Here is a 91,280-nt window from a genome sequence, read left to right on the forward strand (position 1 = left end):
TCGACTTGCATGTATTAGGCACGCCGCCAGCGTTCGTCCTGAGCCAGGATCAAACTCTCCGTAAAAAGTTTGATGCTGTGGCATCAGTGATGCCCTAAATGTGTTTCTTTTCTTTGGGGCTCTGGCTTGTCTTTCCTTTTCAAAGAACGATCTGCCTCTCAAAAAAGCAGCTTAAACAATTTAACATGGTGCATTTAAACTGTCAACACCTTTTAAAGTGACACATAAATTATAACCTTTGATCAATTAAATGTCAATGGAAATAATGGTGGGCCTGAGTGGACTTGAACCACCGACCTCACGCTTATCAGGCGTGCGCTCTGACCAACTGAGCTACAGGCCCATAGGCACAAAAAAATAACTTAAAGCAATTAATTTTTTTGTATAATGGAGCGGGTGATGGGAATCGAACCCACGACATCAGCTTGGAAGGCTGAGGTTTTACCACTAAACTACACCCGCAAATACATGGTCGGGAAGACAGGATTCGAACCTGCGACCCCTTGGTCCCAAACCAAGTGCTCTACCAAGCTGAGCTACTTCCCGCAGATGCTGCTGAAAAACATAAGTAAATGGTGCGCCCGAGAGGACTTGAACCCCTGGCCTTCTGATCCGTAGTCAGACGCTCTATCCAACTGAGCTACGGGCGCATATTATGGTGCGGTCGAGAGGACTTGAACCTCCACGGGATAAACTCCCACTAGGCCCTCAACCTAGCGCGTCTGCCGATTCCGCCACGACCGCGTACACCGATAAATATATAATGGTGCGGGTGAAGGGACTTGAACCCCCACGTCACAAGGACACTAGATCCTAAATCTAGCGCGTCTGCCGATTCCGCCACACCCGCGTGTTGTTGGCTGGGCCAGCTGGATTCGAACCAGCGCATCACGGGACCAAAACCCGATGCCTTACCGCTTGGCTATGGCCCAATATATTGGATAAAAATGGCGGGCCTGACGGGATTTGAACCCGCGATCTCCTGCGTGACAGGCAGGCATGTTAACCGCTACACCACAGGCCCTCAATTGTATAAAGAAAATGGTGGAGGATGACAGGATCGAACTGCCGACCCCCTGCTTGTAAGGCAGGTGCTCTCCCAGCTGAGCTAATCCTCCATGTTGGTGACCCGTACGGGATTCGAACCCGTGTTACCGCCGTGAAAGGGCGGTGTCTTAACCACTTGACCAACGGGCCATAGTAAATGGCGGAGAAGGAGGGATTTGAACCCTCGCGCCGTTTACACGACCTACTCCCTTAGCAGGGGAGTCCCTTCAGCCACTTGGGTACTTCTCCAATGGCTCCGCAGGCAGGATTCGAACCTGCGACCAATCGGTTAACAGCCGATTGCTCTACCACTGAGCTACTGCGGAATGTGAATAATTCTTTTTTGAGACAAAGAAAATTCTACAAGATCTATTATGTAATGTCAATACGCTTTTAAAAGGGAATTTACAGCTTTTTTTGCCGTTTTTTGCAGCGCCCTCTCTCAAGCGACTTTTATAATGTATCACATCGAAAAAACACTGGTCAAGGTTTTTCTATATTTTTTTCAATGTTCCTCTGCAGGCTGCACAGACATATTTTCGTGTGTCCAGCTGCCTCGTTCTTTTAAAAGAAATATGGCAGCCTTCACAGGCATACTGATAGCGTTTTTTCTGCTTTAACCGGTATTGTTCCAAAGAACTGCAGTGCATGGCGCCTCCTACCTGCTTCAGCAGCTCCTGAAATTCCCTGTCCTGATGTTTGTACCCTTTCCCTTCCAAATGTAAATGATAATGGCACAATTCATGTTTTACAATATCAATCACTTCCTGATGACCATAATTGTTCATCGACTTTGGGTTCACTTCGATGTTCCCTGTAGAAAGCACGTACCTTCCTCCGGTGGTCCGCAGCCTTTGATTAAACGAAACGCGGTGTTTAAACATCTTTTGAAATTTTTCCACCGATATCTGCTGCGTTAAAGCTGTTAATTCCTCGTCAGTCATTTTTTCCTCCCTAAAAAAACAGAAGGTACGCCCCCTTCTGTTTTTTTCATTCTCTATTTAGTTTACCATCGTCAATGCTACCCGTCCGCGTTTTTGATCAATATCTTCCACCCACACCGTAACTATCTCTCCTACCGAAACTACCTCCATCGGATGTTTAATAAAACGGTTGGCGAGCTTTGATATGTGCACGAGGCCGTCTTCTTTGACACCTACATCAATGAAGGCCCCAAAATCCACTACATTACGGACCGTTCCCTGAAGCTCCATGCCCTTTTCCAGGTCATCAAGTGTCATGATGCCTTTTTTCAGAAGAGGCTTCGAAAACGTATCGCGGGGATCACGGTTCGGTCTTTTTAAATCCTCGATAATATCCTGCAGTGTAGGAACGCCTACTTCGAGAGCTTCAGCAAGCTGACGCACATCATGGTTTTCAAGGACATCTTTCATTTCTTTTGTGCCGGCCTGTGCTGCCTCAAGCTCCAGATGACTGAGCAGGCGTTCTGCCGTCTGATAACTTTCCGGGTGAATGGCCGTGCGGTCGAATGGATTCGAGGACTCCGGCACCCGCAGAAAGCCAGCTGCCTGCTCATACGTTTTCGCTCCCAGTCTCGGTACCTTCTGCAGTTCTTTACGGCTCGTAAAGCCTTCAAGAGCTTCTCTTTGCTTTATAACATTATTTGCCACCGCTTTAGAAAGACCGGCCACATATTGAAGCAGACTGCTCGAGGCACTGTTCACATCTACGCCTACCTGGTTTACCGCTGTCTCCACGACGAATGTCAGCGACTCATTTAATCTCGTCTGCGAAACGTCATGCTGATACTGCCCCACCCCAATGGATTTAGGGTCTATTTTCACCAGCTCCGCCAGCGGATCCTGGAGCCTGCGTGCGATGGAAGCTGCGCTTCGTTCTTCAACCTGAAGATCGGGAAATTCTTCACGGGCAACCTCCGAAGCAGAATATACGCTCGCCCCGGCTTCGTTTACAATAATATACGAAACGTCTTCTTCCGCTTCTTCTACGACCCCGGCAATAAATTCCTCTGTTTCCCTCGAAGCCGTACCGTTACCTATAGCTATCACCTGTATATCGTACTTTTCAATTAAAGCAAATACCTCTTTCTTCGCTTCGGTTACTTTATTTCTAGGCGGAACCGGATAGATCACCCCTACCTCAAGCAGCCTTCCGTTGCCATCTACGACCGACAATTTACAGCCGGTGCGGTAGGCCGGGTCTACGCCAAGCACTGTTTTTCCCTTCATCGGCGGCTGAAGCAGGAGGTTTCGAAGATTTTCGGAGAAGACAGAAATCGCCTGTGTTTCCGCTTCTTCTGTTTTGACCTTTCGAAGTTCCCGCTCGACTGCCGGGCCAATCAACCGTTTATAGCTGTCCTGGATCGCTTCGTTCAGCTGCGTCACAGCGGGCGAACCGAAACGCTTCACCACTTTCTTTTCTATAGTCGAAAGAATTCTGTCTTCCGGTGCCTGGAGGGAAATTTTCAGCACCCCTTCACTTTCCCCGCGGTTCATGGCTAACACACGGTGCGACGGGGCCTTTGCCAGCGCTTCTTCATGATCGTAGTACATGCTGTAAATACCACGTTCATCCTTACTTTCATCTTTAGCCGCAGACTGAAGTCTGCCCTGCTTGTAGCTGAGCTCGCGGACACTGTGGCGGACACTGGCATCGTCGGCAATCTGTTCAGAGATAATATACCTCGCTCCTTCAAGTGCCGCTGCGGCGTCTATCACTCCGGCTTCTTCGTTCACATACGCCTGCGCCTGTTCCTCCGGCAAACCTTCCTTCGGCTGCGACATGAGCCATTCCGCTAACGGCTCAAGCCCTTTCTTTTTCGCCACCGTCGCCTTCGTTCTTCTTTTCTGCTTATAGGGACGATACAGATCTTCTACTTCCTGAAGCTGTACAGCTCCATTGATGGATTGCCTTAACTCCGGCGTTAATTTTTCCTGTTTATCAATCAGCCGAAGTACTTCCTCCTTGCGCTCGGCCAATTGATTTGCGTAATTCCAGGCCTGCTGAACGTCGCGGATCACCATTTCGTCCGAGGCGCCGGTCTGCTCTTTACGGTAACGGGCAATGAAAGGAACCGTATTGCCCTCTTCAATCATATGTATAATGTTTGTGACATGCTTTTCCCTTATCTGAAGATCGGAAGCTATTTGGGAAGCGACACCGCTTATCTCTTTTTCCATTTGTATTTCCTCCTGTCCAGCGTAACAATCCATTGAAATCTTTACTTATTATATTATAACGTACGTACGCCTATGTAAGGGGCAAATTCATCATAACATCAAAACGCCTGTCCTGTTTTCGCTTGTTATACACAAAAAACCCCTCCCATCACCGGCAGTGATGAAAGAGGTTTAACCTAATGCGCCAACCATTAAAGTAACATCATCATTTTCGTTTTCAGCTTTTTCAGCAAGTCTGTTTTTGTATTCCTCTACCGAACGCATATACGGCAGAGCGCGCTGGTCTTCAGGGGAAACAGTCATGCCGTCGGAGTGAAGAACAAACGAGATGCCCTTATCGAAAGGAACGTACTCGAGCCGGTATTGAAACTTCCTGCCTGAAAGATAGCCCTTTGTTGGAACCGGCCGAAAAATTTCTTCATTATCAGCACTGATATAGCAGGTGATATTACCGATGCTTCCATAGGTCAATTCCTGCTCCTGATAGCAGACTTTAATGACTGCAAGGACTACTCCCCGTTCAGAAACAAGCGCCCGGTTACAGCGCTCCAAAAGCATGGGAATAGATTCATGCTTATGGGCCCGGATGATATTCATGGCTATCTCTGCGGACTGCCTGGCACCTTCACCGCTCCCCAGACCATCCGTCACAGAGCAGAGAAAAAAGTCTTCTGTTTCGACTACGAGATAGCTGTCCCCACACACCCGGTTGCCCGGCTTCGTCTTTTGAAAGACCGCGGTATTCACTTGTGTATTCGAGGCGGAATCCGTCATTACAGGCACTCCGAAGGCTCCACTCTTATGGATTCACGAAGCTTCTGCAGAGCCCTTCGCTGCAGCCTTGAAACGTGCATCTGGGAAATACCCAGCTGCTCTCCCGTTTCTTTTTGGCTTAAGTTTTCAAAATACGTGCATCTCAGAATCTCTTTTTCTCTGTCCGTTAAAACCGCAAAAGCTTTTTGGAGCAGCAGCTGCTGATCTGTTTTTTCATATCCTTCTTCATTGGCACCAACAAGATCCAACAGCGTGACGGCACTGCCTTCCTGGTCTGCTTCTATGGATCGGTCCACAGATAAAGCCTGATAGCTTTTGCCCATTTCCATGGTTTCGAGCACTTCTTCCTCGCTTACCTCGAGGTACTCGGCAATCTCATCTACATACGGAGAACGCTGCAGACGGGTGGTCAGCTCTTCCACGGCTTTTTTAATTCTCGGGCCAAGTTCCTTAATTCGGCGGGGTACGTGTACGCTCCACGTTTTATCACGGATAAACCGTTTGATTTCCCCTACTATCGTTGGCACCGCGAACGATTCAAAACTCCTGTTAAAGGAGTCGTCAAAACGGCGCAGCGCTGCCAGAAGCCCAATCATACCTACTTGATAAAGGTCATCATCATGGTCCTGCCCCCGGGAAAATTTTCGCGATAAAGACTGCACAAGCGGTTCATAATGCTGTACAAGCTTAGTCTGAATTTCTTCAGTCGGATCCTCCTGGAACTGGCGGATCCATTCATAAACTTCCTCACTCGTGCCGTTATTTTTGTTCTTGCGCGTTTGTTTCGGTTGAGACTCCGTCGACATTATTTTCCACCTCGTCTCTTTGCAGAAACTTTGTCATAGAAATAGCCACTCCATTTTCGCCGCTGATTTCTACTTTATCCATCAATGTGTCTATGAGGAACAGTCCAAGTCCCCCCTCTTTCAGCTCCTCGATCGGTTTTTTGCTGTCTACGGGGCCGAGGTTTTGATCCAGTTCTTCAAGGACAAAGCTTTGACCTGTGTCTGCCACAATCATTTCCACCCGGTCTTCGAACACATTACATGACAGATGCATATTTCCGGTTTCTTCGTACGCGTGGTTAACTACATTTGTGCATGCTTCCGCTATCGCAATTTTAATGTCCTCAATGTCATCGTAAGAAAAACCGAGGCGGTTTGCGAGTCCCGAAACTGTCAGCCGGGCAATTCCAACATATTGAGGCTTGGCCGGAAGGGTCATTTCCAAATAATCTGACTGGCGTTCCATTATTTGGCCTCCTCTGTATTTTCATCATCAATAGTGATTACTTCATCAAGTCCAGTAATGGTAAACAAACGCTTCACACGTTCATTAAGCCCTGTCAGACGAAGCGTAGCGTCATGGTTTTCAGCTGACTTCAACGCGCCAATAAATATACCAAGGCCGGTGCTGTCAATATAGCTTACCTCTGTCAGGTCCACTACCACTTCTACGCCTTCTTCTTCTGTCAGCGGATTCAGGTTCGCTTTCAGTTCCGGAGCCGTATACGCATCCACTTCCCCGGCTACTTTCAAAATCTTCTTTTTATCCGATTTTTCTACCACTTCTGTCGATAAATTCATTTAGTAAACCTCCTCATAACCATGCTGCTATATATAAATCACGATTTTTTAAATGTGCATCCTTTTCATTTTTCCCAGATTACAATCTGGTTAAACATTTCTGCGCAGTATAATCAATGTAAAGTCGTCACGAAGCTGAAAGCCCTGGGCTCTTTCCAGTTCATAGAATACGTGATTCACAATTTCCTGGGCAGGCAGATGCTGATACGTACGGATGAGTCGCGTAATAGCTTCACGCTCAATAAAGCCGTCGTCGGTTCTGCATTCAGTAACGCCGTCTGATAAGAGCACAACAAAATCTCCCGGCTCCACCGTGAGTTGATATTCCTTATAGTTAGTGTTCCGCTTAATTCCAAGAACGATGCCTTTGGCATGAAGCTCTTCAAACGTATCCTCAGCTGCCTTATAGTAGAAACCAGGCTCATGGCCCGCCCCTGCATAGTTAAATTGATGGGAGCGTGAATCATACGAGCCGTACATCATCGTAATGAACATGTTCGAAGCAATATTCTGCTCCACCACCCGGTTTACATTTTCAAGTAAAGCCCCGGGCTGCAGACGCTGCTCCGGATAACTGTCCATTGTATACTTGATCATCGACATACATAAAGCGGCCGGTACCCCTTTACCGATAATATCAGCAATCGCAAGACCAACACAGTCGTGCTCGTCTTTAACGAAATGGTAATAATCACCGCTCATTTTCGAAGCGGGGACACTTAGAACTCCCACATCCAAACCATTTACGTGTGGAATTTCATCCGGAAGAAACGTCTGCTGCATATTCGCAGCCACGTTAATTTCTGCTTCGAGTTCCTTTGTTTTATCACGAAGGCTCTGGTGTTCCCGGTAAGCCAGTCCATATCCCATCATTACCTCGAGAAGAAGCTCAAATGATTCATGAGCTCCTTTCGGAAGATCCGGAAAGAACTCCTCGAGCACCTCTAAATGAAGGCTTACTACTTCTTCCGGGGAAATCTGTTCCTCAAGCACTCTTTTACTGAACTGCTGTGCATAATAAAGCCCCTGTTCGCTCTGCTCTTCTAAATACGCCCGTAAAATATTCGCGTATTGGTCATGTAACAATTCTTTCGACTCAGCCAACGTTTTTCCTCCTTAACGGAGCCATTTGATTGCCGTTATCGTTGTACCCTCTTCCATCACGGAGTCAACGTCAAAATCATCCATTAGTCTTCTCACTCCTGGAAGTCCGGCTCCTAAACCACCCGAAGTAGTAAAACCGTCTTCCATTACTTCTCTTATGTTCTTAATGCCTGGGCCGCGGTCCTTGGCCGTAATCTTTATACCCTTTTTTTTCTGGGTCCCACGGGTCTCTTCCACCGCTTCGATAACGATCTCCCCTTTTTCAGCGTACAGGTAGATGTTTCTTGCCAGCTCTGAAATGGCTGTCGTTATCCGTGCCTGATCCACACCGCCAAACCCTATTTCCTTAGCTAAGTTTCGTCCGGCCTGTCTGGCTGATACGATTCCCCATTCGGTCTGCACTTCAACACTGGATTGGATACTCATGCTTACCCCTCCAATTCCTGTTGAAGTTTCTCAAGTCCCTGCTCAAGATCTAGTGCCGTTGGTACTTCTTCAAGCATAATGCCCATATCTATCAGAGTGATCGCCACTGCCGGCTGAATCCCCGTCAGAACAACTTTCGCTCCCATTAAATTGGACATTTCCACGACGTCGCCCAGCACTTTGGCGATAAATGAATCAATCATATCCACGGAGGTTAAATCAATCACTACGCCTGTAGAGCCTTCTTCGTGAATCTTGCTCAGCAGGTCTTCCTGAAACTGAAGAGCTGTTTGATCATCTAGATCTACTTGCACTGAAATTAATAAATAATGACTTAGTTTTAAGATTGGAATCCGCATCGACTTATGCCCTCCATTCTGCTCCATTCTCTATCTGAACCATTTTGCGCTGCGTCAGCTCAAGCGCTGCTTCAATGCCCTTGCGCAGGCTGCTCTTCGTTGGGAAGGTACTCAGATCAATACCCAGATTTACAATTGTCTGGGCAATTTCCGGACGGATACCGACCAGAATGCACTCCGCCCCTACCAGCCTCACCGCTTTAGAGGCCTGAATAATATGGTTTGCCACCATCGTATCCACTACCGGCACACCGGTTATATCAATTAAAACTACCTGGGAACGATGCTGTATAATCCCGTCGAGCAAATTCTCCATAATAAGCTTTGCCCGCTCGGTGTCAATCGCTCCAATTAATGGCATGACACTGACTTTTTCAAAGACAGGAATAAGAGGAGCAGAAAGTTCATTTAGAGCCATCTGCTGAAGTTCGAGTGTCTTTACCCACGAATCGGAATAATCATCAACCAGCTGGTTCACGATCGCATCCACCCATTCTTCCACTTCTACAATCAGGCGCACGCTGCCTTCGTCTGCGTTATTAATATATGGCACAATGTAGGCAGTAACGATGCGCCGAAACACCTGCATTCCCTGCGTAAAATAGCTCAGCGGCCAGTCGGTCTGGATAAGCCGTTCAGCAAAATGCTTGATTTTATCTTTGGCTTCCGACCGCTCTAAATGGACTGAGCTGTACAGCACATCAATAAATTCTTCGTTGTTTGTGAATACTAAATCATCAGGAAGGGAGTTTTTAAAATATTCTTCCTGAACCCGGGCCATCTCTTCTTTCCATTTGGAAACGAGCTGTTCCTGATGGTCATTGATGACCTGCACTACAGATGAATGCATCGTGAATTCCTCCATCTAGTCTGTCCATTTCCGTTTTATGGGCGGGGGATAATTTTCATATGTTAATGCCCGGACTGGTGCATACTTTGTATTGTTTTGTACTGTATAGTTTGTTAACGGCACACCTGTACACTATCATACTCTATTTAGTATTATTCCATGTATAATACTTTAGCGCAAACAATTATGGCTGCAATCATATATATTCCTGAATAAAATTTATTACAATAAAAAAGCTGCTTGCCTTTCATAGACAGGCAAGCAGCTTTTTTATTCATCTTTGTTTCTTTAAAAGAAGAAATATAATTTCGAGTGTTTCAGATTCCGCTAAGCAATCGGCGATTCAAAGAGTGATCCACTTCTGTTTCTGCCTCAAATGACTCAGCAGCAATATTTAAATTGATACTGCTCATTTCTTCATACCCTTGCTTCATCGCTTCTTGAAACTCCAGACGTTGGCGTTCTTTTAAATACATCTCCGTGGCTTGATGAATAAATTCATTACGGTTTGAGCTCTGCTGCCCCTCTTCAATCATTCCATCAAGTTCGTCAAGAAGATAGTCAGGCAGGCTGACCTTAATCTGCTTAGTGCTTTTCTGATGCACTCCACACACCTCCAGGTTGACCCTTTTAGATTACCATCTCTTAATCATTACTTAATTCATCATAGCATTTCTATATGCTGTTTGCAAAGCGCGTTTTTCATAAAATCAGGGTTCAAACCTGTTTTCAGGAGTATATACCCGGGGGACACGTTTACTGATGGTACAGGGAACTTCATATGTAATCGTTCCAAGGCGGCCGGCGACTTCCGTGACGCTGATCGTTTCCTCTTTCTGGCTGCCAATCAGTGTCACTTCCGTGTCCACCGGAAATTCATGCGGCAGCCGAACCATCATCTGATCCATACAGATGCGTCCTACAATAGGTACGCGAAAGCCGCCAGCCAGTACCTCCCCCTGATTTTCAGCGTGCGCTCTCAGCCAGCCATCTGCATAACCGATAGGTACAGTACCTATCCATTCATTTCCCGTGGAGGTATAAGTTGCTCCGTAGCTGATACTTGTGCCCGGCGGCACTTCTTTCACCTGAGTCAGGCGGCTGTGAAGCGTGAATGCTTCCTTCAGTTCAAATGGAAGATGACCGGTAATATCAGCTGCAGGTGTCAGTCCATACATCGAAATGCCGAAGCGGACCATATTAAAGCAGCGCTCCGGAAAACGCATAGCTGCTGCGCTGTTACCACAGTGAATCAGCCGGGGAGCGCTCCCCATCTGCCGTACCAGAGCAACCACCCGGGAAAAACGGGCATACTGCTGTTCAAAATAAGCAGTCTCCAGTTCATCAGCGGTAGCGAAATGCGTATACATACCTTCCATTTCTATGGAGGGAAGCCGGTTTACCGTGACCAGAAAGGAAGTAATTTCTTCGTCATTTATCAATCCCAGACGGCCCATGCCGGTGTCTACTTTCATATGGATGAAAAGTGATTCTCCGGCTGTATACTGGGAAGCTTCTGTTAGCCATTCTTCCTGAAAGACCGTGAGCCGGATATCGTGGCGGGCAGCCACCAGGGCGTCCTGCGGCCGTGTTCTGCCAAGCACAAGAATGGGCAGTTCTATTCCGGCTTCCCGCAGCTCGAGCGCTTCTTCAAGCATCGCCACCCCAAAATAGGAGGCCCCCGCCTCCGCTGCTGCCACAGCAGTTGCCGCTGCCCCGTGCCCGTAGCCGTCCGCTTTCACTACGGCCATTACGTCCACGTTTTCTGCATGAAGCTTCCGCACTTCACGGATGTTGTATTTAATATTTTCTGTATTGATCTCCACCCACGTATCCCGGTAGGATTCGCTGGAAAACGCCATGATGACTCCTCTTTTCTATCGTTTCTTTTGTGACTGAATGAAAGTCAGGGCTTTCGGCAGATAATCGATCAAATTGGATGCAGTAAACGAATAATCCGATATCCCTTCATTTATCGCAATTTCTGCAGCCAGGCCGTGTGTGTAGACTGCATTACAAACTCCCTCTTCCACTGTTGGACCCTGAAGCACCATGGCAAGCACAATGCCGGTCAGCGCATCCCCGGATCCTCCCTTGGCAAGGGCACTGCTGCCGCTGGTACTCACATACTGCGCGCCTTCAGGGGTTGTAATAATCGTATTTGGCCCCTTCAGCACAAGATAGCAGCCGAATTTACGCGCATATTCGCGTGAAACCGTAAACCGCTCTGCATTGACCTCCTTTGGCGAAAGACCTGTGAGGCGGCCCATTTCACCTGGGTGCGGGGTCAAAATCAGCGGGTATTCTCTGTTTGTCATTTCCGCCTCCAGCTCCGGCAGAAAATACAGTCCGTCTGCATCGAGCACGAGCGGCGTTTGTGTCTCTGTCAGGAGCCGCTTCGTTAATACTCTCGTGCTTTCTGTCCGGCCAAGTCCGGAGCCGGCTGCAACTCCGTCCATCCCGTCCCACGGAAACGGCGTTTCCTGTAAATCGGCAACCTGACCGTCCTCCGTTTCAGGCAGCAAAAAGTAGGTTGCTTCAAGCACATGAGAGGCGACGGCGTTCAATGCAGACTCCGGTACGCTTGTGGTTAGAAGGCCAATGCCGGCATGCAGGCAGGCGTTCGAAGCGATGGCCGGGGCGCCGGGCATATTATAGGCCCCCGCTATCAGCAGCCCTTTGCCGTTGTCGCCCTTGTGCGACTCCTGGGTCCGCTCCGGCAGACTTTTGGCTGCGTCGGCTAATTCCCACGTCTGTCTTTTCTGATCCAATGCCTTCCAGGAAGCTTGCGGTACGCCGATCGGTACAATTCGAATTTTACCGTAATAGTGCCTCGCCGGATACAGGTACGTGCTCAATGTAGGAGCTTCAAGAATTACTGTAGTGTCTGCATTCACCGCCATACCCGGAAGTTCTTCCTCATTCGCCGGTACCCCCGTGGGGATATCTACAGCTACAACCGGTGCTGTTATGCTGTTAAGCCACTTTCCTGCAGAATAAAAAGGCTCCCTCAGCTCTCCGTGAATCCCGGTACCGAGCATGGCATCAATATAAATAATCCCTTTCTCCGGCGATTCTGGTTCAGGAACGCCGGTACCTGCTTTCAGCGGAAGATCACAGGCAAGGTACAGGTCTTTATGATACAGCGCTCCCCCGGAAAGGGCATCCTCTTCCGCCAGCAGATATACAAAAATATCCCACCCAAGAGAGGAGAGTGTCCTGCCGATAACGAAACCATCGCCCCCGTTGTTTCCCTTCCCTGCAAAGATAACAGCTTTACGCTCTTCAGGATACATATCATGTATGGCTTCCGCCGCTGCCCGTCCTGCATTTTCCATTAGCAGTTCTTCCTTCATTCCAAGTGTTTCGATCGTGTATTGATCGAGCTGCTGCATTTCTTTACTTGTTACGATCTGCATCCTATTCGCCGCCCCTTTCTTCTATAATAACCTGAGCCACCGCACTGTCCCGCGAGTGACTGATGGAAACATGGATAGTATAAGCCTCGTAGCCCGTGCAGCGGAGCAACGGCTCCCCCCGCTCTCCATTACTCACTGTAATATCGTGAAAGCCCGTCTGCGAAGAGATGCCGGTGCCTGCTGCCTTTACAAACGCTTCCTTGGCAGCAAACCTTCCTGCTGTGAATTCTATCAGCCGTTTGCCGGAAAAATGCCCGCAGGCCCGTAATTCATCTTCATTTAAAATTCGCGGCAAAAATTTTTTCTGCTCCAAAGAACGTTCAATCCGCTCTAATTCAATGATATCAATGCCTATTCCTTTAATCATTACTTTCTCCCTTCCCGCAGCGCTTTTCGTGTATTCCTCTATTTATTCATGCTACACTGACCGTACATACTTATACACTTTAGTATACCCGTCACCAGAAAGGGGACTAACCCACTTGTTTATCCGCCACGAAACTTTTTCTACATTTATAAGACGATACCCCGTAATTTCAATTATATTAGCGGTCCACCTGCTATTGTTTTTCTGGGTAAATCTTTCGGAATTAACGAACGGCCTGATTCCGTTCGGGGAAGTTATTTATTATTTGATGGTTGGCAACAACTTCGCTATTCAGAGCGGAGACTACTGGCGCCTTCTTACTCCAGTGTTTTTACATACGTCTTTTGGGCACGTGCTTTTTAACTCCTTTGCGCTGCTGCTGTTCGGACCGCCGCTTGAATTCATGCTCGGCCGGCTCAAATTTTTGGTTTTCTATTTGACAGCCGGAGTTATTGGAAATATCGCCACACTATTTTTCGGTTCGCTCTATTTGTCACATTTGGGTGCTTCTGGCGCCATTTACGGCCTTTTTGGCGCTTATGTATTTATTATGATGAACCGCCGGCACCTTATTGACCCTTCAAGTGCCCAGATAGTTGTCGTTCTTCTTGTGATAGGCATGGTGTTCACCCTTTTGAATTCCAGCGTAAACATATGGGCACACTTATTTGGATTCGTTGCCGGGTTCGGGCTGATTCCTATGTTTTTAAAAAACGCCGTCCCCTTTTATTTCTCCCAGGGATTCGGGCCTTCTTCCGACATTCGCAGGCCGCGCCGGAAAGTACGTGCGGTGACTGCCCAGAAAGTAGGAAGACGAATCGCCCTAATTGCCGCCTACGTCATTGTCGGCGCCGTGCTTCTCCGGGTGATCCAGCTCGTCATCGCCGCGCTAATGTAATAAGAAAAGCGCAAGAAGCTGTTTAGTGGCGCGGGATCTGGAAGCTCTTTTGCCAAGTGGCTCTTTCACTTGGGAAGAAGAGCTGAAGAGACCTGCCGCCACTGGCTTCTGGAGCTGGACAAAAAGAAAAGCGGAGCCCCGCGGCATAGGAGCCTTATCCGGCTGGCCTGTTCCCTGGCTGGACTTGGCCCGAGCCAAGGAAGCCAGGGCAGCCAACGGAATAAGCGACTGCGGGGCGTAGCTGGACAGCGAAAAGCGGAAGAAGCCGAATAGTGACGCGGCAAAAACACGCATCCATCTCTATATAATAACCGCTACCATGGATAGAAAAGAGGCCCTTCCCGCAGAAGTGGCCTCTTTTTCGTTTATCTGCTTTTTACGAGCAGATTGACAGCTTCCTGGACAGATTCACTGGTATCTTCCCCACGCTCCATCTGTTCACGCATGCATTGTTCCAGGTTTTCACTGACAATTACACCGATCGCACGGTCCATCGCAGAACGTGCAGCTGACATCTGCCCTACAGTATCCCGGCAGTCCTGTCCTTCTTCCATCATTCGAAGAACACCCCGCACCTGCCCTTCGACACGGCGGAGTCTATTTTTAATATTAGCATCATATTCCATGAGTTAAGCGGCCTCCAATGTATTTAAAATGTACATTGTCATTATACATGAAATAATTGGTAATTTCCTACACCCTCTAATAAATTTTCAATCAGCCCGCTCGCCACTCAATCGTATTGGGAGCTGCAGGAACTTCCCATCTTTGATTGAGCGGCACTTCTCCAAGTGAGTCACTGTTCTCAGAAATAAACTGTATTGACTCATATCCAAAATCAGCTGCTGCCAGCCCCACCGCATCAATCATCGCCTGCTGAACCTCCACAGATGTGTCTTCGAGAGAGCCAGCCAGGCTGATAGTTACTGACTCACCTTCACCTTCTACATCCCCTACAGTAAGAGACCCGGGGATCGGGGCTCTCACTTCAGCAGTTTCAGGTCCTTCGTTCATTTTCACCAGCGTTTCCTCTAAAGAAAGCAGAGTCCCGTTTTCATTCGTAGTAGAAATCCCCGCTCCTTCACCAGTCACTAAATAAGAGGCGTCATCTACATCATATAAATAATAGCCGCGATTCTCTTCAATATCCTGAACATCTGTTTCTTCTTCATTTCCGCTGCTTTCATCAGCTGTATTTGATACTTCTATACCTTCTTTTCCTAAATAACGGGCAAGTTCTTCAATGCCGCGCTCGACCCGGCCGGCTTCCACATCCGTGATTTCGGAGGATACTGCTGCTTCGATACTGCCATTCTCTGTATTTTCCCAGGATACCTTTTCAGTCATAGCAGGGCCGAGCCCAAATTCATTTCCGTCTACTTCTTCAGTAATAAAATTCAAAAGATCCTTCAGGCCCGTTTCTGCCACAAATGTTAAAGGGACAATAACCGAGCCCTCTACACTTTCAAAAGGGATCGTCACAGCATTCACACCGCCACTTCCCTCTTCTTTAGTAAGCGCAGCTACATATCCATCCGGAATTTCTCCGCTCTCTTCCGTATCTTCCTGAATTGTCGGCGGTCCTTCTTCTTCAGTGCCGCTATCTGCCGGTTCAGACTCTTCAGGTGCTGCGTTGTCTGTCTCGTTTTCAGCTGTATTTTCCGTTTCCTGCTGTTCGGCTGACTCTGAATCTCCGGCCTCATTCTCATCTTCAGCGTTCTCTTCCTGAGAAGGGGAAGCCGTCTGATTCGAAGTCCACCATATTCCCGGAACGATAAGTATCGCAAGTAGGAGAACTGCCGCCGAGGTAAAAACAGGAACCGGCCAGCGCCGGTGCGTACGGTGTCTTTTCTTTGAGTCCAGCCGCTCCTGAATATTATGATAGATTTCATTTTTGGATCGTTTATCCTGCACCCGGGGCATTTGCTTTAATGAATGCTCAATCCGTTCCCTGGAACGATTATGCTTCTTCAATCTCCCGCCCTCCTTTCTTCTAAATTTTCCCTGCTTTCCATTAATTCCTGTATTTTCTTTACGGCCCGGTGCTGTGTCGTTTTTACCTTACTCTCCGACCACCCGAGCACTTCGGCTGCTTCTTTGATCGAGAGCGATTCCACATAACGAAGCAAAAGCACCTGTCGCTGGTCCGGAGAGCAAGCTTTCATGCATTCATAAATTTCACGCACATCGTCTTTCGCAGTGAGAATCTCGTCTGGAAGAGGCGCCGGGTCCCGCATTTCCTCTTTTGATAAAGGGCCCAGCACTCCCAGCCATTTCCGCTTCTTTCTATTCTGCTTGCGGATCCAGTCTATTCCGACATGTCTGGCAATAGAATAGAGCCAGGTTTTTTCACTGCTTTTTCCTTCAAATGTTTCAAAGGAATGCAGCACTTTAATGTAAACTTCCTGGACCAGCTCCTCGGCTGTTTCACGATCTCGGACCATATAAAATAAATATTGGAAAAGGGAGTGATGATATTGTTCATATAGCCTTTCAAACTCATCATGCATGATGAACACTTCCTTAATGTAGACGTTCCCTGTCTTTATTAGTTACACCAGTAAATTTATTAATAGAAAGCGGAAAAAGAAATTACGTTTCCATCCATTTTCTGTTTATGTATATTCAAAGTTTAATTCTTTTGCTGATGCCTCATAAGATATTAGCAAAATACTTCGCACTATTATAGCATTTCCGCAGCCTTTTCCGAAAAACCCCCCACCGCTTTCACACTCTGACTTAACATTAGTAAAGTCCTGTTTATGTTCATTTGGAGGATTTGAACCTTTCTTTATTTTGAAACATGGTATAATTATGTAACAACATTGTATTATTTGTAAACTAAATTTAATATTTGACCTGGGGGGGGATTCCATGAAAAGATTCTCATTTTTAGCAGTTGCTGCCACAGCACTTATTACTCTCAGCGCCTGCGGCACCGAAAATAGCGAAAACACAGAAAACAGTGAAAAAGCAAATGAAACAGCCTCTGTTGAAGCCAACGGAGAAGAGAAGGAAGATAATGACAGTGCAAAGAATGAGGAGCAGGAAGATAAAGATACGGCTTCCGAAGCTGATGAGGCGGCACAAACCGACGCTTCCGCTGAAGACAGCTCCTCTAAAGAAGAAACTGCTGCAGAGAATGAAGAGGAGAGCCCGGACTCCGCAGACACTGCCAGCGAAGATGCTTCATCGGAAGATACTTTATCGGAGGATGAGGCGGTAGAAGAAGGTGCTTCTGAAGAAACAGCCAGCAGCGAAGAAGAAGCAGTTCCCGAAGAGTCTCCCGAGACTGCTGAAACTACAGATACAGAAGCTGACAGCACCTCAGCTTCCGAAGAAGAAGCTGTAACAGAAGAAGTGACTGTTTACTACCTCGACAGCGATTTGATGGATACAATTTCTGAAACCCGCAGCCTCGAAGCAGCGTCTGAAAATGACCTGCCGTTTGAAGCTGTGCAGGCATGGCTGGATGGCCCTGAAACAGAAGATGCCGTAAGCCCGCTTCCAGTGGACACCGAGGTACAGTTTGTCGAATTTAAAGACAACACTGCCTTTGTTTCCTTTGAACCTTCTGTCCTTGAAGCCACTACAGTGGGAAGCACTCTTGAGCTCGCATTTGTAGAACAGCTGGCAGTGTTAATGGACCAGTTTGGCTACGGTCAGACTCAGATTCTTATTGACGGCGAAGTTGTCACAGACTTTTACGGACACCGGGAAATCGACAAGCCTATCGAAGCGACGGATCCTTCGGAGCTTTATGGCAGTAACTAACGCCAGGCATATATAAAAAAAAGCGCCCGCACACACGGACGCTTTTTTGCTTTCCATTAGTTGCTCAGCTTCTCTGCCACTTTTGCCACGCGGGCGCCTAAACGGCCGCCCATTGTCAATTCGCCTTCGCTTGGCATCCGGGTGCCGTCCGGACCAGCAAGCGTAGAAGCACCGTATGGCGTTCCGCCGACAAAGTCACGTTCAGTCATTTCCGGATTCTCTCCATAAGGAAGACCAACGAAGATGAATCCAAAATGAAGAAGCGGTACAACCGACGTGATAATTGTTGTTTCCTGACCGCCGTGAGCTGTGTTTGTGCTCGTAAAGATTCCTGCTACCTTGCCTTCAAGTGAGCCGTTTGCCCACAGGCCACCAGCAGCATCCATAAACTGCTTCACCTGAGCCGGCATATTGCCAAAGCGTGTTGGGATACCCCAAACGACGCCGTCAGCCCATACAAGATCGTCTGTTGTAGCTTCAGGAATATCCGCCTGTTTGTTTTGCGCTTCTACATACGCTTCCTGCGTAGACATACCTTCCTTAGCCATCTGCGATTCGGGAATTCTTACGACCCGTACTTCTGCACCTGTTTCTTCCGCGCCTTTCGCTACTGCCTTTGCCATTTCGTGTATATGTCCATAAGAACTGTAAAACGGTACCAATACTTTACTCATTGAAAAACACTCCTATTACTTATATTTATAAAGTTACTTACTTTTCGAAAGTACATGAAAATATTTGTACTGTCAACTCACCCTTCAAGCTATACCCCAGCCCCTCCTCTACGAAACAATGATTTTGTGGTACTATGTTCATAAAGAGGTGAACTATTATGCAGAAGACTTCCATCTGCCCAAGATATGAATTTGCAGCAGAGCTGCTCGGCAAAAAATGGACGGGCCTGTTAATCCTTGTGCTTCTTCAGGGACCACTCCGCTTCAAAGATATAAAAAGAGAGATTCCGGATATGAGCGACCGGCTGATTACAGAACGGCTAAAAGAGCTTGAAGAAAAAGGGATTGTCGAACGCAGCGTATTTCCGGAAAGGCCCGTGCGCGTCCAATACCAGCTGACGAGTAAGGGCAGAGATCTCGAACCGGTCATTAATGCCATCCAGGACTGGGCTGAAGCCTGGATTTAATAACAAGCAGGTACTTTCCATGCAGGAAAAGCCTGCTTTTTTTATGATTTAAACACAAAAAAAGCGCCTGCCCTCAAGCAGCCGCTTTTCCCTTATTCTTTATTTTTCCAAAAACATCTGCGTCCAGTACTGTCCGTATTCGCCGCCTTCTTCATAGCCAATGGCGATATGCGTGAAGTCCGGGTTTAAGATGTTATCACGGTGCCCTGGGGAGTCCATCCATGCATCTACAACGTCCTGCGGCGTATCCTGTCCGGCTGCAATATTTTCACCGGCGCCGTCATAGCTCACGCCAAACTCCTGCATCATTTCAAAAGGACTGCCATATGTCGGGCTCTCATGGGCAAAATAGTCATTTTCAATCATGTCCTGGGACTTCGCATCTGCTACGCTTTGCAGGGAGCTGTCCGCTTCCACCGGCTCAAGTCCATTTTCAGCCCGTACTTCGTTCGTCAGGCGGACCACTTCCTGTTCAAATTCAGACTCACTCTGGGAGGAAACGGCGTCTGATGTTTCAGCTGAACTGCTTTCTGAAGAAGAGCTGCTTTCGCTTCCCGGAATAACAATACTCTGGCCTACATTAATCACATCAGGATTTTCAATGCTGCCGTTTTCTTCCATAAGCGCATCCACACTTACGCCGTGATCTTCAGCAATCGTGTATAATGTATCTCCTGACTCTACGGTGTATGTATCCTGCCCTAGAGCGGTCAATGGGAAAATAAGTGTTGCTGACAGAGCACCGACGATGGCTGTTCTTTTAAATCTCATGTCATTCACCTCTTATAAATGATAACGTTATATTAAAATTTTACCATTAATTTCTTGAAAATAAACAATTCAAAGGAATTTTACAAATTTTCGCGGCTATTGTCCTATATTTTACATTAATTAAATCTAAAACTTTTCTTATCAAAATAATTACTATGGTACTCTACCCTCCTTGTTGTTGCTGAAAACGAAGATTATCTATTAAGATAGGAAGAGTGCTTACGAACGCGGGCAGTTTATCAGCAAATTTAAACGAAGGATGGATATAACGAATGGCTACATGGAAAAACGAAATCGAATCCCGAAAGACGTTTGCCATTATTTCGCACCCGGACGCCGGGAAAACGACCTTAACGGAAAAGCTTCTGTACTTTGGGGGCGCTATCCGCGAAGCCGGAAGCGTTAAAGGAAAGAAAAACCAGCGTCATGCCACGAGTGACTGGATGGAGATTGAAAAGCAGCGCGGGATCTCTGTCACAAGCTCTGTCATGGAATTTAATTATCAGGGCCACCGCATTAATATTCTCGACACCCCCGGCCACGAAGACTTCAGTGAAGATACGTACCGTACGCTGACCGCAGCCGATTCGGCAACGATGCTTATTGATGCGGCCAAAGGGGTCGAGGCACAGACTAAAAAGCTGTTTAAAGTCTGCAGCATGAGAGGCATTCCCATCTTCACATTTATTAACAAGCTGGACCGCCAGGGACGGGACCCGTTCGAGCTCATGGAGGAAATGGAAGACATTTTAGGTATCCGTTCATACCCGGTCAACTGGCCGATTGGTATGGGCCAGGACTTTCACGGCATCTACGACCGCCATGCCAAAAAAGTAGAATGGTTTAACCCGGACTCCCCGTCCCAGACGGAAGTCGTTTACGTAAACGGCACCGACGACCCTAAGCTCAAGGAACGTATTGATCCGCAGCTCCTCGCTGCCTTTCAGGAGGAAATTGAACTTCTCGATGTAGCCGGGGATGCATATGATGAAGAGCGTATTAAAAGCGGCGAGCTCACTCCGGTCTTTTTCGGGAGCGCCGTTTCGAACTTCGGGGTGCAGAATTTCCTGGATTATTTCATGGAATGGGCGCCGGCTCCTGTCGGAAGGGAAAGCGATCAGGGCTTCGTTTCCCCACTCAGTGACAATTTCTCCGGATTTATTTTCAAGATTCAGGCGAACATGAATCCAAAACACCGGGACCGGATCGCCTTTATGAGAATTACTTCAGGCAAATATTCTCCCGGTATGCAGGTCAATCACGTCCGTATCGGCAAAAACATGAAGCTTCACCAGCCAACGCAGTTTCTTGCCAAGGACCGCAGTATTGTCCAGGAGGCATACGCCGGCGATATTATCGGCCTGTACGATCCGGGCACCTTCCGAATCGGCGACACGCTTGCAGAATCAGGCACATTTTCTTTTGAAGAAATGCCACACTTTTCTCCTGAACACTTCGCTGCCATTTCTGTTAAAGATGCGATGAAGCACAAATCATTTGAAAAAGGACTGCAGCAGTTAACAGAGGAAGGTGCCATCCAGCTGTTTAAAACGTATCAGCGGGTGCCGGAGCAGCAGATCGTCGGCGTTGTCGGCGTGCTTCAGTTTGAAGTGCTCGAGCACCGGCTGAATAATGAATATAACGCCCATATTAAAATGGAAAATCTTCCATTGTCAGTCGCCAGGTGGGTCGACGGACCAGCAGAGGCGATGAACACATTCACCAAAAAACAAAAGAATTTGGCTCTCGACCGGAATGACCGGTTAGTTGCCCTCTTTGAAAATGAGTTCCAGTTAAACATGGCCAAAGACAAATATCCTGATATTTCCTTCCATGAGAACTCTTATTTCGTTTCCAGCCAGACGACTTAAAAGGATAGCAAAAACGGACCGCCTGTTGAAAAGGCAGTCCGTTTTTTACGTTATACAAAGGGTTTTTATTTCATGCCTTCAGGGGGCATGTATGCTTTTCTTAATCCGGGTTCAACGCTCGGCTTCTTACGCTTTTCTTGATGGTTGCAGTTCTTTGATGAATTTTTTGTCGATCCGGTGCTTGATTTTAAACGGTGCTTTGCCTGCACGGGTTTTGTCACCGTAAATCATCAGCCCCTGCTTGCGTCCAAGATTCAGGATCGCCATATAGTTTTTTTGCGGCGAATACTTAGTCAGCTTTTTGCCTTTCAGGGAACGCTTAATGTTTTCAAGAAGCACAGGAGCTTCTTTGACAGCTGATATTCCGTTTTTCGGAATGTCTTCGTGTCCCGCGATCGTTACGCAGTCGCCCACTCCGAATATTTGCGGATACGCTACTGACTGCAGGTGTTCGTTTACGAGCAGATAGCCTTCGCTGTCGACCGGCAGTCGGGAGGCTTCAAACCAGGCCGGTGCTTTCGGTCCGGTCATCCACAGTAGATCTTCGTACGGAAAGGAGAGCGAATCAGTTTCCACTGTCCGGTCTGTTACCCGGTGTACCTGTTCATTTTCAAAATATTCAATCCCTCTTTTATCAAGAAGATCGTACACCTTCTGACGCGTTTCGTCTGTGTCTTCCGGAAGCAGTTTACTCCCGGAAATAATTTTCACCGGAGCCAGAAACTTGTTTTTACTTCTCCATGCCTGCGCGGTAAATGCCATCTCGATTCCAGCATACCCACCGCCGACAACAACCGGATGATGACTTGTCCGGACACTTTCCACCGCTTCAGAGAAATTTTCGTTGGCTTTTAAGACCTCCGCATGCTTTTGCACATGGGGAATTTCAAGGCCTTTCGGCTGGGCGCCAATATCTACGGATAAATAGTCAAAATGCATAACTTTACCTGCATTGGTGAGAACAATATTCTGCTCCGGATCAATGGAAGTAACCTTGGCCGAAACAAACGTGCCGCCGTTTTCGTTACAGAACGACCGGAGCGGAACACGGATATCTTCGATGGCGTAGCGCCCTTCCATATAGCCTGAATACATACCTGAATAATACTGGTACTGTCCCGGGGAAATAAGAATCCACTCTACGTTTTTTTTCTTTTTCTTCCATTCTTTTATTACGGAAAGATTTGTGTGGCCTGCTCCGACGAATATTACTCGTTTAGTCACTATATTTCCTCCTTGTCTCTTCAATTACCGAAACCATGCTACATACTTTTTAAGTACCTTGTTGACGGGGCTGTTAAACAAAGCCTCCCGCCAGTATTCATCTGCTGCTTTTTTCACGATGTCCCCGTGAGCCGGATACGGATACACGACACTTGAAAATGACCGCAGCTTCTTCTTCCACGTTTTTGCTGCAGTGACCTGCTGCATCCAGTCAGCCGCATGGCGTCCGACGGCATGAGCTCCGATAATGTTTCCTTTTTGGTCAGTAATAATTTTCACTAAAGGAACCGGGTCGCCTTCAGCCAGAAAACGGTCCACCTGTTTTCCTTCGATGCGGTAAATACGGGCATCTACGCCTTCAAGCTGTTTAGCCTCTTCCTCAGTGACGCCCAGATGAAAAATTTCCGGCTCAGTATAATACGCCCAGGGGAGCGCATTATAATTAATTTTCCGGCGCAGCCCGAAAATAGCGTTGGAGACCACAGTCTGCCCCTCCATACCGGCCGCATGCGTAAACATGTATCCGCCGCTTGCGTCACCAACGGCGTAGATATGCGGCACAGACGTCTGCATTGTATTTGAGACGTCGATGCTCCTATCTTTCTTTACCCTTACACCTGCTTTTTCTAATCCTATGTTATTTGTGTTCGGCACACGTCCTGCCGCAAGCAAAAGCGCATCCGCTTCAATTTTCTGTTCGGTTGCTCCTTCTGTGACAGCATAAACGCGTCCATTTTCTTCTTCGAGTCTTACCACCCGGCTGTTGGGAATAAAATGGATTTCTTTCTCTAATTCTTTCTGCGCCCGTGCAGCGATTTCCTTTTCTTCTTTTGAGAAAATACGATCGCCCGAATCTACCGCCGTCACAGAAGAGCCGATTCGTGCAAGCGTTTGGGCAAGCTCCATGCCTACTGGACCGCTTCCGACACACACCAGCTTTTTCGGCAGCTTCTCAGCCTCAAAAATTGTTTCATTCGTGTAGTAAGGCAGAAGCTCCAGATTTTCAATTGGAGGCACATTCGGACTCGAGCCGGTGGCAATGACGATTCTTTTTCCTCCAATGACACTTCCATCTTCAAGATATAAATGATGGGAATCCATAAATTCCCCGCGCCGCATGTATACATCAATACCGAGCGCTTCGAACTCGCTTACGTCATCAAGCTCCTGCACATCAGCTACAGCTTCCCGCACTCTATTTTTCACCTGTTCAAAATCGGCATCTCCATCCAGCTGCAGACCGAATTCTTCCGCTGCCTTTCGTGCGTTCTGGATTTCCCGTCCGACAGTCACAAATGCTTTCGAAGGTATGCAGCCGGCATGCAGGCATTCGCCTCCAAGATTTTCCCGGTCATCGACCAAAGCGGTCTTCATGCCAAACTGCGCTGCGCCTGACGCGACGGTCAGTCCGCCGGAGCCGCCCCCAAGTACTATCAAATCGTAATCAATCTGCGGCATTCTCATCCTGCTCCTTTAATAATCGTTTTGCTTCCAGCAGCCTCTGCAGGCCGGTAAATGTTTCGACAAATAAAAATAAAGCAGTGGAATACAGTAAAAAAGCTGGAAAAAGCATCATTAGGGAAAATAAAATAAATCCTTCGGTTCGCTCAGCGAGCCCCGCCTGATAGTAAAACGATTTGACTCCGCTTCGTTCCGACATATTTCCCACTGTTAAAAACACGGTAATCGAAAATAATATGGAGACACTTAACAGAAGAAGCAGCCACATGACATCCGGATACCGGAAGGCAAGTCCGAGCAGCACGCTCGCTTCCACAAGACGATCAAACGTAATATCAAGCACCGTCCCAAACGCAGAAGGACTTGTTTTTCTCGCCATCGCCCCGTCTACGGTGTCTAAAAACCCTGATATCCATAGACAGATAAAGGCTGCCCATGCAGCGTCAAAATAAATGAGCGGCCCTGTAAGCACGCCGATTCCAAATGCCAGAACCGTTACCTGGTTGGCGGTCCAACGCCGGTGCAGAAACCAGTCGGCTGTTTTGTCTATGACCGGGTCCGCCCATTTCCGGGCGTGTGTATCAATCATTTCAGTTCCCCATTTACATTGTTTATATTATTTTCATACCCTTTTTTCCGTAAAATGACAACCACGATCAAAAGAGCGGCAAAAACGCTGACAGCGCTCAATATATATCTCCATTCCCCGGTTAACAGACCCGACCCGAGAAAGCTGTAGCCGACTGCCCCCGGCAGCAGCCCAATAATGGTCGCTGCTGTATAGGAGGACAGGCGCACCCGGGACAGCCCACATACATAGCTAACAAGGTCAAAATTCAATATGGGCAGAAGCCTCATCAAAAGCGTTGCCCGAAAGCCCTGAGCTTCGAGCTTCCTCCGCCAAGCTTCCATCCGCCCTTTAATTTTTGGCTGAAACAATTCTTTTCCGAGCAGCCTCCCGACTCCGTATGCGAGCAGAGCCCCGCTGGTACCGCCAATTAAGATGTATATCACGCCTGCAGCCGGACCAAAAGCAAGCCCGCCAGCAAGCGACATGATCGAAGCTGGAAATAAAATAAGCGGCCGGAGCATACAGGCTGCTATGTAAATAACAGGGGCCCACGCTCCGAGTATTAAAATTTCATCCCTTACCGCCTGTGGCGAGAACCGGAATACTTCGGCGTTCAGCCAGGCAATTGTCACGACAGCTGTCAAAAAAACCATATATTTTATAATGCTTTTGATACTCATACGCTGCCCCCTTTTTAAGCCCGGGTTATAAATGTTTTTCCTTGAAATGGTTCATTTACAGCCAGGGTAACGGACTGAGCTCCCCCGACTTCATAAAATGTCTGAATCCACAGGCCGTACTGTTTTTTCACAGGTCCTGCTTCAGCTTCGAAATGACCCTTTCCTGCCTCCTTTGTGACCCGCAAAGCTTCGGCCGGGACAAAGCCTTTCTCCGGAAACCACCACCCATCTGCGAGCAGAGAAGCAGTCTCTTGCCGCTCCGGCGTCCGCATCAGTTTTTCTCTGTTACCTGTTTCTATAACTTCTCCGCCGGCCATCACACTGACTCTCTCTCCCATGTCGAACGCCTCCTCGCGGTCATGCGTAACAAATATTGAGGTGATGCTTTCCTGCTCAAGTATACCCTTCACCCACCGGCGCATTGTTTTACGTAAAGAACTGTCCAGACTCGAGAACGGCTCATCAAGCAGCAGTACTTTCGGTGTTGCAGCTATCGCCCGTGCAAGGGCTGCACGCTGCTGCTGGCCTCCGGAGCATTGATACGGATACAGTGCTTCAAGCTTTTCTATCTTCATTTTTCCGAGCAGTTGCCTGCCGGCTTTCCTGCGTTCTTTTTTAGGTATTCGTTTCATCTTTAAACCGTACGTAACGTTTTGCAGAATCGTTAAATGCGGAAACAGCAGCGGCTGCTGAAACATTAAAACGACAGGACGCTTTTCTGCCGGCATTTCATTTACACTTATCCCGTCAATCATCACAGTACCGCCTGAAAACGTATCAATACCCGCAATACAGCGTAAAAGCGTCGATTTTCCCGTGCCGGATTTTCCGACCAGGCTTCGGTTTTCCCCCTCTTTCAGCTCGAGGTTTATATTCCCGAGCACCTGGTTTTCCTGATAGACCTTGCTTCCGTTCTGAACTGACACGTATGACATATTTCCCTACCCCTACCATGATTTTAAAATTTTCGTACTGACTCTGAGCACTCCATCAGCAGCAAGCGCAGCCGCCGCTGGAAGCGCGGCTGTCATTAATGAAAAGGCACTGACGGCTGAAGGCGCCGCACTGTTTGTATACGGATAATACAATACCGCCATCGTCGTAACCGTCCCTCCTCCTATAATAACAGTCAGGGCAAACTGACTGACAGAAATTACCACGGAAAAAAAGACAGCTGTACGCACAGAAGCAGTCATCTGGGGAAGCTCAATCAGCAGAAACCTGGCGGCTGCCCCGCCACCGAGGCTTCGCGATTGTTCATACTGATTTCTTCCTATCCGCTCGTAGCCGGCACGAATGATACGAATCGTGTACGGAAGTGTCGGAAGCAGATGAAAAAAAGCGACCCCGTACCATGTATTTGCGGTGCCGCTTTGCAGAGCAAAAATGTGCAGCCCGACAGCAAGGGCGGTAATTGGAAGAAGCACGGGAACTAACAGCATGGCATCTATCAATTCTTTCCCCCTGAATTCCCTGACCACAAGCGCTTTGGCTGCGGGAATGCCAATCACGAGGTTCAGAGCCGCCACACAGAGAGCAATAAGAATTGTCCGTCCCCAGGCCTCTGCAAGCAGCGGGTCGCCAAATGGCACTCCCCAGCCGTCGAGCGTCCATGCCAGCGGCCAGATCTCCCCAAAAGGCCATTCCGAAGCGAAGCTCTGCACCACGAGCGCAAGCAAAGGGACTGCAAAGCAAAGCGCAAAAGCGGCTGCCGCTGCTTTTCTTTTCATGCTACTCCCCCCTCCATATCCGTATGCGCAGCCGGCGGGTATACCACATCAGCAGTGCGCTGAGAGTAATGAATACTACGCCGATCCAGGCCGATACCGCGTAGGCATAAGGACGCTCCTCCCAGTTTCCGCCGCTGTACCATTCAAAAATGGTAACACCAATCATTTCCGGGTGGGTCGCCCCCACCAGCCCCGGCACTTCAAAGGCACCGAATACAAACGCAAACAGGATTACTCCTGTTTCCAGGGTTACTGCTTTTAAGTAAGGCCATTCCGCGTCTTTAAATTGACGGAACCACCCGCCGCCAAGCGTTGCCACTGCATGTCTTACCGAATTGTTCATCTCAAGGTAGACCGGTGCTGTCATCAGCACCACGAAGGGCACCTCTTTCCATACGTAGGATAAAATAATACCGATGCCGGCAGTATCATTGGTCAGGATAGGGAACTCTGTTCTATTGTCGATCCAGCCTATCTGCTGCGTGAGAGAGGCCGCCCACCCGCTTTGCGAAAAAAACCAGATGACAAGATAAGCCCCCACAAAATGGGGCACGGCCATTGGGACCCAGAACAGCGAACCGGCACCGGCACTCCGCTTTTTACCGAACAATAATTTAGATGCGATCACTCCGATCCCTAAAGAAAGCACGGTGGAAACGGCTGTAACTCCGAAACTGAAGCTGAGGCTTTCCCGAAAAGCAGGCAGCGACGCTATCTCATTAAGGATAACTAATGGACGTCCTTCTGTGCCCAGCCGCGTCCACAATACTGCGACCGCATAAAATGAAAGCCCTGCCGTAACAAGAAGGGCCGGTAAAAGCATAGCTATCATGCTTTTACCTTTGAACAATTTCATTTTCCCACCGGTCCTCGGTCCACTCTACATAGCCCGCATCCATTTCCGGCTGATAGGCATCATTCAGCACTTCTGTATCCAGCACGGAATCCCCGCGGTCCTGTTCAATAAACCTCTGGCGCGTCTCCTCTGAGAGCGTATCCAGATCAAGCACAGTGCTGTCCCCCCACATTGACGGCGCCTGCTTCTGCAGCTGGGCTTCCGGAGAGACCAGGTAATTGATCGCAGCCATCGCTCCCGGTACATTTGTGCTGTTAAAAGGAATGGACAGATAATGGGTGTTCCCTATCGAATTGTTGTCAAATACGAATGTATCCGTTGTTTCCGGAAACGTGCCGTCCTGGATCAGGCTTTCTGCTCTCGCTTCATTGTAGCCCATGGTCATAGACACTTCGCCGTCCCGGTACAGCCGGTCAAGCTGGCTGAGCGACGACGGATACGTCTCTCCGCTTCTCCATAAATCCGGCTCCATTTCCCGCAGAGTCTCCCACATACTGCCGCTTTGCTCATCGATCCACTCTTCATCATAGCCCTGTTCAATAACCTGTTCGGCTTCGACATTGTTATAGATAAAATGACGCAAAAACGCGTTCCCGGTAAAATCGGTCGCTTCCGGATACGTAAACTCTCCCGGGTTTTCCTCCACCCATGCGGCCAGCTCTTCAATACTGTCCGGGGGCGTCTCAACCTTTTCAGTATCATACATAAAGGTAAACTGTACCGATCCCCACGGCACTTCCATCCCTTCAACCGGCGTACCGAAATCATACGCGTTTGTATCAGCCTCCATATCAATATGATTTTCAACGTTCGGGAGAGCGTCTGCGAAGGAGCCGTATAAAAGCTCGTTCTCCTTTGCGTTACGGAAATTCTCCCCGTTCAGCCAGACGATATCCATCGTCCCTTCTTCCGTTCCCGCTTCTTTTTCAGAATAAAGATTTTGCAGCGCATCTTCGGTTTCAATTGGATTCCGGTTCAGCGTAATGTCATACTGCTCCTCCAGACGCGGGGCCACCCATTCGTCTATGTATTCGTTGGTCCCCTGGTCTCCGCCCCACATGTGTAATTCCACGGTCGTTCCAGCGGCTTCTTCCTCAATATCCTCCCATTCTTCTTCCTCCCAGGACGTCCCGCCTTCCTCCGAATCTCCGGAGCATCCTGCAGCGATAATCATCGTCCCTGCTGCTGCGATTATTTTCCAATTCATCTGCTTCAATTTCTCCCTTCACTTGCGCTTATTCCATGCTTTTCCTTTTCCCTTTTATCAGTATCTCATACATACCATGTTTGGTGCCCGCACACAAAAAGACTGCCCTCTGCAGGACAGCCTTTTTCAAAATAAATGCTACGCTTCTTCGCGACGACGTTTCGTTACAGCGATGCCTGCCAGAATGAGCGCCATACTGCCGGCAGCAATCCCCCACGGGCTCATATTCTGCTCAGAGCCGCCAAGACCGGTCTGAGGCATTTCTTCCGGCATTGCTTCGTCAGAAGAGCTTTCTTCAAAATTCTCCGGATACTGAGCCACAATGGCGCCGGAAAGACCTTCACTCACGCCGAACATATGGCCGTAAGCTTCGCGTGTATCTTCATAGGCGCTGTCATACTCTCCCATTGTATAGCTGTCAAAAGCTCCGATCAGCTGATCCACGTGCATGCCAAGACCTTCAGAAAGTCCTTCTGCCTCCAGTTCACCTTCGGTAGCCCCTGCCAGGAATTCAGAGAACTCTGTCTGATAGTTTCCGAGGTTGTCGAGCGCTTCCTGCTTTGCTTCCTCGTCCTCCGCTCCTGTTGCTTCCACGTAATCAACAAAGTAGCCGATGTGTTCGCTCCACATTTCTTCAAACTGTGTACCTGCTTCTTCCCCGTAAACGGACGTGATAGTACTTGAAAGATCCTTTGTATTTGCTTCTAATGCAGCGGCGGATTCTTCAAAATCATCTGCTCCGTCCGCCCCTTTCTGCATCGTCGTTACCGCCAGATATGCGTGCTCTGAAAGATAGTGATCCAGCTGGGCCCGCAGATCTCCGGCCGGCGTGGCTACAGAAGCCATCATTTCTTCTGACATTTCCATATCGTCGTGGCTGTCGTGACTGTCGGCTGAAGCGACTCCCGGTGCTGCCGGGATGATAACGGCGGCAGATAACGGCAGGGCTATGGCGGTGCGTTTCCAGTTGATGTACATGAATGAATCCCCCTTATATTTGGTTTCAGTCAGCTAACGAAACAAATATACAGCTGGATCATATTTTGTGAATGTTTTGTGAATTTCTATTTAATAGATACTTTCAAAACCCCGGCAGGAAAGCAATTTCTTATACAAAAAAGACCGGAAATTTTTTCCGGTCTTTTCGTATCTTTAGGAAAACGGAGCTTCGAGCACTACTTCACCCTCAGGTGCTTCGTTGTCCGGCTCAGGTTCTCTCGTAATCGCTACGGCATTCCAGTCTTCATTCACTGCATCCGATGGAAAGACAAGCGAACCGCTTCCGTCTTCATTGGTTGTAAATGATCCGGCTGGCACCATCTGGTTACCGTCACCAACCATCCATACCTGATAGACTTCACTATTATTAAGATTTTCGAGTCCTTCTACGTGTACAGCCATTTCCCCCTGCTGCTCTGTATTAAGAAGCGTAACCGTTCCGCTTCCCTGGGAGTTTTCTGTAGCGGCAAACTCCTGGGAAGCAATCACTTCGCCCGTTTCCTGCGAAGAATCTTCAAGCTCGGAAAGAGCTGTTTGCATTTCTCCAAGGTCTCCGGCGAGTTCTTCGCGCTCTTCTGCTGCCTGCTGCCACTGCGCGCCGAGGTAAATGTTGGTGCCGATGGAAGCAAGCAATACAGCGGCCAGTGCCCCTGCCACTGCGCTCCATTTTCTTTTTGGTTTTGCCGTGGTGATTTTTTCTTCCGGCTCTTTTCCCACCACATGCTCCATAACCCGGTTTTTCATCCCGGCCGGCGGGTCCTGCGGTTCGATGTGCTGGGGCAATTCTCCCATAATCGCCTGCATTTCTTCAAACTCCTGCCTCGTTTCTTCATCCGTTTCGAGCCAGGCTTCAAACTCCCGCTCTTCTTCCGGGGTCAAAAGACCATTTATATAATCAAACAACCAGTCTTGTTTATTACTCGCCATAATCAACCCTCCGTTCCCTGGAGAGGTGTTCTTTTAATTTCTTTAGGGCGAGCCTGATGCGACCCTTTACAGTACCTAGCGGTATATCGCAGGACTCTGCAATCTTACGCTGGGACAGCCCCTGAAAATAAAACAGGCGAACAATTTTTTGTTGTTCCTCTGAAAGAAGCGCGATTGCCTGTTCGAGCTCTTCGTTGCTTTCTTTCAGCTCCACCTGCTCTTCCACCCCTGTCGTTTCCTCTTTCGAATCTCTCGGATCCCATTCCACTTCCGGTTTTCTCCGGCGGAGGGCATCAATCGAGGCGTTGCGTGTAATTGTAAGCAGCCAGGACGAAAGCGACCCTTTATCTTTCTTATAGACGGCACTTCCCTTCCCCTGCCATATTTTCATAAAAACATCCTGCATGATCTCTTCGGCTATTTGCTGGTCTTTAGTCATCCTGTAGGCAAATGAATAAAGAAGCCGTTCGTAACGATCATACAGAAGTTCGAGCGCTTCTCTGTCACGCTCTCGTATGCGCTCATATAAATCGTTATCCGATAACTTCGACATAGGCCTTCTCCTTTTTTCAAAATGCGTGGGGAAAGAGATATGTACTCAGCTTACGCAACGCACCCCCATATTGGATCTCTTTTCCTTTAAAAAATGTATGTAATTCTATGGTGTATGCATCTTCTTTATCTATCGTAAGCGTTTTTACCGCTTCTGCCAATAAAAAAATCCCGCCCGGAAGGCGGGGTTACACCATGTAGGTAAATACATAGTGAAGAAAAAAGAGAAACGAAATAGCGTACATTACCGGCGAAACGGCCCGGGGGCTTCCGAGTGCCATCTTCAGAAGCGGATAGGCTATAAAGCCAAAGGCTATGCCGTCGGCAATGGAATACGTGAGCGGAATGATCCCGATAACCAAATAGGCCGGGAACCATTCGGAGGCATCATCAAAGGAAATATGGCGGATTTCCTGTGCCATCATCCCTCCAACAATAATCAGCACAGGAGCAATTGCACTTTCAGGAATAAATCCTAAGAGCGGTGTGAACAGGAGCGCCACCAAAAACAGCAGTCCGGTTACGACCGCCGTGAGCCCTGTTTTCCCTCCTTCTGCCACTCCTGCAGCGCTTTCTGCAGCCGGAATTGTCGGTGATGTGCCGAGAAAACCACTGCCAAAAGCCGTGACGGCTGCTGCCTGATAGGAACGGCCAAACTTTTCTTTTCGCTCCAGCAGTCCGTGTAAGAGCCCCATACTTTCAAACACGATAATCATAGTCAAAGAAAAGACCGCTGTCCAAAATGGAATAGACGACCAAGCGGAAAAGTCAGCTGCAGTAAATACTGAGGCGTAGTCGCCGGTGGCTGCCGCCGCTTCGCCAGCGCTGCCGCCGCTGATTCCAAACAGTCCCGCGGCAAGCGAGATGACAGCAATGCCGATCAGAAACGCCCCCTTCACTTTACGGACGACAAGCATCAGCATAATCACCAGGCCAAAAAGCGTCAGCATCGCAGACGGTTCTGCCAGGTTGCCGAGGGCTACAAAGGTTTCCTCGTCCCCCTGCACGAGTCCGCCTTTTTGCAGGCCGATAAAGGTTAAAAATACCCCGATACCGACTGTAATGCCCTGCTTGAGCGACAGCGGCACCGCTTGTGCCAGCTTTCCTGCAAGCGGCGTCAACGCCGTTATTAAAAACAGCACGCCTGAAAGAAGGACAATCGCAAGTCCCTGCTGCCATGTCCAGCCCATTCCAATCACAAGCGTATACGCGAAAAAGGCGTTTACGCCCATGCCCGGGGTCAAAATGATCGGGGCATTACCCCACAGCCCGATGAGCAGACAACCAAGGGCTGTGACGAGTGCTGTCGCCAGAAGGGCAAATTCGTACGGCATTCCTGTATCAGACAAAATAGCCGGATTAACGATTAATATATAAGCAATGGTAAAGAAGGACGTTAAGCCTGCCGTCCATTCTTTTTTTACCGTCGTCTGATGGTCCTCCAGCTGAAACAATTTTTTTAGCATGATTCATTCTCCTTTATCTTCCCGTATATGATTTTTAACCATAAAAAAGTGCCCCCGCGTGAAGGATCACGCAGAGACACGTAGTCGGGAAAATCGGCTCCCGGTAGAAACATCGAACCCAGTTCGTCCGATTATACGAGTCATTTTTGTTTGTCAGTTTTTCTTCCAATTATGGAGTATAGCTTCTTCCGGCTATTTCGTCAACTATTATTAACTTCCATTTGTCATTTCGTGTTATTCTGAATGTATAATTCGGACGCCACGGGCGTTACATAAGAGGTGACGGGAATGAACGTAGTAGCAATTGATATGGACGGCACTCTTCTCCATTCAAAAAAATATATATCTGAACAGAACGCCAGGGCGTTAAACCGGTTACGGGCTGAAGGACATAAGCTTGTCATTGCAACCGGCAGGGGGATTGAAGACGTTGAACATCTGCTCGAAAACGCCGGAGTTAAAGCTGATGGCATCGTTTCGCTGAACGGGGCCATCGTAAACCAGGGCCGCTCTGTCGTATACGAAAACGTCATGGAAAAGGAAACAGCACTCCGCGTCGTGCAGTCGCTTGAAGACTTTGGCGTCTATTTTCACGCTTACACAAATAAGGGCATGTTTTATATGCCGAAGGGCTGGCAGTATTTTATGGAGGACGCTCATGAGCTCGTAAAAGAAGAGGACGACTATGAAGACCGCATGGCAGCGTTTAAACGTAAAGAAGAGTACAATACCGGACGCTTCCATATGCACCAGCTCCGCACACTCGAAGACATTGAGGCCGAAGATGTACACGTTTATAAATTTTTGATGCTCTCCCCGCTCGAGGATAAGCTTGCTGCCGTCCGGAGTGCGTGGAAAATCCGCCAGGACGTTTCCATTACGTCTTCAGGCCGGGACAACCTGGAATTTATGCACCCAAACACTGAAAAAGGGGCCGGTCTCCATCACCTGCGTATACAGGCAGGCTGGGAGGATGCGGTCACATTTGCGATCGGTGACAACTTTAACGACGTATCCATGTTCCGTTACGCCGATACTGCCATCGCGATGGAAAACTCCGAACAGGATGTAAAGCTGCTTGCGGATGAAGAAACCAGTCATAATGATGATCATGGAGTTGCTCAGGCCGTATGTGACTATGTGCTGTCTTCCACGAAACGAAAAGCAGAGCCGCACTAAAAACATCCAATAAAAAAACCGTCTGCTGTGGCTTTTGCCACAGCAGGCGGTTTTATTTTACGACAAGCACCGGACATTGTACACGCTTCACCACTTTGTGGCTGACGCTGCCAAGTACCATCGTCTGCAGCTGGTTAAGCCCCCGGCTTCCGATCACAAGGCAGTCATACGTTCCGCTGTTCGCAAAGGAGACAATGGTCGGCCCCGGCTCCCCGTGCTCGATATGAACCTCATAAGAAATACCCGCTTCCTTCAGGTCGTTTTCGAGATCTTCAAGCTGTTCCCGGCGCTTCATCTGAATAATTTCTTTGTTTCCGTAATGCAGCACATCCGATTTGGATTGATCTTTATCAATAATATAAATGACATCCAGCTTTCCGTCCGGCACATTTCTTAATAGCTTTACCGCATGCCCGGAAGCACGGCGGGCATGATCAGACCCATCTGCTGCGAGTAACACTTTCTGGTACACAGACATTCCCCTCCCCATTAACAGTTCTGTATTCTTAACTTATTTATTAATGACCGGAAGACATTCCTTCAAGCTTGCGCATTAATTCCGAGCTTTCCTCGTTAATGCCCGTAAAGTGTAGCTTGGTGCCTTCCTGTTTAAATTTCAGTCTGACTTTTTCAATCGCTTCGACCGCAGAGTCATCCCACAGGTGGGTCCGTGATAAATCAATTTCCACTCTATCGAAATTCTCTTTGTAATCAAAGCTCTTCACAAAGTCAGTTACTGAAGCGAAAAACAATGGGCCGTCCACGTGATACACCCGTGTCGTTTCATCCTTAACGGTTTTACTCACATGAACCTTTGAAATTTTAGCTGCGAAGAAGATAGCACTCAAAATAACACCAGCCCCCACTCCGATCGCAAGATTATGCGTATAAACGACTGTGGCAACCACAATGATCATAACAATAGAGTCCGTTTTAGGTGCTTTCGCAAGCATTGGAAGCGATCCCCAGTCGAATGTGCTGATCGACACCATAATCATAACGCCGGCAAGTGCCGCCATTGGAATCTGAACGACAAGCCCCTGGAGAACGAGTATCAGAAACAACAGAACTACACCCGCTACAAAAGCAGAAAATCTGCCGCTGCCGCCTGATTTTACGTTAATCACTGACTGGCCGATCATCGCACAGGAGGCCATACCGCCGAAGAAGCCAGTAACGACGTTGGAAATCCCCTGTCCACGAGCTTCCTGGTTCTTGTTACTTTCTGTATCTGTCATATCGTCTACGATGGTCGCAGTCAGCAGTGATTCCAATAAGCCAACCACAGATAATGACAGGGCGTATGGCAGAATGATCATCAGTGTTTCAAGCGTCAGAGGTATATCTGGAAGAAGAAACACAGGAAATGAACTTGGAAGTGTTCCCATGTCTCCTACTGTACTGGCGTTAATACCTCCAAAGACTGCCACAATACTCACAATAATGATAGCTACAAGCGTTGAAGGCACGGCCCCGGTAAGCTTTGGAAACAAGTAAATAATGACAAGGGTGATACCAGCCAAAACAAACGGCCAAAAGCCATTTCCCCGGAAATGCTCTATCTGGGCAAGGAAAATTAAGATAGCTAGAGCATTCACAAATCCTACCATCACCGACCTTGGAATAAATTTCATCCAGCGGGCCAGTCCACTAAAACCAATCAGAAGCTGAATGATTCCAGTTAATATGGTGGTCGCAAGCAAATACTGCAGGCCATGATCAGCAACCAATGAAACCATCAAAAGAGCCATAGCCCCCGTTGCTGCTGAGATCATCCCGGGCCTTCCGCCTACAATTGCAATCATTACCGCCATGCTGAAAGAAGCATAAAGCCCAACCTGTGGGTCTACGCCGGCAATAATTGAAAAGGCGATTGCCTCCGGTATTAAAGCGAGTGCAACGACAATCCCTGCCAGCACGTCCCCTTTAATGTTTCCGAGCCACTCCATTTTCAGTTGTGAAAAATTCAAACTTTTTTCTCCTCTCTTTTTTTCAGACTCTTTATCCTTGGTGCATGCGGGCATTCCGGCCTGTTGCGCGCCTCACATGCTTTCTTTTTTCAGGCTTTCATCTGTATGAAAACCAACGTCACGAACCAACAAAGTGTAGCATATCCTATCCATTTTTCAATAGATTACATGAAAGTTTTTATGTAAACGCTCTTTCATACCAGGCTTTTTTCCGTTGATTGAAAACAGGAAAACTCGGGAAAACCAAGTAGCGAGATATCTATTAGGAGGAGTCAATATGTACGGTACTTTTGTTTTTGATGTAGATGGAACACTTATTAATACAGAGGATGCTATTATTAAATCCCTGAGGCGGGCTGTCGAGGAAACTACGGGAGAAGTTATTGAAAACGAAAACCTGCGCCCCCTTCTCGGCATCCCGGAGAAGGACGTTTTGGACCGGCTCGGGCTGCAGGATGATGAACGCCGCACAGTCCAGGAAAAATGGAGCATGTACCTTGAGGACAACCGTTTTTTGATCGATATTTTCCCCGGCATCCAGGAGCTTCTCGAAGGACTTAATATCCAGGGCTACCAGGTTGGTATTGTCACCTCCAAAACACGTGAGGCGTTTGACCACGAAATGAAACCCTTCGGACTGCAGCAGTTTGCTTCTTACATTATCAGCGCCGACGACACTACCCATCACAAGCCTTCTCCGGAACCGCTCCGGGCCTTTATGGAAACGAGCGGAGCAGAAGCCTCCAATACTATCTATATCGGCGACACGCAGCATGACAGTGAAAGTGCTGAAAAAGCGGGCACTGCTTTTGGTTTAGCCGGTTGGGGCGCCGTTCACCCGGAAAACACGTCACCGACGCTCCGTTTTGAGCGTCCCGAAGAAATTTTGGAATATGTTACAAACGCCCCGTCATCATGATCAATATAGAAAGGGCTGCCCGGACAACCGGACAGCCCTATTTTTATGCCTTTCTTTCCCATTCACTGTAAAATTCCTCCAAATAGCTGACCATAAACCGCTGGCGCTTTGTAGCGATTGATAGTCCCGTATCTGTATTCATCATCCCCTTCAGTCTCAGCAATTTATCGAAAAAGTGCTGAATCGCGCTGTTCCGCTCGTTCCGGTACTCCGGACGCGGATCATGAAGCGGCTGATGGATGTGCCCGGTATATGCAAATGTACGGGCAATCCCGATGGCTCCGAGGGCGTCCAGGCGGTCCGCGTCCTGCACTACTTTTCCTTCCAGGGTCTCCGGTGCCCGTTCTTTATGGTGCCGGAAGGAAATCGAAGAAATAATCTGCATAATATGATGCTTCAATTCTTCATCGGCTTCATTTTGCTCAAGCCAGCGCATGATTTTTTCTTCTCCGTCTTCCCCCTCTTCGAGAAGCTTTTCATCCCCTATGTCATGAAGCCAGGCTGCGAGAATACATATATCAGGGTCGGCCCCTTCTTTTTCAGCGATGTCCCCTGCAAGCGCCGCCACCCGCTCAGTGTGCCAATAGTCATGTGCGGGATCTGTATGGGCAAAGAACGCCCATGCCTCCTGCTTCGCTTCATGAATCAGCTGCCTGATATCCATAAGAACCTCTCCTTCCGACTATCTCTTTCTTTATATTATACCTTTTGCAATCGTTATTGTATGTACTTTTATTCCCTTATTTCAGGAGTAATATGCTAAAATACGGTCATGGAAAACGTACGGAAGATAGTATTTCCAGCGTTGCAAGGAGGATGAGGATTGGCTTTATTTGCCCCGGACGCTATACGCCAGATGACCGATGAAACTACATATTTAGAAGGCAAACGCCTGTATGATTTATATAAAATCGCCCATATGACAGAAGAAACCCTGATGCAGACCCGGCATGTGGAAGCAGTCGTAAAGGACACTCCTTTTCCGGAGGACGTTTTTATCGCCGTTGACGGGAGCCATACCATTCAGGAAATGTACTGTTCCTGCGACCGTTTTTATCACTCCTCGTCTGCACCCTGCCGCCACCTTGTTGCCCTGCTGCTCGAAGCCCCTGCCTTCACCAGTCCTCCGGCTGTAACCGGCTTCGGAACACCCGCTGCGGATAATACGGTGAAAAACCAGTTTTTAGAATACTTTTCGCCCTTTCAGTCACGGGTTGAGGATGTAGGCACGCAGATACATGCTGACTTTTTAATCTCTTTTCCTGTTGATAACCGGAGGCCCGATTTTTTATTTCCAATTGTACAGGTGAAGATTGGGGAAAATCAGCGATACACCGTGAAAAACATTCATCAGTTTATTGAAGCAATGAAAAACGAGGTCCCCTTCCGCCTGGCTCCTTCTTTAACATTTGATCCTGTGTCCTACTATTTTTCAGAAGAAGATCTTCATGTCCTTCAGCTGCTTGCCTCTGTGCTTCGGCATGAGGAATGGGGGTCTTCCTTTCAGGAGCAGTGGATAGCGAGAAGCGGATCAAAAAAGGAAATCGCGGTACCACCTTATGCGGTCGAAAAGCTTTTCAGCCTGCTCGATCTCTGCCCGAATGCCTATATCGCAGATACATACGGTGAAAGGCCCTGGAACGTAACAGACAATTGGCCTTATTCTTTTTTTCTAAACTATGAAAAGGAATCCGATACGCTGACCTTCTCCACTCCACAACAGGAAACGCCGTTTTTTATCAGCGACAGCAGATATTGTTTGTGGGACGGACAGCTGTACTGCCCGGAAAAAGAACTGGCGCGAACCGCAGCTGCCGCCCAGCGAATGCTCATGCAGGCAGAAGGCCAGTGTCTCGTTTTTTCCCGCCAGGAGTTTCTCGATACCTTTTTACACTGGGGCGCTCCGTTAATGAATCACTGCTGCCTGGAAATAGATGAGGAGCTGGAGAAAAATCTTCACATAGAGCCGCTGCAGACAGCCCTTTACCTTTCAAAAGGACACGGAGCTACAATTACCGGGGAGCTAATTTACCGTTACGGATTTAAGGAGTACAGTGCCTTCCGGCCGGACCCCGTTCCGTCTGTCGAAGATTCCTACTTTATGCCCCGGGACCGGCAGCAGGAACACCTGCAGCTCCAATGGCTGCAGCAGAAAGGGTTCCTTCAGGAAAATGACCGCTTCGTCCTTTCTTCCCCGAAAAATATTATTGATTTTTTGTCAAAGGAGCTGGCAGCCCTGCGGCCATATATGGATATTTTCATGAGTGAGGAGGTGGAAAATATGCTTATTCCCGGGGAGAGCCTGGCGTTATTTTCCGACATTCATGCCGGTGAGGGATGGATGAAGCTGTCGCTTACCTCATCTGTAACAGGCGCGTTAGAAACACCCGGGATCTGGAAGGCGCTCCAGGAGGGACAGGAATTCTACAAAACAGAAGACGACCGGTATGTGCCTCTCGATGACGACCTTTTGCAGCGCCTTTCCCGTGCATTACAGCATATGCCAAAGCCGGGACAGGACACAGAAGTCGATTCCGTGCGCTATCCGGCCCATCAGGCATTTAATCTGGACAAATATCTCTCCGGCACCGGCCGCTGGCAGACGACCCTGGATGTCGATGATATGCTTAAAAACATCCAGCATGCTGCTGAAAACCATACCACGCTTGCTGAGCCGCTCGATGTAAAGCTGCGGACTTACCAGCGCGAAGGAATTCAGTGGATGAAGCAGCTCGCTGCCTACCGGTTCGGCGGTATTCTGGCAGACGACATGGGACTTGGAAAAACACTGCAGGCGCTTAGCTTTATTGCGACAGAATACAGGGAAAATCCTGGAGGAGAACCATTTGTTATTATCGCACCCTCCTCACTTTTATATAACTGGAAAAAGGAAGCCGAGCGCTTTTTTCCATCGTTAAGAGTGACCGTCGTTTCCGGCAGCAAAAAAGAACGGGAGCAGCAGATCCAGCAGCAGAGCGATATTTTCATTACCTCCTACCCTTTGATTCGCCGGGACGTTGAGTGGTACAGAGAAACATTTTTCCGTGGCATTCTGCTCGATGAGGCTCAGGCGGTCAAAAACGCCGGGTCCAAAACGGCAAAAGCTGTGAAGCAGCTTCGGGGCCAATACTGCTTTGCCCTGAGCGGAACCCCGGTGGAAAACAGGCTTGATGAGCTGCGGGCAATATTTAGCGTCGTAATGCCCGGGCTGTTTCCAAACAAAAAGCTGTTTTCTTCCTGGAGCCCGGAGGAGGTGCGGGACAGAGCCTCCCCCTTTATTATGAGACGCACGAAAAAAGAAGTGCTCCAGGAGCTGCCTGAAAAGGTGGAAACAACGACTTACTGCGACCTGTCAGCCAGCCAGGCGGACATATACAAAAAAACGCTGCGGAACGTGCAGCAGGAAGCGGACGCCCTGCTTGAAGAAGGAGCAGACGCCAACCGCATGCATCTTCTTTCCCTGCTGACCCGCCTGCGGCAGATCTGCTGCCACCCCGCGCTCGTGGAGCCCGACTACCAAAGCTCCTCAGGAAAGCTTGAAGAACTCGTGCGCATTCTTCACGAAGGGGCAGCAGGCGGCCAACGGATCCTTATTTTTTCCCAATTCACTTCTATGCTTGCTCTTATCAAAAGCCGTCTGGCTGAAGAAGGTATCGATTATTATTATCTTGATGGGAGCACCCCGGGAGAGGAACGGGTGCGCCTTGCTGAAGCCTTCAACGAAGAAGAAGGACCGGATGTTTTCTTAATTTCTCTGCGTGCCGGCGGCACCGGCCTTAACCTAACCGGGGCAGATACCGTAGTTTTGTATGACCTATGGTGGAACCCGGCGGTGGAGATGCAGGCAGCCGACCGCGCCCACCGTCTCGGCCAGACCAGAACAGTGCAGGTAATCCGTCTTATCACTCATGAAACCATCGAAGAAAAAATCCAGCACATGCAGGAGGAAAAACGCCACCTGTATGACCAGGTCATCACTGACGAACAGACCAGCCTGAACACCCTGACCGAAAATGACATCCGCCTCCTATTAACCGGAAGAGCGCAGGAAACCTGATCAACGGCGCAGGCTCTGGAGGAGGTTTGCCTATATAAATTAAAGAAGCAGAAGCGCCCAGCTGGGTGCTTCTGCTTCTTTGTTTACTATTATTGTTCCGGAAGATATCCGGCAACCAACTCAATCAGCGGGTGATGAACAGGAAGCTCAGCGTAATGACTCAAAGCTCCTTTGTATCCTTCCCGGTCGATTGTATTCTGAAGCTCAACGGCCTCTCCGTCTTCGGTTACGTTAAATTGAAGCGCGGCAGCGATAACAAAGGCGAGTGCTTCCGGGCGCTCCCCGGCTTCCTGCAGCTCCACCGCAGGACGGACTAACCGGTCCTTCGGTCCAAGCTTCCGGATCGGCCCGCGGCCCACCCGCGTCACCGGATCGGAAAGATATTTATTTGAAAATCGTCCTTTGATTTTTGTCTGATATTCGCTCTGCTCTTTTTCACCGAACCCATGCTTAATTTGCAGCAGACGGCCGGTTTCCCGGACCGCCGCTTCAAAGGCTCCTGACACCTCCGGATGATCCATCGCTTCTTTCGTGGTTTCACATCCGTATAAAAAGCCGACATACGCAAGCGCTGCATGGCCGGTATTTACCGTAAACAGCTTCCGCTCAATATACGGAGTGAGATCGTCCACATAAGTCACAGCCGGTATATCCGGAGTTTTCCCTTTTAGTAACGGTTCTTCCACAGCCCATTCTAAAAATGGTTCAACGACCACCTTCAATCCCTGACCCTCAGGCTGATTTGGCACAATGCGGTCCACGGCGGCATTCGCAAAGCCGGCAAACCCATCAGTTTTCTTTTTTTCTTCGTCCGTCAGCTGTTCCCAGACGTATTTTTTTAATTCCGCTGTTCCAGCCACCATATTCTCGCAGGCGATAATATTAACCGGACTGGCGTTCCCTTCAGCAGCTTTTTGCTGTAATGCTTTCGCAATAACGGGCGCTACATGCTTTAACACTGCCGGTCCGACGGCCGTGGTAATCAAATCGGCTTCCGCCAGCTTCTGTATAAGAGCGTCTTCCTCTTTCGCACTGTGAAAAGCCTGGACTCCTGAAATCGTCTGAGCAGAGGCTCCGTCTTCGGCGAGCTCTACTACGTATTCGCCCTTGTCCTTCAGCTGCCCGATTAAAGAATCGTTAACATCGGCAAAATACAGCTCGTAACCGGCATCAGACAGCACCTGTCCGATAAATCCACGGCCGATGTTGCCAGCGCCTATCTGTACTGCGATCATGAGAGTTCAACCTCTCCGATCACATCAAGCAGCTCTTCTTTAGAGGAAGCCTGGACCATTTTTTCGATATTATCTCCGTCGGAACACACAATTGCAATCTTCGATAAAATGTTCAGATGCTCATCGCCCTTGCCGGCGATACCAATTAAAATTCTCACTTCATTGCCGTCAAAGTCGACTCCATCCGGCACCTGGACCACTGACAATCCGGAATGGTCCACCCATTCACGCGAATCCTCCGTGCCGTGCGGAATCGCCACGCCGTTGCCCATAAAAGTCGATGTTACCTTTTCGCGCTCAAGCATGCTGTCAATATAGTTTTGCTGCACGTATCCATTATCAACAAGAACGCCTCCTGCCTCACGGATGGCTTCTTCTTTTCCTCCGAGCGATACATTCAATTTTACATTTTCCTTCTGCAGTACTGGTTTAGTCATATGAATTCTCTCCTTCTCCTTAATTTATTTTCCGTTTCAACCATTCCCGAAAAACTTCATCAATATGCTTTTGAATGTCATTTTCTTCCCCACTCCTGAGGGCATCCAGCCGATCGGTATTCATCAGCATCTCTTCACTGATCGTACTCATCAGCTCAAACACTTCTTTTCGTTCCTGCTGTGGTGCAAGCATGACCAAGATACGGTCAACGTCCGTGGTTCTACCGTCCATGGCGGTCAGTGCCTGTGATGCTTCGAGCTCCCACAGCGTCAGGGATGGTTCATTCACCAGAGCGCTCCGCGTATGAAACAACGCTACATTGGTGCCCGGAATCGCAAACCCCTTCGCCTGCTTTTCCCAGATTTCCTCTGCAATACTTCCGGCGTCCTGAACGATATTTTCTTTCTTTATCTCATTTATAATCCAGTAAACAGCCAGTTCAGCGTTTTGTCCGCCCGTCACTTTTCTCATATAAAAGCGGTGATACATTTGTACGGTTAAATCTACGCAAAGCTGTATTTCATATAAACTGAGCGGCGTTTCATGTGCTTCCTTCCGGTTCACTGACACCCCGGCTCTGCTCTGCTCGCGGTAGATGGAATCCGCTGTCCGAAGGACTGCTCCCGTATCTTCTTCATTTAAAAAAGGGTGAACAACTAAATGTGGAAGCGGCTGAGGATCCAGGGGGATCGTAGAGATAATTAAATCATAGCCGTTCATATTCATTTCTTCGAGATCGAGCAGGCTGACATTTTCGAGATCCCCGAGCACAGGTACTTCTTTGCGCAGCCGGCTTTCCAGCAGCTTCGAGGAGCCGATGCCGCTCGAACATACGACAAGCGCATGCAGGGGAGCGGCAGCTTCTTCATGCTCTATTGCCGTTCCGAAATGAAGGACCAGAAAACCTACCTCGGCATCCGGAAGATAGCTCTCCGTAAATACGGTATCTGCTGCCTGCCGAAGCTTCGTAAACAAATCAGCATAATTTTCTTTAATAGATTCCATCAGTGGATTGTGGATTCTCATGTTTTCGCTAAGCCGGTACAGCGCCGGCTCGAGGTGAGCTACAAGCCCTTCATACAGGGAATGGTTCTTCTCGAGCGGCTCTCCCGTTAATCTTCCCATCTCCTGAATCAATGCTTTTGCTTTCATAGCCACCGGCAGGTGCTCTGCCTCCAGCTGGTTTTCCACAGGCGCCCGGAGCTTGGCCCCCCGCAGATGCATCGTAATATAGCCGATTTCTGCTTCTGGAATAGAAAGCTCAAGCACACGCTCGAGCTTTTGAATAATAGCTTCTGCAATCGCAAATTCCTTCGTTTCACGCAGGTTCTCCATGTAGTCCGCATTAATATCAATGCTTTCTCCGACAGAGATACGCTCAATCGCCAGGGTTAAATGGACAATCAGGCCTATATAGGCACTGTCGGCAAAATTCCGCGGAAGCTGGTCCTGCATGTTCGACAGCACCTGCTCCACCGTCGACCAGTGGTTTTCTCCCACCATATCAAGTAAACGTTCAGCTACGCGGCCCTGTTCGGTCTGCACGTTTCGCTCATAAATGTGGTGGCGGATCGAGCTGAGCAGTTCTTTTTCTTCCACATTTTCCGCAATCAGACTGCTCATCGCCCGGCGTTTAGCTGATTCCGGGCCCTGCACTTCCACCCCGTAGCCCCTGCGTCTCACAAGCGTGAGTGAAAATAGCTCAAGCCAGTCTTTGAGTTTATCCAAATCCTGGCTGATCGTTGCTATAGTCACTTTTAATTCAGCGCCAAGCGCCGTTAATTTCACGGGCCCGTCTGACTCCAGAATGAGACAGATCAGCAGAGTACGGCGTTCATCCGGCGTATATTCAATAACGGCTGGACGCTGGAGGCGGAGTCTGATTTCTTTGAAATCCTCCTCCGCTCCTTTAAGCCGCACACCGCTTCCTGTTCGTCTTTCGAGTTCAACCTGTTCGCCGGCAAGCCAGTCCTCCAGCTTATCAAGGTCCCGATGGATGGTCCGGGAGCTTACATTCATCTCTTCAGCTATATCAGCCACTGGCTTTAGCTCCTGATGATGCAAAAGATGCAGCAGTAATTCGCGTTCCCGGCCTGTGAGGTATTCCATCGGTCCCTCCCTCCTTTATTCTCTTGTTTTTAGATCTTCAACCACTTCGTCGTACTTGTCACTTCCAAGGAAGTTTTCCACCGATACGTGTTCAGCGTCCGGCCGTTTCTGCCGTGCCCGTTCGGTTAAATCCTTGTGCGTAATAATCAGGTCAGCGTCGTCCGGAATGTTCGAGATCGATGTGTTCGATACACTGATATCGAGCCCGGCCTTTTTCACTTTGTCCTTCATGACCGATGCTCCCATCGCGCTTGAGCCCATACCGGCGTCACAGGCAAAAATGATTTTGTTTACCGGCGCCTTTGCTGCTGCCGCTGTCCCAGCCGGGGAGCTTTCTTCCACGCCTTTTTTCTGCTTCAAATCTTCAACTACCTCATCATACTTGTCGCTTCCGAGGAAGTTTTCCACCGATACGTGTTCAGCGTCCGGCCGTTTCTGCCGTGCCCGTTCGGTTAAATCCTTGTGCGTAATAATCAGGTCAGCGTCGTCCGGGATGTTCGAGATCGATGTGTTCGTCACGCTGATATCGAGTCCGGCCTTTTTCACTTTGTCCTTCATGACCGACGCTCCCATGGCGCTTGAGCCCATACCAGCGTCGCAGGCAAAGACAATTTTGTTAACATCTTTATCCAAATAAGCGCCGGTTCCAGCTTCGGAAGTCTCGGCTGTTTCCGCATTGGAATGAAGGGCGGACGCTGCCGAGCTTTTCTTGCCTTTCATGCTTTCCATCTTCGCTGTGGATTCTTCAAGAGTTTCTCCTTCATTGGAGCTGAACTTCAAAATCAGAGAAGCAATAATGAATGATACAGCTGCTGAAAGCACTACGCCCAATAAGACTCCGAAGAAATCCCCAGGAGCTGCAAGACCAAGTACCGGGAAAATACTTCCTGGTGACGGCACGCTTGTGAGACCGACGTTAAACAGGGAAAACGTGAATACCCCGGTCATGCCGCCTGCGATAGCCGCAAGAATAGTGAGAGGCTTCGACAATACGTACGGGAAGTAAATTTCATGAATACCGCCCAGGAATTGAATAATCATAGCACCCGGAGCGGAAGCCTTCGAAATACCCGTGCCAAATATAGCAAATGCAAGCAGGATACCTACCCCGGGACCCGGGTTTGGCTCAAGCAGGTACAGAATTGATTTTCCGGCAGAAGCCACCTGCTCTGCTGCGATTGGACTAAGAACCCCGTGGTTAATGGCGTTGTTTAAAAACAGCACCTTCGCCGGTTCAATAATAATACTTGTTAACGGCAGCAGGCCTGTGTTAACTAGAAAGTCCACCGCTCCGCTTAAAACATTCGTCAACCATTGCACAACCGGACCAATGGCAAGAAGACCGAAAATCGCCAGAAAGAAGCCGATAATACCTGCAGAAAAGTTGTTTACGAGCATTTCAAAGCCCTGACGGATTTTCCCTTCGACCAGCTTGTCGAATCCTTTAATGGCAATACCGCCGAGCGGGCCCATCGCCATAGCTCCAAGGAACATCGGGATATCAGCACCAGCCACAACGCCTATTGTCGCAACCGCACCGACGACCCCGCCGCGGACGTCGTGGATAATTTTCCCGCCCGTGTAACCAATCAAAAGCGGGAGCAGATAAATGATCATCGGATCTACCAGTGTTGCTAAAGTTTCGTTTGGCACCCAACCGGATTCGATAAATAATGCCGTAATCAGTCCCCATGCAATAAAAGCACCGATATTGGGCATGATCATGCTGCTTAAAAAGCTGCCGAACTTTTGAACCCTTGAGCGGATGCTTTTTTTCTGCGGTGCATTTTCTGTTGATGCACTCATTGTGTTTCCCCCTTTTTTTGGCCCAAATATATTGATGACAATAATGAAATGATTTCTTGATGAAATATGGACCGTTCATTTTTAGTATTCGCTTACACCTTCATTTTATGGGGATTCCCGAACAAACACAATTAAAGAAAAATACAAATACGACAGTATCAATGTTGACACGATTAAACAAACAGGCTCAAATGCTTTAAAGCACCTCAGTCCCTTCCTGGCTTTATTATTTATATGTATTATTCGCTGTCTTTTCTCCGGCATCCTTTATTTCATAAAAAAAATGCCGCACACAGGCGCAGCATTTTTTCTTTACCGGGTTGGAGGAGCCATAAATTCAGGTCCTACCGGATCTTTTACGTGTTTATTTACAATTTCGTTCACGGCTTTCATATCCGTCTGGTCGAGCTGCCAGTTCATAATTTCCTCAATGCCGTTCATCTGGTCCGGACGGCGGCCTCCCCACAGGGCTGTACTTGTTCCGGGCTGATCCAGCACCCAGCGGACAGCCAGATGAATCACGCGCTTATCGTATTTATTTTGCACGTATTGATCGAGTTCGTTTACCGCCGCAATGTACTGCGGAAAACGGTCCTGCTGAAACTTCGGATCCCCGTTGCGGAGATCATCACCTTCAAATGTCGTGTCTTTCGTCATTTTACCGCTCAACAGTCCGCGGCACAGCGAACCGTACAGCAGCGTGGAAACGTCCTGCTTTTCGGCATAAGGCAGAATGTTTTCTTCAATGCCCCGTTCGAAAATATTATACGGCGGCTGGATAACATGAACCGGTGCCGTTTTTTGAAATTCTTCGATCTGCTCCACAGTAAAATTACTGACCGCTATTGCGCGGATTTTTCCTGCATCCAGTATTTCTTTCATGGCTCCTGCCGTTTCGGCCATATCTGCTTTAGGATCCGGCCAGTGCACATGATAAATATCGATATGGTCAGTCTGAAGCCGCTGCAGGGAATCATCAATTTCCCGGTGGATCCGGGCAGCCGTACCGTCCCGGAAGGCACCTTCATCGTTCCAATTCATACCGCACTTGCTCGACAGTACAACGTTTTGCCGTTTATTATCCTGTTTTAACGCCTTCCCGACAATTTTTTCTGACTCTCCGAGCCCGTAAGCAGGAGCAGTATCCACAAGGGTAATGCCTTTATCAAGAGCTGCATGTATCGTTTCAATCGACTGCTTTTCATCTGTTCCGCCCCATTGTGTGCCGCCAATCGCCCACGTTCCCAGCCCTATCCGGGACGGACGCAGATCTGTGCCGGCAATGGAAGTATGTTCCATATTGAAAGTCTCCTTTGTATGATGCGTAGTCGAACATACTTTTCCTCCTGTACCGGGATTTTAAACCATGTCACTTTTCAACTCTTCTACGATAGATGTTCCCTTCTCACTACTTTTATCCTGCCACTGCCACTGTTCGTGCAAACGGATCCTTCCGTCCTCCAGCACTTCCGGGACCGAGTAACACTTGCCGCCGCGGAGGCTCCAGTCCTCGTTTACGTGATTGTAGCGGAATTCCAGGTCGCCATTGGCATGGACTTTTCCAATTAACACGCCGGAAACGACTTCGCCTCCAGAATAACGGGCCCGAAGCACTGACCCGTCCTGTTCATAATGAAAAACGGTCTGGCCTGATACCTCTCCGCCTGCGCTGTTTTCTATGCCTGCAAACTGTCTGCCGTGATAGTTCACTGTTTTTCCTCCTTCATTGTCCGAGCGAACGGGCTAACTGATTTGAAAACATGATGACCGCTAAAAAAAATGGACCGGATCCTGCCATGATCCAGGCAATCGTCTGTGCCTGCACAAACTGAGAAATAAAAAATGACATGGAGGAAGCCATGGTCACCACGACAAAAAAGCCGTCGAGCTGATAGGCGTAGATAATCGATACGCCGTAAAAAATGCCAAGAAAACCGAAAAAAAACGTACCCAGAATTGGATACAGAATATGATACTGATACGGCTCCACAAGCTTAAGCAGAAGCACCCCGACGATCGAGCCAAGATACGTGCATACCGCCAAAAGAAAGGCCAGATTGGGAAAAAGCTGTACCTCCCCGAGGATAATTGTATAAAATATAAATAACAGCAGGGTCACCGTACAGGCGGCTCCGCTGCCCTTTAAATACTCCCTCAGCATATCTGTCGATGTCTCCATGGAATCCTCTCCCTGTTTTTCCTTGTTTTCATATTATATCAGACAAACCTGTATCCTTGTCGTTTCTTTCTTTTTCCCATTATGCTACGATAGTATCGGTAAATTTTAGGGAGGTGTTCATCATTGGAGAGGGGTAAACGTTTAGCAATTATGATAGAAACAGCATTCATGGCTGCTCTCTCTTTTATTCTAGGATTTCTTGAATTCGGCGGACCGTGGCTCGCCGGCGGTTCGATTTCTTTTATTATGGTTCCTATTTTTTTAATGGCGTTTCGCCGCGGATGGAAAGCGGGGCTTGCGACAGGGTTTCTGGCAGGAATGCTCCAGCTTCTGCAGGGAGCTACCATCGTCCATCCCGTGCAGCTTGTACTTGAATACCCGATCGCTTACACGGTGCTTGGTTTTGCTGCCATTTTCACGACCCACGCTGTCTTCCGGGAGCGGATTCCTTACCTTTTAATGCTTATTGGCATTGTTTTCGGGGCACTGCTTCGCTACATCGACCACTTTGTCTCAGGCGTCATCTGGTTTGGCAGCTACGCACCGGAGGGGACACCTGTTGTGGCGTATTCGGCGCTCTACAACGCTTCATATTTAATTCCGCAAACTATTATTACCGTTATTATTCTATTTGTTATCGCAAAATACCGCCCGAAATTTTTTGACCAGCCAAAATGGAAATAGGCACGGGGCTTTAAAGCGGCAGGACAACTGCCGCTTTTTTCTATAGTAGTTACGTTTCCTTTTACGGGCGGAGGGGAAAAAGCTTATTAATAACTTTTGAGGAGGTCGTCAGCCATGCAGCCAATCAATACCGCTATTATCGCTTTTGGTTTTTCAGGCTCTGTGTTTCACACACCTATTATCGAAAAAAGCGATCATTTTAATATCCGCCTCGTTTCATCCTCGAGTGCAGAAAAAGTACATGAGCGGCTTCCGGGCGTTGAAGTTACCGATGAAGCAGAGGAGGCCTGCCGGCGCGACGATATTGATCTTGTTGTTATTACGAGTCCGAACACGACGCATTACCCTCTGGCCAAAGCTGCCATTGAAAACGGCAAGCACGTGGTACTGGAAAAACCATTCGTGCCTACATATGAGGAAGCGGTGGAATTGACAGAGCTCGCCGAAGCAAATGATGTTGTTTTAAGCGTGTATCACAATCGCCGATGGGACGGTGATTTTTTGACGATCCGTTCCCTGGTGGAAGCAGGTTCGCTTGGCGACGTTCATACCTTTCAGGCGGCCTGGAACGACTATGCTCCGGAGGTGGAGGGCCTGTGGCGTGAGCAGGATCTGCCGGGCTCGGGCAGCTGGTTTGACTTAGGCGCCCATTTCATTGATCAGGTGCTTGAGCTGTTCGGTATGCCGGAAACCATTTTCGCTGACCTCGAAATGCAGCGCCCGAAAACGAATAATACCGATTATTTTCACGCGATTCTCGGTTATCCAAACCAGCGGGTTATTTTACAGTCCAGCTTTCTTGCCGTTGGAGAGGTCCCGCGCTATATTGTGCATGGAACCAAAGGCAGCTTTGTGAAATACGGCTTTGATCCCCAGGAGGAAATGCTGATTAATGGGATAACGCCCGGGGACGAGAGATGGGCTGTGGAGGATGAGGCTTACTACGGAACGTTTACCGATGCCTATGGCGGAACAGAAAAGATCCCTACCCATCAGGGATCGTATGAGTCCTATTATGAAAAGATCGCCCGGGCTATTCAAAAGGATGGCAAAAATCCGGTGACCGCCATTGAAGCGAGCAGAGTTATACGTTTGCTGGAGCTCGCCGAAAAAAGCAATTGGGAACAAAGGGTCATTCCAGTTTCGTTTAATAAATAAAAAGCTTCTTTCCACAAGCCCTCATATAGACGGGATTTTCCCACTCCCGTCTGCATGGGGGTTATTTTTCTTTCCGGAAAAGGGGCTGCGGATGTATTTCGCCGGCCCTCACCAGGAATGGATCGAAAAATCCAGATCCTTTTTTAAATGACTTTTCATCAATGCTTCTGCCTTCTCCTCCTCGTGGTTTCGAACCGCTTCAAGTATGGCCTCATGTTCCTCAATCAGACGCGGCCTCTGGTGATATACTACTGTTCTCCGGAATAAAAAAATAACTGACTGCATTCGTTCAATCGTATCGATTAGTACGTCGTTATTGCTCGCCCTGACGATAATATCGTGGAATTCTTTATTTGCCTCCATAATTTCTTCCGTGGTGCCCTGCTTCGCAGTTTCTATACATCTCTGCAGACCTTCCATCCGGTCAGGCCCCATGTAACGGGCGGCCTGGCGGACAGCAAACCCTTCGAGCAGCATCCGCACATCAAACGTATTCATTAAATCCTTAATCGTCGGATTGATCACCCGCTTATCTTTAATTAAGCCCTCCTCTTCAAGCTTGCGCATCGCGTCTCTTACAGGGGTCCGGCTTACCCCGAGTTCGTCTGCAAGCTTCACTTCCGTTAATTTTTCCCCGCGTTCATATTTTTCCTCAAATATGGCATCCCGAATTTTTTCATATGCCGTATCTGAAGCCGAATGCTGTTGCTTCATCTTGTTCCCACCCCTTCTGGTGCAATCTTCTGTTTTCATTTCTTATTCTCATTATACCTATTTAATAGAAATCAAAACAACTTGCCGTTTAATGTATACAATAAATATATAATTGTGTACAATAATTCCATTGTAAACCTTATCACTTTTAATAAAAAACGCTTTTCCTACTTAATAAACTGAAGGAGTGGAACCATATGAATATTGGACAAATTGGTTTAGGCATCATGGGAGGGCCGATGGCTGAAAATCTTCTGAAGGCCGGTTTTGCAGTGAAGGGCTTTGATATCCACCCTGCAGCCAGGCAGCGGATAACGGAAGCAGGCGGGGAAGCTGCCGATTCTGCCAGAAAAGCAGCCGAAGACAGTGACATTATTATTACCATGCTACCTACAACAGCTATACTCGATGAAGTAATAAATGGTATTCTGCCGGTCGTAAAAAAAGGAGCAGTCGTGATTGATATGAGCTCTGTCTCCCCCGTGGATTCCAGGCGCTGGGCAGAAAAGCTTCAGGAAAAAGAAGCAGCCTTTCTGGATGCCCCCGTAAGCGGCGGGGAGCCCAAAGCGATAGACGGTACACTTTCCATCATGGCGGGCGGGGATGCTCACGCCTTTGCCACTGTTTATCCAGTGCTCTGTGCTGTTGGCACAGATGTCACACACGTCGGTGAAGTGGGCGCTGGTTCCACCACGAAGCTCGCCAATCAAATATTAGTAAATGTCACGATGGCAGCCATGTCAGAAGCAGTCCTCCTTGCCTCCAAAGCTGGAGCGGACATTGATAAGGTATATGAGGCTATCCGCAACGGCCTGGCCGGCAGCAGTGTGCTCGACGCAAAAATCCCGAAAATTCTCGAACGGGACTTTACTGCAGGCGGACGGATTGATATTAACTTAAAGGATCTGTCCAACGTCCTTCAGACCGGGAAATCACTCGGGGTTCCCCTGCCGCTTTCGTCGGACGTGGCTGAAATGTACGAGTCCATGGTCGCACACGGCAAAAAATCCGACGATCACAGCGGCGTGCTCCAGCATTATGAAATGCTTGCGAACTATTCAGTGCCAAAAGGAGGAAAATACGAATGACCGAAATCAATGATTATATTAACTCTCTGCCTGCTTATGATGAAAAGAACGTAGATGCTTTTTTTAAGGAAGCTGCTAAAAATATACCTCACAAAATCATTTCCCTCGACGATGATCCGACTGGTGTGCAGACGGTTCACGGCGTACCAGTTTATACAGACTGGGAAGAGGAAACGATCCGGGAGGCATTTGAAGACGCACGGCAGCTGGTGTTCATTCTTACAAATTCACGTTCCTTTTCTGAAGCCGAAACAACGAAGGTTCATACCGATATCGCAGAGCGAATAGCCCGCGTGGCTGAAGAAAAAAATCAGCCGTTTCTGCTGATCAGCCGGGGAGATTCCACCCTGCGGGGGCACTACCCGCTCGAAACAGAGGTTTTAAAAGACAAGCTGGAAGCCCGGACAGGCAGGGCGGTGGACGGAGAAATTCTTCTTCCCTTTTTTGAACAGGGAAACCGGCGGACCGTTTTCGACATGCACTACATTCAGCAGGGGGAAACCTTTGTACCCGTTGCAGAGACGGAATTTGCCAAAGACCGGATGTTCGGATTTGCTTCAAGCCACTTAGGGGAATATGTAGAAGAAAAAACAAACGGCCGGTTTAAAAAGGAAGACGTTATTTCCATCTCTATCGACGAGCTCCGGGCTCTCGACTTCGACGCGGTCGAAGCTAAACTCGAACAGGCATCGTCCTTTCAAAAGATTATCGTCAACGCTGTCAGTGAAACAGATGTTAAAGTATTCTGCACTGCCCTCTTCCGGGCCGTGCAAAACCGCAAAAACTTTCTATTCCGGACGGCGGCGACATTTACTAAAGAAATTGGCGGCATCACCCGCAAACCATATTTAGAGGCGGGCAGCCTCTTTGTGCATCAAAGTGATAATGGCGGTCTGGTTATTATCGGCTCCCATGTGCAAAAATCAACGGAGCAGCTCGAAGCCCTAAAACAGCTGACCGATATTTCATTTGTGGAATTTTATTGCCCTGCAGTGATGGATGAAGAGGCATTCCAGAAGGAAATCCGCCGTGTCCAGCAGCTCGTCGATAACTCCATTGAGCAGGGAACGACGGTGTGTGTCTACACTTCCCGGGAGCGCATTGACTTAGGGGAAAACCGAAAAGAAGAAGAGCTGGCGTTATCTGTAAAAATTTCTGATGCAGTAACAAATTTTGTGAAGAACGCTGCTTATCAGCCGGCGTTTGTCATTGCAAAAGGCGGTATTACATCGAGCGATGTCGGCACGAAGGGGCTGCTCGTTAAAAAAGCAGAAGTACTCGGGCAGATTGCTCCCGGCGTACCCGTCTGGCAGACAGATGCCAAAAGCCGTTTCCCGGGAATTCCATATGTAATATTTCCGGGAAATGTAGGAGAAAAAGACACATTAAAGCTTGTGGTACAAACGCTCCAAGAGCATCTATAATACAAAAAACCGGCGGGACAATTTACAGGCTCCCCGCCGGTTTTTCTATTTTTCCTGCTTTTCTGCCGGCCCATCCAAAAGGCTGCGAAGATTTCTTGCAGCATTCTCCGGCGCGTCTGCCAGACTGATGGCAGAGATCAGCGATACCCCGTCCGCCCCTGCCTCCACAATATCAGCAGCGTTGGAGGCATCGATGCCGCCAATCCCTACAATTGGAAGGACGATGCCTTCTTCCCGGAGCCGGCGGATACCTTCAAGCCCGACCGGAGTTTTGGCATCTTCCTTAGTATCCGTCGCAAACATCGGACCCACGCCCAGATAATCCGCCCCGTCTGCAGCCGCCCGGTGCGCCTCTTCAATAGTGCGCACAGATACCCCGACCACCATGCGGGAAGGGCAGCGTTCCTTGACTTTGGAAGCCGGGTCGTCCTCCTGCCCGATATGAATTCCGTCTGCTTCGAGCCGGATCGCCATATCCACGTCGTCATTCACAATAAACGGGACATGAAAAGCAGCACATTGAGCCTTCATCTTCCGGCCAAGCCGCCACTTTCCCTCTTCAGACAGCGCCCCCCGGCCTTTTTCGCGGAACTGGAAGCACGTAATACCGCCCTGAAGAGCTTCCTGCAATACCTGCTCCGGATTTCTTCCGCCTGTATTGTTGCTTCCCATAATAAAATACAGCTTCAGCATCTTTTTATCCATGGTTTCAGCCCTCCTGGGATTCCTGTTTGACGCGGATATAGTGGCGCAGATCCATTTCCTGCGTTGCATGGAGGGCGTTCAATAACTCAATTTGAAAGGAGCCCGGCCCTTCCCTTGTCGTTAAACTGCCTGCAATTTCCGCCGCTGCGCCGTAATAGGCATGCGCGGCTGCCACTGCCCCGGCCGAATACTGAACGGTTAAAAAGGAGGCTGCGATCGAGCTGAGAAGGCAGCCGGTGCCGGTTACTTTTGTCAGCAGTGTATGGCCGTTCTGCACGATAAATACTTCGCCCTGATGAGCGACTGCGTCCTCCACTCCGGTCACCGCTGCAATTACTTCAAACTTTCTTGCAGCTTCTTTAGCGAGCACTGGGTTGTCTGCTTCTCCTGAAGCGTCCACGCCCTGTATGTTCCCGCTTTCGCCGAGCAGCGCTGCCATTTCTCCCGCATTTGCCCGGATCAGCGCTACATCCAGTTCGTCAAGAAGAGCAAGTGCCGTTTCCGTCCGGTAAGCCGTTGCACCTGCCCCTACAGGATCCAGAATGATGGGGATGCCTTTTTCATTAGCTGCTTTGCCAGCGAGCCGCATCGCCTTCACCTGTTCCCGGTTCAGCGTGCCGATATTTAGTACGAGCGCATTCGCCGCTTTAGCCATTTCCGCTGCTTCCTCCGGCGCGTTTGCCATTACCGGGGATGCGCCCATGGAAAGCAGTCCGTTTGCGGTGAAATTCGTTACGACGGTATTTGTAATATTATGAATCAGCGGCCGTGTTTTTCGTACGTTCTCCAACAGGCCTATAACCTCTTTTGCTTTCATGCCGATCCCTCATTTCTTTATTTTAATAGTTGATCGAGTGGAACGCGTACTCCCCAGTGATTGACCGGTCCATTGCCTTTACCGATCTCCAGGGGGTGTGCAATCGCATCGGTAATATATTCCTTGCTTTCCTGTACTGCTAAATAGATGGACTTGCCCCTTGCAAGCTTCGCGGCAATTGCGGCTGATAGTGTACAGCCTGTTCCGTGCGTGTGCTTTGTATCCGTCCGCGGCGAACGGAAATAATGAATTTCTCCATCGACATACAAAATATCGACTGCGTCTTCTTTCATATGGCCGCCCTTGACAAGCGCAGCCCTGGCCCCTAATTCATCAACAATTTTTTTGGCAGCTGCTTCCATCTCCTCGAGGGACTGGACCTGAAGGTCCGTCAGGCTTGCTGCTTCAGCCATATTCGGCGTAACGACTGCGGCCAGAGGAAGAAATTCATTTTTCATTACTTCAAGCGTCTCCTTCTCAGCCAGGGAATCTCCGCTTGTGGCAACCATCACCGGGTCAATAACCACCGGCAGGGCATGTTTTTTCAGCATGTTCACCGTCGTGCGGATCATATCCGGCGTTGCGATCATTCCGGTTTTTACCGCATCCGGCATAATATCATCAAAGATGGAATCCAGCTGGGCCTGAAGCAATTCAATGCTCATATGCTCCACCCTTTGGACCCCGGTCGTATTTTGTGCGAGCACGCTAGTAATAGCAGACATTCCATAGGCTTCACATTCCTGAAATGCCTTCAGATCAGCCTGGATCCCAGCTCCACCGGTAGGGTCTGTTCCAGCGATGGTCAATACTTTAGGTACTTGTGGCATTCGTTATATCCTCCTTTAGAAGGAATCCTGCTTTAGGTTCAAAAAAAGCTCACCCCCTGAAAGTAGAGAGTGAGCTTTGGCGTATACGTACGTATTTGTATAAAACGAAGCTCCACTTCCCTACGCTGGCACTACCCAGATCAGGTTCGAAGGGACCAAGAATGGTTCTTGTCTCAGCGCAGGCGCCCCTAGCGGATTCCTTACTATTTTTCTTAATCGTACGTGACGCACAGTCCTAATGTCAATTTTTTTCATTATCGCCGGATTTTTTATTTTTGTCCGGATCACTCGAAGAACGGTCCCGTTTTTCTGTTTCTGATTTACCAACGATGCGTTCGAGAAGGTATAGGATATCATCCCGGGACATATCCTCCCGATTTTTATTTTCTATATTCTCCATGTCGTTGCTGGTTTCTGTAGCTTCATTGTTCTGCTGGTCTTCATTGTTATTCCGTTCTTCCCCATTCTGTTCTTCCTGTTCTCTTTTTTCCCGTTCCTTGCGTCTTTCTTCGACTTCCCAGCCGTACATGTAGCCTCCGTCCGGCATGGCGAATTTTTTATTCATGCTTCTTGTTTCTTTAGTAAACAAGGTATAGAGTGTTGGAATAATAAACAGCGTCAGGAACGTACTGCTGATGAGACCGCCGATGACTGCAATACCCATTGGCTGCTGAATTTCTGCTCCTTCCCCGAACCCAAGGGCGAGCGGAAGCACGCCAAGGATAGTCGTAGAAGCTGTCATCAGTATAGGGCGTGCCCGCTTTTTCACAGATTCAATGACCGCTTCCCTTACCGGCAGCCCCCGCTCCACCAGCTGATTCGTATAATCGACAAGCACAATCGCATTGTTAACAACAATACCGGCAAGCACAATTAAGCCGATAAATACGGTAATACTGAGCGGTGTCTGGGTCGCAAACAGGGCAAGCATAACACCGATCACCACCAGCGGCACGCTGAACATTACCACAAATGGGTATTTGAATGATTCAAACTGGCCTGCCATAACGAGGTAAATGAACACTACCGCCAGAAGGAAGGCAAACACAAGACTTTGAATGCTGTCATCAAGAAGCTCCTGTTCGCCGGAGAAGTTCAATGTCGTCGCCGCTCCGGTATCTACGTCGTCGATCGTGTCTTCAATTAACGTAGAGGTTTCATTCAGGCTCGTACCGGAGCCGTAGGTGACTGTAAATTCAGTACTGCGTTCCTGGTCAAGCCGGTTAATGACTGCCGGCCCCTCTCCTTCTTCAATATCAGCCACGTCGCTTAAGCTGACATATTCTCCTTCCGGAGTAGCGAGCTGCAGGTTTTCAAGGTCTTCCTGGTTTTCAAGGGAATCCTCTGCATACTGCACGTTCACGTTCAGCGGCCCTTCGTTATCCGTCTGAATTGTCGACGCCACTTCTCCGCTTGTGGTGCTGTTCACCGTCTGGGCGATTTCAGCCGGCGTCAGGCCATTATCCTGTGCCTCGTCTTCGTTAATCTGCACCTGGATTTCCGGAGCAGTTTCTTCATCTGACGTTTCTACGTTTCGTATAGTATTTTCACTTTCAAGCTCCGACTGCACGGCGTCTGCATCTTCAGCGAGCCGTTCTTCATTTTCGTTTGAGAGTGTAAATTCTACGGAATTTGCTTCTCCCCCGCCAATGGCTGCAGACGACGATAACGAAATATCTGCCTGCTCATCAGTGTTTTCCACGTCGGATTCAATTTCTTCAATCATTTCCTCTGTCGATATATCCCGGTCTTCCAAATCCTCCATCGTAACTGTAATTGAGGCCTCATTGGATCCGGAGCTTCCGCCGCCTCCGGCTGCTACTCCGCTGCCGCCCGAGCCGACTACCGCCATATAGCTTGCAATCTCATCCTGGTCTTCAAGCACGCTTTCAATTTCGTCGACCGTTTCTCCGGTCGTTTCCAGATTTGTGCCGTTTTCTTTTTCAACATTGATCGTGAAAAAGCCCTGGTCTGTCGTCGGGATAAAGTTCACCCCGGTCTGGGCAATGCCGCCGGCTCCTCCAAGCAGCAGAAGAAGCGTCAGCAGCAGAGCGACCGCGCGGTGGCCGAGGACCCAGCGGATTGAACGGTCCAGAAATCTCATCGGCCGTGATTTTTCGCGTTTTGCTTCCCTGTCTTCCGGCAGTGGCTTCAGCACACGGCTTGCAATCATTGGTACTACCGTGACAGCTACAAGCAGGGATGCAAGCAGACTAAAGGCTACCGATAAAGCAAAGGCCTGGAAGATCTCGCCGACAATACCGGAAATAAAGACTATCGGCAGGAAGACGGCGACTGTTGTCAAGGTCGAAGCTGTAATCGCCCCGGCCACTTCCTTCGTGCCGTCGAGAGCGGCCCGTTTAGGGAGCTTTTTCATCGATAGGTGCCGGTATATGTTTTCAATAACTACTATCGCGTTATCGACAAGCATCCCGATGCCAAGAGCCAGACCGCCCATCGTCATCAAGTTTAAGCTCACATCGGTAAAGTATAGAAACGCAAATGTCACAATTACCGAAAACGGTATCGCAATACCAATAATGAGCGGCGTCGTCAGGTTTCTTAAGAAGAAGAAAAGAACAACCATGGCGAATACGCCGCCGGCAATTAACGCAAGTGCTACGCTGTTAATGGACTGCTGAACGTACTCCCCTTCATCGTAAATTATCGTAGTCTCGAGATCATTATACTGATCTTCTTCAAGCAGATCGTCCAGCGTCTCGTTAAAGTCCGTGGAGACCTGGGCCGTATTGGCATCTGATTCCTTCAGCACTGTCATCTGAATGCCGGGCTCCTGGTTCACTTCAGTGTAGGCCGTCTGTTCCTCAGTCGTGCGCTCTACTTCCCCTACATCGCCGACAGTAACTGTATCACCATTTTCATCCTGTCCGACCGTCACTTCCTGCAAATCTTCAGCCCCGTTCAGTTCATTGACTGTGCGGGTCGTTAATGTGCGCTCTCCGGAGGTAATCGTGCCTCCCGGCTGCGTAATATTATTTGCCTGTACAGCGTTTGTGACGTCGGACTGGGTGACATTATTGTCTTCGAGTGATTCCTGGTCCAGTGAAATTTCGAATTCTTCATCCAGGCCGCCGCTTGTATCAACACTTGCGACTCCTTCAGTGCGTTCGAGTTCGGTTATAATGTCTTCCACCTGGCTCTGGGTTTCAGCCAGATCATTTCCTTCGGAAAATGCAGCCATTTGAATCATGCCCTGAGCATCGGGATCAAACTCGATAAAGGAAGGGTCTCCCGCATCATCCGGCAGGCTGGCATTATTCATGGCGTTATTGATATCCTGCTGTACGTCCTCCACCGAAGTGCTCCATGAGAGTTCAAGCAGTACAAGACTTGTGCCTTCCTCCGACTGTGAGGTCATGCGGTCGAGTCCTTCGATAGTGGAAAGCTGTTCTTCCATCGGTTCTGTGACGCTGCTTTCAATTTCCTCCGGGCCGGCGCCCTCATAGTTGGTCGCTACAGCTGCGACTGGCGGTTCAATCTCTGGAAACAGCTGTAAAGGCAGATTGGTCAGCGATACGAAACCCATCATGATAAATAAAATCATGCCGACAATCGTCAGTTTCGGCCGCCGGATAGATGTGCGGGTAATTTTCATGCATCGTTCCTCCATTGGTATGTATATTTCGATAGTTCATCGTCTAAACTGTTAAGTAACTTAACTACATAAACAACCTTAAACGACTGGGTGGCTTCCGTCAATGAAGATGCATGAGGGACCTGCTGCTTTTATTTTTTATAGGCGTTATTAATTTCTTTCTCCAGCCGATGTATAACCTGATTTGCCTGCTTTAACTCTTCAAGCGGTATTTTGGCGATATACTGGTCGACGATATAATGCTGGAAATTTGCCAATTCTTCTTTCAGCTTCCGCCCTTTCACCCCGTATACAAGCTGGGTTTCTCTTTTGTTTTCTTTATTGGCAGCACGGTAAAGAAGATCTTCTTCTTCAAGACGCTTCATCGCCTGGCTTACCGCACTTTTTGAAATGCGCAGCCGGTGGGCCATCTCTGTTAATGTCAGACCCTCGTGCCGCAGATTTATAAAAAACAGTGCTTCCTGGCGGGTAGTTAAGTGCAGCTCTCCAAGCATCGGCACTTCCGGCTGGAGCAGTGTACTAATATTTTCAAGCGTATTTACCGCCTGTTCGAACAGTTCTCTATGCGTAGATGGTTCCATTTCGTTCATTTCGCTCATCCTTTTTTTTCAGCTTTCTTTTCGGCAAAATGCGACTCTTCATGCATATAGGCGCCTACCGCTCCGCTGAATTCTCCGTAAGGAAGGAAGCATGGTTCTTTTCCGCGGAGCTTCGTATAGCCGCCAATAATTTCTTTTAAATGGTCGTGCTTATCAAATGTGGAACCAATATACACGATGGAAACGGTGTTCAGCCGGTCGGCCATCTGCACACTCATCGTCGTGATCGTTTCACCAATCATACGTACAACAGCAGCGATATAGTCTTTGTTTTCATAATCATTGTTTTTCATATTCATAATATTTCCGAAGTTGCTGGCCGTAAGATCTCCGGAAATCGGAGGCTCTTCATCAGTATAAATATCCTTTACCTTAACGTTCAGCGACCGTCCGTCCCCTTCTTTTCCAAGCCGCAGTATTTCTTCATACGCCTCTATACCAGTAAGAAGATAGGAAAGACCGATAAGCGTTCCTCCTCCCACTCCACTGCCGCCGACGCGCTCGTATTCCTTTGGGCCGGCAAAATGTATGGAGGTCCCGGTCCCAACGTTTGTAATAATATACGTATCTCCGTAAGGCCCGTCTTCATTAAAACGCTTCCGCATATATGAAACTCCCTTACAGGTAGCTTCAAATTCACTGATAGGCTCTGCAGGCCAGGGCAGAGACTTCCGCAGCGTTTCCGCCTTCCCTCCCGTAATATGAATAACTGGATTGTCGACCCGGTCTTCAATCCATGTCTGCACCTGCTCCATGTCGGTGAGAGGTATTTTTTTCAGCTCCCATTCATCGTTTACACGGTAAGCAATTTTAATCAGCGTACCTCCTGCATCAATACCGACTACTTCATTTTCCATTCTTCTCCCCCTGTCCCGCATTCAAATAGTTATATCTTCTGTCGTCTCTTCGTATTTTATCCTACTTCCTGACGAATTGAAAACGATGCAGCACGCCACTCCTTCCTGTTTTTCTCAAAATTACAGGTTTCCTGCTTCGCAACGGCGTTAATTTTGTTAAAATAATACTACTGCCTAATACGCAGGTATCTATAAATTTAACAAGGTCCTCCGTTTCAACATAGAGGAAGAATGGGGAAAGCAGATGGGCTTCGAGATATTATCCATTTTCTTAGCAATATTATCGGTTTTTAATTTATTTTTCGCCTTTGTCATTATCTTTATTGAAAAACGCAACGCCACCGCCATCTGGGCCTGGATTATGGTGCTGTTTTTTATTCCCTTTTTAGGATTTGTACTTTATTTAATTTTCGGGCAGAACCTGACCAGAAAACGCCTGTTTGACTGGGCAGATATCGAAAAGATCGGAATTGAGGAGCTGATTCAGGAGCAGATGCATACACTGCGTAACGGCACCTTTCAATTTTCAGATTCTGTCTCCTCCAAGCACCGGGACCTGATCTACATGCAGCTTGCAAACGATGGGTCGGTGCTTACGAAGGAAAACGACGTCCGGGTGTATACGGACGGCCACGAAAAGTTCGATAATCTGATTAAAGATATCGAGAAGGCTCAGGATCATATTCATGTGCAGTACTACATTCTTCGAAGCGACAACCTCGGACGACGGGTTATCGAAGCATTAAGGAAAAAGGCAGAAGAGGGAGTCGTCGTCCGGCTGCTCTACGATGACATGGGCTCAAGAAAGATGCGTAAAAAAGCACTCCAGGGCCTGGAAGCAGCCGGCGGGGAAGCAGCTGTCTTCTTCCCGAAGCGTCTTCCGATTATTAATTTACGCCTCAATTACCGCAACCACCGGAAGATTGTTGTGATAGACGGCAAAACCTCCTACGTTGGCGGGTTTAATATTGGCGATGAATATCTTGGACTCAGCAAAAAGTTCGGGTACTGGCGGGACACCCACCTGCGTCTGGAGGGACAGTCTGTTAAAACAGCGCAGACACGGTTTATTCTCGACTGGAACCAGGCTAACTCCAGAAATCCCATTCATTACGAAGAGCGTTATTTTCCTACTCTCGCAGAGCCTGGGGAATGCAGTATGCAGATTGTGTCGAGCGGTCCGGACTCCGAATGGGAGCAGATTAAAAACGGGTATATAAAAATGATCAACTCCGCCAAGCATTCAGTTTATATTCAGACTCCCTACTTTATTCCGGACGAGAGTCTGATGGATGCCATCCGGATCGCTTCTTTATCCGGGGTCGATGTCCGCATCATGATCCCGAGCATGCCCGATCATCCATTTGTGTACTGGGCCACGTATTCTCACGTAGGCATTGTTCTTCGTGCCGGCGCCCGTGTTTATATTTACAACAATGGCTTTATCCATGCCAAAACGATCATGGTGGATGACGAAATCAGTTCGGTGGGCACGGCCAACATCGACGTTCGCAGCTTCCGGCTGAACTTCGAAGTGAACGCTTTTATCTATCATGCGGAAACAACGAAACAGCTGACCGATACCTTCCTGTACGATATGAATACGTACTCCTCCGAGCTCACCCTAGAGGCGTACCGGCAGCGCTCGCTCTGGATCCGTATCAAGGAAGCAGTATCCCACCTTTTATCCCCGATTCTATAAACGGTGCAAAAATCCGCTGCCTCCCAAAGAGAAGCAGCGGATTTTTTATGTTTTCCACAGACCGGCGAGACTCCGGGCCCAGTTTTCGATGTAGCGGGTGCTTTCCTGCATTGCCTCCTCCAGGGAAACGATACCCGGCACCATACTGAAAGCAGCATCAATGCCCGCTTCGTACACCTTCTCATAACCATCACCGAGCTGGCCGGCAACTGCAACGACCGTACTTCCTTCAGGGGATGCCTTCGCTACTCCAACCGGCGTTTTACCAAATACGGTCTGGGCATCAATTTTTCCTTCACCGGTAATAACAAGTGAAGCCCCGGCACTACGTTCAGCGAAGCGGCTCTCTTCAAGCACAATGTCTATGCCCGGCTCAAGCGCAGCATTTAAAAAAGCTATCGCACCGGCTCCCAGACCTCCGGCTGCCCCAGCTCCTTTTTCCTCAAGCACTGATTTATGCAGGTCCTGTTCAATTACTTCCCCAAACAAACGCAGCGCTTCATCGAGCTCCTGAACCGCCTTCGGACCCGCTCCCTTCTGCGGACCGTAGACAGCACTCGCTCCCTCTGGCCCCGTCAGCGGATTCGTAACGTCACAGGCCGCACGCACGGTTACTTCATGAATTCTTTTGTCGAGCCCGTTCGTATCAATGCGGTGCAGATGCTTCAGTGACCCTCCACCGGGGCCAAGTTCCTTCCCTCTCCGGTCCAGGAAGCGGACGCCCAGCGCAGCAGCCATCCCGGCCCCGCCATCATTGGTGGCACTTCCGCCGAGTCCTAAAATAATCCGCTCCGCTCCTTGATTGAGCGCTTTCAAAATCACCTGTCCTGTACCATAGGACGTAGCTGTTAACGGGTCCCTGCTCTCTTTGGCCACCAGGCCAATTCCTGAAGCTTCTGCCATTTCAATAACCGCCGTGCGGGACTTCTGAATGTAGACAAATTCAGCCTTCACGGTGCTCCCGTCCGGACCAAGCGCCTCCACTGTATGAACCTCTCCGCCAAGACCATCCCGGAGCGACTGTGTAGTTCCTTCGCCGCCATCGGCCATGGGGACCAGCTCTGTAACGAGGTCATCAGAGTTTCCAATCCCCTGGCGGAACCCCCTTTCGATTGCCTCAGCAGCCTCCATGGCTGTCATGCTTTCCTTGAATGAATCCGGTGCAATCACTACTTTCAATTGTGCCTCCTCCTTTACGCTTTACGACTGGTTGGGATAAATAGAAGATGCATGCTGCTCCAGCATTTTTTCAAACAGCCACTTTTTTTCCGGAAGCGGAAGCATACAGTCAAAATGTGTCATGTCTTCGTTTTTAAAAAAGCCGAGCGTCCCCTGGCAAAAACCGCAATAGGATGTTTGGTGAGTCAGCGGCTGCTCGTCCGGGAACCAGTCATTTTCCGAAGGCACAAATTCGCCGCTCATATTCCAGCCGGTGCCATCGGCTAACTGTACGGAAGCAAGAAGCTTATACGCCTTCTCTCCTTCCTCTCCGTCTGCGGCTGCCATCTGCACGTAGGAATCCGCCACCTGAAGCAGACGGGGAATTTCATTTTCCCTCAGCTCCCGGAAGGACGGGGTTTCCTGTCCTGTCTGACGCAGGTAGTTCATATGCTCCTGGTACCTCGATAAGTATAAATGGATAGGTTCCAATTCGTCTCCCCCTTTTTTTCAGTATAGCATGAGTGGTCTGTTGAAATAATAAAAGAACACCCCGCTCCGCTGCAGCAGCGGCTCTGAGATGTTCTTCTACTGGTTTTCTTCCCGTGAGGATTGTTCACGGTTGGGATACCGGCGGTTAAAGTCTTTAAACACAAAGTATTTCATCATAAAGAAACTCGCCGTGAACGAAGCCAGCATGGCCAGTCCCTTAGCCAGGTTCTGGCGAATCCACGTGGGTACTCCAAGTGTCTGAAATAAAGCATTAAACCCTAAAAATACAGCGTTGTTAATACCGAGGCTGATCAGCCCCTGAACAATAAATACTAATCGCTGGCGGGTACTTCCTTTCGCGGAATCCCGGAACGTAATAAAAACGTTCCAGATGTAGCTGTTAGTTACTGCCAGCGCGTAAGCAATCGTATTAAAAAGCGTTAACGTCATCCGCTCTTCACTTGGAAAAAGAAATAGAAGCAGATTCAACGCACCTATATCGACTACAGCATTCGTTACACCAATAGCACTAAACTGAAGCGCCTGAAGAGGACCACGCCGCTTTTGATTCTTACCCATAGAACCCCTCTGTTCTTGATGAAGTCGTTGCTTACCGGCGTTCTTCTGAAACTGTGTCATTATTTTCCGCCGATTTTGAAGCCTTCACACCGGCTGCTTCTTTGTATAAATCCCGGATCTGCTCTGCTGCAGCTTCCCATCCAAAGGTGGAGACATCTGTAAAGGCCTGGTCGGCCAGACGTTTTCGGAGGGTTTCATCTTCAAAACGGCAGACAGTCTCTTTAAAGTCATCCTTCGTATGCGGATCATACAAAAGGCCATTACGTTCTGATGTAAGCTGTTCCTTTGTCGGCCCGCTTTCTGCAGCAACAAGAGGCAGGCCGGAGGCCATTGCCTCCATAATCACAAGCCCAAGTGTTTCCGTCGTGGAAGGAAAGACAAATACGTCGGAGGAGGCAAACGTAGAAGCCAGCTCATCCCCGTGCATAAAACCTGTAAATACAGTGTCCGTGCCTTCGAAATGCTTTTCAAGCTCCTCCCGGTGGGGACCGTCTCCTACAATGGCCAGGCAAAACTTGTCCGATTCTTCGAGGACATCACGAATTTTTTCGATCTCTTTTTCAGCTGCCAGCCGTCCTACATAAAGCAGCAGCGTTCTGTCGCTTTTTCCACCAGAGAGCCGCTCCCGCATCCTTCTGCTGTGGTGTCTGGGATGGAACTGTTCGGTATCTACTCCCCGTTTCCACAGATGCATGCGTTCAAACCTTTTTTCCTGAAGCTCTGTCTGGACGGTATGCGAGGTGCAGAGGTTAATGTCCGCCTTGTTATGCAGGCGCCGCACATACCACCACATCAGCCATGTCAGCATGCCCAGATTATAGTAGGACATATACTGGGTCAGATTTGTATGATAGGAGGCAACCAGCGGCACACCAAGCTTTTTCGCATAGTTAACACCCGAATAGCCTACGACCGCGGGGTTCACGACGTGCACGACGTCAGGCCCGAAATCCTGTATATACTTCTTGACTACCCGGTTCGGGAGAGCGAACTTCTTTGAACGATAAAAAGGGAGGGCGCGCGCAGGCACCCCTTTCACTTCTGCTCCATCAAATTCATACACACCCAGATCCGGGGCTACAATCTGTACTTCATGACCATCACGATGCAGCCAGCGTATGCAGGCTGTTAATCGTGTAACAATTCCATCTGTAGAAGGCAGAAAAGTCTCGGTGATGATCATTATCTTCATAGAAGACAACTCCCCGCTTTTATTTCCAGCTCACACTCGGCAGTACATTTTCTTCGATTACCCGCTCTTTGTGCTCAATTACCGCTTTTAGGATGTGGCGGATAACGTCGTCTGTTAAAAAGTGCGGTTCCAGCCCCAAGTCTAAAAGGTTGGTATTAACCGCTTCAAGGAAATGCTCTTCAAGCTCCACCCGCGGGTTTTCCAGATGATCCACATCTACGTGGTAGCCTTCTTCTTCAGCTACCTTTTTCACCCGTTCAGCGAGTTCGAGTACAGAAAAGTCTTCAGTGAACTGGTTGAATACACGGAACTCTCCAGGCTCAGCCGGCTTTTCTGCTGCAATTTCCACACAGCGCACTGTATCTTCAAGGTTCAGGAAGCCGCGGGTCTGGCCGCCTTTTCCGTAAACTGTCAGGTTCCGTCCGATGGCGGATTGAATGATAAAACGGTTCAGCGCTGTTCCAAAAACCCCGTCGTAGTCCAGGCGGTTGGTAAGCACCGGGTCCATGTTGGTTTCATTCGTATCCAGGCCGTAAACGATGCCCTGGTTTAAATCTGTAGCCCGGATGCCCCATACCTTGCAGGCAAACATAATGTTATGGCTGTCATGTACTTTTGATAAATGATAGAACGAGCCCGGCTGTTTTGGAAACGGAAGGCGGTCTTTGCGGCCCTTGTGCTCCACTTCCAGGTATCCTTCTTCAATCGGAATATTCGGCGTGCCGTATTCTCCCATCGTACCAAGCTTAATCAGGTGGCACTCCGGCGCCATTTCTTTAATAGCGTAAAGCACGTTCAAATTCCCTACTACGTTATTCACCTGCGTGTAGACTGCGTGCTCGCGGTCTATCATCGAGTAAGGCGCAGAACGCTGTTCAGCAAAGTGAACGAATGCTTCCGGCTTTTCCTGCTCCATCACCTGCTGCAGGAAATCGTAATGCTGAAGATCACCTTCGTATGTACGTATTTCTTTTCCCGTCAGCTCTTTCCATTTCGCCACCCTGTCCTCAAGGCTTGCAATCGGGGTGATCGAATTGGAATGAAGCTCTTCATCAATTTTCCTGCGTACCATACTGTCGATAATTGATACGTCATGACCCTGCTTTGATAAGTAAAGCGCGGTCGGCCAACCACAAAATCCATCTCCACCTGCAACAATAATTTTCACGTCAGTTACCTCCACATCATTTAATACAATCTGATAATTCAAACAAACATAATTCTATGGGTATCTATAAGGTAATTTCTACCTCGTAGAGTGCAAGTTGCCGTCGTATACGTACGTCCGAGTAGAATTCCCATCGAAACAATACCACTCTCCTTATATTAACGCAACTATTTGTCTATATACCACCGTTATTCTATCATACTAACTAATCATTGCAGCTATCACAGCCATAATTCATAAAAATTACATAAAATTTTATCGAAAAGCGGAGGGTGTTTGGGCACCAGCTTAAACGGCTCGTCGATTTCAGTCGGCTTGAGACGAAGTCGCAAACGATCTGAAATCACGAATGGATTAAGCTGGTAACACCCGTAGCTGGACATAGAAAGGCGGAGGAAGCCTGTTTAGCGGCGCGGACCCTGGAAGAGCTCTGGATAAAGGGGTTTTTTCTCTTTACCAAAGATCTGAAGGGCCACGCCGCCGTTGGCTTCCGGCGCTGGACAATGAAAAGCGGAAAAATCCTTCAGCGGCGCGCCCCCAAAGCTGAACAAAATCCGGAAAAGATTCACTTGTCAAAAGAGAATTTTTCCGGATCTTCATCCACGGCAATTAGTATATTATGTTCATCAAGCTTTTCGCTCAAATCCCGGGCTTCTTTATCCCCGTATCCAAGCTTTTTTAATCGTTCATAAATATCGGACGCACCGTTACGGAAAAACTGCTTCACGAACTCCACCGGGCTTGTAACGTCTGCTTCTGTATCACTTACTTTTAATTCTTTCGCAGTCGCTTTTTCCGAGTCCAGAGCCAAAGCATAAATGTGTTCCCTTTGGATTCCCTGCATCTTTAATTTATCTACAGCCTGCTGTGCTTCTTCTACGGAAACAAAAATACGAGCGGTAGGCAATAGTTCCCCCTCCTTGCAAGGAATATTACCACTCCGCCCGTAAAATGAAACAAGGAATATTTATCCTCCAATATATCTCTGGTATAACGACCTTGCCTCCACCTCTCCGGAAACCCCGTGAACGATGGCTCTTCCGTCTTTAAAAAGCACCAGCCGCTTATTTTCAATATTTAACACCAGCAGATGCTGGTTCGCTTTGGAAATGTGCTGCTTATGAACGTCCGCCGTCCGTTCGAGCGATACATGCATGTCCGGAAGAGGCTTCACCTGCACTGCGTCTCTGCCGCACAGCGTTTCAGCCTTGCTTCTCCCGCTCCATGCGAGCGCCGGATATGCTGGTGACTCCCCGCAGGAGGGACAATGCTCATCCTGCAGCGAGTCCACATGAATGGAAGAGCTTTCGTTCGACCATACATCAAATGACCACAGCGTCCCGCGGAGCTGGTCAAAGGAATGGGTAAGCATCTTCATCGCTTCGGTCACCTGAGTGGCGCTTACGAATTGAACAGCCGGGGCAATAATTCCGACCGTGTCACACGTTTCCCCTTCCATCGGAATGCCCTTCATCAGGCAGCGCAGGCACGGTCCCTGTCCCGGCCTCACGGTATAGCTCAGTCCATAGGCGCCTACACAGGCTCCGTAAATCCACGGAATCCGGTGCTTCAGCGCTGTATCATTAATCATCAGCCTCGTCTCCATATTATCGAGTCCGTCGATAATAAGGTCTGCAGGCAGACAATTTTCAAGCACAGCCGGATCTGCTTCCCCCACAATGATTTCAATAGAAGCATCACTCCGAATATCGAGCAGCCGTTTTTTCGCCGCTTCTGCTTTTGGCGTACAGGCCTCTGCGTCTGCTTCCGTGTAAAGCTGCTGGCGCTGAAGATTACTTTCTTCCACATAGTCACGGTCGATCAGCGTTAATTTTCCGAGCCCCGCGCGTACGAGAGTTTCGGCTGTTAAACTCCCAAGCGCGCCGGCACCTACCACTATGACGTGAGCCTCCTGCAGCCTTTGCTGTCCCCTCTGGCCGATTCCGTGAAATAACCGCTGACGGGAAAAACGTTCTTCCGTACTCAAATACTGAGGCCTCCTAAAGGGCTGCTTGCCTGGGCGTAGAATTTTTTATCTATGCGCCCAGCTTCTGCGCCAAGCGCCCCGGCCCTCACTGCCAGTTTCATCGCTTCTGCCATTTTCACAGGATCATCTGCTCCTGAAACAGCCGTATTCAGCAGGACACCATCAGCGCCGAGCTCCATGGCGTAAGCAGCATCCTTCGGGCTTCCAATGCCTGCATCTACAATCACCGGAACTTCCGCCTGTTCAATAATGTGGGACAGGTTGTATGGGTTAATGATTCCAAGCCCCGTGCCTATAGGAGAGGCTCCAGGCATCACTGCATGAACCCCAAGCTCCTGAAGCTTCCTGGCGAGCACAACATCATCGGACGTATATGCGAGGACAGTAAACCCTTCGTTCAGCAGCTGTTCTGAGGCCCGGAGCGTTTCCACCGGATCGGGCAGAAGCGTTTTATCGCAGCCGATCACTTCTACTTTAATCATGTCACACATGTTGGCCGCCTCTGCCAGCTTCGCGGTGCGCACAGCTTCTTCAGCTGTTTTGGCCCCTGCTGTATTTGGCAGCATCCGGTACTTTGAGACGTCCATCTGTTCAAATGGATCAGGCTGGCTGCTGTCAAAGAGGTTCATTCTACGCACGGCAAAGGTCAGTACCTCTGTTTCCGATGCTTCTACAGCCTGCAGCTGGGTCTTAGCGTCCTTATATTTTCCGGTGCCGAGAAATAAATTCGATTCAAACGTCATATTACCAATATTAAGCATTTGTTCATCCGCCTCCTACAAAATGAATGATTTCGATTTTATCTCCGTCCATTAAACCTTCCTGCTGGTGAAATTCTTCAATTACAATAGTGCCGTTGCGCTCCACCACTGTTTTTTTGTGGGCGATCTGAAGCTCTTCCAGTAAATCGGCTACAGTTGTGCTGTTCTCAATATTCTGTAATTGACCATTAAGCGTGATCTGCATGAATAACTCCTCCCTTTCGTATTTGAGGATCTACGGCAAACAGGTGCTTCCAGTCTTCGCGGACGCTTTCTCCTTCGATCCGGGCAGCCATCCATTGTCCGCTCAGTGCTGAAAGCAGAATACCGTTTCTGTAGTGCCCGGTCATCACCCACAGCCCCCGGCTGGTCTGTCCCATATACGGCAGTCCGTCTCCTGTCTGCGGCCGGATGCCGCTCCAAAATCTTTCAATGCTTGCATGCTTCAGACCCGGTACTAAATGAACAGCTGCTTTCATCAGCTCCTGCATCGAGGCTACACTGACTCCTGTACTCGAGTCCCCGGGCTTTTCTGTGGCGCCGATAAAGATTTCCCCGTCCCTTTTCGGAACAATGTATACCTCCGGCGTGTGCAGAGTGTGTCTCAAATTCTCATGGGGCATCCGTACGGACAAGCACTCCCCTTTTACCGGATAGAGCGTAAAATCCTTTTCATCCAACAGCTCCACTCCGGCGCTCCCCCCGGTAAAAACCACTTCTTTTGCTTCAATCATTCCTTCCTTTGTTTTCACGCCACAAATCCGGCCGTCAGCTTCTAAAAAACGGTCCACAGAAGTGTTTTCCCGTATAATTGTCCCGCAGGCCCTTGCTGCTTCAGCAAGGGCTATTGTCCACTCATAGGCCCGGAGCTGTCCGTCCTTCGGGATGGACCAGGCGCCCCGGATGTTTTTGGAAAGCGCCGGTTCCCTGCGCAGGGCTTCATGTGCCGAAAGCCACTCCGCGCCGTAGCCTCGCCCTGCAGCCCGCCGGTATTTATCTTCTCCCGCCTTATCCCATACAGGCTTCAGCATTCCGTTGTTCACGTAGGAAACATCCATTCCACTGAGCGCTTCCACTTCGGGGACCATCCCTTCAAACAGCTCCCGGCTTTCCAGGGCGAATTCCTGAAAAAGGGCAGACCCCTCCCACTCGGACTGTGCTCCGAGCATGCCGGCAGCCGCTTTTGATGCTCCGGCAGCAATGGAGTCTTTCTCGATTACCATTACGCGGCGCCCGCGTTTGCTTAACTGATACGCAAGCGAGCATCCCTGCACACCTGCGCCTACAATAAGAACCTCTGTATCAGTCTTCATTGTTATCACTCCTTAACCGGGCTCTGAGCTTTCCGGCTGCTTTTCCGGGCTGGGCAGCCTCATAAAAATATGCAATGGCTGCGACCCCGGACGCTCCACAGTTTATACACTCCACTGCTTTGTCAGCGTCAATTCCTCCTATGGCAATTACCGGGATCCGTACGCTTTTCGCCACAGCCTCCAGCGCCCGGAGCCCTCGCGGTGATTTCCCCGGTTTACTGCCGGAGGCAAACACATGCCCAAAATACAGCCATGATGCTCCCTGCTGTTCACTGTTTTCCGCCGCTTCCACCGAGTGGACGGACTGACCCCAGCCTGTGGAGACCGGATAAATCGTACGACGCTCCGGCAGGTGGGCACCGGCCAGGCCGTATGCAGCAGCAAGTTCGGGTTCATCATTTATGATCAGCTGCTTCGGGGCAGTTCCTTCCTTTAACACCCATCCAATGGCCGTTTCTTTTTCACGCCTTGTCCATTCGGGCGCCCGTACATGCACGTAGTCAACGACCCCACTCAGCTCTCTCGTTTTTTCCCACCAAGCTGTCAACGGTATATCCGGCGGCGATACGGCGTGGATGCAAGGCTTCGGTTTATTATCCATAAAAAAACCTCCTTCCAGAAGGAAGGAGGCTGCCCGTTAAAAGGTTCAACATGGCTGCTTCCCTCCGCTGGATCTCCAGATCAGGTTCAAAGGGTTCCGGATAGTTCTCCGGTCTCAGCCTCAGCAGGCACCCCCAGCAAATATAATATTTTCCCACAAAAAACCCCGCTTTCGTTAGAAAGCGGGGGAGATAGTCGTATCAGCATCTCTTCCCCACTTCCCTCCGCTGGTATAATCCAGATCAGGTTCAAAGGGATCAGCTTTACGCTGTCTCAGCCAACAGGCACCCCTAGTGGTTTGATATTACTTATATCATAACGCGGTACACCTCTTCCGTCAATTCACCCCGAGTTTTATGCCTGGAAAATCGACAGCACCACCCAGAGGGAGGGGACGCTTAAAAGAGTTGTCACCAGTGTAATACTCGAAACAAGCTGAGGGTTGGAATCAAACTGGACGGAAATCATTGCCATCGTTGCTGCACTCGGCATCGCTGTTGAAACAACCAGCACGGTCGTCAGCGTATCGCTCGTCTGCAGCAGCAGAGTAATCACATAAGCAAGAGCCGGGGCAAATATAAGCCGCAAAAACGTGCCTGCACTTACAAGCTTCCAATCCATGCGTTTTACGGATATGCGTGCAAGCTGCATGCCCAGTATAATCATAACTACCGGAATCGCTGCGCTCGCGAGCATATCAAGAGCTTCATAATAGGTCGCACCGATCGGTATTCCTGTCAGCTGGAAGAGGATGCCCGCAAGCAGTGCATAAAATACCGGCATCCGCAGCACCGTGCGAAACGCGTCGGCTGCATCCATATTCGCGCTGTTTGCGATATAGACGCCTACAGTATTCATCAGCATCGTCTGGATAACCATAAAAACGATAGAGTAGGCAAAGGCTGTATCGCCAAACGCAAAAGCGATTAAGGGAGCACCGTAATTGCCCGCATTCATAAACACAGTGGACAGCATCATGCCGGTTTCATTGGCTTTTGGCCATTGACGCAAAAAAGACACTAATTTGATCAGCCCGGTCATGACCGCCAAAAATATCACAGAAAACAGAGCCATCGACAGCATATCGCTGTTCAGCTCTCTTTCATAGAAAGTCCGGAAAACAAGCGCGGGCGTCAATACATAAAGAGCGACAGCCGACACCGGCCGAATATCCACTGCCTGTCTTTTCTGCAGCAAATAGCCAATCGCAAATATTAAAATGATTGGGATCAATACATTGATCAGCACACTCATGCGGAGCCCTTCCTTCTTTCCTTAAATTTAATGCACCTTAATACCGGCCCTTTCCGCTAGTAATCGTGTCGGAGCATCTGCTTTAAAATACGCTTCTCTTTACGCGATACAAGAATATACAAATAATCACCTGCATTGATTACCGTCTCACCAACTGGAGTAACCAGTTCATCGTCTCTTACAATCGCGCTGATCAGCGCAGAGGCTGGAAATTCAATGCTTTGAAGCGTCTGGCCGACAATCGGTGTCGCTTCATTCGTTTGAAATTCCATAATTTCTGCGTTCGCTTTTCCAAGTGACACCAGCTCCAGGGAATGAGTCGGCGCTTCCCGGAGCGGACCGGACAGGTGAAGCCACTTTGCTAATGGAGCGATAGTCGCTCCCTGGATCAGCGCAGATGTCAGCACAATAAAGAAGACAACGTTAAAAATCTGGCTGCCCGACTCCACACCGGCTACGATCGGGTATGTAGCCAAAATGATCGGCACCGCCCCGCGCAGTCCCGCCCAGGATAGAAATATATTCTGCTTCGGCTTGTAGCCGAAAAAGGAAGTCGACAAAAACGTAGCCAGCGGACGGGCCAAAAACATTAACACCGCTGATAAAATGAGCCCCATCGTGATGTTTGACCATGTCAATATATCTCTTGGAAACGCAAGGAGACCCAGGATGATAAACATGCTTATCTGAGACATCCACGCCATTCCTTCGTTAAACCGGTAAATCGGCTGACGGTAGATCAAATCAGAGTTTCCTATTAATAGGGCTGCTACATATACTGCCAAAAACCCGCTTGCGCTCATGCTCGAGGTCACACTGTAGGTTAACAGTGCAAAAGCGATCGCAAATAGAGGATACAAACCACTTGAGTCCAGGTTGATACGGTTGATGGTCCACGAGGCTGCCCAGCCAAACAGGGCGCCCATCGCAAGACCAGCGCCCATCTGCCAGAAAAAAGCGCCGGATAACAGCCAGACGTTCGGCGAATCCGCCAAAATTAATTCAATAAAGAAGAGCGTTAAAAACACGGCCATCGGATCGTTGCTTCCCGACTCCGCTTCGAGGGTGGACCCCATTTTTTTATCAATGCTCCGTCCTTTCAGGGCAGCAAAGACGGCTGCGGCGTCTGTCGAACCGACTGTGGCTCCGAGAAGCATCGCTTCAAGCCAGCTCAGGTCGAGCAGCTGCTTTGCCACCACCCCCATCAGAGCAGCTGTAAACAGGACACCAAACGTGGCGAGCGTTACGGAAGGCCCCACCACCGGCCTAATGTCACGCCACCTTGTCTGAGTACCCCCTTCAAACAGAATAATAATCAGGGCTATAATCCCGACAGTCTGGGCAAGCTGGACATTTTCAAAGTCAATAATGCCAAAACCATCATTTCCCATCAGCATACCTAGAATTATAAACAAAATAAGCGAAGGTACGCCGAGACGTGTCGAAAATTTTGTCACGACGACACCTAATATAAGCAGAAGTGCTCCTAATAATATAAATGAATCCACGTTCGCGTTTCCTTCAAACAATGCCCTTTTCCTCCTTTCCCCTGCCACAGCTGTCTATGGCTTCTTTATGTATTACTTGCATGATACATGTAATGGTTGTTTAAAAAATACTTGCATTCAGGGAGCTCTAGTCTATCTCTTCTATACCCAAAAATGCACGCATATAAAAAAGCATGCTGTTTTTGCAGCATGCTCTCTGTATTACCCAATCACATCGTAGCCGATAGAAAGGATAATTGCGAATAAAATGACCCATATAATCCAAAACATGGCGTGTTTTCTGCCTGCCCGCCGGCGGACAAACATCATTTCCATTACCCCGATAAATATCAGGGCCAGCACCCCTTTTATAATGGACAGGAGCGGGAAGCCATACAGCGCCACCATGCCTGCACCAGAAAGAACCATGATAACCACGAAAAGCCGCTCAATCATCATTGTCACTTTTTGTTTCGGAAACAGGTAGCTGATCAAAAAGAATATAATCAAAAATGCCCACGAACCTGAATGTGCCTCATACAAAATACTTTGAAGATCCATATGTTTTCCTCCTTTCATTTTTCATTGCTTTTCTGCTCCAAATGCTTCACCTGAGTGTAACTATAATCAAAATAAAGCCTGTGCTCAAGCCATAAAAGCTTTTGTTTTTGAACGTTTTATGGCGCTATCAGCTTCAGGCCCACCACAGAAGCAAGGATCACCGCAATACTTATAAGCCGGCCCGTGTTTGCCGGCTCTTTGTACCAAAGCATGCCAAACAGTGCGCTGCCTGCTGCCCCTATTCCTGTCCAGACAGCGTAGGCAGTCCCCATCGGGAGCGTCTGCATCGCAAGGGAAAGGAGAAAAAAGCTTGCTCCAAACCCGGCAGCAATTAACAGCAGCGGCCAGATGACACGCTTTTGGATCCATTCATTAATCATCGAAACACCAATCATCTCAAAAATACCCGCACCGATCAAATACAGCCATGTCATCACTGTCTACTGCTCCCTTCATTTGCTTTGGCACGCCCGGAGGCTGTATGAAGCCCGGCGATGCCTCCAATCAGCATGAAAATAAAGACCAGCTTGATCCATTCGAACGGCTGGCCGAAAAAGATCATATCAAGAACCGTCGTTCCGATGGTCCCAATACCCACAAAGGCCACGTATGATGTTCCTACCGGCAGGTGTTCGCCCGCCCGGATTAAAAAGAGAAAGCTCAGTACGATAGCCACAAGCGTTCCTGCCCATTCCCATCCGGCCGAGGCATGCTTCAAGCCCACGACCCAGAGAATTTCAAATGCTGCCGCTGCCGCGACGTTGATCCATCCCATTACAATCCCTCCTTGCCGGTGCTTTCTTAATTATTTCCCGGAAATATTCATTACAGCTTTAACCGCGAAAAAACCCGGAAAGTCTTCGCAGCGAAGATCTCCCGGGTTTTTATCCCTCCGTGTCGCAAACTATTCGTCTGCGGGTTTTCTCTTGGACCAGACCGGCAATGCCGCGGAACCCTAGAAAACATTCTGCCTCACAGTATATCAAATTTCCGGATATTGTCTACGACGAGGCATTGTCTTTAGCTGGAAACACAAATTCCACGCCATTTTCTTTACGTTTTAATTTGGCGTCAAACGGCTTTTTGCCTTTAAATCCTTTAATCACCTGGGTTTCCCCTTTTTCACACAGCTTTTTAACCTGCGCCTGGGTAATTCTTTTTTTCAATAACGTTTTCGGGACGGTGAATTTGCAGCCATTCGCATATTCACTGCAGCCGTAAAAGGACTTCCGCTCCATCAGCTGTCCCTTTTGGCATACGGGACAGAGGGCAATTGGCTCTGCACGCTGCGGCTGTTTTTTGGAGGAGGCGACCTGATCCGGCTTCGTCTGCATATTCGTTATGCCTGCCGGCGCTTCTTCCACCAGTTTTTTCGTGAAAGCCTCCGTCTGCTTTAAAAAGGCTTCCTTATTCGCTTCCCCGCTGCCGATCTGCTTCAAAAAGGCTTCCCACTTCGCGGTGAGCAGCGGCTTGGACAAAAGCGTCCCCTCCACTACTTCGCACAGTGCACGGCCCTTGGCGGTCACTTCCACAATGTTCTTTTGAATCCGGATATATTCCTGCTTTTGCAGCGTCTGAATAATGGTGCTGCGCGTCGCTTCAGTCCCAAGGCCTTCTGTTTCCTGCAGTACTTTTTTAGACGTTTCATCATCCTCGATCCATTTGCCGCAGGACTTCATCATGTTGATCAGCTGTCCTTCGGTGTAGGGCTTTGGCGGCTGGGTTTCTTTTTCAGCTGCCTGGACGTATGCTTCAACCTGCTCTTTTTCGGCTAATGGGGGAAGAGTATTGTCCTCCTGGTCTTTCTTCTTCTTCGGCGCCGGAAAGAGCTCCTTCCAGCCCAGCTGCCGGTCCACCCGGCCTTTGCTTTCAAAGATAAGCCCATGTACGTCCGTTTCCACCGTCGTTTCTTCGTATACGTAGTTTCGGTGAAACATCGCCAGCACGCTGTTCATGACCTCTTTGTACACCTGCTGCTGGGCCCGGTTCAGCTTTTCAAACTGAGTCTGGCTCAGCACTTTTTTAGTCGGAATGATCGCATGGTGCTCCTGAACTTTGCTTCCGTCTACAAACCGCTTCGAGGGAGTGGTGGACGCCGGCTCGAAGGAGACGTTCATGCACTCCTGCATCCGGGAGAGATTTCCTTTTAAGTAGTTAAATTCCCCTGATGTGATGTGGCGGGTGTCCGTTCTCGGATAGGAAACAGCTTTTAACGGTTCGTCATACAGGCTCTGCACCGTTTTCAGCACAGCCGACGGACTCATTTTATATTTCTTGTTCATCGTCGTCTGCAGGCTCGAGAGCGAGTGAAGGAGCGGGGGCTTTTCCTGCTTTTCTTCTTTTTTGACGCTCCTGACCGTGCCTTCGGTATCCTTTTTCAGTCCGTGCTCCTTCCAGATCCGGAGCACCTCCTCCTTTGAGCCGAAGCGCTTTTTATACTTTCCTTTATACTCTCCTGCTTCCGCCCGGAAGGTTCCTTCAAGCTCCCAGTAAGGCTCGGGCACAAACGCCTCAATTTCCTTCTGCCGGTCGTAAATAAGCTTGAGTGTCGGCGTCTGGACCCTGCCGACGCTGAACACTTCATTGATGCCCTTCTGCTTTAACAGCAGCGTATACAGACGGCTCGCATTCATGCCGACAATCCAGTCGGAAAACTGGCGGGCCCGTGCTTCCTCGTAAAGAGGGAGATAGTCTGCACCTTCCCGGAGCTGCTCGAACCCTTTATACACCTCGTCCTTTTCGAGGCTGTTGATCCAAAGGCGCCGGGTTGGTTTATGAGACGTTTTCGTATAGTCGATAACGCTGCGCGCAATGTTCTCGCCTTCCCGGTCGCAGTCGGTCGCAATAATAATGCTGTCGGCTTCCTGCAGCATCTGTTTGACAATCTTCAGCTGCTTGAATGCCCTGGGGTTAGGCTTGAAGCGGAAATGGGCGGGAAGCATCGGGAGGGTATCGAGCGACCATTTTTTCCAGGAGGACTCGTAATCGGCCGGGGCCCGGAGCTCGAGCAGATGACCAAATCCCCAGGTGAGCACCGCCCCTTCCGGAAACAGGCTGCACGGCTTCAGCCGCATATAGCCGTCCTTTTTCTCCTGTATTTGAAATGCGGCCGCATAAGCTTTTGCCTGGGACGGCTTCTCCGCTAGGATAACTGGCATAAAGAAATTCCTCTCTTCGCTGATTTCTTTGAATTCAAGAACATTTGTTCTTTAATTATAATGAATTTGTCACAAAAACGAAAGACGAAGCCAGGCTTTCATATACTCAACTTCGGCCGGGCGTGATACACTAGCATTTGTGAAAACAATGGAAGGACGCTTCCACTCGAAGAAACCATCATTCGGGAGGAGAAATAGACAAATGAAGCCTTTAAAACAGCATGGATACGAATACTACGATTTAGCCGATATACTGCATGACAGCTACAGCGACGCAGACCTTGCTGCTCTCACCGCCGCCTTTGATGACCTTCCGGCCGACGACTATGCCCCGGATCTGAATCGCTACCGGCAGTACGGCCGCGCCGTCATTTTCCCGGGCACCCACCGGATCGAATGGCTGCCGGAAACGGTTAAAAACGGCAAAAGCTACTACGATTATTTCCAGGGGTCGTTCAATCCGGAATATCCCGATGCAAGCCGCCGCTTCCCCGCAATCCCTGAACACATCAGGAACAACCGGCTGCTCGAAGCACTGATTGCCTTTAATTTCCGCCAGACATTCTGGACGCGCGAAGATGCGCTGATGCCTTTTCATGCAGGCGTCCACTTTGTGAAGCTTCACGTGGAATCGGAAAAGGACGAGGCTTTTTCTTCGCCAAACACGCTGCATCAGGACGGCGAGCCGTTTACATTTGCCCACCTGATCCGCCGGCGCAATATCGAAGGCGCCCGGAACGTCATCTCTGTTCCGGAGGTCCGAGGACAGATGCCGGAGGATGTTGACAAGGAAAAAATCACCGACTCCTTTTACATGACCCGCCCGCTTGAGTCCTACGGGGTGTATGATCCACTGGTCACTCATTACGTCGGCTCCGTCCGTAAAGGACCGGAGGACGGGCCCGGAGAGCGCTCAGCCATCTTAATTGACTATCAGCCGACCGTCGTTGCCAATCCGGATGAAATCCGCAGCATGCACGGTGATACAGACAATATGGATTATGTATAAACCGAACCCCCGGCGCAGCACGCGCCGGGGGCTCACTATTTGTCCGCTTAGTTGACCGAGGTTAGGGACACAAGCTCATATTCAATTGTGGTGCGGTGGGATTCCCATTCCACCCGGTGTATAACCGCCTTGCCAAACGGCACCTTTTCGGCGAAGGTGTGAATGGGAAGCGGGTGATCAAGCGGAAACATTTGATAATTATCTTTGATCAGCCGGAAATTTTTTTCATCGAGGCGCTCGGCCTGTTTATTCGTAATAATTTCCCAGTTCATTTCTACAGAAAAACCCATATGCGTCCCTCCTGCTCCCTTGTCTCTTTAATTATAACGCTTACTTTTCTATTTCCATTATGGCAGATTTTTAAGCGATTGTACGATTAAATCCCAAAATTTATCATTATCGACTTCCACTGCGACCTGCACCGGCCCGTCAGCAGCGGAAGCATCAATGACCGTTTCTCCGTACGTATGCTTTCCCGCAGTTTCCACCTTTACCTCGGCTGATTCAAATGTAAACAGGGACGGCTCCAGACACACTGCCACCGCGCACGGATCATGAACCGGCGGGAGCGCGAGATGAAAACGCTCCTGGTAGGCACGCTGGAAGTGATCAAGCAGTTCATACGTAAACTGGGCCGCCATTGTTGGTATCTCTTTAATCCGTTCCACCACAGCCTCGGATGATAACGCCTGATGAGTGACATCAAGGCCGCACATCGTGATTGGGATGCCGCTTGAAAAAACGATTTCTGCTGCTTCTGCATCTGCATAAATATTAAACTCTGCCGCAGGTGTCCAGTTGCCAAACGTGCCGCCTCCCATAACCGACAGGCGGCGAATACGACCAGCGGCCTTCGGATTTTTACGGCATAGCATGGCAATATTGGTGAGCGGGCCGGTCGCAATAACGGTAATCTCTTCCTCTGAATGAAGCAGCAGATCTTCCATTACGTCCACTGCATGTCTTTCCTCCACCGTATGTGCCGGCGCCGGAAGCTCTGGTCCATCCAGACCGGACTCACCGTGGATAGAAGGAGCGTGCTCCGCCTTGCGGACCAGGGGCCTTCCTGCTCCTTCCGCCACCGGTACTCCCTTAAGGCCTGCGGTATCAGCAGCGACTAAAGCATTTCTTGTTGTTTTTCCTATATCTGCATTGCCTGAAACGGTTGTTACAGCCCGGATATCCATATCCGGATGCCCCGCTGCAAGAAATAAAGCGATGACATCGTCGTGTCCCGGGTCCATATCCATAATTACTGGTATTTTCATCTGCTGCTTCCTTTCTTTCTAAGACTGTATGTTTATTCAAACCAAAAGCACCGCCGGCCGGCGGTGCTTTCATGCTTCGGACTCCGATGTTTAAAGTCCTGCTTCGTAGTTCAATTTTTTCGCCATTTCCCGGAACTGCTGCTCGTCAAATCCTGGGGCGAATTCCTCCGGAATATGGTCGAGGTTCGGAATTTCTCCGCCCTCCGGCGTCGGCATGTCACTGACTACCTCGAGTTCGCCCGGTGGCCCAACCGGTGTCGGTCCGTTCCAGATCCGGTCAAGCATGGTGTAATCATTATCACTGAAACGATAGAGCTTACGGTGTGCGCCCTTCGCTTCGTATTTATGGGCATGATCATATTTACTGTTATCAAGGTCCGGCACCGGAAGCATTTTCGTTACGTCCACGCCTGTTAATTTCTCCAGCGCTTTGGCATAGGCCACTACGTGCACACCGCCGCGCACAAGCAGGTAGCCGCAGAGTTCACGGGCGGTTTCATTGTCTGTCATCTGGTACACCCGCATTTTATGCGTTCTGGCTCCGCACTCGAGGTAAAAATTGTGAAGCAGATCGTTGACCAGGTTGCCGCTTGTAAAGACATTGTCCCCTGTCCACGGTGCTCCCATCGAATCCTTCGGTACAGAGTTCTGCCCGGCAAAAATAAAGCTTTGCGGATTTCTTGAATCCATGGCTTCACTGAGCGGTGTGCTGTCCGGATTGGCCGGGTCCTGGCCGCTTTGGCTCGTTGAACCCTGCAGGCATAAATTTATTGTATTGGCAACCAGCTCTACGTGTCCGAGTTCCTCGGCTGTGATGCTTGCGACTAAATCATAAAAAGGGCGTAGCTGTTTTTTGCTGCGGAAATTAAACGACTGGAATAAATAGTTATTAAGCGTTGACAATTCACCGAATTTTCCACCTAAAAGCTCCTGTACGACGTTGGCTGAGTTCGCGTCTGGGTTACTGGGCGTTGGGAGGTCGATTTGCAGTTTGTCAATTCTCTTAAACACAATGATTCCTCCTATAGGTTTAAATTCGTATTCCGCAAGCAAAATACACTTACCTATTTCCGTTCTTCCTTTTAAGCAAACACTAAATGTTTGTCTATTAACAATATTCATTCTTTTTATACAATTTGTATTATTTTCGAAAAATCCTGTTTCTCCGGCTTTGAAACCATGTTTAAAAGTACGTGGCGGCAGGAATAATGATAATTAGTTTCACTACGAAAGGAAGGTTTATCCATGGATAAAAACGAAGCAAAGAGACATGCACAAGATATCATCGACAGCAACAAGGTAGGCGTCCTTGCCACAATTGAAGGCAACAAGCCCCACTCCCGCTATATGACGTTTTACAATGACAACTTCACTCTTCTTACGCCGACAAGCAGCAAAACCCATAAGGCAGAAGAAATCGAGAAGAATTCCAATGTGCATATTCTGCTTGGATACGACGGTGAAGGCTATGGAGACGCTTTTGTTGAAATTTCCGGCAAAGCAGTAATCCGCCATGATCAGGAAACCAAGGAAAAGGTTTGGACCGACAGCGTGCAGTCCTGGCTTGGCTCCCCGGACAATCCCGAATATATTGTCCTCGAAATCCAGCCGGATTCTATCCGCCTGATGAACTCCAAAGGAGATACTCCCGAGGAAATTGACTTTTCTTCTTAAGCAAATAAAAGTCCCCGCCGGTACGCATGCCGGCGGGGATTATTTTATAAAGCCTTCCAGGCCTCGTGAATATCCGTATCTCCTGCAAGCAGCTCGACGGTCTGCCCGCGGGCGTTTTCAATATCCAGGGCGGCGATCATCGTGCGTGCCACGTCTTCTCTGGATATATCTCTTTTTTCGGGATTGGAAAGCTTTTCTGCAAGCTCGATTTTTCCTGTACCCTTCTCAAATGTCAGCTTCCCCGGACGGACAATCGTGTATGGCACTCCGCTGCTCTGCAGATGCCTGTCCGCGTTCAGCTTTGCCTCCGCGTAATGTTTAATGGCTCCCTGTGGATTCTCGACGCCAATCCCGCTCAGCATAACGTAGTGCTGCACCTCCTGCACTCTTGCCGAATCGATGGTTTTCTTTGCTCCCTGCTGATCCACGCTCACTGTTTTTTCAGGTCCGGTGGAAGAGCCCGAGCCGGCAGCAAACATAACGGCGTCCATTCCCTTCAAAGCGGCCGCCGTGTCTTCTTCAAGATCTGCAAGAATCGTAGATGCCGCTCCCATTTTTTTCAGTTCATCGGCCTGGGAGACTTCACGTACCATAGCATGCGGAGTATGCTCCGGATGGGCTGAAAGCTGTTCGACCAGCAGACGTCCCGTATGCCCGTTCGCTCCTATAACTAATACATCCATTTTAACGCCTCCTTTTTTCACATTTGTTCCCTGCAGTCTTCAGTTTAAACGTCTCCGCCAGGCTTTTTCTCCCATTCATTTTGCGTTTTCCTCCGACTGCTTCCGCGCTTTCTCCGGAATTTTCCCGGTCTTGAATAAATAGAAAGAACGACCGCCGAAAAAATAAGGAAAATACCAAGCCCCTGCCAGCTGCTCAGCCTGTCCCCAAAAGCGAATACGCCGATAACAATGGCCACCATCGGTTCAACGGTTGATAAAATCGCCGCTTTGCCTGACTCGATATATTTCAGCCCGATCGTAAACAGGATATACGCAGCAATGGTAGAAAGAAGAATGCCTCCAAGACCGTACATCCACATCATCGGCTCACGTATGGCTTCTTCGTTTGCCAGAAGGCCGCTGAAAGGGACCATTACCACTCCTCCGGCTAGCATAGTGTAGGCAGTGATCGTAATGGAATGATATTTCGGCGTCACAAATTTACCGAGAATACTGTACAGGCCACAGCATAAACCGGAAAGCAGGCCGATCATTAGAATCGACAGCGACATTCCGCCCGCTCCTCCGGGAAGCAGACCGGCCACCAGCGCACAGCCGGCGATCGTAAGCAAAATAGCTGCCAGCTTATTCGCTGTTATTTTTTCTTTAAATACAAATCTTGAAATAAGCGCTACAAACACGGGACTGGTATAGAGAAGCACGACCGCAATGGAAAGCGAGGCTTCATTCATGACAGTGAAATAACACCAGTTAAAGAGGGCTATACTGCCGACGCCGAGCCCGATAAAGTGCGGCAGATCGTACCACTGGACCTTCAGAAGATACGGCCGGACCAGAGCTACAGCCAGAAATAAGATCAGGGCCGAACCGGCCATGCGGAGCGCTACTACCTGGTCGGGTTCAATATTGTACCGGTACATGTTCTGTACGAACAAGCCTGTGAATCCCCAAAACGAAGCGCCGGCGACGGCAAATAAATAGGCAGTGGATGGTTTCATAGCTTCTCCCCCTTTATATGGCTCCTTTTCCTTCAGCTCCGCTATCATCTCAGATTTCTGCACCGGCTTTCTATAAATTTTAAATTATTCTTAAATAGTATTGACCTTCCCTGATCTTAAATGTTTGAAAAAATACAGCATGAGGTATATTATACATTGCTACCGGGTTCTATCCGGTAATTATGAAAGGATGGTTGCTATGCATACCGATTTTACAAAGCAGTATATTAACGGCTCCTGGGTGAGCGGCTCATCCAGCAAAACAATCGAAAATACTAATCCTTATAACGGCGAATTGCTGGGAACAATTGCTTCTGCAGACGCCAATGATCTTGACCGAGCGTATCAGTCGGCCAATGATTATCAGAAAACGTGGGACGCCCACAGCCCCGCTGAAAAACAACAGTATCTCCACCGTCTGTACGATGTCATGCAGAACCAGAAGGAAACCATTGTGGAATGGCTGATCAAGGAATCCGGAAGCAGCAGACTGAAGGCGGAAACAGAGTTCAATACAGCATCCAACATTGTTTTTGAATCCACTTCATTCCCTAACCGGGTCCACGGATCGACCGCTCCTTCGAACACGCCCGGAAAAGAAAACTATACGTTCCGTTCGGGCAAAGGAGTTATTGGAGTTATCGGCCCATGGAACTTCCCGTTCCATCTCGCAATGAGAACAATTGCACCGGCAGTGGCAACAGGCAATACCGTCGTAGTTAAACCAGCATCCGACACACCGGTTACCTCCGGGCTGCTGATTGCAGCATTGTTTGAAGAAGCCGGTTTTCCGGCAGGCGTCATTCACGTCACGGCCGGACGCGGCTCCGAAATTGGCGATGCATTCGTTACTCACGAAGTACCGGCGCTGTTATCGTTCACCGGCTCCACCGAAGTCGGCACGCACATTGCTGAGCTCGCGGCGAAAAACTTAAAAGAAACCGCTCTTGAGCTTGGCGGCAACAATGCTATGGTTGTTCTTCAGGACGCCGAGGTGAAAAAGGCTGCCAAAGCAGCAGTATTCGGTTCCTTCCTTCACCAGGGACAGATTTGTCTCGCATTGAACCGCGTGATTGTTCATGATGACATTTACGACGAATTTGTCGAAGAATTCACCCGCGTGGCGAAAACGTTAAAAGCTGGCGACCCTTCGGATGAAAATGTAATCGTCGGACCAATTATTAACGAAGAACAGGTCAAAAATATAGAAAAACTGGTCCAGGGCACGATCGATGCCGGGGCTAAACTTCAGACAGAGTTTGAAATCAACGGCCAGGTTATACCGCCGGTGGTTCTTTCCGAAGTAACTAACGATATGCCTGCAGCAAAGGATGAAGTCTTCGGCCCTGTCGCAACATTAATCCGGGCATCGAGCGAGGACGAAGCTATCCGCATTGCCAACGATTCTCCTTATGGCCTGAGCGGATCGGTCTTCACCCAGGACCGTTACCGGGGCATGCAGGCAGCGCGCCGCATTAATTCCGGCATGGTTCACGTAAATGACCAGTCCGTAAACGATGAAGCCCACCTGCCATTTGGCGGCGAGAAGCAATCAGGTATCGGACGCTTTAACGGCGAATGGGTTTTAGATGAATTTACGACCGAGCAGTGGATCAGTGTACAGGCGCAGGACCGCCCGTACCCATTGTAATTTCTCCGGAAATTTCAAGCTGAAATTGTTCTGTTTCCTTTTATTACCTTGCGGCCTGCCCTAAAATTGATTACTCTATAAAGAGAGGGGTAAGGAGGTTTGGAAGTGGAACAAGAAAAAGACGTAAAAATATTTGATAAAGACGAACTTTTGTATTTTGATGGAAAAGAGTGCAGGATGATCGCGGAATATGAACGAACGATTTGTGTCGAATACGTTCATTACCCGTTCGCCGGCCAGGAGGAAGAATTTCCTTATCCACGCGTTATTCTTCGCAAAGGGGAAGTCGAACGCGCAGCTGTCTAAACGAAAGTTTGCTTTAAAATAACAGCAAAAAAACAGGGACTGTCCTTTTACGGGGCAGTCCCTGCTTTGTATTCCTTAATGAACACCTTTACGCTTTGTCCTTCGTTTTTTACAGCAGCTTTGCCATCACGACGACGCCAAATGACGGCAGCCCTTCTTTTTCTGCGGTGTATTCCCTTACCGTTTCATATCCCATCCGCTGATACATACGGACGTTTTGCGGCGTCGATGCCCGAACTTTACAATAAATCCCTTTGAACTGTTCTTCTGCTGCAGCTTTCTCCACCCAGCGGATAAGCGCTGCGGCAGCCCCGTTCCCACGTTGGGACGGACGGACCGAAAGACGGTGAAAGTACATATAATCCTCCTCGGGCCGGAACCGGATCATTGCGGCCGCTTTCCCGTCCTTCCACCAGACGGCGGCCCGTTCTCCCTGCTCCATTTCAGCCTGAATCGACTCTGTGGTTTCCTGAATAGCTCCTGACGGCGGTGAGTCGTTCCGGTACTCCCAGAACGCTTCATACATAATGGCATTAATCAGGGATGCTTCTGACGGTCCTGCTTCTGTAATTTCTTTCATTCTTTTCCTCCTGGCACCTTCCGAATCCATACTTATGATCATTTATCGTACCATATTTGTTCAGGCACGAAAAAAGAACCTGCACTCGGCAGGTTCCTGCTTCTCATCATCAGCTTGCAAAAACATGCTGGCCGATGGATAAATTCGGTGTCCGCGTCCAGATCCAGTCCGAGGTTACCTCCTCCGGATTGTAATAATACATCGAACCATAGGACGGGTCATAGCCATTCCATGCCTGCTTGACCGCTTCATACGCTGTCTGATCAGGTGTCATGCTGTACTGGCCGTCAGCTACTGCGGTGAAAGCATTCTGCTGCTGAATGACGCCGTTTACGTTATTGGGAAATTCAGCAGATTCAAGACGATTTAAAATCACCGCTGCCACACCTATCTGCCCTTCAAAGGATTCCCCGCGGGCTTCCCCGTAGACCGCTTTGGCCACTGATGTAACTTCACTCATGCGGCTGGTCGTCTGCGGCCCCGCCGCACCATCCACGATTAAGTTGAAATCACTTTGAAATTGCTGTACTGCCCGGGTGGTGGCCGGGCCGTAATAGCCGGTCGCATTCGTATGTAAATATCCCATCTGTATTAAATCCTGCTGAAGCGCCGTTACTTCCGGCCCCTGTGCTTCCGTTTCCAGCATAGATGCCTTAGTGGTGCCAGGTGAAGCAAAAATAAGGATTGTAGCCATGATTGCAAAAATAGTACTGAATAATAATTTCTTTTTCAAATTTTCACCTCCATCCATATTGTATCCAAAAAATTCAATTTTCTAAACAAATTTCCTTCCTTTCATGAAAAGTATATAACAAGGTACTAAGTGCTGGTAATAACCAGTTCCATATTTTAACAAAAAAGACCCCCATGAAACATGGGAGTCCACACATTATTTTTAGGAGGCCTTATCCGGCTTGTCTGTATCCTTTTGTTTGTCCTTTGTTTCAATATCTGTTTCTTCCCTCAGCGCTTTAAACAGCGAGTACACCATCAGTATCATCACGATGGAAAACGGAAGCGCCGATATAATCATGACGTTCTGCAGCGCGTCTATCCCTCCGGAGTAGAGCAGTACTGCCGCTGTGGCGGAGAGCATGATCCCCCAGATAAATTTGACAATGGCAGAAGGATTTAACGCCCCGTTCGATGTCTGCATGCCGAGCACAAATGTCGCAGAATCGGCGGACGTGATAAAGAATGAGATGATTAAAAGGAGTGTAATAACAGACAAAACAATGCTGAGCGGGTATTGATCAAATACACCAAAGATGGCCTCCTCCGCAGCCAGCGAGGAAACGTCTGCCAGACCGGTGCTCTGGACGTTTAACGTCGCACCGCCAAACAGGGAGAACCAGATGAAGCTGACAATCGAAGGAACCAGGATGACGCCAATGGTAAATTCCTTCAGGGTGCGCCCTCTCGATACCCGGGCGATAAATATACCCACAAATGGCGACCAGGAGATCCACCATGCCCAGTAGAAGATCGTCCATGCATTGATCCATTCCCTCGAGCTGTCGGATGTTGGTGCGATCCGGAAGCTCATGCTTGGAAGCGACTGCAGATAAGTTCCTATCGTGTTCGTAAACAAATTCATGGAAAATAACGTTGGGCCGACAAAAAGCATTAAGATAAATAAGATGATTGTTAAGTATATGTTCGCGTTACTCAGGAATTTGATTCCTTTGTTTAGGCCGGTATACGCTGACACTAAAAACAAAACAGTTATAACGAAGATTACAATCAGCTGTACCGTATAATTATTCGGAGTGTCAAACAAATAAGCCATACCGCCGGAAACCTGGGCTGCGCCGATACCAAGGGTGGTGGCAATACCTGAGACCGTTGCAACCAGCGCGATAATGTCCACTATTTTTCCGCCGATGCCTTTTTCGTTCATAATCGGGCTGAGCATGGCGCTCACCATGCCGGGAGCACCGCGCCGGAACGTGAAATACGCAAAACAGATAGCCGTAATGCCGTAAATCGCCCACGGATGGATGCCCCAGTGCAGAAACATATAACGCATGGAATCGACCAGCGCCTGGTCTGTTCCAACCTCTGCTTCCGGAGCATTTGTTGCATAGTGGGAAACCGTTTCCGCCCCACTCCAGAATACAAGCCCGACTCCCATGCCGGCACTAAAAAGCATCGCAAACCATGTTGGATAGCTGTATTCCGGCCGGTCCTCCGGTCTTCCAAGCCGGATGTTTCCGTACCTGCTGAAAATAAAATAGATACATAAAAGCACAAATGCCGATACAATTAAAAGATAATACCACCCAAAACGGTTCGATACGAATGTCTGCACTGCAGAGGTGGCATTAAAAAACGATTCCGGGACTGCAACTCCGACAACCGCCATAATAAGCAGTATTACTAAGGCTCCGTAAAACACAAAGCCTACTCTTGGTTTTTGATTATCCACGGTGGGACCCCTTCCTATTTATGTATGCTGAAAACTATGGAACTTTTGCATTATGCAGAATTAAACGAAAAATAACAAATACACTAATTTCATAGAATTCATCATAATTCGCGATAATTTATGATTATATTAACTATACTCATTATATAATGATATCACCGCATATATCGCGATTTAACTGATTTTTACACCAAATTAGTACGATTGTGTCAAATTTTCTCACATATTTTTTCTGTCTTTAAGCCTTGTACTGGCGCAAACGCGGGTCATTATCCTTTATTTTCCTTGTATAAGCTGTTTTTTTGCTTCCATAAAGGGAATATGATTTCATGTATATGCGTATAAAATTCCGATACCTCTATTCAAATAAAATTCCATCATTTTGGAGGCAGCAGTATGATTATGACAACCTTTTCCACAAAAGCCGAGCGTCTGCACCAGCTCGAAGATACCTCCCGGAAATTCGCAGAGCGAACGGAGGAACATGACCAGAACGGAACCTTTCCAACCGAAAACATCGATGCATTAAAAAGCATCGGCTATCCGGCCTTGACGGCCCCGGCTGCTTTTGGCGGTATTGATGCCGGTCTGCTTGAACTCGTGGAGGCCCAGGAGCTTATCGCCCGCTACGACGGATCCACGTCGCTTGCCATTGGATGGCATGTCGGCATCGTTAAAAATTTAAACGAAACACGGCCGTGGGAGGAAAATTTGTACAGCAGCGTCATGAAAGACGTCGTTGAAAACGGAGCCGTTCTGAACAATATCGCGACCGAGGCGGCAACCGGAAGTCCGACCCGCGGCGGCACACCGGGAACCATCGCCGAACGCCAGGACAGCGGATGGGTCCTGAATGGGCGAAAAACATTCGCTACCATGTCGCCCGTGCTTGATTACTATATCGTCACGGCCCATATTCCAAAAGAAGATGCTACAGCCTACTTTGTTGTGCCAAAGGAAGCTGCAGGGATATCTATTATCAACACGTGGGATTCGATCGCCATGCGCGCGACCGGCAGTCATGACGTGGTGCTTGAAAACGTCCGGGTGCCAAATAACCACCTGGCCCAATATATCGTTCCCGGCAATAAACCGGCAGCCGGCTGGCTTCTGCACATTCCAGCCTGTTATCTCGGAATCGCCCAGGCTGCGGCCGATGAAGCCGCCCGTTTTGCTGCTTCCTACTCTCCAAACAGCATTAACAAAACGATCTCGGAGCTTCCAAACGTGCGGGAAAAACTTGGCCGCATGGAGCTTAAACTACTGCAAAGCAGACACTTTCTGCATTCCGTTGCGCTAAAATGGGATGAATCCAGTGCCGAAGAGAGGCAGCAGATGAAGGGTGAATTAGGCGCAGCTAAGACAAGCATTGTGAATGAAGCAGTGGAAGTAGTGGACCTGGCCATGCGCGTTGCAGGAGCCAGAAGCCTCTCCGCTTCCAGCCCGCTGCAGAGGCATTACCGTGATATTCGCGCCGGGCTTCATAACCCGCCTATGGATGACATGGTCATTGACCAGCTCGCCGGCCGGCTCCTGGATTATCAACCTCCTTCCTCCTAAGAAACCGCTGCGTGCGGTTTCTTTTTTTAGGCTCTATAATATTTGTTGGGGTACAGACACAAAAAAACACGCAGACTCCCATATCCGTTATACTTGCGTCGACAAA

The 91,280-nt window shown here is 48.9% G+C and carries 91 protein-coding genes, 12 tRNA genes, 1 rRNA gene and 5 riboswitches; of the genes, 18 read left to right on the plus strand and 86 right to left on the minus strand.

Going from position 1 to position 91,280, the window contains the following annotated elements; genetic code table 11:
• From ACTTK7_RS07890 to acpS, 27 genes are all read right to left on the minus strand, one after another.
• Nucleotides 1–65: ribosomal RNA gene (locus ACTTK7_RS07890) — 16S ribosomal RNA — on the minus strand; the annotation flags it as partial.
• A 201-nt stretch (nucleotides 66–266) separates the two neighbouring features.
• Nucleotides 267–343, minus strand: a tRNA-Ile gene (locus tag ACTTK7_RS07895).
• Nucleotides 344–388: 45 nt separating this feature from the next.
• A tRNA-Gly gene (locus tag ACTTK7_RS07900) sits at nucleotides 389–462 on the minus strand.
• Nucleotides 463–469: 7 nt separating this feature from the next.
• A tRNA-Pro gene (locus ACTTK7_RS07905) sits at nucleotides 470–546 on the minus strand.
• Nucleotides 547–573: 27 nt separating this feature from the next.
• A tRNA-Arg gene (locus ACTTK7_RS07910) sits at nucleotides 574–650 on the minus strand.
• Between the two features lie 6 nt (nucleotides 651–656).
• Nucleotides 657–744: transfer RNA gene (locus ACTTK7_RS07915), tRNA-Leu, on the minus strand.
• A gap of 20 nt (nucleotides 745–764) precedes the next feature.
• Nucleotides 765–850, minus strand: a tRNA-Leu gene (locus ACTTK7_RS07920).
• 7 nt (nucleotides 851–857) lie between these two features.
• A tRNA-Gln gene (locus ACTTK7_RS07925) sits at nucleotides 858–932 on the minus strand.
• Nucleotides 933–948: 16 nt separating this feature from the next.
• Nucleotides 949–1,024: transfer RNA gene (locus ACTTK7_RS07930), tRNA-Asp, on the minus strand.
• An 18-nt stretch (nucleotides 1,025–1,042) separates the two neighbouring features.
• A tRNA-Val gene (locus ACTTK7_RS07935) sits at nucleotides 1,043–1,118 on the minus strand.
• Between the two features lie 4 nt (nucleotides 1,119–1,122).
• Nucleotides 1,123–1,197, minus strand: a tRNA-Glu gene (locus tag ACTTK7_RS07940).
• A gap of 8 nt (nucleotides 1,198–1,205) precedes the next feature.
• Nucleotides 1,206–1,296 (minus strand) — tRNA-Ser (locus tag ACTTK7_RS07945).
• Nucleotides 1,297–1,298: 2 nt separating this feature from the next.
• Nucleotides 1,299–1,373: transfer RNA gene (locus ACTTK7_RS07950), tRNA-Asn, on the minus strand.
• A gap of 168 nt (nucleotides 1,374–1,541) precedes the next feature.
• The gene (locus ACTTK7_RS07955; protein WP_462867231.1) at nucleotides 1,542–1,991 is read right to left on the minus strand and encodes a SprT family protein; all 450 of its coding nucleotides are present in this window, start codon (nucleotides 1,989–1,991) and stop codon (nucleotides 1,542–1,544) included.
• Between the two features lie 57 nt (nucleotides 1,992–2,048).
• Nucleotides 2,049–4,208: a Tex family protein gene (locus ACTTK7_RS07960; RefSeq protein WP_462867233.1), complete on the minus strand. Its 2,160-nt coding sequence runs from the start codon at nucleotides 4,206–4,208 to the stop codon at nucleotides 2,049–2,051.
• Nucleotides 4,209–4,379: 171 nt separating this feature from the next.
• The gene (locus ACTTK7_RS07965) at nucleotides 4,380–4,982 is read right to left on the minus strand and encodes a PP2C family serine/threonine-protein phosphatase (RefSeq protein WP_462867234.1); all 603 of its coding nucleotides are present in this window, start codon (nucleotides 4,980–4,982) and stop codon (nucleotides 4,380–4,382) included.
• Nucleotides 4,982–5,788 (minus strand): RNA polymerase sigma factor SigB, encoded by an 807-nt coding sequence (gene sigB, locus ACTTK7_RS07970; RefSeq protein ID WP_022792609.1) that lies wholly within the window; start codon nucleotides 5,786–5,788, stop codon nucleotides 4,982–4,984. The genes ACTTK7_RS07965 and sigB overlap by 1 nt, the downstream gene beginning before the upstream one ends.
• Nucleotides 5,742–6,233 carry an anti-sigma B factor RsbW gene (gene rsbW / locus ACTTK7_RS07975; protein ID WP_322527001.1) on the minus strand — a complete coding sequence of 164 codons (492 nt, stop codon included), beginning with the start codon at nucleotides 6,231–6,233 and terminating at the stop codon, nucleotides 5,742–5,744. Before rsbW ends, sigB begins: the two co-directional genes overlap by 47 nt.
• A complete protein-coding gene (locus ACTTK7_RS07980) occupies nucleotides 6,233–6,568 on the minus strand; it encodes an STAS domain-containing protein (RefSeq protein ID WP_462867237.1) in 336 nt (111 codons plus the stop codon). Before ACTTK7_RS07980 ends, rsbW begins: the two co-directional genes overlap by 1 nt.
• A gap of 90 nt (nucleotides 6,569–6,658) precedes the next feature.
• Nucleotides 6,659–7,672, minus strand: coding sequence for a PP2C family protein-serine/threonine phosphatase (locus tag ACTTK7_RS07985; protein ID WP_462867239.1), 1,014 nt, complete (start codon nucleotides 7,670–7,672; stop codon nucleotides 6,659–6,661).
• 12 nt (nucleotides 7,673–7,684) lie between these two features.
• Nucleotides 7,685–8,098, minus strand: a complete 414-nt coding sequence (locus ACTTK7_RS07990) for an anti-sigma regulatory factor (RefSeq protein ID WP_462867241.1) — start codon at nucleotides 8,096–8,098, stop codon at nucleotides 7,685–7,687.
• Nucleotides 8,099–8,100: 2 nt separating this feature from the next.
• Nucleotides 8,101–8,457, minus strand: coding sequence for an STAS domain-containing protein (locus tag ACTTK7_RS07995; protein ID WP_022792604.1), 357 nt, complete (start codon nucleotides 8,455–8,457; stop codon nucleotides 8,101–8,103).
• 4 nt (nucleotides 8,458–8,461) lie between these two features.
• The gene (locus ACTTK7_RS08000; RefSeq protein WP_462867243.1) at nucleotides 8,462–9,307 is read right to left on the minus strand and encodes an STAS domain-containing protein; all 846 of its coding nucleotides are present in this window, start codon (nucleotides 9,305–9,307) and stop codon (nucleotides 8,462–8,464) included.
• A 317-nt stretch (nucleotides 9,308–9,624) separates the two neighbouring features.
• Nucleotides 9,625–9,912 (minus strand): CopG family ribbon-helix-helix protein, encoded by a 288-nt coding sequence (locus tag ACTTK7_RS08005; RefSeq protein WP_322527004.1) that lies wholly within the window; start codon nucleotides 9,910–9,912, stop codon nucleotides 9,625–9,627.
• A gap of 105 nt (nucleotides 9,913–10,017) precedes the next feature.
• Nucleotides 10,018–11,169 (minus strand): alanine racemase, encoded by a 1,152-nt coding sequence (alr, locus tag ACTTK7_RS08010; RefSeq protein ID WP_462867245.1) that lies wholly within the window; start codon nucleotides 11,167–11,169, stop codon nucleotides 10,018–10,020.
• Between the two features lie 15 nt (nucleotides 11,170–11,184).
• Nucleotides 11,185–12,726, minus strand: a complete 1,542-nt coding sequence (locus ACTTK7_RS08015) for an NAD(P)H-hydrate dehydratase (protein ID WP_462867247.1) — start codon at nucleotides 12,724–12,726, stop codon at nucleotides 11,185–11,187.
• A 1-nt stretch (nucleotide 12,727) separates the two neighbouring features.
• Nucleotides 12,728–13,093 carry a holo-ACP synthase gene (gene acpS / locus ACTTK7_RS08020; protein WP_462867249.1) on the minus strand — a complete coding sequence of 122 codons (366 nt, stop codon included), beginning with the start codon at nucleotides 13,091–13,093 and terminating at the stop codon, nucleotides 12,728–12,730.
• Between the two features lie 196 nt (nucleotides 13,094–13,289).
• On the opposite strand from acpS, the gene ACTTK7_RS08025 reads away from it, so the two are divergent.
• Both ACTTK7_RS08025 and ACTTK7_RS08030 read left to right on the plus strand, forming a co-directional pair.
• Nucleotides 13,290–13,991, plus strand: coding sequence for a rhomboid family intramembrane serine protease (locus tag ACTTK7_RS08025; RefSeq protein WP_462867251.1), 702 nt, complete (start codon nucleotides 13,290–13,292; stop codon nucleotides 13,989–13,991).
• Nucleotides 13,992–14,060: 69 nt separating this feature from the next.
• The gene (locus tag ACTTK7_RS08030) at nucleotides 14,061–14,264 is read left to right on the plus strand and encodes a hypothetical protein (protein WP_462867253.1); all 204 of its coding nucleotides are present in this window, start codon (nucleotides 14,061–14,063) and stop codon (nucleotides 14,262–14,264) included.
• 92 nt (nucleotides 14,265–14,356) lie between these two features.
• Here ACTTK7_RS08030 and ACTTK7_RS08035 read toward each other — a convergent pair whose 3' ends face one another.
• From ACTTK7_RS08035 to ACTTK7_RS08045, 3 genes are all read right to left on the minus strand, one after another.
• Nucleotides 14,357–14,617, minus strand: a complete 261-nt coding sequence (locus ACTTK7_RS08035; RefSeq protein ID WP_462867255.1) for a metal-sensitive transcriptional regulator — start codon at nucleotides 14,615–14,617, stop codon at nucleotides 14,357–14,359.
• A 91-nt stretch (nucleotides 14,618–14,708) separates the two neighbouring features.
• Nucleotides 14,709–15,965, minus strand: a complete 1,257-nt coding sequence (locus ACTTK7_RS08040) for a hypothetical protein (RefSeq protein ID WP_462867257.1) — start codon at nucleotides 15,963–15,965, stop codon at nucleotides 14,709–14,711.
• Nucleotides 15,962–16,501, minus strand: coding sequence for an RNA polymerase sigma factor SigX (locus ACTTK7_RS08045; protein WP_462867259.1), 540 nt, complete (start codon nucleotides 16,499–16,501; stop codon nucleotides 15,962–15,964). Before ACTTK7_RS08045 ends, ACTTK7_RS08040 begins: the two co-directional genes overlap by 4 nt.
• 364 nt (nucleotides 16,502–16,865) lie before the next feature.
• Between ACTTK7_RS08045 and ACTTK7_RS08050 the strand changes: the two genes are divergently transcribed.
• The gene (locus ACTTK7_RS08050) at nucleotides 16,866–17,765 is read left to right on the plus strand and encodes a GerMN domain-containing protein (RefSeq protein ID WP_462867261.1); all 900 of its coding nucleotides are present in this window, start codon (nucleotides 16,866–16,868) and stop codon (nucleotides 17,763–17,765) included.
• 56 nt (nucleotides 17,766–17,821) lie between these two features.
• Here ACTTK7_RS08050 and wrbA read toward each other — a convergent pair whose 3' ends face one another.
• Nucleotides 17,822–18,439: an NAD(P)H:quinone oxidoreductase gene (wrbA, locus tag ACTTK7_RS08055; protein ID WP_462867263.1), complete on the minus strand. Its 618-nt coding sequence runs from the start codon at nucleotides 18,437–18,439 to the stop codon at nucleotides 17,822–17,824.
• Nucleotides 18,440–18,597: 158 nt separating this feature from the next.
• Between wrbA and ACTTK7_RS08060 the strand changes: the two genes are divergently transcribed.
• Nucleotides 18,598–18,906, plus strand: coding sequence for a winged helix-turn-helix transcriptional regulator (locus tag ACTTK7_RS08060; protein WP_462867265.1), 309 nt, complete (start codon nucleotides 18,598–18,600; stop codon nucleotides 18,904–18,906).
• A 99-nt stretch (nucleotides 18,907–19,005) separates the two neighbouring features.
• Here ACTTK7_RS08060 and ACTTK7_RS08065 read toward each other — a convergent pair whose 3' ends face one another.
• Nucleotides 19,006–19,677 (minus strand): CAP domain-containing protein, encoded by a 672-nt coding sequence (locus tag ACTTK7_RS08065; RefSeq protein WP_462867267.1) that lies wholly within the window; start codon nucleotides 19,675–19,677, stop codon nucleotides 19,006–19,008.
• A 272-nt stretch (nucleotides 19,678–19,949) separates the two neighbouring features.
• On the opposite strand from ACTTK7_RS08065, the gene ACTTK7_RS08070 reads away from it, so the two are divergent.
• The gene (locus tag ACTTK7_RS08070) at nucleotides 19,950–21,548 is read left to right on the plus strand and encodes a peptide chain release factor 3 (RefSeq protein ID WP_462867269.1); all 1,599 of its coding nucleotides are present in this window, start codon (nucleotides 19,950–19,952) and stop codon (nucleotides 21,546–21,548) included.
• A gap of 126 nt (nucleotides 21,549–21,674) precedes the next feature.
• Here the strand turns inward: ACTTK7_RS08070 and ACTTK7_RS08075 are convergent, their stop codons facing one another.
• From ACTTK7_RS08075 to ACTTK7_RS08130, 12 genes are all read right to left on the minus strand, one after another.
• Nucleotides 21,675–22,772, minus strand: a complete 1,098-nt coding sequence (locus ACTTK7_RS08075) for an NAD(P)/FAD-dependent oxidoreductase (protein WP_462867271.1) — start codon at nucleotides 22,770–22,772, stop codon at nucleotides 21,675–21,677.
• Nucleotides 22,773–22,796: 24 nt separating this feature from the next.
• Complete coding sequence (locus ACTTK7_RS08080; RefSeq protein WP_462867273.1) at nucleotides 22,797–24,230, minus strand: dihydrolipoyl dehydrogenase family protein; 1,434 nt, start codon at nucleotides 24,228–24,230, stop codon at nucleotides 22,797–22,799.
• A complete protein-coding gene (locus tag ACTTK7_RS08085; protein WP_462867275.1) occupies nucleotides 24,217–24,822 on the minus strand; it encodes a CDP-alcohol phosphatidyltransferase family protein in 606 nt (201 codons plus the stop codon). Before ACTTK7_RS08085 ends, ACTTK7_RS08080 begins: the two co-directional genes overlap by 14 nt.
• Complete coding sequence (locus ACTTK7_RS08090; RefSeq protein WP_462867277.1) at nucleotides 24,819–25,484, minus strand: TVP38/TMEM64 family protein; 666 nt, start codon at nucleotides 25,482–25,484, stop codon at nucleotides 24,819–24,821. The genes ACTTK7_RS08085 and ACTTK7_RS08090 overlap by 4 nt, the downstream gene beginning before the upstream one ends.
• 14 nt (nucleotides 25,485–25,498) lie before the next feature.
• Nucleotides 25,499–26,419: an ABC transporter ATP-binding protein gene (locus ACTTK7_RS08095; RefSeq protein ID WP_462867279.1), complete on the minus strand. Its 921-nt coding sequence runs from the start codon at nucleotides 26,417–26,419 to the stop codon at nucleotides 25,499–25,501.
• Nucleotides 26,420–26,431: 12 nt separating this feature from the next.
• Nucleotides 26,432–27,214: an ABC transporter permease gene (locus tag ACTTK7_RS08100; protein WP_462867280.1), complete on the minus strand. Its 783-nt coding sequence runs from the start codon at nucleotides 27,212–27,214 to the stop codon at nucleotides 26,432–26,434.
• 1 nt (nucleotide 27,215) lies between these two features.
• Nucleotides 27,216–28,070, minus strand: coding sequence for an ABC transporter permease subunit (locus ACTTK7_RS08105; RefSeq protein WP_462867282.1), 855 nt, complete (start codon nucleotides 28,068–28,070; stop codon nucleotides 27,216–27,218).
• Entirely contained in the window at nucleotides 28,051–29,277 is a 1,227-nt protein-coding gene (locus ACTTK7_RS08110; protein ID WP_462867284.1) for an ABC transporter substrate-binding protein, read from the minus strand. Before ACTTK7_RS08110 ends, ACTTK7_RS08105 begins: the two co-directional genes overlap by 20 nt.
• 138 nt (nucleotides 29,278–29,415) lie before the next feature.
• A complete protein-coding gene (locus ACTTK7_RS08115) occupies nucleotides 29,416–30,255 on the minus strand; it encodes an LPXTG cell wall anchor domain-containing protein (RefSeq protein WP_462867287.1) in 840 nt (279 codons plus the stop codon).
• 174 nt (nucleotides 30,256–30,429) lie between these two features.
• A complete protein-coding gene (locus ACTTK7_RS08120; protein ID WP_462867289.1) occupies nucleotides 30,430–31,203 on the minus strand; it encodes an anti-sigma factor in 774 nt (257 codons plus the stop codon).
• The gene (locus tag ACTTK7_RS08125) at nucleotides 31,193–31,756 is read right to left on the minus strand and encodes an RNA polymerase sigma factor (protein WP_462867291.1); all 564 of its coding nucleotides are present in this window, start codon (nucleotides 31,754–31,756) and stop codon (nucleotides 31,193–31,195) included. Before ACTTK7_RS08125 ends, ACTTK7_RS08120 begins: the two co-directional genes overlap by 11 nt.
• A 187-nt stretch (nucleotides 31,757–31,943) precedes the next feature.
• Nucleotides 31,944–33,221 (minus strand): NCS2 family permease, encoded by a 1,278-nt coding sequence (locus ACTTK7_RS08130; RefSeq protein WP_462867293.1) that lies wholly within the window; start codon nucleotides 33,219–33,221, stop codon nucleotides 31,944–31,946.
• A gap of 61 nt (nucleotides 33,222–33,282) precedes the next feature.
• Nucleotides 33,283–33,380: riboswitch (purine riboswitch) on the minus strand.
• Nucleotides 33,381–33,509: 129 nt separating this feature from the next.
• Between ACTTK7_RS08130 and ACTTK7_RS08135 the strand changes: the two genes are divergently transcribed.
• The gene (locus ACTTK7_RS08135) at nucleotides 33,510–34,400 is read left to right on the plus strand and encodes an HAD family hydrolase (protein ID WP_462867295.1); all 891 of its coding nucleotides are present in this window, start codon (nucleotides 33,510–33,512) and stop codon (nucleotides 34,398–34,400) included.
• Between the two features lie 52 nt (nucleotides 34,401–34,452).
• On the opposite strand, the gene ACTTK7_RS08140 is transcribed toward ACTTK7_RS08135, so the two are convergent.
• Both ACTTK7_RS08140 and ACTTK7_RS08145 read right to left on the minus strand, forming a co-directional pair.
• Nucleotides 34,453–34,872 carry a universal stress protein gene (locus ACTTK7_RS08140; protein ID WP_462867297.1) on the minus strand — a complete coding sequence of 140 codons (420 nt, stop codon included), beginning with the start codon at nucleotides 34,870–34,872 and terminating at the stop codon, nucleotides 34,453–34,455.
• A gap of 46 nt (nucleotides 34,873–34,918) precedes the next feature.
• Nucleotides 34,919–36,370, minus strand: coding sequence for a SulP family inorganic anion transporter (locus ACTTK7_RS08145; protein WP_462867299.1), 1,452 nt, complete (start codon nucleotides 36,368–36,370; stop codon nucleotides 34,919–34,921).
• A gap of 277 nt (nucleotides 36,371–36,647) precedes the next feature.
• Here ACTTK7_RS08145 and ACTTK7_RS08150 point away from each other — a divergent pair, with 277 nt between their 5' ends.
• On the plus strand, nucleotides 36,648–37,289 hold the full coding sequence (locus ACTTK7_RS08150) for an HAD family hydrolase (protein ID WP_462867300.1): 642 nt from the start codon (nucleotides 36,648–36,650) through the stop codon (nucleotides 37,287–37,289).
• Between the two features lie 43 nt (nucleotides 37,290–37,332).
• Here the strand turns inward: ACTTK7_RS08150 and ACTTK7_RS08155 are convergent, their stop codons facing one another.
• Nucleotides 37,333–37,953, minus strand: a complete 621-nt coding sequence (locus ACTTK7_RS08155; RefSeq protein ID WP_462867302.1) for an HD domain-containing protein — start codon at nucleotides 37,951–37,953, stop codon at nucleotides 37,333–37,335.
• A 159-nt stretch (nucleotides 37,954–38,112) separates the two neighbouring features.
• Here ACTTK7_RS08155 and ACTTK7_RS08160 point away from each other — a divergent pair, with 159 nt between their 5' ends.
• Nucleotides 38,113–41,346, plus strand: coding sequence for a DEAD/DEAH box helicase (locus tag ACTTK7_RS08160; protein ID WP_462867304.1), 3,234 nt, complete (start codon nucleotides 38,113–38,115; stop codon nucleotides 41,344–41,346).
• A gap of 89 nt (nucleotides 41,347–41,435) precedes the next feature.
• Here the strand turns inward: ACTTK7_RS08160 and ACTTK7_RS08165 are convergent, their stop codons facing one another.
• From ACTTK7_RS08165 to ACTTK7_RS08195, 7 genes are all read right to left on the minus strand, one after another.
• Nucleotides 41,436–42,581: a mannitol-1-phosphate 5-dehydrogenase gene (locus ACTTK7_RS08165; RefSeq protein ID WP_462867305.1), complete on the minus strand. Its 1,146-nt coding sequence runs from the start codon at nucleotides 42,579–42,581 to the stop codon at nucleotides 41,436–41,438.
• Entirely contained in the window at nucleotides 42,578–43,018 is a 441-nt protein-coding gene (locus ACTTK7_RS08170) for a PTS sugar transporter subunit IIA (RefSeq protein ID WP_462867307.1), read from the minus strand. The genes ACTTK7_RS08165 and ACTTK7_RS08170 overlap by 4 nt, the downstream gene beginning before the upstream one ends.
• A gap of 19 nt (nucleotides 43,019–43,037) precedes the next feature.
• Nucleotides 43,038–45,128 carry a BglG family transcription antiterminator gene (locus ACTTK7_RS08175; protein ID WP_462867309.1) on the minus strand — a complete coding sequence of 697 codons (2,091 nt, stop codon included), beginning with the start codon at nucleotides 45,126–45,128 and terminating at the stop codon, nucleotides 43,038–43,040.
• Nucleotides 45,129–45,143: 15 nt separating this feature from the next.
• Nucleotides 45,144–46,934, minus strand: a complete 1,791-nt coding sequence (locus ACTTK7_RS08180) for a PTS mannitol-specific transporter subunit IIBC (protein ID WP_462867311.1) — start codon at nucleotides 46,932–46,934, stop codon at nucleotides 45,144–45,146.
• 312 nt (nucleotides 46,935–47,246) lie between these two features.
• Nucleotides 47,247–48,233, minus strand: a complete 987-nt coding sequence (locus ACTTK7_RS08185; protein ID WP_462867313.1) for an aldo/keto reductase — start codon at nucleotides 48,231–48,233, stop codon at nucleotides 47,247–47,249.
• Nucleotides 48,234–48,293: 60 nt separating this feature from the next.
• Nucleotides 48,294–48,644, minus strand: a complete 351-nt coding sequence (locus ACTTK7_RS08190; RefSeq protein ID WP_462867315.1) for a n-acetylglutamate synthase — start codon at nucleotides 48,642–48,644, stop codon at nucleotides 48,294–48,296.
• Between the two features lie 13 nt (nucleotides 48,645–48,657).
• Complete coding sequence (locus ACTTK7_RS08195; RefSeq protein ID WP_462867316.1) at nucleotides 48,658–49,113, minus strand: hypothetical protein; 456 nt, start codon at nucleotides 49,111–49,113, stop codon at nucleotides 48,658–48,660.
• 123 nt (nucleotides 49,114–49,236) lie between these two features.
• Here ACTTK7_RS08195 and thiT point away from each other — a divergent pair, with 123 nt between their 5' ends.
• Nucleotides 49,237–49,797: an energy-coupled thiamine transporter ThiT gene (gene thiT, locus ACTTK7_RS08200; protein ID WP_244897352.1), complete on the plus strand. Its 561-nt coding sequence runs from the start codon at nucleotides 49,237–49,239 to the stop codon at nucleotides 49,795–49,797.
• A 114-nt stretch (nucleotides 49,798–49,911) separates the two neighbouring features.
• Nucleotides 49,912–50,955, plus strand: a complete 1,044-nt coding sequence (locus ACTTK7_RS08205) for an oxidoreductase (protein ID WP_462867319.1) — start codon at nucleotides 49,912–49,914, stop codon at nucleotides 50,953–50,955.
• Nucleotides 50,956–51,063: 108 nt separating this feature from the next.
• Here the strand turns inward: ACTTK7_RS08205 and ACTTK7_RS08210 are convergent, their stop codons facing one another.
• A complete protein-coding gene (locus tag ACTTK7_RS08210) occupies nucleotides 51,064–51,669 on the minus strand; it encodes a GntR family transcriptional regulator (protein ID WP_462867321.1) in 606 nt (201 codons plus the stop codon).
• A gap of 179 nt (nucleotides 51,670–51,848) precedes the next feature.
• On the opposite strand from ACTTK7_RS08210, the gene ACTTK7_RS08215 reads away from it, so the two are divergent.
• On the plus strand, nucleotides 51,849–52,757 hold the full coding sequence (locus ACTTK7_RS08215; RefSeq protein ID WP_462867373.1) for an NAD(P)-binding domain-containing protein: 909 nt from the start codon (nucleotides 51,849–51,851) through the stop codon (nucleotides 52,755–52,757).
• Nucleotides 52,754–54,181, plus strand: coding sequence for a four-carbon acid sugar kinase family protein (locus ACTTK7_RS08220; RefSeq protein WP_462867323.1), 1,428 nt, complete (start codon nucleotides 52,754–52,756; stop codon nucleotides 54,179–54,181). The genes ACTTK7_RS08215 and ACTTK7_RS08220 overlap by 4 nt, the downstream gene beginning before the upstream one ends.
• Before the next feature lie 45 nt (nucleotides 54,182–54,226).
• Here the strand turns inward: ACTTK7_RS08220 and thiE are convergent, their stop codons facing one another.
• The 6 genes from thiE to coaW all read right to left on the minus strand — a co-directional run bounded on the left by thiE (nucleotide 54,227) and on the right by coaW (nucleotide 61,605).
• Nucleotides 54,227–54,886 carry a thiamine phosphate synthase gene (thiE, locus tag ACTTK7_RS08225; RefSeq protein ID WP_462867325.1) on the minus strand — a complete coding sequence of 220 codons (660 nt, stop codon included), beginning with the start codon at nucleotides 54,884–54,886 and terminating at the stop codon, nucleotides 54,227–54,229.
• Nucleotides 54,887–54,890: 4 nt separating this feature from the next.
• The gene (gene thiM, locus ACTTK7_RS08230; protein ID WP_462867327.1) at nucleotides 54,891–55,703 is read right to left on the minus strand and encodes a hydroxyethylthiazole kinase; all 813 of its coding nucleotides are present in this window, start codon (nucleotides 55,701–55,703) and stop codon (nucleotides 54,891–54,893) included.
• A gap of 17 nt (nucleotides 55,704–55,720) precedes the next feature.
• On the minus strand, nucleotides 55,721–56,533 hold the full coding sequence (gene thiD, locus ACTTK7_RS08235; protein WP_462867329.1) for a bifunctional hydroxymethylpyrimidine kinase/phosphomethylpyrimidine kinase: 813 nt from the start codon (nucleotides 56,531–56,533) through the stop codon (nucleotides 55,721–55,723).
• Between the two features lie 100 nt (nucleotides 56,534–56,633).
• Nucleotides 56,634–56,733: riboswitch (TPP riboswitch) on the minus strand.
• A 41-nt stretch (nucleotides 56,734–56,774) separates the two neighbouring features.
• Nucleotides 56,775–60,149 (minus strand): efflux RND transporter permease subunit, encoded by a 3,375-nt coding sequence (locus ACTTK7_RS08240; protein ID WP_462867330.1) that lies wholly within the window; start codon nucleotides 60,147–60,149, stop codon nucleotides 56,775–56,777.
• A 131-nt stretch (nucleotides 60,150–60,280) separates the two neighbouring features.
• The gene (locus ACTTK7_RS08245; RefSeq protein ID WP_462867332.1) at nucleotides 60,281–60,739 is read right to left on the minus strand and encodes a MarR family winged helix-turn-helix transcriptional regulator; all 459 of its coding nucleotides are present in this window, start codon (nucleotides 60,737–60,739) and stop codon (nucleotides 60,281–60,283) included.
• Between the two features lie 5 nt (nucleotides 60,740–60,744).
• On the minus strand, nucleotides 60,745–61,605 hold the full coding sequence (gene coaW / locus ACTTK7_RS08250; RefSeq protein WP_462867333.1) for a type II pantothenate kinase: 861 nt from the start codon (nucleotides 61,603–61,605) through the stop codon (nucleotides 60,745–60,747).
• Between the two features lie 244 nt (nucleotides 61,606–61,849).
• On the opposite strand from coaW, the gene cls reads away from it, so the two are divergent.
• Nucleotides 61,850–63,307, plus strand: a complete 1,458-nt coding sequence (gene cls / locus ACTTK7_RS08255) for a cardiolipin synthase (RefSeq protein ID WP_462867335.1) — start codon at nucleotides 61,850–61,852, stop codon at nucleotides 63,305–63,307.
• A gap of 45 nt (nucleotides 63,308–63,352) precedes the next feature.
• On the opposite strand, the gene ACTTK7_RS08260 is transcribed toward cls, so the two are convergent.
• From ACTTK7_RS08260 to ACTTK7_RS08340, 17 genes are all read right to left on the minus strand, one after another.
• Nucleotides 63,353–64,486, minus strand: coding sequence for a glycerate kinase (locus ACTTK7_RS08260; RefSeq protein WP_462867337.1), 1,134 nt, complete (start codon nucleotides 64,484–64,486; stop codon nucleotides 63,353–63,355).
• A 21-nt stretch (nucleotides 64,487–64,507) separates the two neighbouring features.
• Complete coding sequence (locus ACTTK7_RS08265) at nucleotides 64,508–64,957, minus strand: hypothetical protein (RefSeq protein ID WP_462867339.1); 450 nt, start codon at nucleotides 64,955–64,957, stop codon at nucleotides 64,508–64,510.
• Nucleotides 64,958–65,053: 96 nt separating this feature from the next.
• Nucleotides 65,054–65,536: a GtrA family protein gene (locus ACTTK7_RS08270; RefSeq protein WP_298787177.1), complete on the minus strand. Its 483-nt coding sequence runs from the start codon at nucleotides 65,534–65,536 to the stop codon at nucleotides 65,054–65,056.
• A 31-nt stretch (nucleotides 65,537–65,567) separates the two neighbouring features.
• Nucleotides 65,568–66,728 carry a glycosyltransferase family 4 protein gene (locus tag ACTTK7_RS08275; protein ID WP_462867341.1) on the minus strand — a complete coding sequence of 387 codons (1,161 nt, stop codon included), beginning with the start codon at nucleotides 66,726–66,728 and terminating at the stop codon, nucleotides 65,568–65,570.
• A 19-nt stretch (nucleotides 66,729–66,747) separates the two neighbouring features.
• On the minus strand, nucleotides 66,748–67,896 hold the full coding sequence (locus ACTTK7_RS08280) for an NAD-dependent epimerase/dehydratase family protein (RefSeq protein WP_462867343.1): 1,149 nt from the start codon (nucleotides 67,894–67,896) through the stop codon (nucleotides 66,748–66,750).
• A gap of 565 nt (nucleotides 67,897–68,461) precedes the next feature.
• A complete protein-coding gene (locus ACTTK7_RS08285; RefSeq protein WP_462867345.1) occupies nucleotides 68,462–68,803 on the minus strand; it encodes a general stress protein in 342 nt (113 codons plus the stop codon).
• Between the two features lie 60 nt (nucleotides 68,804–68,863).
• The gene (locus ACTTK7_RS08290; protein ID WP_462867347.1) at nucleotides 68,864–69,883 is read right to left on the minus strand and encodes a ThiF family adenylyltransferase; all 1,020 of its coding nucleotides are present in this window, start codon (nucleotides 69,881–69,883) and stop codon (nucleotides 68,864–68,866) included.
• Nucleotides 69,880–70,644 (minus strand): thiazole synthase, encoded by a 765-nt coding sequence (locus ACTTK7_RS08295; RefSeq protein WP_462867349.1) that lies wholly within the window; start codon nucleotides 70,642–70,644, stop codon nucleotides 69,880–69,882. Before ACTTK7_RS08295 ends, ACTTK7_RS08290 begins: the two co-directional genes overlap by 4 nt.
• 4 nt (nucleotides 70,645–70,648) lie before the next feature.
• Complete coding sequence (gene thiS, locus ACTTK7_RS08300) at nucleotides 70,649–70,849, minus strand: sulfur carrier protein ThiS (protein ID WP_298787189.1); 201 nt, start codon at nucleotides 70,847–70,849, stop codon at nucleotides 70,649–70,651.
• A complete protein-coding gene (gene thiO / locus ACTTK7_RS08305; protein ID WP_462867351.1) occupies nucleotides 70,833–71,957 on the minus strand; it encodes a glycine oxidase ThiO in 1,125 nt (374 codons plus the stop codon). Before thiO ends, thiS begins: the two co-directional genes overlap by 17 nt.
• Nucleotides 71,947–72,558 carry a thiamine phosphate synthase gene (locus tag ACTTK7_RS08310; RefSeq protein WP_462867352.1) on the minus strand — a complete coding sequence of 204 codons (612 nt, stop codon included), beginning with the start codon at nucleotides 72,556–72,558 and terminating at the stop codon, nucleotides 71,947–71,949. The genes thiO and ACTTK7_RS08310 overlap by 11 nt, the downstream gene beginning before the upstream one ends.
• 42 nt (nucleotides 72,559–72,600) lie before the next feature.
• Nucleotides 72,601–72,703: riboswitch (TPP riboswitch) on the minus strand.
• 56 nt (nucleotides 72,704–72,759) lie between these two features.
• A riboswitch (TPP riboswitch) is annotated at nucleotides 72,760–72,859 on the minus strand.
• 52 nt (nucleotides 72,860–72,911) lie between these two features.
• On the minus strand, nucleotides 72,912–73,811 hold the full coding sequence (locus ACTTK7_RS08315; RefSeq protein WP_462867354.1) for an AEC family transporter: 900 nt from the start codon (nucleotides 73,809–73,811) through the stop codon (nucleotides 72,912–72,914).
• Between the two features lie 56 nt (nucleotides 73,812–73,867).
• The gene (locus ACTTK7_RS08320) at nucleotides 73,868–75,340 is read right to left on the minus strand and encodes a potassium/proton antiporter (RefSeq protein WP_462867356.1); all 1,473 of its coding nucleotides are present in this window, start codon (nucleotides 75,338–75,340) and stop codon (nucleotides 73,868–73,870) included.
• A 180-nt stretch (nucleotides 75,341–75,520) separates the two neighbouring features.
• Nucleotides 75,521–75,859, minus strand: coding sequence for a DUF1516 family protein (locus ACTTK7_RS08325; protein WP_298787199.1), 339 nt, complete (start codon nucleotides 75,857–75,859; stop codon nucleotides 75,521–75,523).
• 116 nt (nucleotides 75,860–75,975) lie between these two features.
• Entirely contained in the window at nucleotides 75,976–76,293 is a 318-nt protein-coding gene (locus ACTTK7_RS08330) for a DMT family transporter (RefSeq protein ID WP_298787590.1), read from the minus strand.
• The gene (locus ACTTK7_RS08335; RefSeq protein ID WP_462867358.1) at nucleotides 76,293–76,634 is read right to left on the minus strand and encodes a DMT family transporter; all 342 of its coding nucleotides are present in this window, start codon (nucleotides 76,632–76,634) and stop codon (nucleotides 76,293–76,295) included. Before ACTTK7_RS08335 ends, ACTTK7_RS08330 begins: the two co-directional genes overlap by 1 nt.
• 96 nt (nucleotides 76,635–76,730) lie before the next feature.
• Nucleotides 76,731–76,829: riboswitch (guanidine-I (ykkC/yxkD leader) on the minus strand.
• Nucleotides 76,830–76,860: 31 nt separating this feature from the next.
• A complete protein-coding gene (locus ACTTK7_RS08340) occupies nucleotides 76,861–79,017 on the minus strand; it encodes a type IA DNA topoisomerase (RefSeq protein WP_462867360.1) in 2,157 nt (718 codons plus the stop codon).
• 202 nt (nucleotides 79,018–79,219) lie between these two features.
• On the opposite strand from ACTTK7_RS08340, the gene ACTTK7_RS08345 reads away from it, so the two are divergent.
• Nucleotides 79,220–80,026, plus strand: a complete 807-nt coding sequence (locus tag ACTTK7_RS08345; protein ID WP_462867362.1) for a 2OG-Fe dioxygenase family protein — start codon at nucleotides 79,220–79,222, stop codon at nucleotides 80,024–80,026.
• A gap of 47 nt (nucleotides 80,027–80,073) precedes the next feature.
• Here ACTTK7_RS08345 and ACTTK7_RS08350 read toward each other — a convergent pair whose 3' ends face one another.
• The 3 genes from ACTTK7_RS08350 to ACTTK7_RS08360 form a co-directional block, all read right to left on the minus strand.
• Entirely contained in the window at nucleotides 80,074–80,316 is a 243-nt protein-coding gene (locus ACTTK7_RS08350; RefSeq protein ID WP_022792532.1) for a DUF2584 family protein, read from the minus strand.
• 57 nt (nucleotides 80,317–80,373) lie between these two features.
• Nucleotides 80,374–81,294, minus strand: a complete 921-nt coding sequence (locus ACTTK7_RS08355; protein WP_462867363.1) for a nucleoside hydrolase — start codon at nucleotides 81,292–81,294, stop codon at nucleotides 80,374–80,376.
• 90 nt (nucleotides 81,295–81,384) lie between these two features.
• Nucleotides 81,385–82,305: a manganese catalase family protein gene (locus ACTTK7_RS08360; RefSeq protein ID WP_366139534.1), complete on the minus strand. Its 921-nt coding sequence runs from the start codon at nucleotides 82,303–82,305 to the stop codon at nucleotides 81,385–81,387.
• 234 nt (nucleotides 82,306–82,539) lie between these two features.
• Between ACTTK7_RS08360 and ACTTK7_RS08365 the strand changes: the two genes are divergently transcribed.
• Nucleotides 82,540–82,968, plus strand: coding sequence for a pyridoxamine 5'-phosphate oxidase family protein (locus ACTTK7_RS08365; RefSeq protein WP_298787211.1), 429 nt, complete (start codon nucleotides 82,540–82,542; stop codon nucleotides 82,966–82,968).
• Between the two features lie 44 nt (nucleotides 82,969–83,012).
• Here ACTTK7_RS08365 and ACTTK7_RS08370 read toward each other — a convergent pair whose 3' ends face one another.
• Nucleotides 83,013–83,651 carry an SDR family oxidoreductase gene (locus tag ACTTK7_RS08370; RefSeq protein WP_462867366.1) on the minus strand — a complete coding sequence of 213 codons (639 nt, stop codon included), beginning with the start codon at nucleotides 83,649–83,651 and terminating at the stop codon, nucleotides 83,013–83,015.
• 44 nt (nucleotides 83,652–83,695) lie between these two features.
• The gene (locus ACTTK7_RS08375; protein ID WP_462867368.1) at nucleotides 83,696–84,649 is read right to left on the minus strand and encodes a DMT family transporter; all 954 of its coding nucleotides are present in this window, start codon (nucleotides 84,647–84,649) and stop codon (nucleotides 83,696–83,698) included.
• A 199-nt stretch (nucleotides 84,650–84,848) separates the two neighbouring features.
• Between ACTTK7_RS08375 and ACTTK7_RS08380 the strand changes: the two genes are divergently transcribed.
• Entirely contained in the window at nucleotides 84,849–86,300 is a 1,452-nt protein-coding gene (locus ACTTK7_RS08380) for an aldehyde dehydrogenase family protein (RefSeq protein WP_462867370.1), read from the plus strand.
• A 105-nt stretch (nucleotides 86,301–86,405) separates the two neighbouring features.
• Nucleotides 86,406–86,606, plus strand: a complete 201-nt coding sequence (locus tag ACTTK7_RS08385; RefSeq protein ID WP_298787219.1) for a hypothetical protein — start codon at nucleotides 86,406–86,408, stop codon at nucleotides 86,604–86,606.
• A gap of 109 nt (nucleotides 86,607–86,715) precedes the next feature.
• On the opposite strand, the gene ACTTK7_RS08390 is transcribed toward ACTTK7_RS08385, so the two are convergent.
• The 3 genes from ACTTK7_RS08390 to ACTTK7_RS08400 form a co-directional block, all read right to left on the minus strand.
• Nucleotides 86,716–87,186 carry a GNAT family N-acetyltransferase gene (locus ACTTK7_RS08390; RefSeq protein WP_298787221.1) on the minus strand — a complete coding sequence of 157 codons (471 nt, stop codon included), beginning with the start codon at nucleotides 87,184–87,186 and terminating at the stop codon, nucleotides 86,716–86,718.
• A 109-nt stretch (nucleotides 87,187–87,295) separates the two neighbouring features.
• Nucleotides 87,296–87,919: a cell wall hydrolase gene (locus ACTTK7_RS08395; RefSeq protein WP_298787223.1), complete on the minus strand. Its 624-nt coding sequence runs from the start codon at nucleotides 87,917–87,919 to the stop codon at nucleotides 87,296–87,298.
• Between the two features lie 162 nt (nucleotides 87,920–88,081).
• On the minus strand, nucleotides 88,082–89,614 hold the full coding sequence (locus ACTTK7_RS08400; RefSeq protein WP_298787225.1) for a BCCT family transporter: 1,533 nt from the start codon (nucleotides 89,612–89,614) through the stop codon (nucleotides 88,082–88,084).
• Between the two features lie 396 nt (nucleotides 89,615–90,010).
• Here ACTTK7_RS08400 and ACTTK7_RS08405 point away from each other — a divergent pair, with 396 nt between their 5' ends.
• Complete coding sequence (locus ACTTK7_RS08405) at nucleotides 90,011–91,174, plus strand: acyl-CoA dehydrogenase family protein (RefSeq protein ID WP_298787228.1); 1,164 nt, start codon at nucleotides 90,011–90,013, stop codon at nucleotides 91,172–91,174.
• The last annotated feature ends 106 nt before the right edge of the window (nucleotides 91,175–91,280 follow it).

Source organism: Marinococcus tarijensis, from assembly GCF_054971385.1.

What these genes read in the sequence shown, in the direction of transcription:
- ACTTK7_RS07955 (WP_462867231.1), bottom strand. Translation starts at nt 1,991, where the DNA reads ATGACTGACGAGGAATTAACAGCTTTAACGCAGCAGATATCGGTGGAA.
- ACTTK7_RS07960 (WP_462867233.1), bottom strand. Translation starts at nt 4,208, where the DNA reads ATGGAAAAAGAGATAAGCGGTGTCGCTTCCCAAATAGCTTCCGATCTT.
- ACTTK7_RS07965 (WP_462867234.1), bottom strand. Translation starts at nt 4,982, where the DNA reads ATGACGGATTCCGCCTCGAATACACAAGTGAATACCGCGGTCTTTCAA.
- sigB (WP_022792609.1), bottom strand. Translation starts at nt 5,788, where the DNA reads ATGTCGACGGAGTCTCAACCGAAACAAACGCGCAAGAACAAAAATAAC.
- rsbW (WP_322527001.1), bottom strand. Translation starts at nt 6,233, where the DNA reads ATGGAACGCCAGTCAGATTATTTGGAAATGACCCTTCCGGCCAAGCCT.
- ACTTK7_RS07980 (WP_462867237.1), bottom strand. Translation starts at nt 6,568, where the DNA reads ATGAATTTATCGACAGAAGTGGTAGAAAAATCGGATAAAAAGAAGATT.
- ACTTK7_RS07990 (WP_462867241.1), bottom strand. Translation starts at nt 8,098, where the DNA reads ATGAGTATCCAATCCAGTGTTGAAGTGCAGACCGAATGGGGAATCGTA.
- ACTTK7_RS07995 (WP_022792604.1), bottom strand. Translation starts at nt 8,457, where the DNA reads ATGCGGATTCCAATCTTAAAACTAAGTCATTATTTATTAATTTCAGTG.
- ACTTK7_RS08000 (WP_462867243.1), bottom strand. Translation starts at nt 9,307, where the DNA reads ATGCATTCATCTGTAGTGCAGGTCATCAATGACCATCAGGAACAGCTC.
- alr (WP_462867245.1), bottom strand. Translation starts at nt 11,169, where the DNA reads ATGGCGTTTTCCAGCGAATCCTACCGGGATACGTGGGTGGAGATCAAT.
- ACTTK7_RS08015 (WP_462867247.1), bottom strand. Translation starts at nt 12,726, where the DNA reads ATGCAGATCGTAACAAGTAAAGAAATGCAGCAGCTCGATCAATACACG.
- acpS (WP_462867249.1), bottom strand. Translation starts at nt 13,093, where the DNA reads ATGATTAAAGGAATAGGCATTGATATCATTGAATTAGAGCGGATTGAA.
- ACTTK7_RS08035 (WP_462867255.1), bottom strand. Translation starts at nt 14,617, where the DNA reads ATGGAATATGATGCTAATATTAAAAATAGACTCCGCCGTGTCGAAGGG.
- ACTTK7_RS08045 (WP_462867259.1), bottom strand. Translation starts at nt 16,501, where the DNA reads ATGCATGATGAGTTTGAAAGGCTATATGAACAATATCATCACTCCCTT.
- ACTTK7_RS08050 (WP_462867261.1), top strand. Translation starts at nt 16,866, where the DNA reads ATGAAAAGATTCTCATTTTTAGCAGTTGCTGCCACAGCACTTATTACT.
- wrbA (WP_462867263.1), bottom strand. Translation starts at nt 18,439, where the DNA reads ATGAGTAAAGTATTGGTACCGTTTTACAGTTCTTATGGACATATACAC.
- ACTTK7_RS08060 (WP_462867265.1), top strand. Translation starts at nt 18,598, where the DNA reads ATGCAGAAGACTTCCATCTGCCCAAGATATGAATTTGCAGCAGAGCTG.
- ACTTK7_RS08065 (WP_462867267.1), bottom strand. Translation starts at nt 19,677, where the DNA reads ATGAGATTTAAAAGAACAGCCATCGTCGGTGCTCTGTCAGCAACACTT.
- ACTTK7_RS08070 (WP_462867269.1), top strand. Translation starts at nt 19,950, where the DNA reads ATGGCTACATGGAAAAACGAAATCGAATCCCGAAAGACGTTTGCCATT.
- ACTTK7_RS08080 (WP_462867273.1), bottom strand. Translation starts at nt 24,230, where the DNA reads ATGCCGCAGATTGATTACGATTTGATAGTACTTGGGGGCGGCTCCGGC.
- ACTTK7_RS08085 (WP_462867275.1), bottom strand. Translation starts at nt 24,822, where the DNA reads ATGATTGATACACACGCCCGGAAATGGGCGGACCCGGTCATAGACAAA.
- ACTTK7_RS08090 (WP_462867277.1), bottom strand. Translation starts at nt 25,484, where the DNA reads ATGAGTATCAAAAGCATTATAAAATATATGGTTTTTTTGACAGCTGTC.
- ACTTK7_RS08095 (WP_462867279.1), bottom strand. Translation starts at nt 26,419, where the DNA reads ATGTCATACGTGTCAGTTCAGAACGGAAGCAAGGTCTATCAGGAAAAC.
- ACTTK7_RS08100 (WP_462867280.1), bottom strand. Translation starts at nt 27,214, where the DNA reads ATGAAAAGAAAAGCAGCGGCAGCCGCTTTTGCGCTTTGCTTTGCAGTC.
- ACTTK7_RS08105 (WP_462867282.1), bottom strand. Translation starts at nt 28,070, where the DNA reads ATGAAATTGTTCAAAGGTAAAAGCATGATAGCTATGCTTTTACCGGCC.
- ACTTK7_RS08110 (WP_462867284.1), bottom strand. Translation starts at nt 29,277, where the DNA reads ATGAATTGGAAAATAATCGCAGCAGCAGGGACGATGATTATCGCTGCA.
- ACTTK7_RS08115 (WP_462867287.1), bottom strand. Translation starts at nt 30,255, where the DNA reads ATGTACATCAACTGGAAACGCACCGCCATAGCCCTGCCGTTATCTGCC.
- ACTTK7_RS08120 (WP_462867289.1), bottom strand. Translation starts at nt 31,203, where the DNA reads ATGGCGAGTAATAAACAAGACTGGTTGTTTGATTATATAAATGGTCTT.
- ACTTK7_RS08125 (WP_462867291.1), bottom strand. Translation starts at nt 31,756, where the DNA reads ATGTCGAAGTTATCGGATAACGATTTATATGAGCGCATACGAGAGCGT.
- ACTTK7_RS08130 (WP_462867293.1), bottom strand. Translation starts at nt 33,221, where the DNA reads ATGCTAAAAAAATTGTTTCAGCTGGAGGACCATCAGACGACGGTAAAA.
- ACTTK7_RS08135 (WP_462867295.1), top strand. Translation starts at nt 33,510, where the DNA reads ATGAACGTAGTAGCAATTGATATGGACGGCACTCTTCTCCATTCAAAA.
- ACTTK7_RS08150 (WP_462867300.1), top strand. Translation starts at nt 36,648, where the DNA reads ATGTACGGTACTTTTGTTTTTGATGTAGATGGAACACTTATTAATACA.
- ACTTK7_RS08155 (WP_462867302.1), bottom strand. Translation starts at nt 37,953, where the DNA reads ATGGATATCAGGCAGCTGATTCATGAAGCGAAGCAGGAGGCATGGGCG.
- ACTTK7_RS08165 (WP_462867305.1), bottom strand. Translation starts at nt 42,581, where the DNA reads ATGATCGCAGTACAGATAGGCGCTGGCAACATCGGCCGTGGATTTATC.
- ACTTK7_RS08170 (WP_462867307.1), bottom strand. Translation starts at nt 43,018, where the DNA reads ATGACTAAACCAGTACTGCAGAAGGAAAATGTAAAATTGAATGTATCG.
- ACTTK7_RS08175 (WP_462867309.1), bottom strand. Translation starts at nt 45,128, where the DNA reads ATGGAATACCTCACAGGCCGGGAACGCGAATTACTGCTGCATCTTTTG.
- ACTTK7_RS08180 (WP_462867311.1), bottom strand. Translation starts at nt 46,934, where the DNA reads ATGAGTGCATCAACAGAAAATGCACCGCAGAAAAAAAGCATCCGCTCA.
- ACTTK7_RS08185 (WP_462867313.1), bottom strand. Translation starts at nt 48,233, where the DNA reads ATGGAACATACTTCCATTGCCGGCACAGATCTGCGTCCGTCCCGGATA.
- ACTTK7_RS08195 (WP_462867316.1), bottom strand. Translation starts at nt 49,113, where the DNA reads ATGGAGACATCGACAGATATGCTGAGGGAGTATTTAAAGGGCAGCGGA.
- ACTTK7_RS08205 (WP_462867319.1), top strand. Translation starts at nt 49,912, where the DNA reads ATGCAGCCAATCAATACCGCTATTATCGCTTTTGGTTTTTCAGGCTCT.
- ACTTK7_RS08210 (WP_462867321.1), bottom strand. Translation starts at nt 51,669, where the DNA reads ATGAAGCAACAGCATTCGGCTTCAGATACGGCATATGAAAAAATTCGG.
- ACTTK7_RS08220 (WP_462867323.1), top strand. Translation starts at nt 52,754, where the DNA reads ATGACCGAAATCAATGATTATATTAACTCTCTGCCTGCTTATGATGAA.
- thiE (WP_462867325.1), bottom strand. Translation starts at nt 54,886, where the DNA reads ATGGATAAAAAGATGCTGAAGCTGTATTTTATTATGGGAAGCAACAAT.
- thiM (WP_462867327.1), bottom strand. Translation starts at nt 55,703, where the DNA reads ATGAAAGCAAAAGAGGTTATAGGCCTGTTGGAGAACGTACGAAAAACA.
- thiD (WP_462867329.1), bottom strand. Translation starts at nt 56,533, where the DNA reads ATGCCACAAGTACCTAAAGTATTGACCATCGCTGGAACAGACCCTACC.
- ACTTK7_RS08240 (WP_462867330.1), bottom strand. Translation starts at nt 60,149, where the DNA reads ATGAAAATTACCCGCACATCTATCCGGCGGCCGAAACTGACGATTGTC.
- ACTTK7_RS08245 (WP_462867332.1), bottom strand. Translation starts at nt 60,739, where the DNA reads ATGAACGAAATGGAACCATCTACGCATAGAGAACTGTTCGAACAGGCG.
- coaW (WP_462867333.1), bottom strand. Translation starts at nt 61,605, where the DNA reads ATGGAAAATGAAGTAGTCGGTATTGATGCAGGAGGTACGCTGATTAAA.
- cls (WP_462867335.1), top strand. Translation starts at nt 61,850, where the DNA reads ATGGGCTTCGAGATATTATCCATTTTCTTAGCAATATTATCGGTTTTT.
- ACTTK7_RS08270 (WP_298787177.1), bottom strand. Translation starts at nt 65,536, where the DNA reads ATGGGTAAGAATCAAAAGCGGCGTGGTCCTCTTCAGGCGCTTCAGTTT.
- ACTTK7_RS08275 (WP_462867341.1), bottom strand. Translation starts at nt 66,728, where the DNA reads ATGAAGATAATGATCATCACCGAGACTTTTCTGCCTTCTACAGATGGA.
- ACTTK7_RS08295 (WP_462867349.1), bottom strand. Translation starts at nt 70,644, where the DNA reads ATGCTTAATATTGGTAATATGACGTTTGAATCGAATTTATTTCTCGGC.
- thiS (WP_298787189.1), bottom strand. Translation starts at nt 70,849, where the DNA reads ATGCAGATCACGCTTAATGGTCAATTACAGAATATTGAGAACAGCACA.
- thiO (WP_462867351.1), bottom strand. Translation starts at nt 71,957, where the DNA reads ATGAAGACTGATACAGAGGTTCTTATTGTAGGCGCAGGTGTGCAGGGA.
- ACTTK7_RS08310 (WP_462867352.1), bottom strand. Translation starts at nt 72,558, where the DNA reads ATGGATAATAAACCGAAGCCTTGCATCCACGCCGTATCGCCGCCGGAT.
- ACTTK7_RS08315 (WP_462867354.1), bottom strand. Translation starts at nt 73,811, where the DNA reads ATGAGTGTGCTGATCAATGTATTGATCCCAATCATTTTAATATTTGCG.
- ACTTK7_RS08325 (WP_298787199.1), bottom strand. Translation starts at nt 75,859, where the DNA reads ATGGATCTTCAAAGTATTTTGTATGAGGCACATTCAGGTTCGTGGGCA.
- ACTTK7_RS08330 (WP_298787590.1), bottom strand. Translation starts at nt 76,293, where the DNA reads ATGACATGGCTGTATTTGATCGGTGCGGGTATTTTTGAGATGATTGGT.
- ACTTK7_RS08335 (WP_462867358.1), bottom strand. Translation starts at nt 76,634, where the DNA reads ATGGGATGGATCAACGTCGCGGCAGCGGCAGCATTTGAAATTCTCTGG.
- ACTTK7_RS08340 (WP_462867360.1), bottom strand. Translation starts at nt 79,017, where the DNA reads ATGCCAGTTATCCTAGCGGAGAAGCCGTCCCAGGCAAAAGCTTATGCG.
- ACTTK7_RS08345 (WP_462867362.1), top strand. Translation starts at nt 79,220, where the DNA reads ATGAAGCCTTTAAAACAGCATGGATACGAATACTACGATTTAGCCGAT.
- ACTTK7_RS08350 (WP_022792532.1), bottom strand. Translation starts at nt 80,316, where the DNA reads ATGGGTTTTTCTGTAGAAATGAACTGGGAAATTATTACGAATAAACAG.
- ACTTK7_RS08355 (WP_462867363.1), bottom strand. Translation starts at nt 81,294, where the DNA reads ATGAAAATACCAGTAATTATGGATATGGACCCGGGACACGACGATGTC.
- ACTTK7_RS08365 (WP_298787211.1), top strand. Translation starts at nt 82,540, where the DNA reads ATGGATAAAAACGAAGCAAAGAGACATGCACAAGATATCATCGACAGC.
- ACTTK7_RS08370 (WP_462867366.1), bottom strand. Translation starts at nt 83,651, where the DNA reads ATGGATGTATTAGTTATAGGAGCGAACGGGCATACGGGACGTCTGCTG.
- ACTTK7_RS08375 (WP_462867368.1), bottom strand. Translation starts at nt 84,649, where the DNA reads ATGAAACCATCCACTGCCTATTTATTTGCCGTCGCCGGCGCTTCGTTT.
- ACTTK7_RS08380 (WP_462867370.1), top strand. Translation starts at nt 84,849, where the DNA reads ATGCATACCGATTTTACAAAGCAGTATATTAACGGCTCCTGGGTGAGC.
- ACTTK7_RS08390 (WP_298787221.1), bottom strand. Translation starts at nt 87,186, where the DNA reads ATGAAAGAAATTACAGAAGCAGGACCGTCAGAAGCATCCCTGATTAAT.
- ACTTK7_RS08405 (WP_298787228.1), top strand. Translation starts at nt 90,011, where the DNA reads ATGATTATGACAACCTTTTCCACAAAAGCCGAGCGTCTGCACCAGCTC.